The following is a 114,929-nucleotide window of genomic DNA, read 5'->3' as shown; positions in this document are numbered from 1 at the left end:
GTTCATCCATGATCGTGGAGCTGATCTGGTGGACGTAATTCCGCAGTCGGGTGCCGGCCGCTTGTAGACCCTCGCGGAAGAAGGCGAAGGTGGCCAGGTAGCGGGTGGGCAGCTGATTTTCGTGCAGGTCCCAGCCCTGGTAGATGCCGCGGGCCAGATGGCGGTGTACCAGTCGGGCATGTAGGGCCCAGGCATCGGCCATATTCTCAGGGTCTCCAGCAGGAATGATGTTGGTGGAACCGTCGGAGAGCTCAACGCCGGTGCCAGCAACTGCCACCTGCATGACGTCCTTGGCGTAGTCAGCTACCGGATGTTCCATGGACTGGTAACCGGCGGCGACACCCAAGGAGGCCGAGTAGTCGTAGGTGCCATAGTGCAGGGAGGAAACCCGTCCTTGGCCTGCGTGGATCAGCTGCGCTACCGGGTGGGTGCCGTCGGCGACGATGATCACCTGTGGGGTTTCGACTTGGACTTCAAAACGCAGTCGTCCGGCTTCCAAGCCGTGGGTTTGCTCAAGTTTTTCAGTCAGTAGCACCATGGCTCTGACCTGGTCCACGGTAGTGACCTTGGGCAAAGTTAGGCGCAGTCCTTCGGGCAGCTGACCATGAGAGAGCAGCTGGGAGATGAACAGCCCTAGGGTGCGAATGCCTCGCGCCCGGGTGGGTGCCTCGAAGCATTTGAAGCGGATACCGATAAAGGCTGGGGCCTTGCCGGCGGCCACGGCCGCAGCGAGCGAGTCGGCCGCCGCCAGTACGGCGGCGTCCTCCTCGGCTTCGCTGCGATTGCCGTAGCCGTCTTCAAAGTCGATACGCAAATCTTCGATGGGTTCACTGACCAGCTTCTCGGCTACCAGCTCGGCCAGACGCTGTGGTTCAGCCAAGTTCAGCTTGGTGGCCAGCATCGACAGGCCTACCAGTCCACCGGCAGCCACAACGGCGTTGTGGCCCCACGTGGCGGGCAGATCCGGGGTGTACTTGTCCCCCGGAACATACACGGTGTGGATGGGCTGTCGGGTCCCGGAATCCCCTGGGTAGGAGTGTTCCAGTAACTGATCGGTGTCGGCCAGTAGCGCTTCTACGCTGGCCAGCGTGGACTCATCGAAGGGGTTGGTCATGGCTTGCTCACGTACTCCTTTTCCAGCAGTTCATAGGCGCCGGTGGTGAGGAAGTCTGCGAAGTCCTCATCCTTCCCGCTGGTCAGGGTGGCGATCAGCTGGGCGGCCGGCTCGTAGTAGACCTTGAAGTGTTCTTCATTATTGACCTCACCGCGCAGGCGTTCCACTTCTTCACCCAAAATGGTGGAGACTAGTTCCGCGGTAATGGTGTTGCCGGTGTCGGCGGCCACCACTTCGTTGCGGATCTGCTGCCAGATCTGCGAACGGGAGATTTCTGCGGTGGCGGCGTCTTCCATCAGATTGTGGATGGCCACGGCACCATTGCCCGAGAGCCAGACGGCTACGTAGTTTACGGCCACATAAAGGTTGGCGCGTACGCCGACCTCGGTGACATCGCCCGGTGCGCTGGCCACGTCGAGTAGCTGGGCTGCGGTGACTTCAACTTCTGGGCGCTGGCGGTCGATCTGGTTTGGCTTCTCGCCGAGCTTGGCGTCGAAGATTTCCTTGCAGATATCCACCAGGTCTGGGTGGGCCACCCAAGAGCCGTCGAATCCATCGTTGGCTTCACGGGACTTGTCATCGCGGACCTTTTCGAAGGCGGCGGCGGTGACTTCTGGTTCGCGGCGGTTCGGGATGAACGCGGCCATGCCGCCCATGGCGAAGGCGCCGCGCTTGTGGCAGGTCTTGACCAGCAGCTCGGTGTAGGCGCGCATCATCGGAGCGGTCATCGACACGGCCGAACGGTCCGGCATGATGAACGCTTCGCCTGCTTCGCGGAAGGTCTTGATGATCGAGAACAGGTAGTCCCAGCGGCCGGCGTTCAACCCCGCAGCGTGCTCGCGCAGTTCGTAGAGGAACTCATCCATCTGGAAAGCGGCCGGAATCGTCTCAATGAGCATGGTGGCGCGCACGGTGCCGTGGGCGATGCCCAGCTCGGCCTGGGCGAAGGTGAAGACCTCGTTCCACAGGCGCGATTCCAGGTAGTGTTCCATCTTTGGCAGGTAGTAGAACGGGCCCTGGCCGGATTCGGCGAGCACCTTGGCGTTGTGGAAGAAGTGCAGACCGAAGTCCACCAGCGCGCCAACCGCTGGTTCTCCGTTGATCAGTACGTTGTTCTCTGGCAGGTGCCAGCCGCGGGGGCGAACCACGACAACCGCGCGAGGAGCGTCGGTGCGCAGCGCGTAGGACTTGCCGGACTTGGCGTCGGTGAAAGCCAGGGTGCCGCGGGCGGCAGCCGAGAGGTTAGAGATCGAATCGATGACGTTGAACCAGCTTGGGGTGGAAGCATCTTCCAGGTCGGCCAGCCAAACCTTGGCGCCGGAGTTCAGTGCGTTGATGGCCATCTTGGCAGGGGAAGCAGGGCCGGTGATTTCCACGCGGCGGTCGCGCAGCGCTTCTGGGGCTTCGGCGACTTTCCAGTCGCCGGTGCGGACGGATTCGGTGGCTGGATCGAAGTCGATGGAGCGAGCATCGGAGAACTCTTTGCGGCGCACCGAGCGTGCTGCCAGCAGTTCATTGCGGGTTCCAGCGAATTTCTCGTGCAGTTTCTGAATGAAAGCTAGGGCATCGCCAGAGAGGATCTGCTGGGCATCTGCGACATCGGGGATGCTGGTAATTGAAATACTCATGAGTTGTTCCTTAACCTCGTGTGCTCTTCTGTACTTCCATATCCGGATGCTTTGACATGCATCCAAAAGATTTCCGTATAGTGGATACTATTATCCTCAAAATGAAAACGCAAGAGGTGTTTGTGGCCTCGGGCACGGATATTTGCCGGCAAAATATCGGATCGTGGAAGGAATGCCTGATTTTAGGCTATTGTTGGGACGAGGATTTCGCATCGTAGAACTTACGCGTAAGCTACTTCCAAATTCAGTGCTTTAACTAAAGGAGCAAAGATGACGCAGACTTCCAGCAAGTCCACTACCGGCGGCGTGCAGTCAGTTGAACGCGCTTTTGAGCTTTTGGAAGTCATCGCCCGTGCCGGAGGAGAAGCCGCGCTGAGCGAACTAGCTGCCGACACTCCCCTGCCGTTGCCCACCATTCACCGCCTACTACGCACCTTGGTCGGCGTCGGCTACGTGCGCCAACTACCGAACCGCCGGTACTCATTAGGCCCCCGATTGATTCGTCTGGGCGAAGTCGCCAACCGCCAACTTGGCGCACTGGCTTCCCCTGTTCTCAAGGACCTGGTCACCAAGCTGGGCGAATCTGCCAATATCGCTGTGCTCGATGGCGATATGGTCACCTACATTGCTCAGGTGCAGTCCGCGCACTCAATGCGCATGATCACCGAAGTCGGACGCCGCGCCATGCTGCATAACTCAGGCGTGGGCAAGGCCGTGCTCTCGGTACTTGATGATGAACGAGTGCAGCGTTTGGTTTCCCAGGCAGGCATGCCACCAAAGACGGCCAACACCATCACCACCTTGGGCAAACTGTTCACCGATGTGGAAGCCACCCGCGAACGTGGTTACGCCATTGATGAGGAAGAGCAGGAGTTGGGTGTGCGTTGCATCGCCGTTCCGGTTCCCGGTGCGCCAACGCCCATGGCGATTTCGGTCTCCGGACCGGTCACGCGTGTGGACGAAAAATTCATGAAGTCTGCGGTACCTGTACTACAAGCGGCAGCTAGTGAACTGGGTGTACAGCTGGTGGCCGCAGCCGACTAACGATCGGATATCGCTTTGATTTCTTGCTCAAATACCTTCATTCATTCGAACCTCGGCGCATACTCGGGTAGTTCGCGCAGGATCCGTCGCAGCTCATCGGTCTTCGCTTCGATAGCCGCTTGGCTACGTGGATTGACCTGGCGAATCTCGCTCCGAACGCGAAGCCACTCTGCGCGCCAGTGTTTGGCCTCGCGATCAGTACCCGCTTGGTCTTCCCAGGCGATATAACGTCCGGCCAATTGGTTACTTAGTTCCCGCATGACATCATGGATCATTGGGTCAAAGTATCGATCTTCGTCGTGAGTCATGGCTACTCCTGCCTACTTACAGACGACATTAGCAAGACTAACTGGACGCTGGCAGGGGCTGGGGTCATCAAAGCTACTGCCTGGGCGAGAATTTTTGACCTTACTTTTGGTGGCGCACCGTCATGACAGCCAGCGGAAGCAAAACGACGGCTGCAACGATGGTCAGCGCCGAGAAAGAACTGAGCGCCATCAGCGGACCAGCGGCAAACGCGGCCGCGGCACCACAAAGGTTGGACAGCGCATCAACCCCACCCTGAACCGACGCGCGATCTTGCTTGCTGATAACCTTCGCGAACAGAGCGGAGCCGGACACATTAATAAAGGACCATCCAACTCCGAGAAGAATGAGGCTGGTCATGATCCACCCCATCTTTTCGGGATGCAGGCCACCGGCCAGAAGCGAAGCGGCGAAGATCAGCAGACCGACCCCAATGGAAAATCGGTTGCCCCACCGGTCGGCCACATAGCCCACCAACGGAGCCAACGCATACATGCCAAGGATGTGCAGCGAGATGGTGATGCCCACCAAGGATACGGTGCCGCCGTGGTGCGTAATGTGAATTGGGGTCATGGTCATGATGGCCACCATGACAATTTGTGCGCTGAGGATCGCGATCACCGCGTAGCGTGCTCGCGAATTGGCACGCAGTTCGAGAGCGAAACGCTTCAGCCCACCTCGTTGACGGACAGGAAGCGCGGCTCCGGCTAGCTGATCACTTTGGCGATTCAGCAATAGTGGATCCGGGCGCATCAAGAGGAACACCAACAATCCCGCCAGCACCATAGCTACGCCCGCAATCAAGAACGCGCCGGCATACACGTGCAGGCCGGTAGCATCGCCAATCATGCGGCCCGGGATGCCAAGGTTTGGCCCGAGCACCGTTCCGATGGTTCCCACCCAAACAATCAGCGCCAGGCTACGACCCTTGTGATCATCGCTGGCTAGGTCGGTGGCGGCGAAGCGGGCTTGAAGGCTTACGGCTGAGCCCGAACCGATCAACAGCAGTCCCGCAAAAAGTGGGACGACCAGCTGAAATTGGGCTGCCGGGACCAGCAATAACGCACCAAGGGCTGCCAGCCACCAGCCGCTACTCAGCGCGAATCGACGGCCGAATCGTGCCGCCAAATTTCCTAGTGGAAGCCCCAGCAAAGCAGCGCCCAAGGTACTGGCCGTACGGGCAAGACCGGCCCACGCTTCACTTGAGGTGACTTCTTCAGCAAGAAGAATGCCGATCGATGGGGCCACACCCACGCCGATGGTTCCAAAGATCTGAGAGACGGCAAGCACCCACAAAGTTCGCTGCTGCACCTTGCTACGCGTCAGCTCGTTCACGGCATGCGCCTTTCTACTCGTCACTCGAAAGGCCAGTACCTTCCCCAAGTTCAGTGTAGAACAAACTGGGATACATGTTGTATCCCAGTATATTTCGTTACTGCTCTACGCCACTATCGGAGATGTGCGCACCTAGACCGGCTTTGAATCCATCACCATTATTTTCCAGCATGAGACTGACCAACTCGCGGTGCTCCGCGATAATCTCTTCCCTCCGCGAGAGCGTCTCCTCGGCACTGGCAAAGAGCGCAAAACGATGGCGATCAGCCAAGTGATCATAAAGCTCAACCCGCACGTCGTTCCCGGCTACCTGAACAAAACCACGGTGGAACTCGATGGTCAGGTCAACAAATTCACGCAGGTCCCCTGATGTCAGGGCCGCTTCTTGTGCCTGGATCGAAAGCTGCTGGCGTTGGGCAACCACTTCGCGTTGAGCCTGCGAAGCTTCAAGCACCGAGACTGATTCAAGGAGGAAGCGCGTGGAGGCCAGCTGGGCAATCTGGCGGCCGGTCAGTCCTTTGACCAAAGCGCCGCGCTTCGGAAAGATTTCGATCCACCCTTCCTGCTGGAGCCTGCCCAGCGCCAAGCGGACCGGAGTACGGCTAAGCTCAAAGTCCTTGGCCAAAGATGCCTCGCCGACCATCGTGCCTGGCGCGTAGCTTCCGTCCAAAATTCCGTCACGGATCAGCCTGTATGCACGCTCGGATGCGCTTAGATCGTCAGCGGGTGCCACTGCAGGGATCCTCCTCAAGTATTTTGGTTAGCAACACTAGCAGTACGGATTTACTGCGCGAATTGGGTTTCATAGAGTTCGGTGTAGCGCCCCCCAAGAGCCAGAAGTTCGGCGTGGGTACCACGCTCAATAATCTGCCCGGCCTCCACTACAAGGATCTGGTCAGCGGAACGGATAGTGGACAGACGGTGAGCGATAATCAGAGCCGTACGGTTTTCCAATGCCTCAGCCAAAGCAGCCTGCACTGCTGCTTCATTAGCGGAGTCCAGAGCAGCGGTGGCCTCATCCAAGATGACTACCTGTGGGGCGGCTAGTAGCAAGCGAGCAATGGTCATACGCTGACGTTCACCGCCGGAGAGCCGGTAACCACGCTCGCCCACTACCGTATCTAGGCCATCGGGCAGAGATTGAATGACAGGTAGAAGTCGTGCACGTTCTAGGGCTTCCCAAATCTGCTCATCGCTAGCTTCGGGGCGGGCCAAAGTCAGGTTAGAACGAATGGTTTCGTGGAAGAGGTGTCCGTCCTGGGTCACCATCGAGACGGTGGTACGCAAAGAGTCGAGCTTCAGCTCGCGGATGTCCTCTCCGGCCAATTGCACGCTTCCGGAATCGACATCATAAAGTCGTGCTAGCAAAGAGGCGACCGTGGATTTGCCCGCGCCAGAGGAGCCGACCAGGGCGAAGGTCTGTCCTGCTGGAATCTCGAAATTTATGTCGTGTAGGACTTCTTCACCGCCACGCGTATCTAGGACGGCGACCTCTTCAAGTGAAGCCAGCGAGACCTTGTCTGCACTGGGGTAGGAGAAGTTCACGTGATCGAATTTCACCGGAATGGGCGCTCCGACCTCGAGGCGACGGGCGTTAGGAGCATCGGCAATCAGCGGTTCCAGATCCAAAACTTCAAAGACGCGGTCGAAGCTCACCAGTGCGCTGGTGATTTCAACTCGGGCGTTAGCCAGCGCAGTCAGTGGTGTGTAAAGGCGGGTGAGCAACATACCCAAGGTGACAATATCGCCGGCAGCCAGTTCGCCACGCACCGCATACATGCCACCCAAACCGTACACCAACGCGAGTGCCAAGGCTGCCACCAAAGTCAACGCGGTCACGAAGTAGAACTGGCGCATGGTCATCTTCACGCCGATATCGCGGACCCTGCCAGCGTGCTGGGCGAACATCTTTGATTCATCCTGCGGGCTGCCAAAGAGCTTGATCAAGGTAGCGCCCGGAGCGGAGAAGCGTTCGGTCATCTGGTTGCCCATACTCGCGTTCAGCTCTGCAGATTCGCGACGCAACAGCGCTACAGACTTCCCAAAATGACGTGCGGGCAACAGGAAGACCGGCAAGAGGACTAGTGCAATGAGCGTGACTTGCCATGAGGTGGTGAACATGACCGCAGCGGTCAGAATGAGCGCAACGGTATTGGACACGAGCCCCGAGAGAGTTCCGGCGAAGGCCGATTGTGCGCCGATGACGTCGTTGTTCAGTCGACTGACCAATGCGCCGGTTCGAGTGCGAGCGAAGAATGCCACCGGCATTTTCTGTACGTGGTCGAAGACTGCGGTGCGCAAGTCATAAATAATGCCTTCGCCCAGTTTTGAGGAGAACCAACGCACCACGATAGAGGTAATCGCATCAAGGACGGCGATAACCGCCATGATGATCGCCAAATTAGCAATGGTACGTACGCCGGACTGCGCAACGATCTCGTCCACTACTCGTCCGGCTAGTACAGGAGTAATAACGGCAAGTACAGCAGCGATCACCGAGAAAAGCACAAAGACGAGTAGTCGAGACTTATAGCCTGCAGCAAATTTCAATACTCGCTTGGGCGTCGTTGGCGCATAGGCCCTGCCTTTGTCACCAGATAGCTTCCATAGTGAATGCCAAGCGGCGCTTTCCATGCTCATAACTATTTGCTCGCAATCCTGCTCGGGGATTTGGTGGATGACACCGCTTTCATTTTCCCAGCAACCTGACGGCAAGTTCTAGCTAGGGTCAGCTTATCTAGCTAGACCCGAGTCGATACCGACCAGCGGTCGTCAATCATGGAAGCAAAGTCGAATGCCTCGTCGAGGATTGCTCGAAGGGATCCATCGGGCGTCTCGATCCAGCGCACCAAAGCGTGGTCAAAAAGCGTCAGGGCCAGCAATGCCGACGTTTCCGCCAAGCGGTAATTGGCGCAGAAAGCAGCCAAGCCGTGAGCGAGTTCCGCCTGCTGCATTCGGCGCGATTCTTGCCAGCTAGCGCGTAAGGCGGGAGTACTCCACACCAGCTCCACCCGTGCCCGTATGGAAGCGGGATCCTGTTCGGCGGCAACGACGGTTGGTTCAAAGCTCAGACGCAGCAGTTCCAACAGACTCTCGCTGGGTGAGGAAGCCATTGCTTCCAGCGTCTGGGAGAAGTGCAGGTTCATTGACCGCAAGGCGGTGACCACAGCATCCTCTTTGGATGAGAAATATCTGAAGAAGGTTGCACGGGAAATGCCTACGGCTTGAGCAGCTTGTTGGGCGGTGACGTTCTCTAAACCTCGTTCGGCGAAAACGGTATACACCTGTTGCGCCAACTCGATCTTCATCTTCTCGCGCACCCGATCGCGAACTTCACTGCCCATGGGAAAAATTTTACTCTGCCTTCCCTGCTCGACATTGAGACACCGTCTCTTTAATCAGATCAGCCATTGATTTGGTTAGGCGTGTCGCGCTATGGAGCATTCACGCTTCTCAATATTCCCCCGATGTTGATGCTCGTTGAGTACTACTTAGATAGGCTCGATAGAAGGTAACCACCTCACGGTAAAGGACTGATATGGGATCCCAGAGCACAATCAGCACGATCGACTTGGGTCAGGGACTACATGTCACACCCCAGGGCTTCGGATGCATGTCACTGAGCAGCGCTTATGGTTCGGCCGACGATGCCGAATCGCTACGCACGCTGAACCATGTCCTAGACAATGGCATCACTTTCCTCGACACCGCCAATATCTACGGTGCCGGACACAACGAATCCTTGCTTTCCGAAGTCCTTAAGACTCGTCGCGACGAAGTCACCCTAGCCACCAAGGCAGGCATCGTGCGCCCGAAAAATCCAGGAGATCCCCGCGCTAACGGCGACCCCGCGTTCATCAAGAAATGTGTGGATGAGAGCCTGCAGCGCTTGGGCGTGGAGCATATCGATCTGTATTACTACCACCGGGTTGATAGCCGGGTCCCGATTGAAGACACGGTCGGCGCATATAAGGAATTGGTGGAGGCAGGAAAGATCAGCCACATTGGCCTCTCTGAGGTGACCTCCAACGAGCTGCGTCGCGCCCACGCGGTACACCCCATCACCGCGATCCAGATGGAATACTCCATCTTCAGCCGTGACATTGAACGCTGGCTGATCCCAACCGCCAGCGAACTGGGCGTAGGTCTAGTAACTTACGCCTCGTTGGGACGTGGTTACTTCACCGGTCAAGTCTTCGCAAAGTCAGAACTAGAGATGACCGACGTGCGTCGCAACTTCCCTCGTTTCGAGGATTCGTGCATGGAGAATAACGATCGGCTGCTCGACGTGATCGAAGAGGTAGCTGCGCGCGAAGGCTTCTCCGAGGCGCAGGTGTCTCTGGCGTGGGTTTATGAGCAGGCCACGCTGCAGAACGTTGCGGTGTCCCCCATCCCCGGGACTCGCTATGCGCACCACTTCGATGACAATTTGGAGTCACTGAATCTACGGCTATCGCCCGAATCAATGACCCAACTCAACGAGCTTGCTTCTCGGGTGGACGGCGAGCGCCAGGCCGACATCATGTCGGTTTCCAAGGGACGCGAGGAAGTGCAGATGTCACAGGAGGGGGATGCCCAATGAAAATTGCTCTCGCTCAGGTGCTGAGCACGCCTGACCCGCAGCAAAACTTGGCAATCATTCGAGACCACGCCAAAGAGGCCAAAGAATCTGGAGCTTCCTTGGTCATCTTCCCGGAAGCGATGCAGGTGGCGTTTGGTAATGATCTTGCCGCGGTGGCTGAACCATCGGAGGGACCCTGGGCCTCGATGGTTCGCCAGCAAGCCCGAGATCTTGACATCACTATTGTTGCCGGAATGTTCACCCCGGGAGACGAGGGTCGGGTTCGCAATACCCTGCTGGTCGCTGGGCCCGAAGCAGATACCCACTACGACAAGATCCACCTCTATGACGCCTTCGGCTACGCCGAGTCCGACTCGGTGACCCCGGGCAGTGCGCCAGTGCAGTTTGAGCATGAGGGCCAGGTTTTAGGTGTGGCCACCTGTTATGACCTGCGCTTCCCACAGTTGTTCATCCGCCATGCCAATTCCGGCGCAGCGGTGAACATTGTGTGCGCTTCGTGGGGTGCGGGCGACGGCAAAGTTGAGCAGTGGACTACCCTAGCCACGGCCCGCGCCTTGGATTCGACCACGTTTATTGTGGCGGTGGATCAGGCTGATCCGTTGAGCGTTGGGCAGCCGGTGTCGGGAACGGCGCCATTAGGCGTGGGGCATTCTCTCGTGGTGGATCCGCTGGGTCGAGTTATTGCCCAGGCTAGCGCTGAACCTGAATTGCTGATCGTGGAGCTGGACCTTGGATTGGTCGACAAAGCGCGGAAGCAGTTACCGGTGCTGAAAAACGCCGTCGATTTTTAGCGGGTGAACCAGTCGAGGATGTCCTCCCAGACTGGTTCTCCCACGCCTCGTTTCATCAGCCCGTGGTGTCCAACTTTCTTGGCACCCAATTCTCCTGGGGTGTAGGTGCGACGTTCCACCGGGGCACCGGTGATGTGCTTGGTGAGCAGATCCATCGGTTTGGGTGCAGCCCAAAGGTCATCGCTGGCTCCGATAGCGAGGACTGGGATCTTTACCTGTGCTGCTCGCTGCGAGGCCCTCATGCTCGGATCATCGAAGAAGTAGTTCTTGCGCAGGGTCCAACTACTCCAGTCCAGCATGGCTGAACGGGTGATATCCTCGCCGAGGCCGAGTTTTCGTTCTGGCATGTAGCCCAGCACCCGACTCATGACTGGACCCAGCACGTTGAGGATCATGATGAGTTTGATGCGCTCGGTCATCGGCTCCACGGTTCGCAAGGCGGCCATGTGGCTGGAGATAATCGTGAACGCTTTCAGGTTGTCAGTTCCGTAGTTCATGATCAGCCCGTGTCCGCCCACGCTGTGCCCGATGGCGTAGTGCGGCAGGTTTGGATAACGCTCACTGGCCCATTTGCCCACGGCTGGAATGTCTTGCTGGATCCAGTCACGCATTTTGATCTCAGGTTGATCCTTGGGAGATCCCGAAAGTCCGGTGCCTCGATAGTCGTAGGTGATGGTTAGCAATCCCCGGCTCGCGGCAGATTGCGCGAACGCACGATAGAAACCTTGCGGAGTGGCAGTAGCTGGATGAATGATCAGAACTCCGGTGATCTCGGCGTACGGCCGGAAGACTGTGGCCTGCACGCTATCTCGGGTGGTCACAAGGATGCGCACGGATTCGCCGGCGATGTCCTGAGTCAGCATACGGCCATCTTATGACGTTGTTACTGACCAGTAAGTAGGTTTTGATATAACCTCGTCAGGTTCAAACTTCAACATTTTCAGTGGCATTTTGCGCAGCCTTGGCTTCGCCTTTTCGCCGCGGTCGCAGCTCACTGGCTAGCGAACCGGCAATAATGAACAGCGCTCCCACAATGGCGATCGGGGGTAATCGGTCGCCTGCGATTCTGCCGATAATTGCTGCCCACACCGGTTCGCCAGCGTAGATAATTGTCGCGCGGGTAGGTGACACCGATTTTTGCGCCCAGTTCATCGCAAGTTGAATCATGCAGCTTGCAACGCCCAGCGCAACAGAGGCAATTACCCACACCCATGAGAAGTCTGGAACCTGTTCGCCAGTTAGTGGAACAGCAAGAAATCCGAGCGCCCCGGCCACCAATAACTGAACAACGGTGACACGCCCGAGGTGCACCTTGCCAGCAAACCAGCCGATGAGAATGATTTCTAACGCTATTGGCAGGGTGCTGATGACTGTCACCAGTTCCCCCGTGCCAAAGTTGAATCCAACGCTCCCGGGATCCGCTAAGAGCACTAGGCCGATGAATGCCAGGGCTACGCCAATCCATGTAAGCAGTCCCGGCTTCTTGCGGAAAACAACCCATTGCAGCAAGGGAACCAGGGGAACATAGAGTGCAGAGATGAACGCTGAGGTGCTGCTATTGACCGTCTGCAAGCCTGCAGTCTGCAGTCCATAGCCGAAGAAAATCATCACGCCAATGGCCACCCCCGCCATCACCTCTTTGAGCGTGAGCCCTTTGAGTACGCGTGCGAACAGCAGGGCGCTAATGAGTCCTGCAGTAATGAAGCGCATGCCGACAAAAAACCAGGGACCGCTGTATTGGACAGCGATATGAATGATCAGGAACGTCGCGCCCCAAATGACCGTGGCAAGAACCAATACCGCTTCTTGGCGGGAGAATCCTCGCCACTTCAAATCATTGTGCAACATAATGCACAATACTATGGTGAATAATAGTTCACATGCAACCCAGTGACAGTTCAGATGTTCTGACACACCTCAGTCGAAACGTCCGCCGCCTCCGGCTCGCCGCCGGACTCAGCCAAGCCGCCCTTGCCGACCAGTCCGGGGTTAGCCGACGCACGGTGATCAAGCTTGAAGCCGGCGAAGCAAATATCAGCCTTACCGGGCTGGACCGTCTGGCTGAATCCTTGGGCGTCACCTTCGTCGACTTGGTCGCCGAGCCTTCGGCACCCCGCTCCTCCATCAACGAAATCGTCTGGAGGGGACAGCTCCCAGGCAGTGTGGCGACCATGATGGCCTCTGTTCCCGCCAGCAAGGAAGCGCAACTGCTGATCTGGACGCTCATGCCAACCGAGTGCTATGTGGGCGAACCAGACCCAGCCGGCTGGTCAGAAATGGTCCTGGTTCTCGAAGGATCCCTGCGCATCGAGACCACAACAGAAACTGTCACGGTTCAGGCCGGAGAGCATTACGCCTTTGCGACGGATCAAGACTTCACCTACATCAATGACGGTGAACAGCTCACGCGCTTTGCACGCATCGTCGTCAGCTGAGACAAACAAGCAGCACAAAGCCAGCGGGAGAAGTTGCAACTCCCGCTGGCTTTCGTGTGTCAGGTATTGGATCCGGTGGACGGCGTCGCGTTATCGGATGGCGTCGACGGTGCACCCGATGGAGGCGTTCCACCCTGACCACCAGGGCCACCGGATGGTGGTGTACCGTCCGGCGCGCCCGAAGGTGGGGTTCCACCGCGCATGCCGCCACCGCCACCGCCGGGCGCCGAACCACTAGTTGGTTCCGTCGTGGTATCAACATTCACCGTCAGCTTCACCGTGTAGCCGGATCTCGCGTCACCCGTCACCGTGCCTAGTTGCTTAACTCCCCCGTCATCACCGAAGACGTTGTCTGTCTCCAAACTCAGGCTCTTCATATTGGTGACTGACTTTTCATATCCGGAAGTCGCGAATGCGGCGTCACAAATATCCTTGGGCAACGCCACCTGAGAGGTAGCAATAGCATTGGTGGAATCGGTGATCGACTTGGTGTCGGGGTAGACCTCAAAGTGAATGTGCGGCCAACGCCCGGTATAACAAGCCGGGAAGATACTGGTGTATTTCACGACGCCGTCGGCGTCGGCCACTTGCGCCCCACGCAGGTAGTTCTCGTTTTCCAAACCGGTGGAGTACATCGAATATTCGCCATCACGGTCACAATGCCACACGTACACCGCGACACCTTCAAAGGGTTTGTTGCCGTTGGCCATGTCCACAATCGTCAGCTCTAGGTTCATCGGGATACCTTCGGCAGTGGTGGTGCTTTCGCCGAAGCTGGAGCGAATATCGCTACGTACGATGCCACTTTCCTCAAGCACATCCGGTCCATTGGACCCGTCACCCGGGTACGGACCAGCAGTTTCATCAGGGATTTCTTCCGACGAGGAGGACGATGACGAGCTGGACTGGCTCGTTGGCGCGCAGGCTGCCAGCGCCAGCCCCACCGCGCCCAGTCCCACACCCGCCAGGACCTTGCGTCGTTCAATCAGGGTTCCAACGTCAAAGGCCAAACCCTGATCTTCAAGATCTTCTTCTGGTCGGGGCAAGGGACGAGAGCCAAACCAGCGTGGTGAGGGATTCATGATGCTCCTAAGAGTAAAGGTGTTCTAAGCGTGCATCACCAGCCTAGGAATGCCAATAGAGGATCACCCCTGCCAGCACTGTGAACTTTCTATGGTTGCCACTAGGGTGAATGGCAATGACTTACGCCAACTCAATGGGAGAGTCCATGCCATTAGTCTTGCCCGCCTCCACCCTGCAACATCCTCGCAAGGCCCCTGCGCTGAATTGGGGAATTCTCGGTCCAGGCTGGATCGCTGCGGAATTCGGGCACTCACTGAACACCCTGACGCGTTCGCGGATTTCAGCCGTGGGATCACGGAGCTTCGAGCGTTCAGAACAGTTCGTCAAGAGATACGGCGACAGCGCCACGCGGGTCTACGATTCCTATACCCAGGTCATCGAGGACCCGGCCGTGGACGTTATTTATATCGCCGTTCCGCACAGTGGGCACGCAGATCTGGCCATGCAGGCCATCAGTGCAGGCAAGCACGTCCTAGTTGAAAAGCCTATGACACTGAATGCGAAGCAGACCCGTCAGGTAATCGATGCTGGAAGAGCGGCCGGCGTCTTTGTCATGGAAGGCATGTGGTCTCGGCTTCTACCGGTCGGCAACGTCATCCAGCAAGTGATCGCTTCCGGAATGCTCGGCAGGATCATCTCAATCCACGCAGATTTTGGGGCAAAATTTCCGGAGGACCTCACCTCGCGAATCTATGATCCAGCACTCGGCGGTGGTGCCCTGCTTGATGTTGGTATTTATCCCATCGCCTTCAGCGTCATGGTCTCCCCGGCCAAGGAACTACTTCATGCCTCTGGCCGAATGACGCAGACAGGAGTTGATGCGTCTTTCACTGCGGTGCTTTCCAACGATGATGGATCCACCGCCAATATCTTCAGCAGCATCGAAACTGACTCGCCGCAGGCCGCGTGGATTGCCGGCACTGAAGCGAGTTTGGAAGTAGAACGGCCAATCTATGCTGGTTCGAAGCTGGTACTACGCGGTAGCGATGGAAGTATTCTCGACACTCAAAAATTCACTCAGGATTCCCCCGCACGAGGGCTGGGTTGGGAAGCTGCCCATGTCGCCTGGTGCCTCGGCGAGGGCCTGACTGAATCCCCCGTGATGCCTTTAGACGAGTCCCTAGCCATCGCTGTGACCATGGATCAGATTGCCACTGACTTACGCAGAAACTAGTGCACCGGCTCCGATGAATGCAGGGCACCATGTTTGGTGACATCATCCATCAGGATCTGTGGCCACGCGTTCACTTCTTCGCGGGTGCTGGCCACCTGTAGCTTTGCTTGGGGCAATGCATACAACAATGCTTGAGCGGTAGTCACCGGGTGAGATGGGTCCTCGGTCCACGCCAGAATATGCGTTGGGATGGTCACCCGGGCGAGGTCGGCTAGCTGCGGCAGGTCGCTGGCCGCGGCACCGCGGAAGATCGTGGGCAATAGCGCCAGGGAATTATCTGGGACCGTCACCGGATTACCTACCGTGGCTGGTGGAACGGGCGCGTCAATATCGGCCTGAATGAAAGCATCCCAACCTTCGGCTTCCAACAGGTCAGCGTTGCGCAGATACGCCTGCGACTTTGCCTTGCGGGACTCCCACGCGGTGGGCGGAAGCAACAGCGTCAGGCCGCAGAAGCGTTCTGGTTCTTTGATCGCGGCGTACAACAAGGTGGCGCAACCCATGGATTGACCCACACCGTAGACCTTCTCATTGGGGAAGTATTCATGGAGCAGGGCCAACAGATCATCGGCCAAGTTCTTCCACTCGTAGTCCTCTGCGTTGGTGCGCCCGGTGGATTGGCCGTGCCCACGGGCATCGTAACGAAGCAATCTGGTGCCGCTCAGTCCACGCCCCAGGTCCATATTCAGTACGCGGTCCCGTGCCCTGCTGGAGGTCAGCCCGTGAAGCTGAACTACCGGGTGACCGCCCTCATCGCTGAGCTCAACGGCAAGCTGGGCGCCTTCAACACTAAATTTCGCCATAATCCGCGCTCGCTTCAGTCATACTCGATCTTGGGTAATAGGATAACGCCATGAGACTGACGAACGTTGCACAGTTACGCTTGCCCTTCGGAAAGTTGCGCGGTTACGACGTAAGTGCGACGCGCACCGGAGTTGAGCTGCCCATTTCCTTTGATCAGCGCCGTCATGTCTCCTTGGGGCAACGCCCCGGCTCGTGGATGGCCATTAGCTTCAGGCTGCCGGCCAAGGTCGAACTAGATGACCTCGCTAATGCGTGGCTGGAAGTGATCAACCGTCACGGGACGCTACTTTCTGCCTTCAGCCAAGATGCGCACGGCGAGCTTCATCTGGAGGAGATCACGGTAGGTCCTGGCTCGTGGGTGCAGCATCCGGTGGCTACTGGGCAGTCGATGAACGACGCCTTGCGTGATGTTTTTGATCAGTTCTGCGCTCCGCTCAACACTCCCTCACATCGCCTGTGCCTGCTAGAAACCGCGCTGGAATCAACGGTGGTCATAGCTTCGGATCATTCACACGTGGACATGTGGTCCATGCTGGTGATCGCCCGAGATCTCTTGCGCGCACTAGGGCTTTCTGATGAGGAAGAGAACCCGCAACCGCTACAGGCCGCCAGCTTCACCGAGCACACTCGCGAATTGGTGAATCGTGAGCGCGCCCCGCGCGAGGTACACCAGCGTTGGGCCGAAGTGCTGGGAGCTAGCGGTTCGGTCATGCCACGCTTCCCGTTGCCACTGGGCGAACCGGTGCCACATGCCGAACGCGTCGAAGTTCGCGACGTGCTGGATGTTGATGACAGTGCCGCCTTTGCTGCTCAAGCCAAGGAAGATTCGGTCTCTACACTCACCGCCGTAATCTCGGCGATGACCGCGGTAACCCAAGAACTCGCACAGGCACCACTGCGCGCGGTCTTCCCGGTGCATAGCCGTTACGATCACCGGTGGGATGACTCGGTGGGGTGGTTCATCACCAACTCGGTCATTGAGTCTGCTGACCCGACCCCGAGCGCCTGCGCTGCAGCCGTGAAGGAAGCGGTCAAACTTGGTTCCTGGCCACTGGAAGAAATCCTTGAACCGTGGGGCGGCATGCCGGAGGAACCCGGCATGTTCGCCATTTCCTGGTTGGATTTGCGCCGACTGCCGGTGCGCGTGGATTCCATCGGCCTCGAAGCCCAGTACATTGGTGCGAGCATCCGTACCGACGGGGTGATGTTGTGGTTCATCCTCGATGATGCCGGCCTGCACCTGCGCTGCCGCTACCCCGATACTCCGGAAGGCCGCGAACATGTGGGCGGATGGCTGGATGCGCTGATCCTCAAGCTTCGTTCACAGGCGCGCGCCTCGGTGGGAGGGTTGCTTCGCCTGGGCGAGCGGCAGTATCGGGTGCAGCGTGCCGAACGCTCCGATGTACCAGCCATTGTCGCACTGCTGTCGGATGACGAGTTGGGCGCCTCGCGCGAAGGGCAAGAGATCACCACCTACGAGCGGGCCTTCGATAAGATCAGCCGCGATTCCACCCACTACCTTGCGGTGGTGCGCGACCAAGAGGATACCGTCGTGGGGACCATGCAGCTTTCGATCATTCCGGGGCTGTCCCGTCAGGGCACCACTCGTTTGCAGATTGAAGGGGTGCGCGTGGCCGCCAGCGAACGCTCGCATGGCGTTGGCCGGGCGATGCTCGAATGGGCTCACGCGCATGGCCGAGCTCGCGGTGCTCTGCTAGCGCAGTTAACAACTGATACTTCCAGACTGCGAGCGCACGAATTTTATGAACGGCTCGGGTACGAAAAGAGCCACGTGGGGCTCAAGCTGCAGCTATAGGGCGAACGGCATTATTTGCACGAGCCCAAAACCTGGCCGTCATGCCCTCGTCGCACCCTTATTGCGCGACGTAGCTCGAACCTAACTTTCAGGTTCAGCTGCCTTCCCGCGCTTTTTGGAGACAATGCTTCGCGCGCAGTACGAGGCTACGGTTCCTGCCGTGAGCGAGGCGAGTATTCGCCAGTGGGCATCCGGTCCCCCAGCCAATATTAGGATCAAATTGGTTGTCAGGGCGGCAAGGACCCAAGCCAGAAATGGCACCCAAACGTACGTTGACGCGCGGCGCCAATCTGCCAGGCGAATAGCTTCAGCCAAGAAGTGCATGGTCCGATCCTCCCAGTTCCTTTGGGGCTTGTCGAATACTAAGCTGTCCTGGGGCAGACTGTGCATATGTGGCTGGCCATGGTCCGCGACAGCTGCCCAGCCACCGTCAGCGAGGAAATAGACGCGGTGGGTCACTGGTTTTGTTGGAACACTCAGTCGACCTACGCCGGAGCGATCACCCAGCTGGTCTGGTGGCTGGATCCTGGTTCCAACCGGATCACGTCTTCGCCCGAGTTGAAGGCACCGGGCGGGCAGGTCATCGGCTCAATGGCCAATCCGGTACGGTTCAATTCCGGATCATCGCGGTCTGCGGTGTGAATCTGCACCCACGGTTGAGTCTCATCCCAAATGACCTGCGAACCAATGCCATTTTCATCGGTAAGTACTGCACGGATCAACTGGTCTTCGCCAGCGTCCAACCCGGTGTAGGCGTGGTCGATAAAGGTGTCCCCGACGACCCGGGCACTTCGGAAATCTAGCTCGGTACTGTCAACGCTGACCACGTCTTTGGGCAAGAGCCGCTCACCTTCGATCAGCTGCACGCGTTGAGCAGGCAGGCTCAAGTTCCAACCATTAACATTCTTGCCCGGGGCTACGAGGTAAGCGTGCGAACCCCAGCCGAACGGGGCTGCCTGGCTGCCATTATTGGTGACTGCGGCGGTGATTCGCAGTCCTTGAGCTTCGAGTTGGTAGGTGATCGCCAGCTGGATCTCAAAGGGATAGCCCTCGCTGGGGCTAATGGTGGTGCGTAGTTCGAGCGACTGGTCGGCGTGCTCACCGGGCGTGAAAAGATCATCGGTCACTAAACCATGCAGGGCGTGGCCACGGGCCGGTTCGCTCAGCGGCAACTGGTACTGCACACCATCCCACCGGTAGTTGCCGTCGGTAACCCGATTGGGCCACGGGGCAAGGATGGCCCCCGAGTAGGCCGGTCGCTCACCGAGCGGATCAAAGGCTCGCACCAGTGGACGGCCCTGGTATTCGAGGCTGACCAAGGTGGCGCCAAGGGTAGCAATTTCTGCGGTGAAGCCGTGGGCCTTCAGCGTTAACACCTGGCCATTAATACCGGACATGATTCCTCATTTCTGCGCGCGTTGGGCCCTTCCCCACGTCAATGTGGAAGGGCCCAACGGTCAATTTCTTGTGCGCGCGTGATGCTTAGCTGGTGGCGCCTGCGCGACGCTTGTTGTAGATATCAAAGGCAACTGCCAATAGCAGCACAATACCCTTGACGATCTGCTGTGTGGAAGCACCCACACCCATTAGCTGCATGCCGTTAGAGAGCACCGCCATCACCAAGCCACCGACGATCGCACCGGTCACCCGGCCCACACCACCGGTGGTTGACGCTCCACCGATGAAGCAGGCTGCGATGGCATCGAGCTCAAACATGTTGCCGGCGCCGGGCTGGGCACCATTGGAACGCGAGGAGAAGACTACGCCGGCCACACCGGCGAGCAGGCCCATGTTGATGAAGATCCACAGGTTGATCTTCTTCACGTTCACACCCGAGAGTTTGGCTGCCGAGAGGTTGCCACCGATGGCGTAAACGTGACGGCCAAAAACGGTGCGGGTGGTCAGCGTGTGGTAGCCCAGGATCAGTACGGCCAAGATGATCAGTACGATTGGCATGCCACGGCTGGTGGCGATCTGCCAGAAGAACCAGAGGATGATGATCGCGGTGATCACGTTTTTGCCGGCGAACATCGCCATGGACTCAACACTCTGGCCGTACTTAATACGGCCCTGACGGTTGCGCCACTGCGAGTACACCAGACCGGCTACTGCGATCACGCCGATCACCAGGGTGAAGGTATCAAAGCCGTAACCGCCGAGCAGTCCGTTCAGGAAGCCACCGGCGATCTGCCCATATTCACCCGGGAATGGGGACAGGGATACGTTGTTGAGCACCTCGTAGGTCAAACCGCGGAAGAGCAACATGCCGGCCAGGGTCACGATGAACGCCGGGATGCCCACGTAGGCCACCCAGAAGCCCTGCCACAAACCACAGATCGCACCCACGGCGATGCCGGCGAGCATGCCAACCCACCACGGCATATCGTGTTTGATGACCAGCACCGCGGAGACTGCACCGGTCAGCGCCACCAGGGAGCCGACGGAAAGATCGATATGCCCGGCGACGATCACAATGATCATGCCCAAGGCCAGGATCAGCACGTAGGAGTACTGCAAGACGATGTTGGTGATGTTCGTTGGGCTCAGTAGCAGCCCGTTGGTCAGGATGCTGAAGAGCACAATGATGAGCACAAAGGCAATGTAAATGCCTGAGGTGCGTAGGTTTTTGGTGAAGATATCCTTCAACTCGGTTGACAGTGTCATCGGGTACTTTCCTTCTCGATGGTCATCAGTTCCATGAGGCGTTCCTGGGTGGCTTCGGCCACCGGCAGCTGACCGGTCATGCGCCCGTAGGCCAGAGTGTAAATTCGGTCGCAGATGCCCAGTAGTTCAGGCAGCTCCGAGGAGATCACCAAAACTGCTTTGCCGGCTGCGGCCAGTTCATTGATGATCGTGTAGATCTCGTACTTGGCTCCCACGTCAATGCCGCGGGTGGGTTCATCGAGGATCAGTAGTTCCGGGGCGGTGTGCAACCACTTGCCCAGCACCACTTTCTGCTGGTTACCACCGGAAAGATTGCCCACCTTGGCCATCACATTGGGGGTCTTGATGCGCATGGACTTGCGGTAGTGCTCGGCGATCTGGATTTCCTTATTGCCGTTCACAAAACCGTTGGAGGAGATCTTGCCTAAGCCCGCCGCGGTGGTGTTCACTCGAATGTCTTCGATCAGATTCAGCCCGAACTTCTTGCGGTCCTCTGAAACATAGGCGATGCCGGCCTTAATAGCTTTTTCCACGGTGGAGGTATCTACTTGCTTGCCACCCATGAGTACACTGCCACTGCTATATCGGCCGTAGCTGCGCCCAAAGATGCTCATCGCCAGCTCGGTTCTACCGGCGCCCATCAGACCCGCGATGCCCACGATCTCGCCGGCACGCACGTTCAGCGAGGCGTTATCCACCACGGTTCGATCCTGCTGGACCGGGTGTTGTAGGGACCAGTCACGCACTTCAAAGACCACGTCGCCAATCTTCGGCTCACGATCTGGGTAGCGCGAGGAGAGCTCGCGGCCAACCATGCCGCGGATGATGCGGTTCTGGTTGGAGGCCGGGTCAGCCATGTCCAAGGCTTCGATGGACTGGCCGTCGCGGATGATGGTGGTGGTATTGGCGATATCTTCAATCTCACCGAGCTTGTGCGAAATGATAATCGAGGTGATGCCTTGTTCACGCAGTCCGCGCAGCAGGTTCAGCAGGTGCTCGGAATCATCGTCGTTTAGCGCCGCGGTAGGCTCATCGAGGATCAGCAGCTTAACGTTTTTGCTCAGCGCCTTGGCGATTTCCACCAGTTGCTGCTTGCCCACGCCTAGCTGACCTACCTGGGTAATCGGTAGTTCGTCTAGACCCACACGTCGCAGCAGATCGGCGGCGCGGTGGTTGGTTTCATTCCAGTCAATGAAGCCACCACGGGAGGTTTCATTGCCTAGGAAGATGTTCTCGGCCACCGAAAGGTAGGGCACCAGTGCCAGTTCTTGGTGGATGATCACGATGCCTTTGGCTTCGGAGTCCTTGATGCTCGAAGCCTTGAGTTCTTCACCTTCGAAGATGATTTGGCCCTCGTAGCTACCGTGCGGGTAGACCCCGGAGAGTACCTTCATGAGGGTGGATTTGCCGGCGCCGTTTTCGCCGCAGATGGCGTGAATTTCGCCGGTCTTCACCGAGAGGTTGACGTTATCTAACGCCTTAACCCCGGGGAAAGTCTTGGTGATCTCCTGCATTTGCAGGATGGTGGTGTCCATAGTGCAGACGTCCTTGGTGTGTGCTGTGCCCACCGTGGGCTTCTCGGCCGCACCCGGTAAGGAGTGCGGCCAAGAAGCGGTGTGAGACTACTTGCTTCGGCCGGCCTTAACTTCTTCTGCCGTGTAGTACTTGGAATCGATCAGCAGGGACTTGATGTTGTCCTTGTATACGATGTCCGAGTTCAGCAGGAAGGATGGAACGACCTTCTTGCCGTTGTCGTAGCTCTTGGTGTCGTTGGCCTCTGGCTCGCCGCCACCGGCGTAGGCCTTGACGGCTTCTACTGCCTGGGTAGCCAGCTTGCGGGTGTCCTTGAAGATGGTGGCGTACTGAACGCCGTCTTCAATCAACTTCACCGAGGCGATTTCAGCGTCCTGACCGCTAACCACTGGAAGGCCAGCCTTCATGGTCTTGCCGTAGCCAGCGTTGGACAGTGCAGTGATCACACCACGGGAGATGCCATCAAATGGGGAGAGCACACCGTCGATCTTGGTCTTGCCACCGGCGTAGTGAGCGGTGATCAAGTCCTCCATACGGGACTGTGCTTCTTCCTGGCTCCAGCGCAGGGTGGCTGCCTGCTGGATGTCGGTCTGGCCGGACTTAACAACGAGGGTCTTGTCATCAAGGTATGGCTTGAGCGTATCCATCGCACCCTTCCAGAAGAAGTGTGCGTTGTTGTCATCGATGGAACCGGCGAAGAGTTCGATGTTCATCGGACCCTTCTTGTCGGTCTTCTTGCCATCCTTGTCCAACAGGCCCAGGCCGGTGAGCAGCGAGGTCGCCTGCTGCACGCCGACATTGTAGTTGTCGAAGGTGACGTAGAAGTCGACGTTTTCGGTGCCGTTGATCAGGCGGTCATACGCGACGATCGGGATGTTGGCGTCGGCGGCTGCCTGCAGCTGGGTGGACAGTGCAGTACCGTCAATCGAAGCAACCACCAGAATGTCATCACCCTTGGTGATCATCTGGTCGATCTGTTGCTGCTGGGTGGGAATGTCGTCGTTCGCGTACTGAAGGTCAACCGAGTAGCCGGCTTCTTCGAGCTGTGACTTCACTGCCTTACCGTCTGCGATCCAGCGTTCCGAAGTTTCGGTAGGCATTGCCACGCCGACCTTAATGTCTTCTGGGGCCTTGGATTCCTCGCCGCCTCCAGCGCCTGCTCCGCCGCCTGCACCACTGCCGCCACAGGCAGCCAGTGAACCGATCAATGCGAGTGAACCAATGGTCGCCGCAGCTTTGCGGGTCCAGCTATTCCATGCCATCTTTTCCTCCTTGAAAATGTGCCACTCTATACGAGTGAGACAGGGCTCACACTATGTTAGCGCTAACAACACGTGTTAGGCCACCCCTAATTTTGGATAAATTAAGATTCCTTACCCATTACGTTGACGGCGCTGAGATTTTGCTCTCCGTCAACGCAAGAAACCGCTAGAAAACGGCTGAGATTTAGAAACCTTGCGCCAGTCGGTAGTAGCTCTGGTTCACCCGAATCTGCTGGGCGAAATTACGTCGCGTCGTTTCCTCATCAATGACCAGCAACTCGGTGCCGGCAATTTCAGCGAAGATCTCGAAGGCTTCAATGCCCGCCGCGGTGGACATCACCGTATGGTGGGCGCCGCCGGCAGCCAGCCACGATTCAGCTGAAATGTTGAAGTTCGGTCGTGGACTCCATACCGCACGGGCTACCGGCAGGTGTGGAAGATCCGCCGGTGGGCTCACCACATCAACCACGTTAGCGGTCAGGCGGAAGCGCTCGCGCATATCTGCCATAGAGACCACAACAGCCCCTTGCGTGGCATCGGCGTTAAACACCATTCGCACCGGATCTTCGCGGCCCCCAATGCCCAACGGGTGAATTTCCACCCGTGGCTTGGCGGTGGTCAATGAGGGACAAACTTCAAGCATGTGAGCGCCGAGGATTAGTTCCTTGCCTTCGGTCAGATCGTAGGTGTAGTCCTCCATCAGCGAGGCTCCACCCGGCAGACCCTCACCCATGACCTTGGCCGCACGAACCAGCACCGCAGTCTTCCAGTCGCCTTCCGCGCCAAAGCCGTAGCCCTTACCCATCAGACGCTGAACGGCCAGACCCGGCAGTTGCTTCAGTCCGCCAAGATCTTCAAAGTTGGTGGTAAAGGCCATGGCGTTCACTTCGCCCAAGAACGCTTCCAAAGCAATTTCTTGGCGAGCCGCATAACGCAGGGACTCGTGGCGTGCGCCGCCAGCGCGTAGCTCTTCCACCACGTCGTACTCGCGCTCATACTCGGCAACGAGGGCATCAATCTCAGCTTCCGCCACGGCTTCCACGGCTTCCACCAGGTCATTGACGGCCCAGGTGTTCACCGAAACACCCAAGCGGATCTCCGCCTCGGTCTTATCGCCTTCGGTGACCGCGACATTGCGCATATTATCGCCAAAACGGACTAGGTTCAGGTTTTGCACGGCATTAAAGCCGGCAGCGCCGCGAATCCAGGTGCCCACGCGGCGGGCCACCACAGGATTGGATACGTGGCCCACCACGGTGGTGCGAGCTGCACCCAATCGCGTAGCTAGGTAGGCGTATTCGCGGTCGCCGTGGGCGGCCTGGTTCAGGTTCATAAAGTCAAAGTCAATGGAGTCCCAGGGCAGTTCAACATTAGCCTGGGTATGCAGGTGCAACAGCGGCTTTTGCAAAGCCTTGAGTCCATTGATCCACATCTTGGCCGGGCTGAAGGTGTGCATCCAGGTGATCACACCGAGCACCTTGTCATCCGAATTCGCTTCGAGCATCGCGCGGCGGATGGAGTCGGAATCCTTGAGCACCGGCTTCCAGATGATCTTTGCCGGGACTTCAGCGGAGGCGTCCAATGCCTGCGCCACCTCGGTGGATTGCTGGGCCACCTGGCGCAACGTCTCCTCGCCATAGAGGTCCTGACTTCCAGTGAAGAACCAAATTTCCTTGTTGTTATATGCCTTAGCCATGATGTCCTTACTGTCCGTAAACGTTCTGGTAACGCTCGTAGAGCGAATCAACTTTTTCTTGGTCGATGGGCTGCGGGTCGCCGAGTTGTTGGGCGATATGCACCGTGCGAGCCACTTCTTCGCACATCACAGCCGCTTTTACTGCGGCCCGGGCATCCCTGCCGATGGTGAAGGGACCGTGGCTGGCCATAAGTACTGCCGGACTTCGCGATTCGCGCAAGGTCGCCACGATTCCGCGGCCGATAGAGTCATCGCCAATAATGGCGAAGGGACCGATGGGGATTGGACCGCCAAATTCGTCGGCCATCATTGTCAGCACGCAGGGAATGGATTCTCCGCGGGCAGCCCACGCGGTGGCGTAGGTGGAATGGGTGTGTACTACTCCGCCAACTTCTGGCATGTGCTCGTAGGTGTAAGCGTGGGCCGCGGTATCCGAGGAGGGTGCGTGCGCCCCGTCTAGCAGTTGCCCGTCCAAGGTGCAGACCACCATGGATTCGGGTGTCAGATCGTCGTAGGAAACTCCCGATGGCTTGATCACAAAAAGGTCTTGGCTGCCATCGGTGACCTCGGGGTGACGTACCCTTTGGGAGACGTTGCCTGCGGTCCACACCACCAGTTCGTATCGGGGTAGTTCAGCGTGAAGACTGGCGACAACCTGTCGGACCTGCTGCACTTCCTCGCGCATGGATAACGGATAGCTATCCAAGGATCGTCGTTGATTCATTGCTTGCTCATTTCGTTTTTAACAGAAACTGAAGATCAGATGGTGGTGATGGCGGTGTGCTGGATGGCCAGGCCAGCCTCGTAGGTTTTCAAGTAGGCCTCGAATCCTGCACGGTCTTCAGCTACCGGTTCAGCTACATGTAGCGCGGCGTTGGCAAATACCTCAGAGTTCAAGAACTCGGGCAGAGCAGCCTTCATGCCCTCAAATACACGTTTACGGTAGGCAGCCAATACGGCGATGCCCCAAGCTCCCCCATGCCCGGCACTGTCCCCGACCACAACAGGGGTATTGATCGCCGCAGCCAAAAGTTGCTGAGCGACCCCCGCGGTACGGAAGATGCCGCCATGGGCAAACATTTGCTTGACCTCAACACCTTCGGCACCGAGCACGCGCAAACCTAAGCTGAGAGTGGCAAACATGGCATAGACCTGCACACGCATGAGGTTGGGCAGATTCAAGGTGGAATCAGGGGTGCGCAGAATCGCGGGGCGGCCTTCTGCCAAACCAGCAACTGGTTCGCCCGAGAGGTTGTTGTAGGCCAGTAGACCAGCGCCGTCACTGGCACCATCGAGGGCAGCGCGTAGCAAAGTCTCAAAGACCACGTTCTCATCAGCATCGCTCCCCAGCGCTTGGGCGAATTGGCTGAAGACCTGTGCCCAGGCAGCAAATTCGCTGGCGCCGTTATTGCAATGAACCATCGCTACCGGATAGCCATCAGGGGTAGCGACCACGTCGATCTCGTGGTGCACTTCGCTCAGTGGCGAGTCAAGGACCACCATGGCAAAAATCGAGGTGCCTGCCGAGATGTTGCCGGTACGCTGAGCCACCGAATTGGTGGCAACCATGCCAGTTCCAGCATCACCTTCCGGCGCACAGACTGGGCTGCCAGCCTGCAGTTCACCGGTGGGATCAAGCAGCAATGCGCCGGTTTCACTCAGCGTGCCGGCCTCACCTCCAGCGGGGAGAACCTTTGGCAGAAGTGCCGCAAGATCGGTGCTGATTCCGTGTGGTGCTGCTAACGCGTCAAAGGCCGAGAGCATCTGAGCGTCGTATGTTCCGGTGGCCGGATCTACGGGGAACATACCAGCTGCATCGCCAACACCCAGGACAAAGGAACCGGTGAGTAGTTCGTGGACAAACCCTGCCAAGGTGTTGAGCTTAGCGACCTGCGAAACATGCTCTTCATTGTTGAGCACAGCATGGAAATAGTGCGCTACTGACCAGCGCTGAGGAATGTTGAAGTTCAATTCTTCACTAAGCAAGGCCGCGGCTTGCTCGGTGGAGGTGTTGCGCCAGGTGCGGAATGGAACGAGCAGTTCACCATCCGCGCCGAAAGCTAGGTAGCCGTGCATCATGGCCGAGATACCCAGTGACCCCAGACGAGTCGGGCGTACGCCGTGACGTTGCTGGGCATCTGCCAAAACTTGGGCCATGCAGTCCTGCAACCCGCTAATGATCGCTTCGCGGGAGTATGTCCAGTTTTTCTCTTCGTACTGGTTCTCCCAAGCATGGCTGCCACTGGCCAGCTGTTGGTAATCAGGGCCAATGAGGCTGGCCTTGATATTCGTTGAACCAAACTCGATACCCAGCACGGCTTGACCGTTGATGATGATCTCTTGGGCGCTTGTCCCGTTGAGCTGTGTTGCCATGAATTCTCCTTCGCACAGCTCGTTGAGCAGCGCCATTGCCATCATTTGGTGCTGTCCGTGCGAGCAGGGTGCGCGGCGCAGAACAAAACCTCGATGCAATGTTAGCGCTAACAATTTGTGATGCGCAACACCTGGATTCTTTTTACTTGCTACGAGGGCTTGGTTATTTGGACTTCGGAGCAGCGGTACTGGCGCGAATTATCAGCGTCGGAGCAATCACTTTAGGGCCATTATTTGCAGGGGTCGAATTCAGCAATTCCGTAAGCGCGGCATGACCAACTTCCTTGAAGGGCTGCCGCACAGTGGTCAAGGACGGAATCAAATAGTCGGCAATTTGCAAGTCATCAAAGCCCACCACGGAAACATCGTCAGGAACGCTGAGCCCCGCTTCCCAGAAGGCGCGCAAGACTCCCGTAGCGAGATAGTCATTTGCCGCAAAAACGGCGCTTACCTCACCTGCGCACACCAGGTCCACGAGCTTCTTACCAGCGTCGTAACCAGCGGGCGCTAGCCATGATTCGGCCGGAACTTCAATGGTCGAAGCCATCGCATCTTGCATTTTTTCTTGCCACCCAAGGCGACGCTCACTAGCGTCAAACCAACCCGTTGGCCCTGCAACATGAGCGATCTTTCGGTGCCCTAAGGCCAGAAGATGACCGGTAGCCGAACGTGCGCCTGCGCGCTGATCAACGTAGACGTAGTGTGCCGGATCAGCGCTTGGAACATTGGTGCGAGCGGCGACAACAACCACTGGGATTTTCAGGCCAGCATCGTCCAACGCATCGATCACCTTTTCGAATGGCGCAACCATCACCACCCCGTCCACGCCTTGATCAACCAAGTGATTAAGGGCTTGCGTTGCGCTGTGGGTGTCATAGCGATCCAGCGCCGTCACGGTCACAAAGTAACCCTGGGCGCGGGCGGCTGACTCCACCGCAAGCACGGTGGATTGCGGCCCGAAGAATTCACTACCAATCGTTAGAATTCCAACGGTGCTGGAGTGCGAAGTGGCCAGCGCGCGAGCGGCGCGATTACGCCGGTATCCGAGTTGACGGATCGCATCCGTCACCTGCTCGCGGGTCGCGGATCTGACATTGGGATGATCATTGAGCACGCGAGAGACAGTCTGGTGAGAGACCCCCGCCAAGGCGGCCACATCTGCCATAGATGGCGGCCGATTACTTGGGTACCCTTCACCGGGCTGAGTTTTGTTCACAGTCGTCATTATTGCAAAAACCGACGCTTTGACTAGCGCCGAATCATCGATTCCTCCGTCACGATACTCGTCGATGTCATATATGCTTATTTGTGAATACAATTGTTGACATGCGTGCTTAGGAAGTTTCTAGAGGTTTTTACGTCCTAGGTTTAAACATTGCCGCTACCGCAAAGTCAGCCCTGTTGGTACGCAACGCGTGCCCTTAAATAGCGACGTGAGCCACTTTGATCAGTTATCGAGAGTGGTGAATCGCGCCAGAAGAAACATCTTCTTCGAGCGCCTCGAGCGTGCGCCCACGAGTTTCTGGAACCTGGGTCGCGACGAAATACAGCGCCAGCGCTCCAACGCCAGCAAAGATAAAGAAACATCCGGTGATTCCAACGCCCGAAACCAATGAGGGGAAGAAGAGGGTCAGCACTCCGTTGGTACCCCAGCCAAAGAACACCGAAATGCCAATACCTAATCCACGCATGTGCAACGGGAAAATTTCGGCCAGCCAGACCCAGACAGCAACACTGAGGAAAGTCTGCATTGAAGCAACAAAAGCTACCACCAGAACCAAGATGATGATCGGGCGCAGCGGGTTTCCCACCGGCAGCAGCATGCTAGCAAAGGCCACCAACAGGTGGCACACGGTAGTCAGTGACAACCCCGTCATGAAGGTCGTCCGGCGATCCAAGCGATCCATATTGCGCAGACCAATCATGCCACCTATGACGGCAACAATGCCGAAGGTAATATTGGCCAAAACTGCCTGCCCAGCGGTCATGCCCGCTTCCTCAAGCACTCTTGTTCCGTAGTACATGATCGAGTTGATTCCGGTGAGTTGTTGCATGGTCGCAACACCGATACCGACGCAGACAATGCGCACGAGCCATCTATTGCTGAGGACAGCTTTGATACCTACGGGCTTGCTCTTTAGCTGTTCCTTATCTGCAACTACCTGGATTTCGTGTAGTTCGGCGAGCGCGCGATCAGCAGAACGTACGGTCTTGAGCACATCGTAGGCCTTTTCGTATTCCCCATTTTCGACGAGCCAGCGAGGCGATTCTGGCATCCGCAACATTCCAAAGAAGAGCACCAGAGCCGGCAAGGCACAGATGGAGAACATGATGCGCCAAACACCATCCAGGCTTCCTCCAAGCCAAGTGCCCAAGATTGCGTTCATCACGAACGCGGCGAGCTGGCCGGCGACAATAGCTAGCTCATTGCGACCGGTGATCGATCCGCGAATTTCATAGGGTGCCAATTCAGCTAGGTATACGGGCACCACAGTGGACGCACCGCCTACAGCTAGACCGAGCATGATTCGCCCAGCCACGAGGACACTGAACCCTGCCGCGGAAAAGGTTCCTGGTTCCGAACTTGCAGGCGAAAGAACCACCAAGAGAGTCCCCACAAAAAAGAGGACAGCTAAGGCGATGATGGTTTTGCGTCGACCCCACGAATCGGCGATTTGGCCCGAGACGAGCGCCCCGACAGCTGCGGCGAAGACCAAGGAGCTGATCACGACGCCGACTTGCAAGAGGTTCAGTCCCAGTTCAGCAGCCATCGGACCTTCGGCACCGTTGGCAACACCGGTGTCATATCCAAAGAGCAGTCCGCCGAAGCACGCGACAATCGAAATCAGCCCTAGGCGTTTGGAATGCGGCCCTGAGGTCAGTGTGGGCAAACTCGATTCGCCGGAATGGCTCTGCGCAGTGGACATAAAACTCCTTTGATTCACTCCGATAAAGTAGAGCGATGCTGGGCTGGGTTCCGGCCGGTCTGATCGACCTGAAAATGATCGGACCTGCGACTGCGAAGTCTATACATTTGCACATTAGTTTCAGCTCGCGTCATCAACACCGAGCTAGCCACCCGTGGTTCGCACTCAACAATAGTTTCATCAAACCGAAGCCCTTCCAAACTACTGCTTAAGGGTTTCGCATCGGGTGATTGAAAATCGATATGAGCCTGTCTAGACAAGGGTTTGACAATAGTGAAGCTCGGAACTCACTGTTGTGATTTCCGAGCTTCATTTATTTAATGTTCGTGATCCAATCACGAACTAAACAGTCTGAACTGCCTTCTCATACTCGAAGCGAGCCTTTGGTGCGCCGATTTCGGTTTCAGCTGGCTGACCGATGTTAACAACCAAGAAGCTCTTCTGGTCACCTTCTGGGAAGAAGGAAGCGTCAATGGCGGAGAAATCAGCACCGGTCATCGGACCAACAGCGAAGCCGAGGCTACGGGCCGCCAGCAGGAAGTACCCTGCCTGCAGGTGAGCGTTGTTGTTACCGGTGGCAGCAGTGAAGTCAGCGTCTGCGTCGTACATGGCCTTGGGTGCGTTGTAGCCTGGCAGGAAGTTGTCCCACTGTTCGTGCCACGCGGTGTCGTAGCTAAGGATCGCTACCAAAGGGGCAGCAGCGGTCTTTTCACGGTTGCCCGCAGCAAGCCCCTCAAGCAGCTTGGTGCGTGCTTCTTCTGAGCGTACGTAGGTGACGCGCAGTGGCTGGGAGTTGAAGGCGGTCGGACCGAACTTGGCCAGTTCGTAAATTTCCTGAGCCTGAGCTTCAGTGACCTCACCAACGAAGGCATTAGCGGTGCGTGCTTCGCCGAAAATCGCGTTTAGCACTGCGGAGTCATTCTGGGTTTCCTGGGCTGCAACAGTCATGCGCGCACCTTTCAAGTCATCCGGGGCATTATCTAGCCATCGCCGGTTACGGGTTAGTTCTATGCATTTCCAACCAACAAGCCCGGCGCATCATTCCGTTGCCCAATGTGTTTTGCAGCACAGTAATCTATCCGAGTTCAGCAACAAGAGAGTTTTCGGATCCCCACCCGAAAGTCAGTCCGTCAGAGCCCGAGTTCACGCACATTTCTAAAGGATGCCTCGTTCAATATCAACCGGACGTGTACTACTGTTGCCGATTAAATCGTGCTAGATCGGCAGCGCCAATATGCCCTGCGGCGGGTCCTAGCTGAGCTTGGCTGATCTTCGCAAAGGGTCGATATCCTCGACCCGAGAGTGTGCGGCGATAAGTCTCTTCCGCTTGGGATACCAATTGCTTCGACGCGGTACCCAAACCCCCACCAATGACGATGGTCCCTGGATCCAAGACCGAAACAAGGTTAGAGATGCCCAATCCCAGCCACTCTCCCATGTCCGCGATCAGATCGGCACACGCCGGGTCGCCTTCGGCGGCCAATCGAGTTACCACCGCACCGGTAACCGCTTCAGGGTTATCCCCCACGGCTTCGCGCAGACGGAATGCGACGGGAGATTTACTGCGCACCAGCTCGGCGCCTTCACGACCCAAAGCGTTACCGGAGGCATACTGCTCCCAGCATCCACGGTTACCGCAGGCACAGCGATGGCCACCAGGAACGATCACTTGGTGCCCAAATTCGCCGGCAATCCCGGACTTGCCACGGTGAACTTGACCGCCGAGGATCACCGCCCCGCCAATACCGGTGCCAAGGGTCAAACACACCATGTCGCTTTCACCGCGTCCGGCACCAAATCGATGCTCTGCCCAGCCAGCGGCATCGGCATCGTTGACCAGGGTTACCTCGTGACCAACAAGCTTCATGAGGCGGTCACGCACCGGCTCGTTGCGCCATGACAGGTGTGGGCTGAACAAAACGTTCTGCCCCTTGCGGTCCATCCAGCCGGCTGCGCCGATACCTACCGGCAGCTCTTCGTTGCCAGCCGAGAGTTCCCGAATTACTTCAGCAATGGCTCGCTCAATTCCCGCCACATCATGATTGGGCGTTTCGCGATGGATCTGTCCGGAGACGTTTCCCTCTTCATCCACGAGGGCCGCAAGGATTTTGGTACCACCGATATCAACGCCGATGGAAAGGTTAGCTGGACTCACAATTTTCCAGCTTAGACCCTCGGCGTACCACGTGAGATCAATTGTGTTGCGAACAACTAGGAAGAAGCCTGCCGGCACGACGCTTTCCAGGCACTATCCACCATTTCATCCAAACTATGACGCATCTGCCAGCCTAAGTCGCGGGCTGCGAGCTTTCCGTCGGCCACAATTCGGTCTGGGTCACCTGGGCGGCGGGCTTCTTCTACCGCGGTGAACTCGATGCCGGTCACTTTTCGGACCGCATCCATGATTTCTCGAACCGAAACTCCGTCGCCGGAGCCGAGGTTATAGACCGGCTCTAGCTCGGTGCCAGTTTCCAACTTCTTTGCTGCCTCTACGTGTGCCAATGCCAGATCTACCACGTGCACATAGTCGCGCACGCAGGTGCCATCGGCAGTGTTGTAATCGGTGCCAAAGATCTTTGGCGTTTTGCCTTCATTGAGTGCTTTGAACACTAAAGGAAACAAGTTGTGCGGGCTGGCATCAAAGAGTTCTTCGCTTCCCGAGCCCACCACATTGAAGTAACGCAACGAGGTATGTTTTAGGCCCGCCGCCACCGCTTGATCTCGAATCAACCATTCACCAATGACCTTGCTCTGCCCATAGGAAGACCCCGGGGAGGTTCCGGTTTCCTCGGTGACCAGGTCAACCGATGGGGTGCCATACACCGCAGCAGAGGAAGAGAACACTATATTTTCAACCCGCGCATCCGCCATGGCCTGCAAGAGGTTAGCGGTGCCGGTGACATTCTGTTCGAAGGTCAGCAATGGATTTTTCACCGATTCCCCGGCGTACTTATAACCACCAAGGTGGATCACGCCAGTGACCTCATGACGCTTCATGATTTCGGTGAGTTTTTCGGTGTTCAATACATTGACCGAATAGAAAGGAATCTCCGGCGGCACAAATCCGCGCACTCCGCTGGCCATGGAGTCAACCACGATGGGATCCATGGACGCCTGGATCAAGGAACGCAGGACATGGGAACCGATATAACCGGCGCCTCCGGTGACCAACCAACTCATGCTCGCCCTGCTCCCTCATCGGCAATCACCGTGAAAATATTTGGTTCCTTGTAGCCGGCTTGGTCGAATGCCATGCGTACTGCCCGACTGACCGCTTCAATCTGTTCGCGCTTAACTAGGGCGATGGAGCTTCCGCCAAAACCACCGCCGGTCATGCGGGCGCCGATGGCACCGGCTTCCAAGGATGCCTCGACAGCCACGTCTAACTCCTCGCAGGAAATTTCGTAATCATCACGCATCGAAACGTGTGATTGGTACAGGAGCTTGCCCACCGCCTGAAGATCTCCCACTTTCAGGACCTTAACCGTATCGAGCACACGCTGATTTTCGGTCACGATGTGCTTGGCGCGGCGACGCACTATTGGGTCTTCAATGGCCTCAAGTTGAGCAACGGTCTCGATTTCCCGCAGGGATGAGACCTGCAGAATTTCGGAGGCTTCTTCGCAGCTTTGGCGGCGAGCTGCGTATCCACCATCAACGTGCGAATGCTCCACACGGGTGTCGATAACCAAGACGACCGCATCATTCTGGGCCAGTGGAAGCGGAACAGTCTGAGCTTGCATCGAGCGGCAGTCCAGGAACAAGGCGTTCTGCGCCTTGGACATCAACGAAGCGCTTTGATCCATGATGCCAGTGGGAGCACCAACAAAGTCATTTTCGGCCTGCTGCGTTAGCTGAGCCATGCGCGTAGGTGACAACCCCAGTTCATAGAGGTCATTGAGGGCAACGATGGTGCTTACTTCCAAGGCGTGCGACGAGGACAGTCCGGAACCCACGGGAACATCGGAATCCACCAACAGTTCAAACCCTGAAATTTCAACGTTATCTAACTGATTCAAAGCCCACGCGACCGCTGCCGGATAGGCGGCCCAGCCCGTCACCGCACCGGGAGCCAGCTGATCAACCGCAACGCGGGTGATTTCCGGTATATCAGAGTGCCCATAGGTCGAAGCCAAGTTCAATTGTTTGGCCTCGGGTTCACGCTCGGAGATGCGGCGAATGGCCACCAAGGCATTCTTGTCGATGGCAAAAGGCAATACATAACCAAGGTTGTAGTCAGTGTGCTCGCCGATGAGATTTACACGCCCCGGGGCCCGCCAAATTCCTTCGGGGTGGTGCCCATAAAGCTTGAAGAACTTCTGCCGAAGATTCTCAATTCGCCCGAGAGTTTCTGGGCTTTTACTGTTGCTCAAAGCGATACCTCACGCAGTCGTGCAGCCGTCTGTTCCGGCGTAATGTCGTTGATGAACGCGCCCATGGCAGCTTCTGAGCCGGCCAAGAACTTGAGCTTGTCAGCAGCTCGTCGCGGGCTGGTTAGTTGTAGGTGCAATCGTGTTGCCGCCCGGTCCGCTGCATTAATCGGGGCCTGATGCCAGGCCGCAATGTAGGGAGTGGGTGAGTCATACAGAGCATCGAAGCGGCGCACCAGATCTCGATACATGATCGCGAGTTCGTCTTTTTCTTCCTTGGTCAATGCAGCAAAATCAGGCACGTGACGGTGAGGAACAAGGTGGGCTTCCAAAGGCCAGCGAGCGGCGTAAGGAACATACGCGGTGAAGTGTTCCCCGCGGGAAACAATGCGAGAACCGTCGGCGATCTCTGCTTCAAGGATCTGTCCGAGCAACGTTTTTTGCGTCTTTTCAAAGTGCTCTCTTGCTTGCTGCGCGATTTTCTTCGCTGTCGGAGTCACATAAGGGTAGGCGTAGATCTGGCCGTGCGGGTGGTGCAGGGTCACACCGATATCTTGGCCACGATTTTCAAAGATAAAAACCTGTTCAATACCGTCTTTGGCCGAGAGTTCACGGGTCCGGTGAGCCCAGGCTTCCACTACGGTGCGAGCCCGTTCGTCACTCAAAGAGCCAAAGGATCCTGAGTGATCTGGGGTGAAAACTACTACTTCGCAACGTCCAACGGCTGGAACCGGCTGCGCTGCGAGAGGTTCACCCGCTCCTGGTGTCTGGATCTGCCCTAGGGACGGTCCGAGTGAAGGGAAACGGTTTTCAAAGACCACCACGTCAAAGTCTTCGGCAGGAATTTCACTGTGGCGCCCACCCACACTGGGGCACAGTGGGCACTGATCTTTTGGCGGCAGATAGGTGCGTGACTGGCGGTGCGCGGCCACCGCCACCCAGTCCCCAGTCAAGCGATCAAAGCGCAATTCACCAGGCTCACCACGTGGATCGAGTGCGCGATCGTCCACGATTTTCATAGGAAGAGCGTGTCCAGGATCCGCAAAGAACACCGATTCTCGGCCGTCAGCCAGGCGATGGCTAATCCAATGTTCGGCGAGCGCTCTGGACTCGAAGTTCTCGGCTGCCATCAGGCTTTCTCCAGTCTTAAATCATGAATGTGCTCAGAGATGGTCTCCACATCAGTGGGAGACAATCCGTCATCGGTGATGAGTGTGTCAATGGTGTCGAGCTCGGCAATTCGGTAGAGACCTTTGGTCCCGAATTTGCTGTGGTCGGCCAGTAGTACGTTGCTGTTACTGTGTTCAAGGAAGAGCCTGTTGACATCTACTTCCATCATGTTTGGTGTGCTCAAACCATCTTCGACGCTGAACCCGTGAACGCCCATGAAGCAACGGTCGACGTGCAGGGAAGCAATGGCGGCGGTAGCCAGCGGTCCGACCAGGGCATCTGAAACGGTGCGCATGCCACCGGTGAGAAGAACTGTTTGTCCCTCTATTGGTGCGTCTTGTAATAGATCTGCAATTCGTGGTGAATTGGTCACCACGGTGATGTTCGGGATCTGTCGAAGGGCTCTGGCTAATGCGAATGTGGTAGTTCCAGAAGTCAGCGAAACCGACATTCCTGGTTCCACCAGTTTGACCGCGGCCGTGGCGATCGCGGCTTTTTCCTGAAGTTGAAGCTGCGACTTGCTTTGGAACCCTGGCTCATCCGCAGAGGATCCTGACTGCAGCTCTGCTCCACCGTGAACCTTATTGAGCTCGCCGTCTTTCACCAGTCGATTCAGGTCTCGACGTACTGTCATGTCGGAAACGCCGAACTCCTCCGCGAGATCTGCCACCTTGGCTGCCCCAGCGGCACGAACGCGATCCAGAATTAGCTGCCGGCGACGTCCAGGCAGAATTTCACTCACAGTCTCTCCTACTTCCTCGCCGCACGCGACAGTGTTGGTTTGTCTTCATAATCTAAACACAAAGATGTTTATTTCAACACTATTGTTGTTTACTTATGTTCATTTTTCGACGTTACGGTCAGGTCACTTCGGCTCTATGGCCATGGTCACCGAAGGCGGTGCACGCTGGGTAGCTTATATGGCCAGCAAACAGTGTCAGGATGTTGTAGCCAAGGCAGGCGTGGTCTTCCCTTCCCGCACCGATGCCACCAATATCACCTCCAAGATCTATGCAGAACAGGGTCTGGATCCCAAGGCCTTCACCGGCCCGGTGGAAGACGGCAACACTTTCTACCTGCCAGTGACTGACCACGGAGCGGATGTTACCTCGTTGATCATCCCGGCACTCGAAGACCTCTGGGCCAACCGTCGACCGGCCTCGACACTGAACAGGACGAATGACGCCATAAATAACGTGTTCAACAACTAAGCACGCTTCAGAACAAAGATGTAGCCGACAACCACGAAGTTGTCGGCTACATCTTTTGGTGCCAGTAAGTGTCAGTGTCCTGATTGGTTCAGCTTGGGCACGGGCATCTGAATTTGCCCGGTCTGAATCTTTTGATAGTCATCGGGTGTGACAACTGGAATTTCATAGCCTTCCTTGTCAATCAGTTTTCCGTCTTCAAAGTGATCACCGTCGAGCAATCCACAGATCTCATCCTGCTTCACCATTCGTGGTGGGGCAGCTGAGAAGACGGAGGCATTCTTGGTATTGCCAAAGGTGAACTCGTTGAACAGCAAGTTCAACAGGACCGCCATGATGGCAGCGGAGGAAATCCCGGAGTGGAAGATCGTTTCAAACCAGGTAGGGAAGCCCGAGTAGAAGTCAGTCTTCACAATAGGAATACAACCAAAAGCGATGGATGCAGCAACGATGACCAGATTCATGCCGTCGTACTTGACCTTGGAGAGCGTGCGGATTCCTGAGGCCGCGACAGTACCGAACAATACAATGCCTGCACCACCCAGGACCGGGGTCGGGATAGCGGCGACAACTCGCCCGAGGATCGGCAACAATCCGAGCACCATGAGGATGCCACCACCTGCAGCGACTACAAAGCGGCTGGTAATTCCGGTGATCGCTACCAAGCCAACATTCTGCGCGAAGGCCGACTGAGTGAAGGTGTTGAAGATCGGGGCGATGGCCGAAGAGGCCATATCTGCGCGCAAGCCATTGGCGATGCGCTTGGAATCAATCTTGGTTCCGGCGATCTCACCCACTGCAAGCACGTCAGCGGTGGTTTCGGTGAGGATCACTAGAACCACGATGGTCATCGAAATGATGCCGCCAATTTCAAACACCGGCATGCCGAAGGCGAAAGGCTTCGGGAACGCGAAGATGGCGCCCTGAGACACCTTGGAAAAATCTGCCATACCCATTACGGCCGCGGCAACAGTTCCCAGGATGATCGCCAAGAGAATCGACATGCGCGAAATCGCTGCATTGCCAACTTTTGAAAGCAAGAGAACCACCAACAAGGTTCCGGCTGCCAGGCCAATGTTGCTCAGCGAACCGTAGTCCGGGGCTTTTGCGTCCCCGCCCATAGCCCAGTTCGCTGCCACCGGCGTCAGGGAAATTCCGATCATCGTGATCACCACGCCCGTTACTACCGGTGGGAAGTACCGAATAACGCGTGCAAAGAATGGGGCGATCAGCAAGCCAATCAGCGCCGCAACTAGTACTGCGCCGAAGACTGCCGGCAACCCCCCACCTCCGTTAACGATGGCGACCATGGTGGCTACCGAAGCGAAGGAAGTTCCTTGAACTAAGGGAAGCTGAGCTCCGAAGAAGGGGATACCAATGGTTTGAAGCAAGGTGGCAATACCACCAACGAACAGGCAGCAAGCGACCAGCATGCCAATTTCTGACGGGTCGACGCCGGCAGCATTACCAATGATCAGTGGTGGGGCAATAATGCCTCCGTACATGGTCAATACGTGCTGCAAGCCGTAGGTAAAAGTCTTGCCCACGGAAAGTTTGGTGTCTTCGGGCCTAATGGCTTTGGTAGATTCATCAGGTGTAGCGCTCAAGGCTGACCTCCTACGTCAGTCGCTGCCAAGGGTGTGCCGGTGTGTCCGCATCGGCACACCCTCAACGCTGTTCGGTTAGATAAATGCCGGAATATTGGCCCAAATTGGATGGCTATTCTCGCTGCCCTCGCGAGTGATAGTCGCTTCGATCAGTCCATAAGGCCGATCCGCAGCGAAGAACACCTCATTCGGGTTGTCCTGGCCAAAGGCATCAAGATCCACCAGGAAGTGATGTTTGTTAGGCAGGGACATCTTGATCTCAGCAATTTCTGGGTGCGTTTCGAGAACTGCCTGTCCCATCTGGAACATGGTCTGCTGAAGTGCGTAAGAGTGTGTCTGCGCGAATTGCGTTAGCAACAAATTGCGCACCGAGGCATACACGCCGTCAAAGTCAATCCCTGCTGCGATGGCTTCATCGGAGTAGCGCCAGCGTGCGGTGACATCGGTGGCCAAGATGCGGTCTGAAGTTTCCTTCAGCGTGGTGTACTTGTCCCGCGGGAAGCCATGGAACTCGCTACCGGTGGACTTCAGAACAGTGAGATCTTCAAGGCCAGCAACGATGGACTTTTTGCCCTGCGCGTCGATTTCCAGCACTGCGGTGCGAACCTCGGACTTGTTTTGCGAGAAGGCGTGGTCGTGGTCGTTGATGCGGTCCCAGAAGAACTGTTGCGCTGCCCAGCGGCCACCGGTGATCCATTCGAATTCGCCGGTGAAGTGCTCTCCGAGTTTGACCAAGAAATCCTCGACGGCGCCCACGCCATTGCGGGCTAGTCCGTACACGGTGTTCTTCTGGGTGTCGGTGGCGACAACTTTTGAGTTATCTCCATCCTGGTGTGCCGCGCTGAAGTCGCCGTGAAGTTGGCTGGTGACGTTCAGATCCTGGATCTGGTGTCGTTCGGTGTCGCGGGTGATCTTGACCAGGCGAACTTCGGCCTTGCCGTATTGGTTGGATCCGAGCACGATCTTGCTCTGGGTTGGGGCGGTGATTTCGGTAGTCATTTCTCTAACTCCCTCGGTACGTGGAATATGCAAACGGGCTGATAAGAAGAGGTACGTGGTAATGCTCATCGACGTTATTCACGAAGAAGTCGATAGTTACCGCGGGGAAGAAGCTTTCCGTTCCCTGCTTCCCGAAGTAGTCGCCAGTTTCAAAAGAAATCCGGTAGCGGCCGGCTTCAACCTGTATCGGTCCCAGTTTCTTGATGCGTCCATCGGCATCGGTGGATCCTGTTCCGATTTCTTGCCAGCCGGATGCCAGCTTGGCTTCCAGCGTGGCCTTAACACCGGAGGCAGGCCTCCCGGTCCCGGTGTCGAGAATGTGGGTGGTGATGTGGCTGCGTTCAGCGCTGACATCTGCCATGGTCATCTCCTAAATGTTGGAGGGAATCAATTGGTAATGAGGTCGTTGAGCCGCAAGACCGCGATTTCGCGTAGTTGGGTCGCGACTTCAGAAATTTCGGTGGCGTCATCGTTGCCGAGCCGGCGTTCACATTCGGCCAAGATCTCTTCGGTGCTACGGCCGGCAGCACGGATGAGGAAAACGCGATCAAAGCGTTGTTCGTAGCGCTGATTAGCAACTTTCAGGCGTGCGGAGGCATCGTCATCCAGGTTCAGCGTGGCTTGCTCACCACGAGAGAGGTCCGCTTCCTTGCTTTGCCCTTGAGCCTGCTCGCCGATCCGTGGATGGTGAGCTAGGGCCATGTCTAGTTCAAGGGAATCAAAAGGAGTGATTCCCTTCAGTGCATAGGAAGTTAGTTCTGCCCGGGTAGTAAAGGGGCGGGCTGAGATCAGGTCGTGGACCCAACGGTCTACATCAACGCAGGGTCGAAGCACGGATTCGGCTTCCGCTGCGGAGAGTTCGTTGAATGCGTCGAGATGCATTGGGTGATCAGCTCTTTTCTTCGGTCGACATTCCACGGACCTTGGCTGAACACCCTTACCACCGAAATTTATTGTCTTCGGCTTCGACTCGATGCTGGTTTCGTGGAACCTTATTGCACAACTGTAAGCCATCTCACAGAGCGCTCGTCAAGAGAAAAACCGAAAAATTTACACGACGTGTATTTGTTAAATCCTTTTCACACTCCCGCGAAATCAGTTGCCCAAACCCCTTGCCAACACCCCCACAGAGCTCGCATACTAGTTTCACTAGACAAAACGCAACTTTCACAATGCGAAAGTTTTCCAATTCAGAGGAGGGGTCATGACCGCCATCAATCAGACAAAAATTAATTATCCAACCGCAGAGAATCGTCCTTTAAGCGGAACGGCGGCATTGCGCACGGGATTGTTCCAGCCCATCGACAACCTGGATCCGGATATTGTTCGTCACCCAAAAATCTCCACTACTAGCCCGTCGCTGTGGAACAAGATTTTTGGAACTTCCACCGGACGCTAAGCACAACAGGTCCGCATCACCCTGAATTCGGAGCGAGCAATCATTGATGGCCAGCCCTAGCGTCGCGAAAGCAGTAAGGCTGAGTGCTGGCTCGGTGAAGCAACATCAAAAGCGGGGACCTGCTGCAGGGCGCCCGCAGCGCCCAATACTGCGAGCGCAACAAAAACAGCTACAGCTCGCTCACTGAGCACACTTTCCAGTCGCAGCTTTTACATCCCACATGGAAAGTCTGGCGTCGCGCCCACTAACTACTTCTGGGTAAAGTCCATAAAATCTGCGGGTGCAGTACTCGGCGCAGCCAGCATTCCCACGACTGCGTCTACCACGAAGTACCCCATGGACTCCCAGCTGCCACGCTGCTCGCCTTCGTTCACGAGCGCCTCATATTCGGCACAGAGCCCAAGAACCATGGGCCCGAGAATCATCGCCCTTGAGCTAACAACAACTTCTGGTATGCCCTTGAGCTCCTCAAGGGTGTCACTCGCGGCGGCCCGGCGCTGTATCCCTTCACTGATCAGGCCGGCCAGCATTTCGGTAAATTCGGGGCGCAGACGCACCTGAAACAAGAATTGCGCCCGCCACGAAGGTCGAGGCAAAGCATCGAAAGAGTGGAGCAACGCCAGCGTGTGGACGGTTACCAGTTCGCGCAGGCTCGTTGGATCGGCACTGTCATCCCCTACGAGTTTTTCACGGCAGACACGCACGTCATCCACCGCTCGTTGAACCATCGCACGCAGCAAGTCATCCTTAGCACCAAAGTGGTACTTGATGGCGGAGTGATTAGCCGTTCCGGCATGTTCGGTGATCTTGCGGTTGGACACGGCATCAATTCCATGGCGCGCGAACAGCTCTTCTGCAGCGTTGAGCAAAACTTCTCGCGCCTTGTCGCTATGTCGACCCAAGGAACATTTCTCCCATCAAATACGTGGCAACCACCATCTCCATGGTGATCCACAGCTCACGTTATGTCATTTTTACGCCACGTGGCGTAAAGTCGTTGCCGTACAGCATCTACTTCCGATGGCCTGCTGCAGCAGCCCCGACGGACCGACACTCCTAGGAGCATGGGAATTTGAGCACTGCACCCACCGAGCCACAAACACCTCCGCCACCTCGGCACAAAGCCAAGGACAAACAACAAGACCTTTCCCCGCAAGAACTCGCCGCTAAACGAGCCAAAGCCGAGAAGATCGGACGGACCGCCGCGGTTTTCGTCATGCCACTGATGATCGTCGGAATGATGGTCTGGGGTTATCTAGGTGCGATGCACCATCAAGAAGCCAAAAACATGCCCGTAGCCATCTATGCCAGTAGCGCTTCAGCGGCCACCGACTTTGTAGAAGACCTGGACACCACGAACGGCGAAGCGGTCGATCCCGAAATCGTCGACTCATCTCTGGAAGCACGTAATCTGGTTTACGACCGCGAGGTGACCGCGGCTGTCGTCCTCGACGCGAATTCTGCAACCCTCTACACCGCCAGCAGCGCTGGTGTTTCTTCCTCCGGCGCCATTTCGGCGATACTAACTCCTGCCCTCGCCGAGGCAGGATTCACCATTGATGCGCAGGACATTGCTCCTCTCCCAGAGAACGACCCCATGGGCATGGGCGCGATGCTTCTAGCCACCGCCATGGTCACCGCAGGATATATGCCGTGGTCTTTAGCTTTCTCCAACTCCCCTGAGTTGCTCAAACGCCGCCGGGCACTTCCCCTGCTGGCGGGCTGGTCCATCCTGTTGGCCGGGCTCGGGGTACTCATCGGTGGACCGATCCTGGGCGTCATCCCAGCATCAAGCATCATTCCCGTGATAGGCACACTGGCCCTCGGTGTTTTCGCCGTGGGTTCCTCTCAAGTGCTGCTGACCCGGATTTTCGGGCCGTTAGCGGCCATCCCCGGAATGCTCTTGTTTATGGTGCTTGGTCAGCCCGCATCAAACATGGGCATGTCCGTCTACGCCTTGCCGAAGATCTACCCGTTCTTGCACCAATTCCTGCCCTTGCCGGCACTGGGTGAAGCCATGCGTTCGGTGCTGTACTTTAACGGCGACGGAGCAGCCAAACACATTCTGATCCTCATCGGTGGAGCTGTTGCCGCACTGCTGCTAACTACCTTGATCGACAAGATACGCACCAAGAAGGGCAAGAGCCCAACCCCCACCCAGATCAACATTGCCTCGCTTCACGGCGGTCCACGCCCACAGCGCAAAGCCTGGCGATACATCACCCTGGGTGCTGTCCCCTTCACGATGATTGCCATCATGCTCACTGCCATGCTCAGAGCCATGCAGACCCCAACACCGCGTCATATGCCCGTCGCCATTGTTGGTTCCACCACCGAGCAAGCCGATCAGATGGCGCAGTCCCTGGAAGAATCCATGTCGGGACTCTTTGATTTCACGACGTTGCAGGACGCCGACGAAGCCAAGCAACTGGTGGAATCTCAAGAACTCACCGGAGCGTTTGTACTGCCGTCAGCTACGCAGACCGAGGCAACTATCTACACTGCTCAGGCTTCCGGGAACGCCGCTTCACAGGTGGTCAAACAGGTATTTACCCAGATCGCACAGTCGCAAGATATGGCAGTGGAGTACCAAGAATTGGCTGCCCTGCCGGATCACGACAATATGGGTACGGCAAGCATGTACGTAGGCATGGGCTGGGTCATGGCCGGATTCATGGTCATCATGGTCGGTTCCACCGCAGCGCCACACCTGCGTCCACTGAAGAGCCTGATCCCACTGCTCGCGGTGTATTCCGTCTTCATGTCCGCGGTGATCTATATGATCGCTGGGCCACTCAAACACGCCGTAGACGGACACTTCTGGGAACTGTTTGGGGTGGGCATGCTGGCCATCTTCGCAGTCTCGATGTTGACCACGGTCTTCAACCGACTCATTGGCATGCTGTGTCTACTGCCAACCATGTTGCTGGTGATGTTCCTGGGCGTTCCGGCCTCCAACGGGCCTTGTCCATCTACATGGAACCGCGGATGTTCACGATTCTGCACGACATCTTGCCTATGCCGGCAGCCGTCGAATCGGTGCGTTCGGTGCTCTACTTCGGTGGCGCGGGTCTTGGTACGCACCTGATCACTTTGTCGATCTGGGCTCTTGTCTGCTTGGCTCTCACGATGGTCATAGATCATCTCAAGCCGGTGATGACAGAAAGCCATCCAATCTCCGCTGAAGAGCTAGCAGCCTTGCAGGGTCGGGCTCTCGAGGCTAAGGCCAATGAAGCGGCGCTAGGTGCCAACCAGATTGATGCCGAAGCACAAGACCTGATCGATGCTGATGCGCCACAGTCCATCGATGAGAAGCAATCGATCACCAACTGACCTGAGCAAGTCATGGATGTAGTCGCGGGCCGAGTTCCATCGGCCCGCGACGACTTATTTCAGGACCAGTTGCGCGAGCACCGGAAGTGCAATGACAGATAGAAGGCAAGTGATCACAATGGCCACGGCGGTAGGTTCGCCGTTGCCCGTGTCATTGTGCGCCATGATGTAGGCGGTGGCACTGACTGGCATGGCGGCCATGAGCACTGCCGCGTTGAACCAGATGCGATCCAGCTGTGGCGCGAAAAGCTGGAGCATCACTACGGTCAGAAGCGGTAGCGCTACGAGCTTGCCGATAATCATCACCAGCATCGACGACTTGGCCCGGACGGTCGATGCTTGGTCCTCCACCGCTTCCGCGTTCCTTGCTGCACGGGAGCGTTCAATGGTTCGCTTCAGTGACATGCCGATAACAAAAAGTGCTCCAGGAGCCGCCGCTGCGGAGAGCAGGTCAATCGTGTCATCAATAGGTCCGGGCACATGAACTCCCGTGAGCACCACGGCACCACCAATGACCATCGCCCAGGTCACCGGGCTGTAAAGCAGTGCGCTTCGGATGGTTCGAAGCAACCGCGACCCACTGGCGGGATGTTGCTCGGCATGGGCTCCGGTTGGCAACATGATCTGCGCAAGAATCGGGAAGCCCACCATGAAGATGATGTTATGCACCAGTTGACCCATCCCAGCCGCAAAACCTGCTTCCGGCCCCATCACCCCGATGATCACCGGAATTCCAAGGTACGAGACATTGCCAAAACTCGTGGTGAGCATTCCGGCGAGCGCGCGTTGTGGCCCCACACGCAGTAAATATCTGAAGAATGCCCAACTCATCACCGCGAAGAGCAATGTTGCCGCGATGCTAATCCAGAGAAATGAGAACGGCACCCCGTCACTAATATCGGCGCGGGCCACCACTTTATAAAGCAATGCAGGTAAGGCCACATAGAACACGAAGACGTTCAGTGCTGGCTCCACGGAAGCAGGAAACTTGGGTGCATAACTCGTGCCAAAGCCAATGAGCATGATGAAGAACAGTGGCAGAACACCATAAAGCACGTCGAGGAACACAAGTCTCCTTTGAGGGTTGATCGACCAATTTTCTGTGGGCCGAACAAATTAAGCCTAGTAGCTTGGTTTGCTTCTGCCCTAGTGCACCCCGAATGACACGCAATATCTACTATCTCGGCTGTGCATTCTGAGTCGGTATTCCTAGGATGAGAGTACGCACGTTGCACCAATGCCGATGGAACCTTGCAAGGAGAAATAATGTCCCAGCCCCCTCAGATAAACGAGGCAACTCGCACCGTCGTGATCACGGGTGCCGGTTCCGGCATTGGACGTGCCACCGCCCGTTTGCTCTTGTCTCAGGGATGGAATGTTGTCCTCGCCGGACGCACCAAATCCACCTTGGAGGAAACTGCGCAGTCTCATCCCTCGGCACTGGTCATCCCTACAGATGTCACGGATGCCAGCGCCGTTGATGAACTCTTCTCTGCAGCCCAGCAGCGTTTTGGCTCCGTCGATGTGCTCTTTAATAACGCAGGAGTTTTTGGTTCTTCGGTTTCCATCGACCAGTTGAGCCCCGAGCAGTGGGACCAGGTATGTCAGATCAATCTGACTGGTGCCATCAATGCAGCCCGTAGCGCTTTTGCACACTTCAAGGCTCATGGTGGTGGTCGAATCATTAATAACGGGTCGATCTCCGCCCAGGTCCCCCGCGTGAATTCGGTGGCGTATACGGTGACCAAACATGGGATCGCGGGACTAACTAAAGCGTTAGAGCTTGACGGTCGGCCCTATCAGATCCGGGCGACGCAGCTAGATATCGGCAATACGGCCAGCGACCTACTCGATGATTTTGGTGCCAACGATGGGGCACTGCAGCCCAGTGGCCAAAGAATTGTTGAGCCAACGTTCCCACTCGAGCAGGCCGCCGAAGCCATCGCCTACATCGCTGGGGTACCTTTGGGAACCTCTATCAATCAGTTCACCATTACCGCCGGTGGCATGCCGTATATCGGACGAGGTTAGGAAGGCCCATGAAAGTAGAGATCCCAGAAACCTGTGGCAATGCTCCTCGCCATCAGATTATTACCGACGTAATCACCGCCGTTCATAACAACGACGTATCGGTACTTGAGCAGTGGTTCTCCGAAGATATTCAGTGGGAAATCATCGGAAGAACAACATTGGTGGGCGTGGATTCAGTGCGCGAATGGATACTTGCAATGCCAACGACTGACACCCTGCAATTTTTCAGCGTTCTAACCCACGGCAAGGAAGGGAGCACCGATGGTCAAAGTTACGATCAGCAACAATCAGTGACTCACTTCAGCCATGTGCTGAAGTTTGCTTCTGCGGGCAAAGCCGCAAAAATCAAGGAGATCCGCAGCTATTTTGTTTAGAAATACTCGGAGAGTAGTGCTTCGAGCTTACCCAGGGCTGAATGCCAGGCTTTAGTACTGGAATCCACTACTTCATAGGGCAACGGTCCCTGAGTCAGCGTCAGCATGGTCTGACCGGCGAATTCCTTGAATTCGATACGAGTTTCAATGACTAGGTCCAAGGTCATCTCATGTGGGCCATCGGCACTGACCAAGCACTCATATTCGTCAAATGAGGTAATGACGGCCTTGAGGGGAACCATCGCCTCTGGGTTCTCGATCTGAACCATCTCAAGTTCATGGCGACCGCCAACTTTGGCTTCGAAGACAACCGATTCTTCATTGACGCTCCACCCTTGTGGCCCCCACCATTGGGCAATGATTTCGGGTTCCACGAAAGCTGCCCAAACAGCTGTTTTTGGGGCGGAAAACTGTCGTGCAATCACCAGTTCAGTCATCGATTCCATGAGTTCAATGGTATCGCGAGTCGCAGAGGCTGCTGCAAGCACGTTCCGCGAGGAATGCCTGGGACCGCCTAGCACATGGCGCCGAAATTGCTGCAGAACCAGTACCCGAAAACCGCCGGCTCTGCCATCTGGATCGCAATCGAGTTCAGTGCTAGGGCGAAGGTGCAAACCAGGTTAGTCATGTGGTGTTCTCCGTACTCGTGAATGTGATGATGATCTGTTGCGGCGTTCTCATGCCACTTACTACTTTTCATCGCACGCACTGCCGCGCACCTATACGAAAGAACAGTTCTAGCGCTCAATCTCCCTTCAGCTAGATTTATTTCTTCCCGGTAAATCCGCTAGCCACAAAATGAGCGAACCTCTCTTCGAGCCTGCGATCTGTGGATTAAGCCGTCGAACTTTTGTACACCGCAAGACTATACGGAAGTACAGGGTCACTTGATTCAACGGCCAATACAGTCGTTGTCGACAGGAACGATTCCAAACCAGGGAGGGACCACCATGAACGGATTGCAGCTAACCGGCGTTAGCCGCAGTTTCGGGGACCGCACCGTGCTGCACAGCATGGATCTATCGGTCCAGCGCGGCGAGATCGTCGGTTTCATCGGAGGCAACGGTGCCGGCAAGACCACCAGCATGAGGCTGATCTTGGGGCTGTTGACCGCTGATCAAGGAGAAATCACGTGGGATGGCAAACCGATCACCGCGCAAGACCGGCGCAACATCGGCTACATGCCAGAAGAACGCGGGCTCTACCCGCAGATGCCGGTGCGTGAGCAGATCATCCACTTTGCGCTGCTGGAGGGCCACAAGCTTTCAGCTGCCCGCTCTGTGGCAGAAGATCTCATCGCTTCATTGGGGCTTCAGGGCCGCGAGCGCACGCTCATCCAGGATCTCTCGCTGGGCAACCAGCAGCGAGTACAACTGGCAGTCTCGCTGGTTGGCAACCCCGCGCTGTTGGTGCTCGATGAACCCTTCTCCGGCCTTGATCCCAGCGCCGTGGCAACAATGGGCGAGCTGATTCGCGAACAAGCCGCCCGCGGGGTGGGTGTGCTTTTTTCCTCGCATCAACTGGATCTTGTCGAACGTCTCTGCGACCGGGTCTGCATCCTGGACCAGGGCCGGGTCAAGGCCAGCGGCAGCATCGCAGAATTGAAAACCGAGGGCATAAGCCGTTGGCAGTTGAATTTCTCCCGCACCGCAGATGCCTTCGCAGCACAAGCCGCAATGCTCCGGGGCATCGAGGTAACGCGGCCTTCAGCAGACAACAAGAGCATCCTGGTCTCCATGGAAGGCGAGGACCGCGACATACCTGCCCAGCTGCTGGCCATTGCCCAGAGCCACGGCGGATTGCGCAGCATCGAATCCATCCAGCGCTCACTGGATGACCTGCTCACCAGGCAATATATTTCAGCCGGCCGCTCCACGGCGGCTCCGGCCGCACCAGCCACTACAGCATCGGAGGCATGCAAATGAGCACGCAGATCTTGGAAACCGGCAGTGTTTCGAAATCCAGACAGGCACTGCGCGAAACTCTATTGGTCATCCGCAGGGAGATCCTCACCCGAACGTCCAACCGCACCATCCTGCTCACCACCGGGCTTCTCGCCTTGGGCGTCGGCGCAGCGGCGGGTGTCGGCGGCTGGTTTCTCGCCAATTCAGCACAAGGCCTTGAGGCATTCAGCCTGAATCCCCGCATGCTGTTCGCAACCGCCATGATCTGCGCCCTGCTGACCTCCCTGGTCTACTCCTCGCAAAGCTTGACCGCTGGTGTCGTGGAGGAGAAGTCCTCCCGAGTCGTCGAAATCCTGCTCACAAAGATCGGCATTGGCCCCCTGCTGGCCGGGAAATTGCTTGGCATAGGACTGGTCACACTGGCCCAGCTTCTGGTGATCGGCGGAACCGGAGTGCTCGGGTTCGCGATAGCGGATGGGTTCTCCCTTCTAGATATCCAGGTGGGCCCCTCATTGTTGTGGTTCATGGTGTGGTTCTTGCTCGGCTACGCAGTGTTTGCACTGCTCAACACCGCGTTGGCCGCCACAGTAGCCAGGCAGGAGGACTTGGCATCTGCCGTAATGCCGCTGTCGGTTCTGCAAATGGTGCTATTGGTGGTCTCGCTGTATGTCTTGCCAACCCACCTCGATAACCCGTGGCTACATGCGCTGTCCTTTGTGCCCCTCTTTTCCTCATATTTGATGCCCATCAGGTTCGGCCTGGACGGCCTTGAAATGTGGCACATGGCTGCGGCCGCCGGCCTGAGCACAGTGGCAATCCCCGCCCTGTTCTGGGTTGCCGCCCGGCTATACCGCAACAATGCCTTGCGCACCGGCTCCAAAGTTTCACTGCGCGCATCTCTTACCCCGGATGACCAGAACTAGCCCCAAAAAACCCAGCCCCATGTCTCTGAAAGGACAAGAACGATGACTGAAAGCAATGCCGCCCGCAACTCCCAGGGCAAGTCCTCGAAACTCAAGAAACATCTGCGCAATCTCGGCCTGCTCCTGGTGGGCATCGCAGTGGCCTACGCCATCACCACGTTCCTGGCATAGCCACCGCTCGCCTCCTACAGCCAGAAAGCGCATCGCGATGACCGCCATTACGAATTCCCCACCTACGGCAACCCCCGCTGGCAGCGCAGCTGCCCAGCACGCCGACGCACTTCTTGAAGGTCTTGGCCGCGCACCGATCCGGGCAGTTTCTCCGGCACAATTTGCCGGGCGCAATGGCACCTGGATCATGGAATTGACCGATGGCAGCAATATCTTCGCCAAGAAGTTCAATTCATCCGCAGCCTCGCCACAAGCCTTTGCCCGCTCAATGAATTTTTCGGTCTTTGCCAGAAAAAATCCACAGCATGCTCCGAGCAGCCCGGGCTTGATCGCCGGGGACGAATTCTCCGGCCTGTTGCTGTTCGACTACTGCCCCGGCACCAGCTTGGCTCACCTGGTCGTCCAGGATGCGTTACCTGAGAGTTTCGCGAGTGATGCTGGAAGGCTATTGGCGCGGTTGCATTCGGGCCCGACGAACGGACTTGAACCAGCATGTAGCACGCTGCCCGTGCAGATGCTGCGCGTCGGGGTCCCGCAATCCCGGTACCTGGATTTCACCTTGGCTGAGCTCTCGCTGTATCCGGCCTTGCAGCAGGACCACCAGCTCCAACAGGCTCTCGAAGCCCTGCGTGATGCCGAAGAGGCAAACCGCAGGTCGCCAATTCATGGCGATCTGCGCTGGGACCAATTCCATGTGCATGATGAGCAGCTGAATCTACTGGATTGGGAGGACTTCTGCCTCGGAGACCCGGCACGGGATCTGGGAACCCTGGCCGGGGAATGGATCTACCGGGCGGTGCTAGATTCGGTCACCTCCCGAGGCGGAGCAACTGCCCCACCCGAGCAGTTTGATGAAAACAGCGCGACTGAACGGATCTCGCATCGGATCGCCGCAGTTGTTCCGCAGCTGCGAGAGCTGTGGCACCACTACCGGCTGAATTCAGACCACGACGATCGGCAGCTTGCGATGCGCGTGACAGCCAGACTGGGGTGGCACCTGGTGGACCGCTCGTTGGCGCGTGCCGCTATGGTTTCCCGGCTCCCCGGAATTGAACGGGCAGCGGCAGGCATCGGCCGCAAGGCCCTATTGGACCCCGCTCGATATAGCCACGCACTAGGTTTTGGAGAGGACTAGGAATGAACGCCATGCTCACGGCAACTGGTTTCGATTTCGCTGGCGTCCTGGATTCCGTCGCGGGATCCGTTCGCCTGGATTTGGCGAATTTGTCGGCAACCATCGATGACAATCGGTATACAGCTTCCAGTCCAGCGGAGCTCAAGAACGAACTCAGCACCCAGATTTATCAGCGTCTGCACATTCGCAATCCACTGATTGATGCTCAGCCCACCACCGGCGAGCAGGATCTGGCCACGCAGCTCATCTCACTGGTGCCGCATCAGAGCATCTGGCAGGAAGCAGACCCAGGATTCGAAAGCACGGGTTTCGTAGATGGGAAAACCCGCGTCGTCGCCAAGATCGGCGGAGTCAAGGTGTTGCTGCCCGAGTCCGACGTCCGCAGGAGCGCCCGGAACTCGGTGCTGAGCGTACGGCTGCCCAGCTGGCGCACCCGGACCACACCGGGATACCTGCTGGTGCTCGGCGAGCGATCCCCGGCAGGGCCCTCCGGCATTGCCCGGCTTTATGTTGGCTGCGACACCCCCGACCAGGCCTTGGGGCTTTTCCCAAGATTGCTTCGAGCGCTGGCAGCTTCGGGAAGCGGCTATCATCTCAAGGCCCTGTCATCGTCATTGGCCTATCCTCGAAGCGACGCGATCGTTGCCTATATTCCAGTTGCACAGGCTGCCGAAATTGCGGCCATGTTCAGCACGACCATGGCTGACCTTCCGGACATGCAAAACAGCCCATCAATATTCACTCAGCCGCTCGGACGCTCAATTGCCCTGGCAGAAGAAGGGATCGACCAACGTGCGTCCCACAGGTCATTGAGCTTCGGGCAGCATCGCTCCCGGGTTCTGGCCGATGCCCTCTTCCGAGCCGAACGCGAACGGATTTGCCTGCACCAGGCCTGGGCCCAAGAAGCTGCCGAGGCCCGGATTGACCCGAACCGCCCATCCACCAACCTGCAGGGCGCCCCGCTGACCACTCACCCCCAATAAAACGCCATTGATATGGCAGATCACAAAGGAGCACCATCATGAGCACCACCAATGCACTGTCCGATCTGGCCCAGGCCCACACCGCCTACGCCGCACCCATCGAGCTAGGAGCCGACGCGGCCGCCGAAGCCCCGGCCACCAGCCCATTCTGCGTCGGCGTTCTCATTGGCGCAACACTGACCGCGGGCTGCTAACAGCCGCTATTTTCAGCCACTGCGGTGGAGTGCTCGGTTGGCAACGATCAAGCAATCCACCGCATCGGTCCGCAACTACCACGAAGGAACATCATGACCACCGCACACAGCACCATGCCCGCGCAGGCACTGGACCTGTCGTTAGACAGCTTCGGTTATCGTAAAGTTGCGCTGGTCTTGACAGGTTCCGCCGCGACCCAAGTGATGCCCTTCTGGCTGGACTGGATTCTCGCCGCGGCTCCGCACACGGAGTTCAGGATCATCATGCGCGACTCCGCGAGCCGATTCATCACGCGTCACAGCTTGGAAACGCGTTTGCGTGCTCGCGTGCAGTCCGATCGTTGGGAAGACGAAGTGATCGCTGCGCATGTGGAGCTGGCCGAATGGGCTGACCTGCTGCTGATCTACCCCGCAACCTTGGACTATACATCGCGGCTTGCCCATGGAATCACGGATTCCCCTTCTTTGCTTGCTGCGCTCAGCACCAGTGCACCAGTGTGCATCGCCCCGTCCCTGCCACCGAGGGCCCTGGCCAACCCGCTGGTCACCGAGGTCCTGGATGCGCTGCGCACTCCGAAGAACTTCGTTGTCATCGATCCCGTGCCAGGCCCCAGTGAATCCAGCGATATCGCGCAAGCGTGGGTACCGCCCCCATTCCCGGCAGTGATGCGCCGCCTGGAATCCGCGCGGCTCGCCAGAACCACCGGTGCAACCGTGGAGAGCCCATGAGCGCAAGAAACGCGCCCGCATCTGAAGGCTTCAAGGTAGAAACCGGGCTGCTGGCCACAGAAGTCGACAGCCATGACGACCTGTATTCGTGGAAGCACCGCTTGGGCGAACGTGCCCCGTTGGCTTTTTCCACCCTCGCGCCGGCCGGGCCATCGCACACCACCCCCGATTCGAGCTTGGTCATTTGGGGACGAGGCGACAGCGTCGAACGCAACTACCGGACTCAAGCCAATTCGACCCTGGCAATCCATCTTCTGAATTCCACCCCGGTCAAAATGCGGTCCATTGGAAAGCTCTGGGGCACCGCACTGAACACCGTGCACAAGGCCCAGCCAGGTTCCCGCGCCTCATTCACGGGTCCTCGCACCCTGCAACGCGCGGCCGCCTGGCTCGACGGTTCATGGCAGCCGGCACGCAACTTGCTTGGCGCAGCAACCTTGGCCCGATTAAACGATTGGGCTGCTCGAGTGAGCGGCGATGAACACCGCGTGCTCGTTCACGGTTGCCCCGGAATGGCCCACTGGGTCCTGACCGCTGACGCCCGATCTGGCAGCCTGCTGACCGGCGAGGATACCGGCTTTGCGAATCCGGTCTACGATTTCGGTTGGGTTTTGGGGGAAATCGCCGAAATAAAGGCGTTCCACCCTTTGCTGCTCCCGGATTTGGAGCAGCTGGAACAAGGCTTGCTGGACTGCTTTTCCGCAGTTCACAATCCAGCAGACTTGGACTTGGCCCGCGCCTTCCGCCTGGTTCACCACGCGTTCGATTGGCACCACTACGCGGGCGCATCGATTGAACAGTCCACCGTGCTCTTGCGGCTAGCAACAAATTACATATCCGGCCCGGTAAGCAACTAACCAGGAAATCAGATGAACTCAACCTCCTTCGAAAGATTCCACGTCCGCAGCGAGACTCTGGAACACGGTGCCTGCGCTATTGCCGTTCAAAACCCAAAAGCGCGAAACAGCACTTTCGTTCTTGCCATTGCTTCAGGGATGCGCCACGAACAGCCGGGCGAAGAGGGGATGATGCACCTGCTGGAACATGTCGTGTACCAAGATAGCGTCGCAATTTCATCCAGCGAACGTCAAACGGAAATGAACAACATAGGCGCTGTCATGGGCGGGCATACGCACATGGACTACACCGAGTTTTACGAAACAGCTCTGCCCTCCGACCTGCCGGGAATGGTTGCCCGGGTGATTGAACAGGTATTCCATCCGGCGTTTAATGCAGACCAAATCAAGGCACAGATCCATGCGGTGGCAACCGAACGAGCCCAGCGTTTGGCTCCAGCACCTGGTGGAATCCTTCCATTCCCACATCTGACGTGCCAATTTTGGGACGATTACGCTCATGGCCACGATGGCACAGGTGATGAAACCCTGTTTTCCAGGGTATCCATTGACCGTCTGAAGGATTTGCACGCAAAAAATTACCGTCCTGAACAGGCCGTACTGGTGGCCTTCGGACCACAGGACCCATCCGAAATGCTGCGAATCCTCGCAGAAAACATGGCATCGCTCTCATTCGCTGAATCTGCGCAAAAATTTGCATCGTCGCACCGCAGCCAAGCCCGCCAGAATGAGGTGAAACACCAACTGATGCCTGTCCCTGGCCTCGCTACCAGGCGATTGCTCGCCGCGACCAGTGCTGTGCACGCGCAGTCGATCAGCGCTTCGCTTCTCGGAGATCTACTCGTCGCTTCATTGTTAAGCCTGCAAACCGGGCTGGATTCCAGCGCCGGAATCTTCGGTCCCGCCGATCTAGTCGAAAACGACCTATTTATCCTGGTAGATGACACCGGCCTCGAACTAGACCCAGCGCACAGGCTCCGCGCATTGACCACGGTTGATGATGCCGTTTTGGGGTCGGCGGCGAAAAAAGCACTATTCACCGCAGAAAAATCCGTGCATGACGATGAACGACTGGCCCGAACCACTGCCCGCGACATGCTCCTTAGAGGAACGCCTGAATTTGCCCATGAACTCGTAGATCGGCTGAGGCATCTTTCGGATCAGACACAGCAATTGCGCAGGCTGCTGGAAAGTTCGGCACTTCGTCTAGCTGCTCAGCCATGGCAAACCTTCAGCGTTGCCCCGACTCTCCAGGAGGTAGCATGAACGCCTCGACCCTGCCGATACTGGCAATCCCCGATGATCGTTCGCTCTTTCCTGTGCTTTCGCTAGCGTGGCGAACTGACCCCCAGCATGAGCGCGAAGCACGAGAGCTGCTGGCCAAGGGTCTTGCCCAATCCGACCGGTGGGGCCATCCTTGGCACCAGATCACTGGCGACAGCGGCTCAATGATTCTGACAGTCGCTGCGGAACAACCACGATTGGAACGCTGGCTACATGCCGTGGCGGATGAATCCTCGCGTGTTAAATCCGGCTTGGTCTCCAAACCGATGATCGCCATGGTCGGAAAGCTCGCCGGTGCCGAGAACCTCCTCGCCACCGCAACTGATCTTTGCGGGGCGAAGATCTCCCAACCTATGGCTCTGCCCAGCAAGATGCAGCAAAACTCGGTCGAAGGCTACCAGCGGACGCTGATTACCGGTGAAGACCCAATCCATCATGCAGGCGCGGCCGCCTCATTCTTAGCACTTTGCCTGCTGACCGGAGGGTCTTGGGCATTGCTGCCCAAGCTGGTGGAAAACCTTGGAAACGCGGCAACAGCCCAGATTTCCAGAAACCTTATACAACGAGGTCCGGCCATTACATGGCAAGGAATTTGCCAAGGGACAGGCGGGATGCAGGTATTTGAATACCTTGTCCAAGCTTTGCCATCGCAGCTGAAGTCAATCGGTGAGGATCAAGTACAAGAGCTCAAGCACTTCGGGTTGGCCAACCTAAGCCGTGCGTGGCGCTCACCAACGGAATTGGCGCACACCGCAAGCCAGTACCAAATTATGGGCTGGGGGCCATCGCTGATCACCGATGCGCACTCAGAACTTGGCCGAGTGACACGCGACGACCTGGAACACGCGATGGATTGCTTGCTTCGCCCAGTGCTGGAAGTCCTGGGCCGAAGCTGAAAGGGCGCATCGCGCGCAATTGCTAGACGCGCGGTGCCCTCTTGATATCCAGCAGCCCGTATTCCACCGACTTAACAAGGATTTGCACGCGGTCGCGAACGCCAAGCTTTTCCATCACCTTAACGAAACGCGCCTTGATGGTCGATTCGGTGACGTAGAGTTCCTCGGCCATTTCCCTGTTGCTCATCCCCTTGCCCAGGAGCAAGATGACTTCAAGCTCTTTGTCGGTTAACGTTTCGGACAGTTCCGCATCCGGCTCAACTTGCGCTGGAATGGAGTCTGCCAACCCGGAAACTACGTGGCGGGTTACCTCAGCGGAAAGCACTGATTCGCCAGCCATCACCTTGTGAATTGCTTCGGTGATCTCTTTGGGCTGGGCGTCCTTGACGAGATATCCACTGGCACCAGCACGCAGCAAGTCCACTACGTAGCGGTCCGTCGAAAAAGTACTCAGGCCGAGGATCGCAATATGTGGATTGTCCTGGTGGATCTGCGCCGTAGCTGCCACCCCGTCCATGACCGGCATCTGCATGTCCATGAGGATCACGTCTGGCCGCAATCCCGCGGCTTGAAGCACAGCCGCTTTGCCGTCGGACGCTTCCCCGATAATCTGGATGGTCGGGTCCGAGGAAAGATAGTCGCGCAGAATCTCGCGCGTCAGTGTTTCGTCGTCAACAAGCAAAACAGTGCTCAAGGCTTCTCCTTCTGGGCTGGCTCCATGGCCACGCCGCGCTACATCTCTAGTTTGCCGTGGAAATTCCTTCTAATGGAATTGTGACACTCGTTGTCCACAGACCGTCAGATTCGTCTGCTTCGACAAACCCACCGAAAACACCACAACGCGCACGCATGGCCTCCAACCCGGTTCTCGATGACATGATCGGCTTTTGAACTCCCGCCTCATTCGTCGCCCGGAGCTGGACGTTGCTCTCACCAACATATAAGCGCATTTCTACACGGCTCGAGGGAACCGCGTGCTTAAGAATGTTGGTTCCCATCTCGCGGATGGTTCTTCGTAGCGCCTGACGCAAACTGGCTGGCACGCGGGCGACTTCACCCTCCACCGTAAGATCCACGTCATAACCTGAGCTCTGAAGCGCATCGGCCACCGCGTCCAAATCATGCACTAGGCCCACGGCGGTCGTGGTTTCCCCGGAGAGTTCGGCAGGATCGATAATGCTCGGTCCAACCGATGCGTTCTCGATGGTTGCTTCCGAGGCTTTGTCTGATTCTTTCAGCAGCAGTACCAGCGAACGAAGGTCCTGCAATGTCTGCTGAGCGGAACTGCCAATTCCGGCCAGAATTTCTGAAGTTTTTTCTGGGTCCTTCACGAACTCTGCACGCCGCGCCTGCATCGCGATAATGGTGACGTCGTGGGCGACGATGTCGTGCAGCTCGTGAGCCAATAACGTCCGTTCATTGGCACGAATCTTTGCCTGCTCGATCTCCAGGGCCTCAATCCGCTTGGCGCTGGTTTCATGACGTCGGCGAAACGAATTCAGACTGAGTCCCGCTGTGCCGGCAAAGGCAACAAAAATGGCGTTGATGACGATTGTGAGCACCTGGACGTCCGGAATCAGGAAGCACAGGGCAAACAGGAGCGCCAAGGCCAGCAACGGGAGCGACAGCGCTTGCCGCCGCGGTAGCAGATAGCAGCAGGCGGAGATTACGACTACTGATGAAAAAATCAACCCAGCTATAAGCACCGCTGGCATGCCCAGGGTAGCAATTCCCGCTACACAGAGAAACCACGCGATGGCCGCCGGCAAAACGCCGAGCGACAAAGCAGCTGTGGGCAAGTACGGCAACGCCATTTTCAGGGCGCCTTGTTGCCCCGTGAACTGCCCAGAGCCTAGCCCGACTTCTCCCAAATACATGACCAGGGCCAGCAGAACCGGCACCAGGCGTCCGGCGATGCCTCCGGGCAGCGGTTTAATATCTGCAGTCCAGGCTGTCCACTTTCTCATATTTGACATTGTTCCATCGCAACGCCCAGGTTCTTGGCATCATTGCCAAACCTACGACCGATTCCGGGCGAAGACCGCAACAGCAGGACCCGGCGCGTGTCTGGCCTAGTTGGGGCGGCGACGTGGTTCCATGCGGCTGACCGTGTACAAGGTCTGCTCGTCGGGCTGAGTTCCCGCAGCCTCATGAGCTGCCTTGACCTTCATTGCACGGTCCCACTTGGCGCGTTCACGTGGGCTCAAAACCACACGACGTTCTGCGGGGCCAAAGATGCTCAAACCTAAATACTTCAGGCGCCAGAGAATGCGGTATCCGGTGCTCAGGCCAGTGGTATCGGTGATGATTGGCAGCGGCGATTCATCCATGAGGGTGATCCTTTGCAGTACGCGTATTCGGTCGTGTTCCTGTTACCAGTATACGTTATTAGTTGGTGCACAAACTAAATTTTTAATCACACCTTCGGAGCGTTTCCACCGGCGTCAATCAAGTGATCTAAAATCCCTCTGAGCTCAACAACTTCCTTCTCGGATAGCTGCAGCCGCGCCATCATCTCCACGGGCACGTTCAATGCGTCCTTGCGCAATTCTGCACCCTTGGCAGTGGGTTGCAGGATAACCGCCCGTTCGTCTTGCGGGTTTTTGGCTTTGTCCACCAGCCCGGCAGCTTCCAGCCTTTTCACCAAAGGCGACAGGGTTCCAGGATCTAGATGCAACTGCTCACTGAGTTCACGAGCACTCATCGGCCCTGAGTCCCACAACGCCAGCATCACCAAATACTGCGGATGTGTCAGACCCAAAGGATCCAGCACAGGCTTGTAGGCGGAAATCACGGTTCTCGAAGCGACCGCTAGACCGAAGCACACTTGTCTTTCCAGTTTGAGAAGATCCTCGGCCTGTTGGCTCATACCGTCCACGTTGCTGCAAACTCCTTAAATGGGACACTACCGGTGTATCGATCGTACCCCTGTCTTGAACAGTTTCTTGTGGCCAAAATTTTGCGCAGTGCATAACCTTGGCACATGAGCAATCTGGAGCACAGCCCCGCTGAAATCGACTGTTGCAAAGTCGCGTCCCACGCTGAGGTTGAAATCCTCACTCCCCGTGAAGTCCCCTTGGGCGGCCCACGCGCCATGACAGTCTTCCGCACCCTGCCGCAAAAGCAACGCAGCCTCATTGGCGCATGGTGCTTCCTGGACCACTATGGTCCCGACGACGTTAAAGCCACCGGTGGCATGAACGTTCCACGCCACCCACATACCGGCCTACAAACTGTCTCATGGTTGTTCACTGGAGGAATCAACCACTTGGATTCGGCAGGGTTCAAAGCCACCGTGCGTCCTGGCGAGGTTAACCTCATGACCGCCGGACATGGCATTAGCCATTCAGAAATTCTCACAGATGACACCACCATCTTGCATGGTGCCCAGCTGTGGACTGCGTTGCCAGATCACGCTCGAAACATGGAACATACTTTTGAGAACTACCGGCCCGAGCCTCTTCACGGTGACAACTGGTCAATCTCGGTATTCCTGGGCAGTTATGAAATCGCCGGACAACGATCCACGTCCCCGGTCATCACCCACACCGAACTCGGTGGCGCGGAACTACGTTTGGCACCGAACACCGAGATCCAGGTACTCGTCCCGGAACATCATGAGCATGGAGTCCTCGTAGATTCGGGCGCTCTCAATGTTAACGGGCAGCAGTTGGCCCCACGAGAACTCGGCTTCGTGCGAGCTGGATGTAAAACTCTGCGTTTAGCCTCCGGAGATGACCCGGTGCTGGCCTTGCTCATCGGCGGCGAACCGCTGAATGAGGACATTTTGATGTGGTGGAACTTTGTGGGCCGCACCCATGAGGAGGTCCTTGCCTTCCGTGCACAATGGCAAGCAGAAATCGGAGCCGAACCGGGCGATGCCAGTGAAGATCGTTTTGGTCCATTCCCACCCAACACTCCAGCGGCCTTACCTGCCCCAACCTTGCCCACTGTTCGCCTGCGCCCTCGCGTCAACCCGTCCTGAATCCTAGGAAACTGATCATGAGTGAAATCAAACCAGTATCGCTTCTAGAACGTAGGCGTTTCGCCCTCGAATACGATGACAAGATCATTGGCGCCGCGCACTTCCGTGACTTTGAAGGTGCTACCGGTATCGAACGGATCTTTTTCCACACCACCGTGGATGAAGAATATGGCGGGCAGGGGCTGGCTAGCACGATGGTGAAGTTCGCATTAGAGAACACCATTGCCAGCGGAGCGAAAATTGTGGCCGTATGCCCGTACGTCAAAAACTACGTGGCCAAACACCGCGAATACGACCAGCACCTAGTTCAGCCAACTAAGGCTCACCTGGACATCTTGCCGCGCGACTAACCGGCTACAGAAACTGGGCTTCCCTTGGTCCGTGGCGAAATGACGATCAAGATCAGGATCAACACCAAGCTGAAGGTGAAGACCGAAATGAATCCGGTACCGGCAGCGGCCATCGCAAAGATGACACCGCCGATGGCCGTGGCCCCGGCATTGCCCAACGAGTCCGCCACGGACATGGCTGAGGAGTTAAAGCCCTGTTCTTCCTTGGCTGATAGGGCGAGCATGTTGACGTTTTGCCGGGGAAAGATCATTCCCATACCAAATCCACCCACGGCCCAGCCACACACCAGCACGATCACCGGCGGGTGGAAGATCGCCGTGGCCAATGCAGTGGCTATGGCCACGCTCCCGGCCACGGCTCCCAAGGTAATGCACGTCGAGGAAGAGACCCGCTCCCCCAATTTTCCTTGCAGCCAGGAACCCACCGACCAGCACAGGGCCGACGCGGTCAAAATCAGACCGGCCCGGTCCGGGGCAAGGAAGTACTCCTCGCGCAGCAGGTACGGCAGGTAAACCTCCACACCAAAGAAAGCACCGGTAATGAAAATCCTGGTCATGATGGTTGCTGGCAAACCACGGCTGACCTTGAATGTTCCACGGGGCAGCAGTGGGCGAATGGCCACCAACGCGACCAACAGGGCCAACGCGAGACCGATCAGTGAGAACCTGCTGTTAGAGTTGCCCAAGAGGTTCATCGAGATCACGGCGAGACCGGTAAGCCCGGCGAGCGCCAGGCGTTTGAGTGAAACCGGACCGAGATCTTTATTGCGCACAGAGTCCAGTGATTTGAGTACCGGAATCATTGCGCAGAAGGAAACCACCACCAAAACGGCGACACCCGAAAAGACCCAACGCCACCCAAGGTGCACTGCCATGAGGCCGGCCAGCCACGGTCCAACCATCGCTGGCAGTACCCAGGCCGTGGCGAAGAGTGCAAAGATTTTTGAGTGTAAGTGCCCAGGGTAGGCGCGAGCAATCAGTACGTAGATGGCCACCGTGATGGCTCCACCACCGACGCCCTGCAAGATTCGTCCACCAATGAGTGTCTGCATATTTACTGCCGAACCGCAGATCAGTAAGCCCACGCAGAAGATCGCGACGCTGATGAATAAGGGGTATTTTGGCCCCCAGCGGTCGGTGACTTCGCCAGCGGCCACCATGCCCAGCATCCCACTAGCAATCGGCGCGGCAAAGGCCAGCGCAAAATAGCGTTCACCATTGAGCAGTTCGCTGACCATCGGCATGACGGTGGTGACCGCCATGGATTCAAAGGCCACGAGAAACACCAGAATGAACATGCCCATGGTGGTGGCAAGGAACCGCGGTGCGTAGATGGTCTCTGTAGCGGGCGCAGGGGTGTGGCTACTACGTCTTAGGGGCATGCCCTAATCATGCCAGCTTTTCCTAACCGCCTAGAACGTGCAGGACAAAGGCCGAAAGGAAGCCACCGGTAACCAACAATCCGGTGTAGTCATGCTCCACAGCGTAAGCTTCAGGAATCATCGTGTCGGCAATCATCGTCAAAATCCCGCCTGCGGCCACTGCCGTCGCGAAGGCCAGAACTTCTTCAGGCATGGATGCCATAACCAGCGCCCCGAAGAAGGCAGCCAGTCCACTAGCAACCGTAATGGATCCCCACAGTAAAGCAATCGATGACCCCTTGCGGCCTGCGCTTTTCATCTGGGCGGTACTGGCCAGGCCTTCTGGCACGTTGGAAATAAAGATGGCGATGAGCATGGCAGGGTTGATACTGGCACCAGTCACCACGCTCAGCCCCAAGGCCACCGATTCAGGGATGCCGTCAATGAGGGCGCCGACGGCTAATGCGGTTCCGGACCCCTCACCGCCCCCAGTGTTCCCCGTGGATTTCTGTCGATTTTTAGTACGCCAGTCAAGTAGTCGGTTCGCCGAAAAGTACAACGCTGCACCAACCAGTACACCGGCTACCGTGGCTACAAGTCCGCCAGTTTCAAATGCCTCAAGCACAAGTTCAAAACTCAGCGCACTGACCAGTACTCCAGCGCCGAAGGCCATGATCGCGCTGACCCATACCTTCGGAATTTTTAGCCACCATGCTGCGGAGGAACCCAGCAATAGTGCCGATCCAGCTACCGTGCCCCACATCAGGGCCTGCAACGAAGCCAACATGGCACCCACTATAGTCAGCAATCGACAAACTGGGTAGCCACAAAAATAGGTCTGACTGGGACTAACCCTCGGAGGACATATTGTTGAAGCGCGAGTAGTGGCCCTGGAAAGCGACAGTGATGGTCTTGGTCGGACCCGCACGGTGCTTAGCAATGATCACGTCCGCCTCGCCCGGACGGTTTTCCTTGTCATAGACATCATCACGGTGCAAGAGGATTACCATATCGGCATCCTGCTCGATCGAACCCGATTCACGAAGGTCAGAAATCATTGGCTTCTTATCAGTTCGCTGTTCAGAACCACGGTTCAGCTGCGACAGCGCGATCAGTGGCACGTCGAGTTCCTTGGCCAACAGCTTGAGGTTACGTGAGAACTCGGAGACTTCCTGCTGACGGGATTCCACACGCTTACCCGAGCTCATCAGCTGCAGGTAGTCCAAGACGATCATGCGCAATTCGTTGCGCTGCTTTAACCGGCGGCATTTGGCACGAATTTCCATCATGGACATGTTCGGCGAATCATCGATGAACAGTGGAGCTTCGTTGAGTCGGCCCATGGTTGTGGCAATCTTGGTCCACTGTGAGTCTTCTACAGAACCCTTGCGTAGGTCTTGAAGCTGGATGGAAGCTTCAGCCGAAAGAAGACGCATCGCAATTTCGTTGCGACCCATTTCCAAGGAGAAGAAGACGGTGGCCATATTGTTTTTGATGGCTGCGGAGCGTGCGAAGTCCAGGGCGAACGTCGACTTACCAACTGCTGGGCGGGCCGCGATGATAATCATCTGCCCACCTTTGAGTCCCTGGGTCAGCTCATCAAATTCGTAGAAGCCAGTCGGAACGCCGGTGATGCCGTCACCTGCGTTGGCAGCATTCTCAATTTCGTCAACGGTGCCTTCGATGATGTCCGAGAGGCGAACGTAGTCCTCGCTGCTACGGTTCTCAGCTACCTTGTATACCTCGGCCTGCGCCTCATTGACGATCGCGTCAACCTCACCGTCAGGTGAGTAACCCATCTGAACGATGCGCGTACCGGCATCCACTAGTCGGCGAAGAACTGCACGTTCTCGTACAATTTCTGCGTAGTAACCAGCGTTGGCTGCGGTTGGAACCTGCTGAATCAGGTTATGCAGGTAGGCCGCACCACCAACTCGTGAAATCTCTCCACGTTTGGTGAGCAAGTCAGCAACGGTCACAGCATCAGCTGGTTCACCTCGACCGTAGAGATCGATAATTGCTTCGTAAATGGATTCGTGGGCCGGGCGGTAGAAATCGGTGCCACGCAAAGCTTCGACAACATCGGCGATAGCGTCCTTGGAGAGCATCATGCCGCCAAGTACGGACATTTCCGCTTCAACGTCCTGTGGCGGCTTGCGCCCTGCGTCGGAATCTCTTCCTTCATAAACCGGCTCGGCACTCATTACAGACACTTCCATCCCCTATTGACCCGCTGGGAAAAACTTCCTTGCCCGATGGCAACGCTCCATCATGTCATTCGATACCGACAATTGAGTGGATGACGTCTGTGGATATTTCTGTCCCAAAGTCAACAGTAGGACCGTTATTTGACCGCGTAAACCTCGTTATCCACAGAACCTGTGCATAACAGGCCCCTCCTTGTGGACTGGCCTGTTTACTATCTGGGGAGAACCCTGTGGATGAATATCCTTTACCACGCAGTAATAGCGTTTGACTAGTCCATTTAGGTTTACACAACTGTGGACAGAAACTTATTTTGTTGAAGGTCACGATACTTGCGCCAGTGTTATCAACAGTCAAAAAAGGCCAGAATTCAGTGTTTTTAGCGATTTCCACACAGTTCTACACATTCACCCACAGGCGTGTGGAAAACCTTGTGGATAGCCGAATCATCACAAAACCCTTAGTCACTATGGGTTAAGTGGACTACTCCTCTGCAGATATCCCCGCCGTCCACATTTTCTCTGTCACGTGCGATTTGCACGCAGTGGATAACCCACCACACGCCCCACGCGGCGACGAGACTACAGAAATGCCCCGGTGTGATCACGTGATCTTACCGGGGCACTCGAACGGTTACTTCGTTGACGATTTAGACGAGTTCAGGAACTGGGATTGAATGAAATCGGGAATCATGGAAAATCTGCGGAGAGTGTTCCGAGGCGTGGTGCCCGTGTACTTCAAGGAGAACAACCCAGTGGTCACCAGCTTCGACCTCGTTGTAGATCGAAGTTTCCAGCCACAGGGTGGACTCCTCGATAAACAGTGCTCCCTGTTCGGTAGTGAGCGTATCAATGTCACGGAAACGGTCGCCGTTTTTCGAGGCAATCTGAGTACACACCCCGCCGTTTCGATCACTCAGCACCGAAACTCCGATGCGACTTGCCTTGCGAAGTTTGGGCCAGGTATTTGACGTTTTCTGGATCGCGAACATCACCAAGGCCGGTTCCAGAGAAACTCCGACGGTGAATGACGAGGCGATAATTCCGGTTTTCACACCCTCAATCTCAGCGCTCAATGCTGCGATACCTGAGGGATGCTGAGCGAAAACCTTGCGCAGGGTCAGCGGGTCAAGTTCACGATTCAATGACATGGCACGATTCCTTCTGGTCTTGCCCACTGCACTGACGACAATGATGAAACTGATCCGGCGTGCGCAGAAATCAGTTCTCGCTAGTCGTTCACACAGTGCGCGGTACTTGTTTTAGTGCCACTTGGCACAAAACCGAATCCTCACCTGGAGCACCCCACTACCGTAGAGAGGGTTGCCGATCAGCAAGCCAGGGCCTTATAGCTGATGCTCTTGATTCTGGTTAAAACGATATGGGGCAGGGTGAAGTATCGTCAAACAATTCACTTCGTAAATCGCAATATTCGCTAATTCGTTCGACTCTCAAGCCAATACGCCGACTTGTACAGTCGATTGTTCAGAAAAAGTGTGACTTTGGCCTAGTTCCACTCATCTCGACATGGAGAACCCTCCGGTCACTTCATCGCACCAAAGAACCGCCTACCGTAATGAGACCGAGTTTCTTTCTTTGACGTTCAAGCTCATGCCACGATAGAGGTTGCAGTGTTGTGGATCACGCCCACATTGCCTGTCGAAGATGCCAGAGATGCTGAGTGAAGGATCCCCCATGGTAGAAATTCAAGCCAACCATTCTGAACTAACTCCGTTGCGTTTCCTTGAACGCTCAGCGGAGGCTTATCCACAGAAAACCGCCATCATCCACGGAACCCGCAGTTATAACTATGAACAATTCGAATCCGTGGTTCACCGTTTCGCCCAGGTTCTGGCCGAGCGCATCAACCCCGGTGATCGAGTCGCCGTTTTGGCACCGAATACCCCCGAGATGTTAATGGCTCACTATGCGGTGCCACTGGCCGGCGGCGTTCTCATCGCTTTAAACACCAGACTTTCAGCCCATGAACTGCAATACATCATGGATCATTCCGGAGCGAAGCTACTGTTAGCCGACACTGAGCTGCTCGAAAATACCAGGACCCTGCGCCGCGAAAACCCAACACTGCAAGCACTGATTGAAATCACCGATGATCAGTTCACCGGCCAACGCCCCGACGTCGAAGTTGATGCCACCCTGGAAGAGTTGTTATCTGCTGCTAGCAATGAGCCTCTGCCCTATGCCATCGCTGACGAGCGATCAGCGATTACCCTGAACTACACCTCTGGAACCACTGGCAAGCCCAAAGGCGTGCTCTATTCTCATCGAGGCAGCTACCTGAATTCCCTCGGTGAAGCACACCATCAGGGTTTCACCGCTTCCACCAGATATCTCTGGACACTTCCAATGTTCCACTGCAACGGTTGGTGCACACCTTGGGCGGTCACAGCAGCAGGAGGCACCCATCTGTGCCTGCGCGGGGTACGGGAAGATGCGGTCTGGGACTCGATTGAAAATCTGGGAACCACACACCTATGCGGTGCACCCACGGTCTGTTCGATCATTGCCGACTCAACCCGTGCTCATCTCCTTGATGCTCCGCTTCGTATTACTACCGCCGGTGCCCCGCCGTCGCCTGCGATCATTTCTAAGCTTCAGAGGCTGGGCATCGAGGTAGTTCACGTCTACGGTCTGACCGAGGTGTACGGGCCGTACACGGTCTGCGAATACCAAGACGAGTGGGACCAGCTGGAAGATGGCCAGCGCGCAGCCAAGCTGGCTCGACAAGGAGTAGGAATGATCACCTCCGAGTCGGTACGCATCGTTGATGAAAACATGAACGATGTTCCCGCCGATGCCCAGAGCATGGGTGAAATTGTTCTGCGCGGAAATAACGTCATGATCGGCTATTACCGCGATAAAGAAGCGACCACGCAGGCCTTTGCCGGAGGCTGGTTCCACACTGGAGACCTAGGTGTCATGCACCCCGACGGCTACATCCAGGTCCGCGACCGGGCCAAGGACATCATCATCTCGGGCGGCGAAAATATCTCCACCATTGAGGTGGAACAAGCTCTCGCCTCCCACCCTGAGGTGTTGGATTTGGCGGTAGTTGGCATCGCCGACGAAAAGTGGGGCGAGCGCCCGGTGGCCTACGTGATCCGATCAACCGGGTCCACGCTGAACGTCGATGAGTTGATCGCTTTCGCCAAAGAGAAACTTGCCGGTTACAAGGTTCCGCGCACCATCATCTTCCCGCAGGATTTGCCACGCACTTCAACGGGTAAAGTTCAAAAGAACGTACTGCGCGCGCAAGCCTCAGAGCAAATGAATCACGCCTCATAAGATGTGGAGTCACCCTTGAGTTCATCAGCACCAAAAATCCCAGAGAAGACAAGCCGTTTCACCGAGAGTATCGGTCTGATATTTGATGAAATTTCGTCCACGCAAGTTCGCGGGCACGCGGACCTGGACGAAAACCACCACACTCCATGGGGCGTGGTTCATGGTGGTGTTTATACCTCTATGGTCGAAAGTGCGGGCAGCGTCGGGGCCAGTTACGCGGTAGCAGAGCGCAATCAGTTTGCCGTTGGCGTGCATAACGCCACCGACTTCTTGCGTCCCTCCACCGGGGCCAGCGTGTTGGTTGAAGCCAAGGCACTCTTCCAAGGCCGTACCCAGCAGCTCTGGGAAGTGATCATCACCGATCGGGCCAGCGGCAAACAGCTTTCTCGCGGTCAATTACGCACTCAAAACGTAGATATGCCCAGTTCTCAAGCGTAGTGTGAATGGCACCTAGCGGATAAGCCTCGGGAGGCTAACCATGAGTGCCACCTATACCTTCGATGTGTTCAGTAGCCTTGATGGCTTCGGCAGTGCCGGCAGTGACTGGGGAGGATACTGGGGCAAACAAGGCCCCGAGCTTTTGGCTAGACGGTTGGAACTCTACGCGCCTGCCTGCCAGGTAGTTTTCGGGGCCAACACCTTTCGGCTTTTCTCTAGCTTTTGGGATCAGATCAAGCTAAATCCCGAAGTCGAAGATCCATGGGGAATCGCGCTGCATGAGCAGCCTGCCACCGTCATCTCAACAACTCTTGACGAAGCACTGGACTGGCCGCAGGCAACTTTGGAACGCGATGATGCCCTCACGGTGGTCAAACGCCTCAAAGAGACCTCCAGCCTGCCTTTACGTTCTCATGGCAGCCTGTCCATGAATCATAGTTTGCTGGCCGCCGGGCTGGTCGACTTTATCCAAGTCACTATCTTCCCAGTCATCACCGGTGCTAGCGGCGACGCGCCCGTTCTCGGCGGGGTTGGGGACTACGATCTTGAGCTGGTTGATTCACGCTTATTGGATCAGAGCATTCAAGAGCTGACCTATCGTCCGACTCGTCACATTGCCACTTAGGTGCAGAAACGGCCAGCGTAATAATCACTCATTCTACTTATTTCTAACCGAGTTGGTTATAGGTTCTAAGTATCGATTCAGAACTTTTGAACTGGAGGCCAATGATGACGCTGAACAAAAGATTTCGAACTCTTCTCGTACTCATTGTTGCCTTAGCGCTGGCCGGTTGCGCCCCCACCCCGTCAGCGCAGAACAGCCAGAAGCCTAAGGCTTCCGCCTCTACAAGTACCTCTCCCTCTCCCAGCGTGGAACCATTGCCAGATCTAACACCAGCCATGGCGATGAGTGCGAGTATCCCTTCGATGTGTGAATTCCCTGCCGGAAAGCTCGTCAACGGCGAACTTAAGAAAAAGCATCCCGACTACCCCAACGCCACATTACCCGGCATCGCCAATAAGGATCTGGTTATCGCAGGAGACCTGACCGGAGACGGGGTCAATGAACTTGCGGCGGTGTTCTACTGCGATTTAGGTGGGGTGGCGTGGCCCTCGCATATTCAACTCTTTCAAAGCACTGCCAAAGGCATCGCTCCACTGGGCCAGCCGTTTCAAATGGGAGACATTAATGGCGGCGCACGAGGCATACCTGAATCCATGAAGTTCGCTAACGGTCAGCTGGTTATTGTGGACCGAGAGTTACTGCCCATGGAAGCAGCCGCCGCGGCCTCCGGAAAGATCAAGGTCTCCCTAAAATGGGATGGCAAAAAGCTTAGAACTGCAGCTGTCCAAGATCTAGCCAACCCGCAAAATGGCACGTTAAAAACTTCCGAGGTCAACGGAACTTGGTGTCTTGCCTCAGCTAAGGCAGCGACCAGCACCAAGAAGTGCCTCAAGGTCGAGTATCCGCAACTGACACAGCAGGGTGAGGATCCGCAGACCTTGACCTTCTCATCCAACAATGGTTTTACTTCGCTGAATTACTATGATGCACCGTTAGGAATCGTCTACAAGCCAGGAACCAAGATCGAGGATCCAGCCAACCCCTCGGCAGGATCTGTACAGCCGGAAAAATACCGGCTGTACAGTAACCAGACGCAGGAAGTATTCGTTCGTCAGGCTCACTAGCTTAGCGGGCCGGGCGCATGTCTCCGGTTTCCTGGAAACGCTGGTGCCAGCTCAAAGCTTCGCCTAACAGATGCGGGGTGTGCTTACCGTAGCTGTCCTTGCAGGCACGGTCGAAGTAGTCCTGCAAAAGTGGACGGTACTCCGGGTGGGCGCAGTTGTTGATGACTACCTGTGCACGTTGCTTAGGCGAGAGACCGCGCAGGTCAGCCAGTCCCTGTTCGGTAATCAGGATCATCGTGTCATGCTCGGTGTGATCCACATGCGAGGCAAACGGAACGATGCCAGAGATCTTCCCACCCTTCGCCGTAGATGGGGACATGAACACCGATAGGTACCCGTTGCGGGCAAAGTCGCCGGAACCACCGATGCCGTTCATGACATGGGAGCCGAGCACGTTGGTGGAGTTCACGTTGCCGTAAATATCGGCTTCGATCATGCCGTTCAAAGCAATACAGCCTAAACGACGGATGATTTCTGGGTGATTGGAAATCTCCTGGGCACGCAGCAGGATGCGTTCGCGGTAGTGATCCACGTTCTTGTTAAACTCTTCAATACCATCTGCTGACAGGGAGAAGCTCGTGGCAGAGGCGAACTCGATGGTGCCGTCCTTGATCAATTCCAGCATCCCGTCCTGGATGACCTCGGTGTAAGCGGTCAGACCCTTATAACCACCGCGGGCAAGACCGGCGAGAACTGCGTTGGCGATATTACCCACACCGGACTGCAGTGGCAGCAGCTTTTCGGTCAGGCGACCCGCGCGGATTTCAGAGTCCAGGAAGGTTAGCAGGTGATCGGCGATCTTCTCGCTGGTCTCATCTACCGGGGCGAAAGGGCTCAGCCGGTCAGGGGCGTCGGTGTTCACCACCGCGACTACCTTGTTGACATCAATGTCCATGTACTTTTGACCGATGCGGTCGCGAACGGTCGTGAGGTCGATCGGCTTGCGATGCGGTGGCAGGGCGGTGCCGTAGTAGATGTCATGCATGCCGTCCATGGATGCGGACTGTTGGGAGTTGACCTCGATGATGACTTTGTCTGCCATTTCCAGCCAGGTCTTGTTATTTCCCACCGAGCTGGAAGGGATCAGGTCGCCTTCGGCAGTGATGCCAACAACTTCAACGATGGCCACGTCGATCTTTCCGTAGAACCCGAACCATGCATGCTGGGCAACATGGGACAGGTGAATGTCCATGTACTCCATGTTGCCTTCGTTGATTCGACGTCGTAGCTCAGGATCAGACATGTATGGAAGGCGTAGATTCATGCCTTCTGCCTTAGCAAGCACACCGTCGAGTTCCGGTGCAGTGGAGGCGCCGGTAAGCACGTTGATTTTGAAGTCTTTGCCTTCTGCGTGCTGGCGTTCCATCTGGGCAGCCAGTGCGCCTGGAACCGCTTTTGGATATCCCGCACCGGTAAAGCCGCTCATGGCAACCGTCATGTCTGGCTTGATGAATGTTGCTGCCTGTTCGGCGCTCATCAGTCGATCAGCAAAGGCCCGGTGGTGAATACGCTCGTGCAAAATAATCCCTTCGAAACATCCTTGTGACGTAGGTCTATAACCCGCAGCTCACCGGAACACTGTAGCGGTTATCTGTTGCGAGTCAGACCACAGCTGGTCTGATAGCGCGGTGGGTGGCACTTTTCTCGATGAGTTGCCCGGGATTTGCGGTGGCCGGGGAATCATTAACTCGGATGTCACTTATTCTGACTCGCGTCGACATGGGTATTTCCACGGACCAACGTGACCTCAAGTTGAGCGCCGAGAGCCGACGCGTAACGTCGCAGGGTCGCTAGTTGAACGCGATCCAGATCCCCGGTTTCCATGCGAGCAATACGGTCAACGCTCAGCTTCATGGCCGCAGCCAGCTCTTCCTGGGTCAGTTCCGTAGCTTCGCGCATCGCCTGCAGCGAGATCCTACTCGATTGATCACGCACGTGACGCGCATGATTGGCGACAGCTGCACGCTGCTCATCGGTCAGTACCTGCGGATCAGCAAACGCAAAACCCATATGTTCCACCATCCTCTTTCGGCCGTGATGCCATTGATTCGGCTCACTTTGAAGCTATGGGGCCACCTCTCCCAAACCAACGATTAAGACGTGACAGTCGTGCGTCGATTCGGTGAATTATGGGTACTTCTAGGTGATTTCGCGGTGCGAGGCAAAACCCCCATACTTTCGGCGAAGATCATCCCAAAGGGTTATAGATACGACACTATGTATGATTCATACTTAAGTCATGGAACATAGCAAAGTACTTCAACAGATCAAGCGTTCCATGCTCCCAGCGGTTCTTCTTAACCTACTAACCGAAGAACCCGCCCACGGATACTCGATGCTGAATAAGCTCGAAGAGCTCGATGTACCTGGCGTCAAGAGTGGAACCCTATACCCGCTACTAAGAACGATGGAAGAGTCGGGCGACATCGTTTCCGACTGGCAAATTACCGAACGCGGACCGGCACGCAAGATCTTCAAGATCACCGCGCAAGGTCGCCAGAGCCTGGAATCAATCAATAGCTGGTTACGACAGTTCACCTAGGAAAGTGACATGGAAAATAATCTCAAAACCTACACCGATGAACTTCGCTACAACCTAACGCTACGCAATCTGGATGCTGACACCATCCGCGACATCGTTCGGGAGGTGGAATCCGAAGTCGTCAGCTACGAAGAAGCGGTCTCCAACTTTGGTTCGTCCGACGAATACGCCAAGTCATTTCCCTCAACGCCGTCACCAAAGAACCACTCAGCGTTCGTCGCATCAGGAGTTCTACTAGCTATTCTTTGGGCTGCACTCACGATCATCCTCCGTGATCGCGACGCCGGACCCTTCTCCGGTTGGGCCATCACCTGGTTACCTGCCCTCGGATTTGTCGCAGCGGGAATAGTCATCGACTTCTCCCGTTCAGTAGCCCGTTCACGCGCCAGCCAGTAAGCGCCAAAAGCCCCGACGAACTTAAAACGAACTCAAAATTTTGATTTTTTGAGTTCATTTGGAGTTGAGCCACGCGCTTAGCACGCGAAGCGCTTCTTAAAACGCCAACGGGTGGCATGCATTCCGCAAGGAATGCATGCCACCCGTTGATCAGAAGGTGAGTCTAGAAGACTTACTTCTTGGCAGCAGCTACAACCTGCAGGCGCAGGTTTGCAACAACGTCCTCGTGTACGCGAACGGTTGCGGTGTAGTTGCCAGTCGACTTGATGTGGTCGTTGACCTCGATGTTGCGCTTGTCGATCTTACCCAGACCGGCAGCCTCTACGGCGTTAGCGATATCGGTGGTCTTGACGGTACCGAACAGACGACCGTTAGAACCAGCCTTGATGGTGATCTTCACCGGCTGGGACTTCAGCTTCGCTGCAAGTGCCTGAGCTTCCTCAAGGTTTGCAATAGCGCGAGCGGCACGTGCAGCCTTGATCGACTCCACCTGCTTCTCACCGCCAACGGTCCAGACAATTGCGAAACCGCGTGGCAGCAGGTAGTTACGGGCGTAGCCGTTCTTTACCTCAACAATGTCACCAGCAGCACCGAGACCGGATACTTCGTGAGTCAAAATGATCTTTGCCATGTTGTTATATCCCCTCTTCCTTAGCCGCGGCCAGCGCCGGAGTAAGGCAGCAGGGCTACTTCACGTGCGTTCTTGATTGCCTGTGCGATCTTGCGCTGTTCCTGTACGGAAACGCCAGTTACTCGACGAGCGCGGATCTTTCCACGGTCAGAGATGAACTTGCGCAGCAATGCAGTGTCCTTGTAGTCGATGACAGTGATGTCAGCGGCCTTCAAAGGGTTGGACTTTGGTTTGGGCTTACGGATTTCAGCCTTAGCCATCGTGGAGCTCCTTAGTTTTGGAGCCCGCAGAGTGATCTGCGGGATGGTGAATAAATAATGTTTAGAAAGGTGGTTCGTCAGCGCCTGGGTTGCCCCAGCCGCCACCGTTGTTTCCGCCGGTGCTCCATGGATCAGCGGCTGGAGCGTTCCAACCGCCACCCTGCTGTGGCTGCTGCTGACGCGGCGCCTGAGCTGGGGCACTTTGCTGTGGTGCGTTGGAGAATCCTCCACCGCCACCATTGTTGCCGAAGCCACCGTTGCCACCGCCGGAGCGCTGGGTGCGGGTAACCTTGGCTGACGCGAAACGGAGCGATGGGCCGATTTCATCGACTTCAAGCTCCATGACGGTGCGACGTTCGCCTTCCTTGGTGTCGTAAGAACGTGAGCGCAAACGGCCTTGAGCCATGACGCGCATGCCCTTGGTCAGCGTTTCAGCAACGTTCTCTGCAGCCTCGCGCCACACCGATGCACGCAAGAACAGAGCTTCCCCGTCCTTCCATTCATTGGACTGGCGGTCAAAGGTGCGAGGAGTCGAAGCGATCGTAAAGTTCGCTACGGCTGAACCGGACGGCGTGAAACGCAGCTCCGGATCGGCGGTCAGGTTTCCGATGACGGTAATAACAGTCTCGCCTGCCATTGACTCTCCTTAAAAAGATTGAACGTTATTTCTTACGACGGAAGGTTTGGCGTAATTAAACGCGAGCCTCTTCCGGGCGGGTGACCTTGTGGCGCAGGATCAGTTCGTTGATCTTGAGCTGGCGCTCAAGCTCAGCCGAAGCTGCTGGTTCTGCGGTGTAGTTCACCACTACGTAAGTGGCTTCTGCCTTCTTCTTGATCTCGTAGGACATCTTGCGACGACCCCAGACATCAACCTTTTCGATAGTGCCACCGTTGGAGCGGACAACCTCGAGGTACTTCTCGATGGTTGGCTCTACGGTGCGGTCATCGACCTCTGGATCAATGAGGACCATAAGTTCATAAGCACGCATGTGAACCCACCTCCTTTGGGCTAAACGGTCGCGGTATTTCCGCAACAGGAGGTTCTTGCGTTATCCATGCACCAGACACCCAACTTTCGGGCATGCAGTAGCACAGACCTTTCAATCCTACCCGAGATCATCGCGCAAGCATAAGCCTTCGTGCCCTAGATCATGGATGGTTATTGAGAATCGATGGCCTTCTGTAGCCGTTGCCCAAAGACTGGCACGAGTGTGCGCATGTACGTATCAGAAATGTGGTGCTTATCCCGGTAGATCAAAACATTGCCAACAACAGCCGGGCAGGTACCGTCCACGCAGAACTGATCACTGAAGTCTAAGACTTTGACCCTCGGTTCTAATTTGGCTGCAGCCTTGGTGGCATCGCCCTTTTCAAAGGCTCCCTTTTCCGGGAAGGAACAAGCCTGCGGATTATCGATATTCTCTTCTACACAGTCCCTGGCGTAGGTATCTTGCGGTGGTCGAGGAGTATCGACGATTGCGTAGACTGGCCGTCCAGCATCTTCAAGCTTGCCCCAGGCGGCAGCCAGGCCCTTAGCAGGATCCGAAACGAAGGTGGATCCGGCCCAACTTGCGGTGACTACAGCGTCAATGTCTTTGCGTTTGGTCAGCGCATCCATGGTCTGGTCAAACGTCTCTTGGCAGTTGATGCTTCCGTCTTGATCGGCTTTACGTTGAGCTTCGTTGAACGGGCATGAGTTTTTGAGGTACGTGACGACTTTCCAGTCTTTACTCTTCGCGTACTCACTTAGTGCTTCAAACCAATGTGCGGCGTGTGAGTCGCCCACCAGGGCCACGGTGAACTTCGCATCTTTGTTCCCGAACTCGCATTCCTTGATCTGCGTGGATTGTGGCTTCTGGACACAATTGCCGATATTAGGAAGGTCCTTGGCTGCTTCTGCCGGAACGGGAACAACCTGATGCTCACTGGTGACAAATGCTGGTGCGCCGCGCGAGAGCGAGGCCGCACCAAATCCTTCTGGAGGTTGTTCGGTCAGCGCAGTTGCAACGCGCTGTTCTTGTTCCACGATGCGCTCTTGGGTAAGCCCAGGAAGTAGAGCCACCGAAGCGGTGATCGCCACCATTGCGGCGCCGGCAATCAGCGAACGGGCCGGCGAGACCGCCAAGAATCGCAGGTGACGAATCGGAGTTTCCACAAACTTGAGGCTGAGCCACGCTAGGAGCAACGATGCAATGAACAGGGCGATGGATTGCAAAGGTTTAGGTTTTCCACCGGAGATCTCGGTGTAAAAAATGATCAGCGGCCAGTGCCACAGATATAACGAGTAGGAGGCAAGACCGACCCATTGGACCGCGGACCAGTTCACCAACAGGTGCAAGGAACCCGGGCCTCGGGTGCTGCCAGCGGCAATGATTACAGCGCATCCAAACACTGGCACGGCAGCAGCGATGCCAGGGAAAACGGTAGACGCGTCATAGGTAAAGGCCGCGATACCGATAACAATCAGCGCAATGAGGACTGCCAGATTTCGAGTGGACCAGGCAGAAACCCACCGCGGCAAACTAAGGGCTCCTTCGTCATGCGCCTGCACACCTAGAGCCAGCAAACCACCGATGGCTAATTCCCAGATGCGGGTGGTGGTCACAAAATATCCTGCGGCGTCTCCCGAATACCCAGCAAAGATCGAATATCCCAGTGACAACAGCGCCACTGCGCCAAAGGCCATCCATATCCATCGACGGCGTGCAGCAAAATGGTCCGAATGCGACCCCGATATTTTGGGCTTCACCAGCCAACAAACGATCAATATCAGTAGTGGCCAGAACAGGTAGAACTGTTCCTCAACGCCGAGGGACCAGAAGTGCTGTAATGGTCCGGCGGCCTGTTCGGCGGCGAGGTAGTCAACGGAGTCCGCGGCCAACACCCAGTTTTGCACCGAGAACGCCGAGGCTAGCGCCTGGACACCTAGTGTGCCCCACTGAGTTTTAGGGAAGACCAGGAACCCTGCGGCCACGACCACAAGAATGACAAGCATCGCTGCGGGCAAGATGCGACGTGCTCTACCGCCATAGAATGCTGAGAGTTTGATTCGTCCGGTGCTGGCCGCCTCCCTTAACAAGTGGGAGGTAATCAGAAAACCAGAAATAACGAAGAAGATATCCACGCCGATATAACCGCCTGGAACCACATTAGGTTCTAAGTGATAGGCGACCACCAGCAGAACTGCCAGTGCTCGCAGCGCTTGGATCTCTGGTCTGAAATTTTTGACCTGCACGGAATTCGAACTCATATTGTTCGATACGACCACTTCCCGATGAACAGCAGGTAATCAAACGGTATCAGCGGAGAAAACTGCTCATGGGAAGGTTAGTTGTCGTCACTACGGTTGGGAACCGACAACGGATACTTAGCATCCAATTTTGGGTCAACGGCTAACCGCATAGTTGCGTCTAAGAGGATCTTGCCGGCACCCCAGTAGATAGGGATGAGCAGCCAAATGAACCAACCAAACTGACCCATTGTCGCAAGGATGACCGTACCGAAAGTGACTAGAATGCCTACTGTCCTAAAGACCATCATGATCCCTTGAGTAATGGAATCACGTCGTTCTTGATCAGCAAGGGTCCTGGTTTCAAGTCCCTCAACGGCTTGAGAGAAATCTGGTGCTTGTACGCTTTGGAACAAATCACCAACTTGAACGTCCAGAGCTCTGGCAACAAGTGAGATGGTCTCCAGGCTGGCATCATTGCCGGCCTCAAGTCGTTGAATGGTTCTGACAGTAATACCGCTCTCTTTGGCCAGTCGTTCTTGAGTCCAGCCCTTGGAGCGTCGCAGTTCTGCAATCCTTGATATGTTCATGGCATTAAAGCTATCCCTCGGGGTCTCAATACACCACGACAGGACTACGACAAGGTCACGACAACTACCCGTCAGCCACCCGACAGCCTTTCGGGAGCAAATCAAATGCTAACTGACTTGCACCTTTTGAATATTCCCCGCAGGGCATACCTTTGTGGGGTGACGAGCGCAGTTAAATCGACTGCGGACGCTTCCTTGATGATCAGTGGCGCTTTTGCTTTTCACGGATCAGGTCCAGGGCTAGGACCGAACCGACAATCGCTTGACGATGCTGAACGCTCAGGTTTCCACCCAGCTGCAGAGCATAGGTCGACATCCCCAGGAATGCGTTACCCATTCCAGACCATTTGCGGCTGACTGTTCCGAGCACGCCTTGAGCGTTGGTGATTTGGAAGTCAAAATCCCAAACGCTGCCCAGCAAGTCCAGTTCTTCTCCGAGCATTGAAATGGTGACGCGGGTTTTGAGGAAGGTGATCCGCTTGACCAAACTCGCCAGTGGACTACCGTTTCCATCGAAGATTTCGAATCGGTCGCGACCCATGGTCATCGTATCTTTGACCATAATCACCGGATTCTGCGGCCCATCAAATACAGTGAGCTCTCGTGCGCCCGTGAACATCCGCCCCAGCGTACTTCCGCCAGTCTCGACATGGGCTACCTGCACACCAGCAGCATCATGAATCGCAAAATCGTTCTTTGAGAAGTTTTTGGTTTGCTGGAAAATCAGCGTGTCTTGGGCAAAGATCGTCATACTGATAATTGTGCCACCTGAACTTCTACCGCCGATAACCTGGGCTGATGAATTAAATACTTTTGATCCTGGTTGTTTCTATGACCGAAGCGCCTGAGCAACATCAAGCTTTGTAGCTTTGATCGCGGGAGACAAAGCGCCCAAGAACGAAGTAATCAATGCAGCAACTAGGCCAAACCATAACGCGCCAAACGGCAAGTCAATGCCTCCAACTAGACCTGTAGTACCCATGAATCGCGGAACAACAAATACGGCAGAAACAGAAACGATGACTGCCGAAATCGCAGCAACGACGACACCAATGATCAAGCTCGAGCCCATGACCAAACCGAAGATCTGCACTTTAGTAGCACCCAACGCTCGGCGAATCACCAGTTCTTCAGAACGTTCGCCGACAGTCGCTAGCCCAACGTTGAGAACTCCTACTGCGGCGACAACTAGCGTCAGAATACCAGCAGTCAAGAACGCAGCTTTGGTTACTGCAACCGAATTTTTTGTGCTGTCGACAGTATCTTGACGCATGAACTCCATGGAGCCCGCGGACGGATTGCCACGTTGGGCCAGAAAGTCGGCAGCGAATTGTTGCAAGGCAATCTGTTTATCGCCGGGAGCAGTCAAGAGCATTGTGGTTGGTTCACTGCTCAGCAAGCCAGCGTCATCAACAGAACCTTGGGGTTGATATATTCGCGCTTCTTCCCCCACGAGTCCGTCCTGGGCGATTCCAGTGACGATAGCCGTCTTGGTTCCATGCGGGGTATCAATTGCGAAAGTTTGTGCGACTTCATCAATTCCAAGCAGGGCAGCCGCTTGTTCATTCAGAACGACCTCAGGGGCGAAACCACCACTTTCACGCGGCCATATACCAGCAGAAAGTGGAACTCGATAAGATGCCGCGAAGTCCCCCGCATAAGCAACGCGCTCAATGTTTTGACCGCGAACACTCGGAACCGTAATTGGACTGGAAACTGTGTACAGTACTTTTCCTCCGACGCTTTCTGCGACCGTATTCAAGTGTTCTAGCGAACCAGCTAAATCTTCTCCGTCCAAGGTTCCCGGGTTCAATACGCTTGCGAAAGTTTGCGCTCGCCCATGCAACTGTTCTTGTTCAGCAATTAGATACTTGGTTACTAGTTGGTCGGCGCTAGACACGGCAGCAATAGCCAAAACTCCGAGCAGCATGCTTACTCCAACTAGAAAATGCCGAAGTTTATTTGCACGCAGGTCATTCAATCCATGAACGAGCATATGGCGAAACTTCATCGTCGTCCCTTCACTTCATGGTGCAGCTCAGCGTCACGCAAGACCCACGTTTGATCCATTGCCCTCGCAATTTCCTGGTCATGCGTGACAACAACTAAACACGCGCCGGCGCGGCTGGTCGCGGAAGCTAGATGTTCTAGAATTTGCAATCCAGTAGCAGTATCCAGCGCCCCTGTTGGTTCATCTGCCAACACCAGCCGTGGTGAACGGACAAGGGCGCGAGCTATAGCGACTCTCTGCTGTTCACCGCCAGATAGACTTTTAGGCCGTCTTTTTTCGAATCCTTCAAGGCCCACTGCGCGTAATTGTTCTGTCACAGCTACAGTGGTTTGCTTCTTGCTCATTGGTTTTCCATATGAACAAGGCAAGGCAACATTTTCGAACACGTTCAAGTGACCAATCAATGAGTAACTTTGGAATACAAAGCCAATGTCCTCATTGCGGCGGCGTGCCAACTCCGCATCGCTCAGTCCCGAAGTAGGTATACCCGACAGCAGTAGTTCGCCACCGGTAGGTTTTGACATCAAACCGAGCACTGAAAGTAGGCTGGTTTTTCCGCTTCCGGATTTCCCGAGTATCCCTACAGATTCTCCTTCGGAGACTACTCCCGAAGCTTCTCTGACCAGAAGTTTTTGAGACTCGCCGGTAAGGCGAATATCAATCTTACGTAGCTCCAAGGGAGCGCCCGTAGAGCTAATTGTCGATCCTTGGTCACTCATCGAAGATCTCAGGAGCTACAGCCATTACGCTGTCCCCTTCTTTCACTCCTTCGATGATCTCAATCATGCTTCCATCACTAATGCCCAGCTTGACGTCCCGTTTCTGCAGTTCATTGTCGTCGGAAATAATCGTTACTTGACCTGACTGCGCCGACCCGGAAACACTCTCAACGGGCAGCGTCAGTGTGTTCGCGCTAGAAGCGGTTTCAATGCCTAGCTTTGCTGGCAATCCCGGCATCGTGTTAACTTCTGGTTCTAATAAGCATACGAACTCCGGTAGACCTTGTTCCGCAGAGTCAGCATTCTCCAGTTCCGAGGCCAAAAACAAATCGCAGGTTTGGGCAGCAGGGCCCGATTCGATGTTTGCCTTGGCTTTGGTCGGGGTCGAATACAAACGATAAGCGTCCTCAACAGGAACTTGTACCTTGATGCCTAGTGTCCTTGCTTCAAATGCTCCAATTGGAAAATTGGGATGCGCCGTAGTCCCTGTTGGCACAGCAATGCTCAGGACTTTTCCATCGCTCGGTGACGTTATTTTGTCTCCGTCGATTTCAGCCAAGACCGCCCCTGCTTTGACTGTCTGCCCTTCTTTGACTTTCCACTCAATAGGGCCAGACTTCTCTGCGACTAGAGAGATCTCCGATTTGGTCTCCGTGTGCCCTGATACAGCGAGGACAGAGGTAATGTCCTGCTTCGAGACTTGGACTCTTGGAATTTGACCGTCGCCAGATGCCGGTACATCGCCTTCAGCATTGACGGAAGCCGAACATGCGGTGAGTAGAGAAATACCAAGAAGCACTATGGCCGTGCTTCGGATTGTCCTCACCACAGGTCACCTCTGCATGAAGATTGCATATCGGCTTTGATCCCCGAAGGATCTCCCAATTCAGCCTTCTCAATATTCTCCCGGATTACAGGTTGGAAGCTTTCAGCATCAAAATATTTGTTAAAAGCAGGCTGATCAAGGATTGACTTGTACATGTTCAGGGCGTTCGTCGCTAGCTTCTGATCTTTACCTTGATACTTAAGCCACTCGTGGCCCCACAAGCAGTTCCAGTCGATAATTGCGTCAGCCTCACCTGCACCGTTCTGCCACGTGACATCCGATTCTTTAACACCGTCTACAGTCGGCGTTTTTGGCGCATCTGGATAGGAGACACCCTCCGGCATGTCCAAAGATTGAATCGCTGAAGCATATTCTTTCTCCATCTGAGCCCTGTTCATGTTTCTCGGCTCATTGGAGCTTGGTTCCATGCTTGCTTCGCCGGAGCATCCACTTAAGAACAACATCGAAACGACACAAATTGTCGTAATTTTTAGTTTTTTATCCACTTTTGCAATCTCAGTTGATGGAGTAAAAGGCCAATTGCGGAGTTCTAGTAGAACTCCGCAATTACATGGGACCACTAGAAGTGCAAAGTACCCGTCCAAGAATTAGTGCAAGCTCCTGCAGACTTGTCCATGCTCGCACCCACGCGGAAGGAAGTGCCCTTTACATACCCATATCCCCGTTGGAAGGTTCCCCAGCGATTAGCAGATACAAATCCTTCCTTGTGATTAGCGATTTTCGTGTGGATACCAAGTACCATCCCCACGCCTCCCCGAGTACTATGAGCCGCCTTCGACAAGTACATTTGCGTCTGGTAAGGTTCCGCCATCTTCCGGTAAGTGGAGTAGACAGTGTAGCTACCGGTGCAGTTCACGGTGCCGCTGATGGAAGACGACGCGGCATTTGACGGTGAGACGCCCAGCCCGAGAGTGAACAAAAGTGCGCCAACAACGGCGAAGGCACGGATTCCCTTCATTGGATTCTCCTTAAATTAAATAAACCGACCGAGGAAAAACCTATACACTTTGACCTGAGTGTGCAAGTCAGAAGGAAACATTAACGCAACAAGTGTATTTATAGGGTCATGATTATTTAATTCAGGTAGGTTACAACTTGTCCATAACGATGCAGGGCAAGCCATCATAACGGGAAGAGAATTTCCCGATCGAAAATCTCGACCTCTGCTAACAAAATCATGAGCTTGGATGTTGAGAGATATAAGTACCGCATGAAGATCTAAACTTGTTCCGATTAGCGAACCTCAAAACGACCGCCGAAACTACTTAGGGTGTGGCACTAATAAAGAAATTGCTGCCACACCCTTTCGTCGCGCCATAAAGCTACTGTTTCTATTAGGCTCCGAAGAACTCGCGTGCCACCTTGGAGAGATACCAAGGGTCATCAACACCGCACATTTCACGTGCGGAGTGCATGGACAACAGGGCAACGCCGACGTCAATGGTTCGGATGCCCAGTCGAGTTGCAGTCAGCGGACCGATGGTCGATCCACAAGGGACCCGGTTGTTGGAGACAAACTCCTGGTATGGAACGCCAGCGCTTTCGCACCAGTTTGCGAAGGCCGCAGCGCCCACTGCGTCGGTGGCATAACGTTGGTTGGCGTTGATCTTTAGCAACGGTCCAGCATTCACCTGTGGGCGGTTAGCCGGGTCGTGGCGTTCTGGATAATTCGGGTGCACCGCGTGCCCCGCATCGGCCGAAAGGCATACCGAGTTAGCCAGCGCCCTGGCTTGGTCTTCCACCCCTGCACCCAGGGAAGCCTGAATACGGTTGATCAGTTCTTCAAGGAAGGGGCCACAAGCACCCGAGCGGGAGCTAGAACCCAACTCTTCATGGTCAAAGGCGGCCAACATAGCAATGTGCTGTCCCGAAGGCTTGCGTGAATGGTCGGTCAACGCGATGATCCCGGCATGCACCGAAGTCAGGTTATCCAGTCGGCCGCTGGCAAAGAAGTCTTTGCCATGACCAAAGACCTCGCCACGTTGAGCCTGCGCGGTGAGAATGTCGTAGCCAGCAACCTGGGCAGGATCCACGCCTGCAGATTCAGCCAGCACGGCCAAGATATCGGCGTTAGCCAAGTCGCCGGCGCCGAAGATCGGATTGGTGTGACTCTGCTTGTCTAGGGTCAGACCCTCATTAACCTGACGGTCTAGATGGATAGCCAACTGCGGAATGCGCAAGATCGGTTCAGTCTGGGCCAAGTGCTCGGTTCCATCCTTGAGGACCAGCCGTCCTGCAAGAACCAGCTCACGATCTAGCCACGAGTTCAGCAGCGGGCCACCATAGACCTCAACACCTGCCTGCCACCAGCCATTAGATCCGGTGGTCGGTTTTGGCTTGAGCTTAAAGCCTGGGGAGTCGGTATGTGCACCAAGAATGTGGAACCCGCTGGTGGCCGTTGCGGACTCTGGCTGTACCCACGCTATGATCGCACCGTCACGAACCACGTAGTAGGAGCCGGGGCCCAGATTCCAGGCCTCGGTTTCGTTCAGGCCGGTGAACCCGACAGCATCCAGTCGCTTAGCGGCCGTTGCCGCCGCGTGGTAACTGGAAGGTGAAGTTGCGACGTATTCGGCAAGGTCTGCAATGTGGGCCATTGCTGCGGCTTGTGCCATAGCTAGTTACTCACTTCTTTCTGTCATCGACTAACTGAAATCCAGGATGCGGTTCCCGCCTGAACAATCGGGGTACTCTCCAGCTTAGTAGCCCTGCACGCATTTACCGACGGACCAGTGCGTTCGGCTCCGAGTTCTATCACTTCAGACACCAGCGTCTGATGCTTGACTTGGAGCCTAGCCTCGGCAAAGCTGATCACAGACTGGAGACTACGAAAGCGAGAGCAACATGGCTACATCTGATCGAACCCCAGAGCCAAACAACTTCCCTTTGGAACCCGTAGGTGAGACCCCGTCTCATTCTGAAGAACGTCAGGTCACGCCCACTTCGTCGAAGGAATCTAAGGGTCAACGTCAGGCTCCAGCTACCAAGGAATCTCTTCCGGTCACCAAGCTTGGTCGCATTTGGACTGCCACAGTATTGGGGATCATCGTACTGATCTTACTGATCGTCTTTATTGCACAGAATCAAGATCAGGTTACCTTGCGCTACTTCGCTTACGAAGGAGAAGTGAACCTCGGTCTAGCTCTCTTTATCGCGGCTATTGGTGGTGCGCTTGTAGTAGCCATCGCCGGTGTAGCCCGCGTCATCCAGCTACGTGCAACGGCAAAGAAAAAGCGTAAGCTCAACAATGGCTAATAAGCGCAACGGCCGTCGGATAAGGAACTCTAGTTCCTTATCCGACGGCCGTTCTCATGTCCAGAACTTGCGATTCTACTAGTAGTCCAGTCCCTGGGAGGGAACTACCAATCCAGTTTCGTAGGCATAGACCACTGCCTGAACCCGGTCACGCAGATGCAGCTTGGTCAGAATCCTTCGCACGTGAGTTTTTACCGTGGCCTCTGACAGGAAGAAGCGATGCGCGATTTCTGCATTAGATAATCCTTCGGCGAGCGCCCGAAGCACTTCTTGTTCACGCGGCGTAAGGTCATCAAGCAATGGGTCTCGTGGAGTTTCCTGCTTTTGCTCCCTTGCTGCCTTGCCACCATTGCGCACGTAGGTTTCTAGTAGACGTGCTGTCACGCGAGGAGCCACCACTGCATCCCCGGAGGCTACCAAGCGAACTGCGTTGACCAATTCTTCGGGCGCTACGTCCTTGAGGAGAAACGCGCTGGCACCTGCCTGCAACCCGGAGAAGGCGTATTCGTCCAGATCAAAGGTCGTAAGAATGATGATCTTCGTATCGGGGTGTTCCTTGGCGATGCGTTCGGTCGCTTCGATGCCGTCCATTTTTGGCATGCGCACATCCATGAGCACCACGTCAGGCTTCAACGCTCCGGTTTGCATCAGTCCGTCTAAACCGTCTGCGGCCTCACCAACAATGACTACGTCGTCTTCACCTTCGAGAATCAGCCGGAATCCCATACGTAGCAGAGGCTGGTCATCGACCAGCAAGACTTTGATTTTCTCGTCCACGTCTATTCCTTCGCTGTCTTCTGCTTCTCGTTTTTCGTGCTGCCTTCGGGCAACTTAAGCACTGCCTTAACTATCCAACCGCCATTGGCCACCGGACCGGCCTCAACTGTGCCATCAAAGAGTGCTGCACGCTCTCGCATGCCACGTAGCCCTCGACCGCTACCAACGCTGGGGACCCTCGTGGCATCCCCGTTATCCATGACTTCCAGTCTCAGTTCATCACGTCGCTTCTCCAAACGCACCTGCACGTCAGTGACGTTACGTGCATAACGCAGGGAGTTCGTCAGGGATTCTTGGATCATTCGGAAGACCGTAAGTTGGAAGGTGGTGTCTTCTGGCAGGTCCCCACCGCTCTGGGTGAAAGTAATGGGAAGCCCCGCGGTACGGAACCCTTCCAGAAGTTGTTCGACATTTCCGCCAGTTGGTTGCGGTTCCAGCTCGCCAGTTTCGTTCTGTCGTAGCACACCGAGCATACGGCGCATATCGGACAGGGCTGCTCGTCCGGTGCCCGAGAGTTCGTTAAGCACTTCATCGGCTCGGGTCTGGTCGCGTTTTGCCACGACTCGTGCGCCCTCAGAAAGGGCAATCATGACCGACAGGGAGTGAGCAACAACGTCATGCATCTCTCGGGCAATACGGTTACGTTCCTGTACCTGAGCCAGACTTGCCACCTGACGCGCCCAGTGGTTAAGTTCGGCCTCGTGGATGCGTGAGTTCCGAACGATCAATCCCAGCACAGCTGCGGAGATATAGAATCCGATGATGAAACTTCCGACAACGCCGATGATCACTCGCTTGAAGATAGTTTCGTCCAGACCGTCGCTCGGATCTAGCTCCATGGTGCTCATATCTGGGAAGCCCATCAAGGCCATGAGCACGGTTTGAAAACAGCCAGCCAAAACAGCTAAAGGTATGGTCCGCTTGGCCGAATAGCTAGTTGCTACCGAGTACAAGGCGACCATCATGCCGCCACCACCCAGACCCCCTTGAGGGCCTGCGATGACCAGGGCGAGACATTCAAAGACGAAGACCAGAATTATGACGGTCATCGGCGCTTTTCGCCGATATAGCAAGGCAGCGCCGACGGCTAGAGTGACCACTAACAACCCGGTGGCATTGGAATCGGGCATAGCCGCAACCACTAATACGCTTGGCAGCGTCACCAATAAGTAGATGACAACTATCCCAACAACCACGAAGCGTGGGTGGGTGCGCAGATAACGGCGCAACCGACCCATTCGCTTGGCGGTCAGTTCATCAAAGGAAGCAACAGTCTCCTGCAGCGTGGGTTGGGTCATGATTCCAGTGTAGTTTTCTTGTACTTAGTCGATGATTACTTGATGTCGCGCTTGGCCAACAAGATTCCACCCGCGGTGAGCGGAAGAACTATCCACCCGGCAACACCCAGGAGTTGTTGCCACAACTCTAGATCGGTGGGAACGCTGAGCGGAGTAGCCAGTGACATACCCAGTTGATCCGGTAGGAATGCCGAGACATTCGACATCCAGTCGACGTAGGACCCAAAGATAGAGATGATGATCGGTAGAACGAAGAAGACTCCGGCCAGCACGGTGATGCCGCCAGCTGAGCTTCGTAACAAGACACCCAAGGCCAAACCGATCAGGGCTGCCATGATTACCGCCAAGGTCCCGTACCAAAGCACGGACTGGAACGAAGAACTGACAAATTCCAAAGTCATATTGTAATTTTCAGCAATCGGCTTCGAGACGATGAAAGCAATCAGGGTGGAGATCACTTGGATGACACCGGTGAGCACAACAGTCAAGATGGTCTTGGCCGTGAGAACTCGAAGTCGTTGAGGGCTGGCAAGGAAGGTACTGACCGCCGAACCTGTGGTGAATTCACCGCTGAAAAGCAAGACACCTAGTACGCCAAGTATTAGCTGATTAAAGACCAATCCTGAACCGAGTGTTTCACTGGCAAAGCCCGGATCAGACATGACCCCCATGCCTTCCATACCTTGCATCTGGCTTGGGTCGCCCATATTTTCAAGTAAGGAACCCACAGCCCAGGTCGCTCCGGCGGAGATGGCCACGTAGAGCACCACAGCAAGGGCAATCAGGATACCGGTGGACTTCAGCGCGAACATTCGAATAACTTCGCTGCGCAGTACCCCGAGCAGTGTGACTTTACCGCGTAGTGGAGTTTGAATCTGAGTAGTCATGGTTGTCTACTTCCCGCCGTTGTTCTCGGCAACAATGTTCGAGTGGTACTCCACAGCGTCTCGGGTTAGCTCCATGTAGGCATCTTCCAACGTGCGCTGTAGTGGACGCAGCTCGCTGAGCACAACACCGTTCTCCAAGGCACGACGTCCAATAATTTCAGATTCAGGACCCGTCACTTCCACAGTCCGCTCATCAATGCGGCGAAGTTGAATCCCTTGGCTGCCCAAGACATTTATCAATACTTCAATCTCGGAAGATTTCACGATGGTCTGTGCCAAACCGTTATCAATGAATTCACTGATGGGAGCGTCAGCCATAACTCGGCCTCTACCGATCACCACAAGATGATCCGCGGTTTGCGCCATTTCACTCATCAAGTGGGAGGAAATCAGCACCGTCTTGCCGAGAGCTGCCTGCTGTCGGGCTAGCTGGCGAACCCAAGCGACACCCTCTGGATCTAGTCCGTTCACCGGTTCGTCCAGGATCAACACCTGCGGATCACCCAAGAGGGCGGTGGCGATACCGAGTCTTTGGCCCATGCCTAGGGAGAAGCCACCAACCTTTTTGCGTCTGACCCCGGTCAGACCTGTCAGTTCCAAAACTTCTGCCACGCGTGATTTGGGCAGTCCTGCGGTGGCAGCGATAGAACGTAAGTGAGCGGAGGGAGTCAGTGACTTATGTACCGACTTTGCCTCAAGCAACGTCCCCACCTCGGTAATCGGATGCTGAGACTTTCTAAAATCTCGTCCGTTCACCAAGACCTGCCCACTGGTGGGCGTAGCCAAACCTACGATCATCCGCATGGTGGTGGACTTACCGGCGCCGTTGGGACCTAGAAAACCGGTGACTTGTCCGGGGTTAACTGTGAAGGACACCTGATCTACTACGGTTTTAGCACCGTAAGTTTTCGTCAACTGCTGAGCCTGAATCATATAAATAGCTTATGAAAATGGTCTGCCGATTGAACCGCTCACAGTGCTGATCTTCTTCTCCCTCCAAAGGGTGAGAGAACATCAGCAAAAATCACCAGGCATGCTCCATCCGGTGCATGCCCGAGTAAATTCCTACCTTGTGCGATTCCACTTCTTGATACCAAATTCGCGCTTGAGCATCGCTTTGGCACCAAGGAATCCGCCCATACCGTGAACAGACGGTCCAGGGGGCGCCGCAGAGGAAACCAGATATAAGCCCTTAGATTGCAGATACCAAGGGTCTAACGAAAAGCGTGGACGCTTGATGCTTCCCAGTAGGTCCATGGTTCCCCCGGAGAGATCCCCACCAACCAACGCGGAGTTCTGTCGCTCCAGTTCGTGGGCGTTAACCACGTGAGTTTCGCGAATGGTCTCGGAGAAACCAGGAGCCGCCCGCTGGATCATCGCTTGAATTTCTTGGCGCATATTCACGGATGAATTCAAAGGGACATGGCAGTAAGCCCAAATCACATGTTGCCCTGCAGGTGCACGAGAATCATCAAATTGTGTAGGCTGCGAAACAATCAAGAAGGGTTTTGCTGACCCCTTACGTGTTGCAGCACGTTCTGCTTTACCAACCTGCGCTGCGGTTCCGCCCAAGTGCACAGTACCTGCGGTGGCCAGTACCGGATCGGTCCAGGGCACAGGCTCAGAAAGCACGAAGTGCACCAAGCAACTACCCGGCGAACGTCTGGTCGCACTCATCGCACTGGAAAGTTGATCCGAAAGATGGCCGGCGCTGAGTTTGGCCGCTTCCTCCGCTGAGGTATCAAAAAGAATATTCTGAGCTGCAAGTTCATCGATGTGCTCAACCCGCACACCGGTATGAATTTGGGCTCCATGAGCAGTAGCTTGAGCTGCCAAGGCATCAGCAATGGCTTGCGAACCACCGCGAGGAATTGGCCATCCTTTGGCATGGGCAGTGGCAGCCAAGAACAATCCGGCTCCGGCATTGGCCGGGCCGCGAGAGCCGCCAGCCACGTGTGCGGCACAACCGGAATACAGTGCCGCGGCCCGCTCGTACTTGCTGGAGACCAAGTCTTTGAGCGCCATTCCGCCTAAGGCGCTAACTGCAAAGGTGCCCAGTGTCAGCGGATGAGTTGGAATCTTCAGCAATGGGTTCAGCAGAGTTTCGCTGAGCCCATCGATCTGTTCAACTAGCGGGGCAAGTAACTTCTGATAAGCCTTGCCGTCATCACCGCCGAGTTCTTGAACTGTCCGCTCTAAGTCTTTGTACGCATAGGCCGTGCGTTCATCGATTACATGAGCGAAGGAAAGTTCAGGAACAATGAAGTCCACTTGCTCGTGCACGCCTAGTTCACGCATGGCTTGAGACTCTAGGGCCATGGGATGCACCGCACTGCCCAAATCAAAGACTGCCTGTGAACCATCCAGTGACTGGGTTCGCGCGGCACCGCCAATAGTTTCATTAGCTTCGTATACCTGAACGTTCAGTCCAGCTCGAGCGGCTACCGCCGCAGCGGCCAAGCCGTTGGGTCCGGCTCCGATCACAGCGACGTCAATCATTGGCGACTCCCTGCCAATTCTTTGTCTTTCTTCGCTCCGGGCAACAACCCTCGCAGCGTAAATCTGTCTGGCACGCCAGCAAGTTCTCCGGCCAGCGGATCATCCTGTCCAACGGCTCGAATCGGATCCTTGCGTGGATCCATGATGGAACGGGCAACCAAATACATCAGGTAGCCAAGCATGATCATGTGGGCCGCTACCAGCAGAACATAGCCCACCTCTGGGAACGTCTTAATCGGATCTTTTGCAGAGAAGGAGTCCAGATAGTTCCACAGACCATAGAAGTGGGCGATTTCCACCGCCATCCAGATCACAAATTCTTTCCAGCGCGGCAGCGCCAAAACAAACAACGGAATCAACCACACAACAAATTGTGGTGAGTAGACCTTGTTGACCATGACGAAGGAAGCAATGATCAAAAAGGCCATGGATCCTAACCGTGGAGTCCTCTTGGCCAATAGGCCCATCAGCGCAACACCTGCACAGCACAGGAAGAACAGGACCAAGCCGTAACGCGAAATCTGTTCAGCCTCAAAAATTGGCATGCCAGGATTCTTAGCCGCGACAACATTCCAGGCGTGCCAGAAGCTAGAGAATCCGGCTCCACGCTCCGATGAGAAGTTGAAGAAATGCATAAATGAGTCTGGGAATGCCAGCGCATAAGGAAGATTCACCAATACACACGTGCCAGCAGCGGTACCAGCGGTGATCCAGAAGGTCCTGAACTTTCCTGTTCGAATGGCCAAGACCAATACGGCCCCGAGGATAAAGAAGGGGTAAATTTTCATCGCCGCACCCAACCCGATTAGCACTCCGGCCAAGACGATGTGTTTTCGGGCGAAGGCAAGGGTGCCGGCGGCTAGCAGCGCTACCGCCCACATGTCCCAGTTGATGCTGCCGGCCAGAATGATGCCCGGAGCAATCGCAATCATGGCCGCGTCCCACGGCCGTCGACCGGTCATTCGTACCGTGCAGATCACGGTGATCATCCACAAGATGGCGACTAATACGAGGTTTAGGTCGAAATATAGTAACGAACGGTTTGCTACCGATTCGGGAACAACCGATGCTACAGCTGAAGCCACCGTGCTCATCAGCACCGGATACTCAAATTCTGCTCCGGCACTAAACGGAGCCCACGGATTATCGGCAAAACCACGCGCACTAAACAGTGGCACCCAGTCGCTGTAACAGGCATAGACGTAGGGATTATTGCCGCCCCAGCCGTTGACGCGACAGGGATTCTTTGCCAGCAACATCAACAATGCGCCCACGGTGGTCATCAAAATAATGACCCGCTCCACGCTAAAGAACCCCGGATCTATCCGGCCGGGATCACTGCGGCGTCCCAAAGGGCCACCGATCACAGCGGTGAACTGTCGTAGAAAGCCGTCGGCCCGTGATGGCACGGTGATCCGCAGAGGTCCCCGCGTGGGTGGTGACTGGTTTGGCTCGCGCATACTCTCCAGCCTAAATGTTTTGTTCTTGCTCACGGCGTTGAACACCAAGATTTCATCGATGCTCCTGTAAAGGCTGGACAGCTAAGCATCGATGAAACGACCGTAAAACCTACGAAAAACGCTTGCTGACCTCACTTTCAGCAAATATGCAGGTGATTACACCGTGACTTCACCCTTCGTTTACCTAAATACTCCCGGCTAGTTACGTAAGGCCCATAGCGTCATCTTTGTGAACGAAACCAACCAGCCAAGTGCCATGGCGATCATCCCCGCCCGGGGAGGATCAAAAGGTATCCGGCTTAAAAATCTGCGCGAGATCGGCGGCAAGTCGCTGCTCGGTCGAGCCATTGAATCAGCCTTGGCTGCGACGACTGTCAGCGACGTCGTAGTCAGCACCGATCATGATCAGATCAAAGCCGAAGCACTACGTTACGGGGCACGAGTTGTTGACCGACCGGCAGATCTCGCCGGGGATACGGCCAGCAGCGAATCGGTCCTCGAGCATGTTTTGGCCAACACCGCACAGAAGCCAGCGGTGACACTCTTCATCCAGTGCACCAGCCCGTTTATCGACCCGGCAGACCTGGACGCCGCGATCACCGCGGTAACTTCTGGGCGAGCTGAGGTGAGCTTCGCTGCCGTATCTGATCACGGATTCCATTGGGGACTCGATGATCAAGGAGAGGCAGTGGCCATCGGGCATGAAAAGCTTCACCGCCCACGCCGCCAAGATCGCGAACCTCGTTTCCGTGAAACCGGAGCGTTTTACGCGATGGACACCGCAGGGTTCCTTGAAGCCAGGCATCGTTTCTTCGGTCGAGTTCGGGTCCATGAGGTGCCAGCAGAACACGGAATCGACATTGATACCGAGGCCGATCTGCAACTCGCTGCACTCACCGTGTGCGATGAGCTAGCTCCAATTGAGGTGGACGCGGTCATCACCGATTTTGATGGCGTACACACCCCGGACACCGCTTATGTGGATGAGCATGGCACCGAAACCGTGCGCGTCTCACGCTCCGATGGCATGGGAGTGGCACGACTTCGGGCGGCAGGAGTGAAGTTCCTGATCCTGTCCAAGGAAGCCAATCCAGTGGTTGCCGCCCGGGCAGCAAAGCTGAAAGTTGAAGTGGCACACGGTATCGAGAACAAAGCCGAATACCTGGCCCAGTGGTTGGCCGATGAATCGATCAACCCGGCACGTGTGGCCTATGTCGGCAACGACATCAATGACCTCGGTGCCATGAATCTTGTTGGCTGGCCCATTTCCGTGGCCGACGCTAACGACCAAGTGCACCACGCTGCACGCCACCGGCTGACCCGCAAGGGCGGCTATGGAGCGGTACGAGAACTCGCAGAGCTAGTAATCAGTGCCCGTTCCACCACAAATTCCCCAAGTTTCACCCAATGAAAGGCAATCTAATGACCTCCGTGAACACCGACATCAAGCCAGTTGCTATCGGCGAATCCCTGCTTGGCGCTGGCCAGCAGGTCTACGTCATCGGCGAAATCGGCATCAACCACAACGGTGACATCGAAATCGCAAAGCAGCTGATCGACGTTTCGGCTGAAGCCGGCGCCAACGCGGTGAAGTTCCAGAAGCGCACCCCGGAAATCTCCACCCCAACCGACATGCGTGACAAGATCCGTTCCACCCCATGGGGCGACATGACCTACCTGGACTACCGCTACCGCGTTGAGTTCGATCAGGCTCAGTACAAGGAGCTCATCTCTTACGCCGCGTCTAAGGGCCTGCACGCCTTCGCTTCCCCATGGGACGTTCCTTCGGTGGAATTCATGGAAGAGCAGGGTGCGGTCACCCACAAGGTAGCTTCCGCCTCGGTCACCGATATTGAGCTGCTCAAGGCACTGGCAGAAACCGGCAAGCCAATCATCCTCTCCACCGGCATGTCCACCATCGAGCAGATCGACAAGGCCGTGGAGACCCTGGGTACCTCCAAGCTGGTCATGATGCACGCAACCTCCACCTACCCATTGCCTCCAGAAGAAGCCAACCTGCGCATGATCGAAACCCTGCGCGACCGCTACCAGGTCCCAGTGGGCTACTCGGGCCACGAACGCGGCCTGCAGATCTCGCTAGCTGCTGTGGCACTGGGCGCCGTGACCGTAGAGCGTCACATCACCCTGGATCGCACCATGTGGGGTTCGGATCAGGCTTCGTCGCTGGAGCCAAAGGGCTTCGAGTCGCTGATCCGCGACATCCGCATCCTCGAGCAGGCCATGGGTGACGGCGTGAAGAAGGTCTTCCCAGGCGAGCTGGCACCGCTGAGCCGTCTGCGCCGCGTCGACGCATAAGTTCAGTTCACACCGTGATTTCTCGGCGGCCGAACCTTCACGGTCCGGCCGCCGAGTGTCATTAGTTTTCCCTTCATCGCCCCGCACCAAGCAAAGGAAGCCAGTCTCGTTATGACCAGCCCGATCCCTGGCCGCATCTCCGTGGTCATCCCGGCCTATAACCAGGAAGCGTACATTTGCGACGCACTGGCTTCCCTATCGAGGCAACAACTGGGCGACTGGGAGATGGAAGTGATCGTGGTCGACGATGCTTCCACCGACGCTACCGCCTCCCTCGTTCGGTCCTACATCGATCAAGTACCTGGGCTCAAACTGATTGAGCTCGAGCAAAACGTCGGGGTATCGGCCGCCCGCAATATCGCGCTGAAAGAACTCACCGGCGAGTTCTACACCTTCTTAGACCCAGATGACTGGTACGGCCCGCAGCACCTGGCCACCCTAGCCAATACCTTGCACAACTTGCACGTGGACTTTGTCCGCTGCGACCACGTGCGCGTCACCGGTACCGCCCGGGTGATGTTCCGTGCTCCGCAGGCGCTACGTGGCGTTGTACTTAATCCTGCCGACGACATCGAACCTATCGATTCACCTTCCATGGTGGATTACCCTTACTCGTGGGCCGGGATGTATCGCACCGAGCTAATGCAAAGCATCGGATGCTTCTACTTTGATGAGCAGCTGCAGTCTGCCGAGGATCGTCCGTGGATTTGGAAGCTACATTTGGACACCTCACGCTATGCGGTCATCTCCTCACCGAGCGTGTTTTACCGTCGGGGTCTGCCAAGTTCACTGAGCCAAGTTTTTGACGAACGTCAGCTCGGCTTCCTTCAGGCCTACAAGCAGGTACTCGCCGCGGTGCGCGAACACCCAGATTCTGCCCGCCATCTGCCTAAGGCTTTGCGCCAGTTTTTCGCGATCGTGTGCCACCATGAGAAGCGTTCGAAAAACTATCCACCGCAGGTGCGGCTGACGATCAAACAACAGTTGCGTGAAATCTTCAGCGACATCGATCATGGCGTTGCCCACCAAGTAGTCCTGGAAATGGATGTTGCCCGGCGCCGGCACATCCTTTCCTACCTCCAGCCTGGAAAGATCGGGGTGAGCAAGTGATCGCACTGATTGAAGCCAGCAGCTACTTCCAGCTCGCTTCTTTGGCCGCGATGGCCGACGCAGGACTGCTACCCGAGGCAGATGAGCACGTTTTGGTGCTAGTAAATGGCTCCCAGATTCCGGAACTGACGACTCCGTTGGATCAGGTTCCCGGCTTCACTAAACTGGCCGCCCGCTTTGACCGCGTGGTGGATTTCGCCGCGCTGCTGGCCCCGCGCCGGCCTTTCCAATTCAATCCACGTGAAGATGAGCTGCACATTTTTGAGCGCTTGCTGCGTCAAGCGTGGGACCTGGGTGATGGGCCATTGACCTTGGTTCTGGAATCGATCCAGGTCAACCCGGCCCGAGCGCTGGCCAGAATTTTCTTCGACGCCCAACTGTGGGTTCACTCGGATGGGCTAATGTCCTACGGTCCAACCCGGTCTAAGTTGGCGCTGTCGCTGCGTCAGCGCCTGATGGGTACCATCCATGTTGATTTGGTTCCCGGCCTGGCTCCTCACCTCTTGGCCGAATTCGAACCGGAACGCAAAGAACTGCACGCCCAGCAGTTGGCGCAGGTTTTCACTGAGCTGGCAGTAGACGCCCACTTTGATTTGCCTGCATCCTCCGCCCTGATCCTTGGCCAATATCTCGGATCACTAGGACTGATGGATTCGGAAGAGGAATTTGCTCTACACGTGCAAATGCTTCAGGAAGCTGTAAACCGTGGCATCACCTCGGTGTTGTTCAAGGCCCACCCTTCAGCCAGCGCCACCTCAGCGGCTCGCTTAGCTACGGTCGGCGCTGAAATGGGGCTAGATTTCCGACTACTAAAAACCGATCATCTAGCAGAAACAGTGATCGCTTCAGTACGACCTCAGGTGGTCATCTCGTGTTTCTCCACCGGTCTAGCCACTGCCCGATACATTCTTGATACCGAAGTCCACGCCGTGGGTACCGCCATGATGCTCCAGGCGTTGGCTCCCTATGAGAATTCGAATCGTATTCCGCTCTCGATCATTCATGCTCTGTTCGTTCAGGACATCCCAGCGCCGGCGCACCAAGAAGATACTGACCAGCTTTCGGAGTTACTCGCTGCCGTGGCCTATTGCATGCAACCTGCTCAACTACCACAATTGCGAGAAACAGCCGAAGAGTTTTTGACCGAGAACTACCTCGGATTCTCCGAGCACTTCAAACGTCGTCGCATTACCAAGTTGGATCTGCCCCCACGCTACGTGCATTTGGCTTCTTCCAAGCGCTCGCTACCCTCCAAGGTGCGCGGAGCCTCCCGCAAAGTTCTACGTAGGGGTTCGAAGAGGCTCGATAAATTGTCCAAATCCCTGGGCCGACTGGCAAAATGACCCTGACCATGATGAAACTAACCCAGCATGATACCCACGAAGTTCCGCGGCCTCGATTTGGCACGGCGCATGTGTGGGTTGAATCCCCTTTACAGTTGCTCTCTGCCGTCGAAACACATGCGGCAGGGCTACTCGGCACAGATATCCGGGTCGTGCCTCGATTAGGGATGCCGCTGGAAGCCACCACCCAAGCCTTGTTGGCACATGCCCCGGCCGGAGTTCACTTTGAACCGGCCGCACGAAAGCCACCGCACCCTAAGAGCTCTTCGGACCGATATGTCACCGGAGACGCATATTCCGGGAAGGTGCAACGCAGTCTGCTTGCTGGAGTCAAGGCCAAGGAAATCATCATTATCGATGACGGACTAGCCACCCTAGCCTTGATCAAACAGCTGGTCAGCGACACCCCCGTGCCACTGGTGCGCGCTCGAGCCAACAACTCAGCTGCCCGCAAAGCTATGGGGCTTGCCACCTGGCATCGTCTGCGTCAGCTAGCGCGTGAAGAGCGACTGTTGATTGTTTCGGCGCTTTTTGTGGATCCGCCAACACGTCAGAAGATGGACGCATTGGGCATCAAGTTTGCTCAGCACAAGTTCGAATGGCTCGCGACCCAACCGGTGGCGGAAAGTTTCACCGAACCAACTCTGCTAATCGGTTCAGCCATGGTTGCCGATCAACTCATTCACGAACGTCCCTACCTGCAGTGGATAGAACAGATTGCCGCCGAAGGCCCTGTTGCCTACTTCCCACATCGTCGTGAAATCCCTGAGCTGCTCGAAAAGATCTCAAAAATTGATCAAGTAGTGCTCAAAGAACACACGGTGCCCATTGAAATGCGACTACGGGTGCTCCGCCCAGGTCAAGAGATCCGTGCACTGCCATCCACCGTCATCCCGTCCCTGCGCTTGTTGTTGGGTTCCGATGCTCGCTTCCTCTACCCACAGGCTGTCCCGGAGCACTGGTGGACCGACGATACCGAACTCGCGCTTCGTGAGCACCTATCCAGTTCGTTGAAGGTGTGAAGCCACTAATGAAACCCTCAATTCTTGCTATTGCCGATTCAGATTCCTATCTGAAACTGGCGACAAGCTTCTTGCACCGTCTAGGCCCTGAATGGGACCGGAAGATTTATTTGGCGCGCACCCCGGTGATGCCCACAGAGCAACAAATTGCTGCAGCCTTCGAAGGAACTGATTTAGATCCCTCAGCGTTGACGGTCATTCAGCTTTCTGCGCTGAACGCCGACACTGTTGAGCAAGATGTTGTTTTTGCTTCGGCCACTGGTCCAGTCGTTGCTGAGATTTATTCTCGGATACTGCGTACCGAACCGGTCGCTGGCCGGCGTACTGCTTTGATTTCTGCGTTGCCCGGGGTCGCTTACCCTGCAACCAAGAAGGGGTGGAACTATCGTCGGGCTGGCGATGCTTTTATTTGCCATTCACATGCCGAAGCTCGCGATTTTTCCTACATGACGGAGCTACATGAGGGGCACCAGCCGACCATCATGGTCAGCAAGCTACCGTTTCTGAATTCCGCCGGCTTCCCTCCGGCCCAAGAGCGACAGATCAACCGACTGGTGTTTGCTCCGCAGGCCAAGGTGCCGGAAACTGAGCAACAGCGTGAATCGATCTTGTTGGCATTGGAAAAAGCCAGCCAGATGAATCCGGGTCTCGAGGTCCTAATCAAGCTTCGTGCCAAAGCAGGTGAACCACAGACTCACATGGAGAACTACCCTTATGACAGTCTGTTCGAGAACCTGCAGGCTCAGAAATTGATCAGCCCAGAATCAAAGATTCGCTTTGACACTGGTTCTATGAGTGAAGCGCTAGTTCCGGGCAGTGCCTTGCTCACCGTGTCGTCTACCGCGGCTTTGGAGTCTATTGATCGTGGATTACCGACCATGGTGCTCTCCGATTTTGGTGTCAGCACGCAGATGATCAATACCGTTTTTACTGCGTCGGGAATCATCGGGACTCTAGATGATGTTGTCGCCCAAAACTTTGGTGAGCCTAGCAAGGCGTGGCTGCGGGAAAACTACTTCCATCGCATGGACCGTAGCTTCATTCAGTCGCTCGAGGTCTTGGCCCAACGAGCACGTGCTGGCAAGTTACGCACTGACCCAGAGATTTTGGCTTTCATTCGTCGCCAGCCCCTGCGCCATCGGTTGCGGACAACCCTGCCAACGCCGTTGGTCAAGGTCCTGTTAAAGATTCGTCGTGGCTTTCAGAAGTCTCACGGCAGTAGGGCTAGAACCCTGTCATAGGTAATTGCTTGTTTACACATGACATACGATATTACTTAGACTCAAGGTAATAGTCATGAGTAATAACTATTTTGCTCTTATACACCTTTGTGACCCGCAGATGCACGTTAGCGTCAACAAACAAGTATTTGGCTGTTCTGTGGGAAAGAATCCAACGTAAAGTTTCGCTGATTGGGAATGTTTTGGACCTTCTTCAGCTTATGAACATCAGGGGCTAGTGCGAAGGTCTTCCTTTGGCGCGCCCAGAAGTCCCAAATACGAATACATCTCAATGAGGAGCTCATGTGTCAGCAAACCCGATCCGCGTCGCCATTGTCGGCGTAGGTAACTGCGCCACTTCACTGATCCAAGGCGTCGAGTACTACCGAGATGCGGATGCAGATTCCACAGTGCCTGGTCTTATGCACGTGCAGTTCGGCCAGTACCACGTCGGCGACGTTCAGTTCGTTGCTGCCTTTGACGTTGATGCCAAGAAGGTTGGCCTAGATCTTTCAGAAGCAATCTTGGCCAGTGAAAACAACACGATCAAGATCGCCGACGTTCCAAGCACCGGTGTGAAAGTTCAGCGTGGCCACACCCTCGACGGCCTCGGAAAGTACTACCGCGAGACCATCGAAGAGTCAGCCGCTGAACCTGTAGACATTGTTCAGCAGCTGAAAGACAACAAGGTAGACGTGCTGGTTTGCTATCTGCCGGTTGGTTCCGAGCAGGCCGCCAAGTATTACGCACAGTGCGCTATTGATGCAGGAGTCGCATTCGTTAATGCCCTGCCAGTTTTCATCGCAGGCACCCCAGAATGGGCACAGAAGTTCACTGACGCCGGCGTTCCGATCGTTGGCGACGATATCAAAAGCCAGATCGGCGCTACTATCACCCACCGTGTGATGGCGAAATTATTCGAAGACCGCGGTGTCGTGCTCGATCGCACCTACCAGCTGAACGTTGGCGGCAATATGGACTTCAAGAACATGCTTGAGCGCGATCGTCTGGAATCAAAAAAGATCTCCAAAACTCAAGCGGTGACCTCAAACACCTCAGCTGCCTTGGGTGCTGATGACGTTCATATTGGCCCCAGCGACTATGTCGCCTGGCTAGATGACCGGAAGTGGGCCTTTGTGCGCTTGGAGGGACGCAACTTCGGTGATGCTCCGGTGAATCTGGAGTACAAACTTGAGGTATGGGACTCACCAAACTCTGCAGGTGTCATCATCGACGCTGTACGTGCCGCGAAGATCGCACTTGATCGTGGCATCGGTGGCCCGATCTTGTCTGCCTCGAGCTACTTCATGAAGTCTCCACCTGAGCAGTACGACGATGAGACCGCGCGCAACAAGGTTGAAGCTTTCATTCGCGGAGACCTCGAGCGCTAAACGCTCTGCTGTCAAAATAACCCTAGACGCGGAGAAGCCCGCCGGCTTGCAGGCTGGCGGGCCTCTTGGCGTTAATATGCGAGTTCATACTGAGTACCTCTTATTCAATTGATGGACAACGGTAATGGCGTTGTCTCGGATCAGCGAATACGCAGGTACATCTCTACCGGCACGTGGTTCTTCAGTTCATGCTCTCGCAGGCGACGGTTGAATTCGGTGCTGTCGAGGTTTTTCAACTTACGACTTGATTGACGCTTTTTCATTTGCTTTCACTCCCTTCGCAGACGTTCGAAGGGGTGGGAAGATCTTGTCGCGTAGTGGAGATGGCGCGAGCTTTCAGGCTTTCGGGACCAGCGAAGATTAGTTCCGAGGTACGAACTGCCTGTTGGGCGGATGAGGAAAACAGAAGGCTAGACATGAAAAAGTTCCTAAGGGTGGGAGTCGATTACTGACTTTCAACCTCAGGAACTTAGGTGGGGATCACCGTAGGCTAGAAATCCACTGTTCCGGAGGTTGGAGAGACAACGCCGAGATTGCCGGCTGACATAAAGCCGCCGCCAGTTCGCGATGCGCGATGAGTTGAAATATCTCGATTGATATTCATCGTTTCTCCACCTCCTAAAATCTCTTGATGGCCAGCCATGAGTAGTCATGGGGCCCGCTAATAAGTTTTATCGATCCGCAAGTCTCATTGAGACTTCCCAATCACAGTCTTTAGTTTACATGGAAAGCTCAGGCCGCGCCACTGATTACCGCAAAAAGTTTAAGAACTTTTTTCGAGCACGAAAAAGCACCCGGTCCATGCGGATGCCGGGTGCTATTCGTGCTTCGAGACTTGTCAGGCGTTACTCTTCGGTAGCAGCTTCTTGAGACTCAGGCTGCTCACTCCACCAAGCTTTCAGTTGCTCAACAGCAGCTTGTTCACCCAGCGGACCCTCGTCCAGACGCAGCTCGAGCAAGAACTTGTAGGCACGGCCAACCACCGGGCCTGGCTTGATCCCCAGAATGCCCATGATCTGCTGGCCATCCAAATCTGGACGAAGCGACTGCAGTTCCTCTTGCTCAGCTATCTGCGCAATACGTGCCTCAAGATCATCATAGGCAAAGGCAAGCCGATCCGACTTCTTGCGATTGCGCGTGGTGACATCCGAACGCGTCAGACGGTGCAAATACTCCAGCAGATCTCCTGCGTCGGTGACATAGCGGCGCACAGCAGAGTCCGACCACCCGGCTTCGCCATAGCCATAAAAGCGCATGTGCAGCTCAACCAGGCGAGCCACAGCCTTTGTAGTGTCCTTATCAAAGCGCAGAGCACGCATGCGTGCCTTGACCATTTTGGAACCTACAACGTCGTGGTGGCGAAAAGACACCGCGCCATTGGGTTCAAATTTGCGGGTGGCGGGCTTGCCAATGTCATGCATCAACGCGGCAAAGCGCAGAATGAAGCTAGGACCTGGGACCGGGCCGTCTTGATCGGTTTCCATCGCGGCGGCCTGCTCCAGCACGGTCAACGAGTGCTGGTACACATCCTTGTGGCGATGGTGCTCGTCAATTTCCAGGCGTAACGCTGAAACTTCGGGCAATACCTTATCGGCCAGACCGGTCTCAACTAACAAGTTGATACCCGCCCGCGGATCCGCTCCGTTGATGAGCTTCACCAGTTCATCACGCACACGTTCAGCAGAAATGATCTCGATACGATCGGTCATTTCGCTCATTGCCTGGCGAACTTCTGGACTGACTTCGATCTGCAGTTGGGAGGCAAAACGAGCAGCACGCATCATGCGTAGCGGATCATCCGAGAAGGAAATATCAGGAGCACCCGGAGTACGGATCGACTGATCGGTCAATGAGGCGACCCCATCAAAAGGATCCACAAGCTCAAGCTCAGGCAAACGCAACGCCATCGAGTTCATGGTGAAATCGCGGCGGAACAGATCATCGCGGAGGTTATCGCCAAAGGCAACAATCGGCTTACGCGACTGGCTGTCATAGGCATCAGCACGATAGGTGGTCACTTCTAAAGTGTGTTCACCTTTTTTGAATGCGATCGTGCCGAACTCTCGACCTACATCCCAGACATTGTCGGCCCAGCCAGAGATCACCTTGATGGTTTCTTCGGGGCGCGCACTAGTAGTGAAGTCTAGGTCTGGGGAAACCCGACCCAAGTAGAGATCTCGGACCGGTCCACCCACCAAAGACAACTCGTGGCCCGCCGACACAAAACGGTCAGCCAGATCGAAAATGACCGCGGGCAGAATTTGACGCAATACGTCAGGTGAGGGAAGTGCATGCATAGTTACTTAAGCGTGCCAGAAATCTGGGCAAAATGTTTGAAAATGCGTTGAAATCACTTGCGATATAACTTACTTGTCCACGTCGATAAAGCGAAGCAGGCTACTTTCTCGATAGAGTGGATCCATGAACCGACCGATCCCGTCTGCCCCAAAGCGCACCCCATTGACTGCGTCAATGGCTCGTGCGCAGGCAACTGGCGGTCATACAAGCTTGCCAACGGTGGAAGAAGTCTCTTCCGGCGGCATCGTGATCGACTTTAATGCACCCAAACTTCCCGTCGCAATTATCGCCCGGTACAACCGTGGTGGCCGGCTCGAGTGGTGCCTGCCCAAGGGACATCCCGAGGGACTAGAAACCAACGAGGAAGCAGCCATCCGCGAAATCGAGGAAGAGACCGGCATCGCCGGGAGAATCCTCGCCCCGTTGGGTTCGGTCGATTACTGGTTCACCGTGACCAACTACAGGGTGCACAAGACCGTGCACCATTTCCTGCTGGAAGCCACCGGCGGACATCTGACGATCGAAAATGATCCCGATCATGAGGCCGTCGATGTCGCTTGGGTGCCCCTTGAGGCCCTAGGCAAACGCCTGTCCTTCCCTAACGAACGCCGGATCGCTGATCTGGCACGCGAGGTTCTTACAAAGCATGTCTCAGGTTCCTAATTCTTCTGCGGGCTCCGATCAGCAGCCAATGACCGGGGCCGTGGACTTAGTCGCCGAACCTCCTGTAGAGCTTCATAGCCAGCAGGGTCGCTCCCGCTCCAAGGTGTACGCCCTGATGGCTTCGGGAACTATGGTTTCGCGTCTGCTGGGCTTTGTACGCACCGCGATGCTGGCGATGGCCATTGGTTCGGTCACCTCGGTGGCCGACATCTTCGAAAAAGCCAACGTCATCCCAACGATCATCTACATGTTGCTGGCCGGTGGCGTCTTCAACGTAGTGCTGATCCCACAGCTCATCAAGGCTTCCAAGGCCAAAGACCGGGGCGCTGCCTACACCTCGAAACTGCTGACCTTGGTAGTAGTCGTGATGGGCGCGCTGACCCTGATTCTCACCCTGTGCGCCAGACCGTTGATTATCGCGCTGACCAATAACTGGACCGAACCGATGATCATGCTCGGCACGGCCTTCGCCTATTGGTCCCTGCCGCAAATCTTCTTCTACGGGCTCTACGCGGTGCTCGGCCAGGTGCTGAACGCCAACGGACGATTTGCCGCCTTCATGTGGGCCCCGGCGGTGAACAACATCATTCAGCTACTGGTCATTGGGGCGTTCATCCTGACCTTCGGCGCTTATTCTTCGGGCGATCCGATGGAAAATTGGAGTGCCTTCAAGACCATGTGGCTTGCCGGGGGTGCGACCCTGGGCATCGTATTGCAGGCCTTTGTACTGTTCTGGCCGCTGAAGAAGGTCGGGCTAAAGCTGAACTTCGATTTCGGCTGGCGCGGCATGGGCCTACGCCACGTTGGAAAGCTGGCCATCTGGACCCTGGGCGCCATGGTCATCGGCAACCTCTCCTCGCTGCTGTACTCCAAAATCGTTTCCGGTGCTACCGCCGCCCGCGCCTCAATGTCCCCCGAACAAGCCGCATCGGTGGCCGGCGAATATGCGCTAAACACCTCGCAGCTGATCACCGTTTTGCCCCACTCGCTGTTCGCGCTGACCGTGGCCACGGTGCTCTTTAATGACTTTGCTCGCGCCTTTACCGAAAAGCGCTACAAGGATGTGGGCCAGTTGCTCAACCGCGGCATGCGCTCCACGGCCATCCCCATCGTCTTCTGCACCATCGTGTTTATCGTGTTGGCCGGGCCACTGGGTCGCCTCTTCGCTGGCTCCTCGGAAAACGCCGCACAAGCTGCCGGAGCACTGGGCCAGCTCTTGGTCCTTACCGCTCTGGGGCTCCCGTTTAAGTCTCTGCAGTTCTTCATGCTGCGCGTGTTCTACGCAGAAGAAGATACCCGTACCCCGATGCTGATCCAGTCCGCTACCGCTGGGCTAGGTTTGGTCTTGGCCTTCACCGCAGCAGCCGTGGTAGATCCCATGCACATCGCTGCGGCCATCGCTTTCATCTACGGGCTGACCAACGTCCTGTCCTGCATCGGCACCCACTTCCTGGTCAAACGTCGCTACGGTGGTTACGACGTGAACTCCGTAATAGACACTTACATTCGCATTGGCTGGATGGCTACGCTCTCCGGTGTTGTGGGTTCTTTGGTGTTGTGGCTCTTGGGTGGATTCAGCTTCGGATTCGCCTACTCCTCACTGATAAACGCCATAATTTCGATCATCTTAGTGGCCGGAACCATGGGTGTTGTCTACATCGGATTACTGCACAAAACCAAGGTCCCAGAGCTCGATAGCTTCCTCGGTCCGATCCTTCGCAGAATCCCTGGATTCAAGAGCTAAAGATCCAGTGAAACTTGCCAGTGATTCTGCGCAAAATTGGCACCAAATCGACCCCGCAGACAGGTAACATGACAGGTGGTGGTCTCTAGTACTGCTACCGAAGAACAATCAACCCTTGGAGATGCACGTGGCGCAGCCAATCGATGTCGGCTCTGTCCTCAGCGGCCGTTACCAGGTCACCGAGACCGTCCTTTCATCAGCTGAAGGTGATTTGGTGCTCGCCGGCATTGACCAGGTACTCAACCGCTCCGTGAGCATCATGGTTGCTTCGGCCGAAAACTCCTCCCAGTTGGCCGCCAGCGCCCGCGAAATCGCTATGGGTGAGCGCGCCTCCAACGTCCAGGTCCTAGACCTTGGCATCACCGACACCAACCACAGCTACCTCGTAGCCAACGTGGCACGGTCCTCGGACCTGCTGGATCTTGTTCTCGAATCCGACGACGCACCGTACGTTGAACCGTTCTTCACCGACACCCTGGGCACCGAGATTTTTGGTATCACCCGTGCTGACGCCCCAGAGTCCTACGACGACGAGAACCAGTACGAGGTCGCTCCAGAGCATAATAAGTTCGGCACCGCCTTCTCCAGCGGCTTTGCAGGACTGAAGAACCGCTTCGGTAAGAAAAACCACGATCAGTCCCAGGGGCAACCTTCGGACCAGACCGCTCCTCATGACCAGGTTCCAGCTACCACCGCACATCCGGTCACCGATTCCGAGCAGCCATCCACCCAGGATCAGCCAGCTGTTACGCGTCTGAATGATCAGGATGACGAGCCAAACGTCACCGCCACCGCGGCCCTTGATGCCGCAGCCCAGTCCAAGGGTGAGGCACCTAAGGCCGCTAAGCCACAGGATGCTCAACCAGATTCTTCGAAGCCTAAGGCAGCCGGCGCAGCTGCAGCTGCAGCTGCAGCCGCCTCGGCAAGCAAGCCTGCACAGTCCAACAAGCAGCCAGCTGAAGACAAGCAGAAGTCAAAGGCCGAGCAGGACCCCGCCAAGAAGAAGGGTGTTGCCGGTGCTGCTGGCGCCGCTGCGGCGGCAGGTGCCGCAGCCGTTGCTGCCAAGAACGTCTCGGCCCCAAACCAGACACAGGCAAATACCCAGGAAGAGGATTCCACCTCCAAGGGCACCCGAATTCTGGTTGGCGCTGTGCTGCTGATCGTGTTGATCATCGCGGTAGTCTTCGCCTTTAACTTCCTCGGTGGCGACAAGAACACCACCGCAGATAACTCAAACGAACCTCAACAGTCTGCCGCTCCGTCAGATTCAGCCAAGCCGGAGAAATCCAGCGAACCTGCCCTAGCTAAACCGGAGATCTCCGATATTTCCCGTTTGGTTCCCGGCAACCAGCAGTTGAACGCGCAGACCGACAGCTCGCTAACCAACATGATCGACGGTAACGTGTCCAGCACCTATGACACCTTCACCTACACCACCAGCAACTTCGGTGGTTTCGCCTCCAATATGGTCTTTATCCTCGAGCTCAAGGACAAGTCCGACATCTCCGAGGTGAACTTGGAAGGTCTCAATGGCACGGGTGGCGACTACGAGATCCTTGTTGGCGACTCCGATGACCTCGGGGATGCAAAGTCCGTAGCCAAGGGTTCATTCTCCGGCCCATCGGTCTCCGTAGCAGTGACCGATGGTGATAAGGAGTCCATGGAAGGCTCCTACGTCTTCCTCGATGTCACCGACCTGCCGCGCAAGGCGTCGGGAAGCAACTCATCGCGACCATTTGGTCTGCAAATCGGTGAATTCTCCGCCAAGTAACAGTAGCGGAATTTTTTAGCAAAGCCATACGTTGAGGTGGATAGTGAGCTAAAGCCTCGCTATCCACCTCGCAATTTTAGGACGAAAGGGTTCTATCCCCGTGACTTCAGCACAGAACGACGAAATCCGCGACGTAATCATCGTCGGTTCCGGCCCGTCGGGTTACACCGCTGCAATCTACACCGCCCGTGCGAACCTGAAACCATTGGTCATCGCAGGTTCGGTTACCGCTGGTGGCGAACTGATGAACACCACCGAGGTGGAAAACTTCCCAGGGTTCCCAGAGGGCATCATGGGTCCAGATTTGATGGACAACCTGCAGAAGCAGGCTGAGCGCTTCGGTGCCGAGATCTTGTTCGACGACGTCACTGAGATGGATCTCAAGGGCGATATCAAGACCCTGTCGCTGGCCGACGGCACCGTCTACCGCGCCCGCGCTGTGATCGTTTCCACCGGCTCTGCATACCGTGAGCTTGGCCTGGAGGACGAGAAGCGCCTGTCCGGTCACGGCGTCTCGTGGTGCGCTACCTGCGACGGTTTCTTCTTCCGCGAGCAGAACATCGCCGTCATCGGTGGCGGCGACTCTGCGATGGAAGAGGCACTGTTCCTGACCAAATTTGCTGCTAAGGTCACCGTTGTACACCGCCGCAGTGAGCTGCGTGCTTCGAAGATCATGGCAGACCGCGCCCTAGCCCACGAGAAGATTGACTTCGTATGGGACTCCGAGGTTGTCGGAATCAACGGCACCGATAAGGTTGAGAGCATCGCTCTGAAGAACCTCGTCAATGGCTCCGAAAGCACCTTGGACGTCACCGGCATCTTCGTTGCTATCGGCAATGATCCACGAGTAGATCTGGTCAAGGATCAGCTCGAGCTCACTGCTGAAGGCACCATTGCTGTCGACGGACGTACCTCGAAGACTTCGTTGCCAGGCGTCTTTGCCGCCGGCGACGTCATCGATTCCACCTACCGCCAGGCCATCACCGCGGCCGGCTCCGGCTGCGCTGCTGCGCAGGACGTAGAGCACTACCTGGCCAACATCACCACCGAAACCGCAGCTACCGTCTAAGTAGATTTCTCAGAAAGGGGTTGTCTCTCATGAGCAACGCAAAAGCAGTAACTGAAGCAACCTTCCAGAGCGAAGTTCTGGATGCCGACAAGCCAGTCATCGTCGATTTCTGGGCAGAGTGGTGCGGCCCTTGCCGCCAGCTGGGCCCAGTACTGGATCAGATTGCTGAAGAGCACGCTGAAAAGGTTGACGTTGTAAAGATCAACGTTGATGAAAACCAGGGCATTGCCGCTAAGTACGGCATCACCAGCATCCCTGCTGTTTATGTCTTCAAGGGTGGCGAGCACGTAGCTACCTCGATCGGTGCCAAGCCAAAGGCTGTCATCGAGAAGGACTTCGCAGACTACCTGTAAGTCATTAGCTTCACTTCTGGAGGGATCGGCCATCGGCCGGTCCCTCCATTCGTTTCTTCACTGCTTTACAGACCCTACCTAGGGTTAGGGTCAACAAGTTCCTGATCCTGAAGTCGATTTGGAGAACGAGAAGTTATAAGAAAACTTTTTCCTTTGTTTTAAAACTAAGAAACGAAATTCTGCCTCCTTCATCACTGAACACGACGTTTTCGGTTCCCTCCGCTGGCGACAACCTACTGCCTGCTCGGTGTGCCACTAACTCGTTCATTTTCTATTGGCGGCTAGGCCCGAAGAACTAAGGCCATGAACAGGTGCACAGCATTTCTTGTCCCAGCAGCTGCAGCATCGAATCGTCCGGATGCCTGGTTTCTGCTTGAAGGCCACGAAGGCCACTCGCCGACACTCGACTATGATCGTCCCAGGCCTAGCCGCACTCCCCTCTCACAGTCACTCCTCTGCGGAGATCACTTAAACTCTCTGCCGTTAACAGCAAGTGTTGTACAACTCCTCACTGTCAGTAATCTGCATAGAAAGAAGGAAGTTACAAGTTCCGCTGAATTGTGAACGATCACGCAGCCGCATACTCGAATTCTGTCATCGGTTCTCTTCCAAGAATAAAGACGAGGCTGTTGCTGTGGAGTCAGACTCCACCAGATGCAGGGCATGCGGAATAATCGTTCCCCCGTTCTTCAGCCGCCCATGGCCGGATCGTCGAAGTCATTAACACACCCGTACGGTCAGGAGAACACGGACTATCTTCTATCGTTGATATCGGGAGATGACTGTTCTTTATCTCAGATCCCCATTTCTATCTGCTTCCTGATATTTCGGTAAGATCGTCAGCTCTCGTTTTCACATCAAAACAAGTTCAGTTCGCCAATACACATGTGCATCTGTTTGGCCCAGTTACCCGTCCTTGACGGTGCAACTCCCCAACTTCGAATGCCCATGAGTACGTTGCGTCCAAACACTCCGGGTCAACCCTCATCATTTAGCCTCGCTAAGCTTTGGGTGGCCGCTAAACGAATCTATCTGGCCCATGGGCAGGCAATGGCTTGGCGGCACATCGCCGCCGTTTATGGTCGCGGTCAGTCTTGCGATCTTCTGGTTTCTAAGTGCCAGTGAGTTCAAATTAACAAGGAATTCGCGCCACTTTTGTTGCTGTCCCAGTGCATCCTTTTTGAGTTTCAAAGCAGTCACTTTCTGCCTTGTGTAAGCACTTGAATCGCAAGATCGAACTATCTTTTCGGATTATCTGCTGCTTATCTATGGGTCCTACCGTGCTCATTGGCTGTCTAGACCAGTTTCAAAAGCCTGTAGCGGATGTTACTAGCCGCTAGTCGTTCTGCCGGCTCGCCACACTCCCCTACGAGGCTCTTCAGGGCTGGTTTAGGACTACGAGTGACCTTGTAGGCAATGATGGGCCAGAGGGTCCTCTCAGCGGCCTATATGCGCTTGTGAGACGCTTTCTATCTAGAGTAAGCGGGCCGCTGCCCCAATCTGTCCGCGATGTGTACACTCACGACTCAGGAGCGTCTACCGAGGCATGCCCGCATCATCAAGGAAATACCTACTGCTGCTTCTTACTCATATCGGATCTTGGAAGTGATCCGAATGAGTGAACCCGATGTCTGTTAGCAGCAAGTATATTGCGGTCCAAGTACACCTATCGTTAGCTGAGAACGTAGCAAGTCACGGATGCGGAACGAATTATGCGGCATCTTGTTCATTCTTGATTCGAACTGTGTCGTGATGCGTATACGAAGCTGGTTACGCCGTTTAGGCGCTTAGATGTTTCACGTGAAACTACTGTCTCTGTCTAGAAACCCGATGCTCAGCAACTTCGTAAGTTTAGTGTTTCACGTGAAACATGCGCGTCACTTCTTGTAGATGGTAACAACGGTTTTTCATCTGTGGAGTGAAGAGAACATGCGAATCTAGACAGGCAACTGGTCAAAATGTTTCTGCTTCTCAGATTTCGCCTGCTAGTCCTGATGTAGTTCATCAAATAGCCACGAACGTTTACGGATTGAGCCGCAGGTTATGACCGTTGTCAAAGTTTCGGGGATACCGATTTGCCGGATTATAGGCTCGATGTCTGGATACGTCAGAACCGTGTATTTTGATATGAGCGTCTTCATTCGCTGATCATAATATCCACCCCTGTTTGCACCGAGTGTTTCACGTGAAACAACGTCACTGGTTGAGAATAGACACCCAAACGCAGATCCCTAATTTGATCCAGGTAGACTCCCGGAGAGGCTGTCAGGACGAACACCTATTACCGTCACACGCTTTGGGGCCTAATTCCGTTTAGACACCTGGCCGTGCATGCTGAACTTTATTCCTGAGGTTCTAGACAGATTCTCAGCGCGGCACACTAGGTCAAAACAGTAATCAGAGAGACATCGGCACTGATGTAGAACAGATACCGTCTGGCGCCTTAGAAATCAGTGGGAGCAGTCTTGTTTCCAATTTAATGGTTCATCAACGACGGCAGAACCTTTGTCAGGACTGGGTCGAGCATGCTCCGCGTTAGGAGTCGCTAGCATTTGTGCTCAAGAGGGGCCACAGCACAGTGGCTGGTTCGCTGCTCTTCGATTGGAGTCAAGCCTCGTCTCGTTGCCGTTCAATACCACTCCCCCGCCGTAGACTTTGTCTGGTCACTTTGTTTGATAGGGCTCTGGCCTGACTCTATGTTGTATGTTCCTTCATGCAAAACGCGACGGCGTATGACAGCACTAAGTGTTCGACTGGCCGTTCTTGCGGAATAGAGGCATGAAGTCTGGAGTCCCACTACTTTGCAGATAAGATTCTTCGGCACAATCATAGATGAACTGATACATGAGCTCGAACAGTGAACGCCGCTGACGCTGCTGGCACTACATGTGAGCCTGATGGCAATATCATCATGTCATTTGGTGGGCGCCGAAGCGGAAAATTGATTGATCGTGTGTTGTGTTGATCAGGCTGGCCCTAATCCAAGATGCTAGGGATTCACCTATCGCCACGCTCGCCTACGCCAACTACGACATTTGTGTCACCTTCCCCTACACCAGACGCAATCAAAGAAACATGTGGCTTTGTGATCAACAGTCATCTGCCATAGACAGCTGACGGACCGACAATTTTGCGATGGTCTCTTAGATCAATAACAGACCTCATTGGGTCCCACGGTCAGCAAGTGCAGCATGCCAATTGCGACACTTCATCAGACCGCTATGGTGAATACAGACATGAGATCCCAATGAAAGAAGCGAGAGAATCAAAGGCGCCGGTCCCCTGCCTACTCTCCCATCGAACAGTCTCGCAACAGATTACTTATGCGGCTTCTGCTCAACATACAGATCAAGCTCTCGTTGTCAGCAAATGTTTCACGTGAAACGAGTACTCGTCTTAATCGGATATCCCTCACATGCTTGTTCTTAGGCATAGCAGTTAGCTCCTGTAGTGCATGATTCCGTGTGGAACTTTCCGCGTGCATGAGGAATCTGACTAGTCCGTCTAGATCGTCATCTCATCTCATTTGAAGTGGCATCTCCGCACCCGCCCGTGACATGTTTATGCTTTCCTATTTTTCACGTGAAACATTGAGTCAAGAAAAAGAAGGGCGCATGTTTCACGTGAAACATACGCCCTTCTTTGCTCCATTACTGCTTCATTTCCGGATCAATTACCTGCATGATGCGGTTGAGGTCTTCAACAGAGGCGAATTCGATACTGACTTTGCCCTTACGCGATCCAAGCTGAATCTTTACGTTAGTATCTAAGCGATCAGCCAGGGATGTGGCCAAGAAATCCAATCGCTCGTTACGCTGAGTCTCGCGAGCCTTCTTAGTCGCCTTCTTTGGCTTGTCATCACTGAGCGCTACTGCTTCTTCCGTCGCGCGAACAGAAAGGCCCTCGTTGATGATTCTCTGAGCCAACTGCTCAATTGCTTCGTTGTTAGACAGCCCCAACAGTGCTCTTGCGTGCCCTGCTGAAAGGACGCCGGCCGCTACACGTCGTTGTACAAGCGGAGGCAACTTCATGAGTCGAATTGTATTGGAAATTTGCGATCTAGAGCGACCGATTCGCTCAGAAAGTACCTCTTGAGTGCAATCAAATTCATCCATTAACTGCTGATATGCAGCAGCTTCTTCGAGTGGGTTGAGCTGCGAGCGGTGCAAGTTTTCAAGTAACGCATCCCTTAGAAGGTCGTTATCCTGAGTATCACGGATAATCGCTGGGATGGTATCGAGTCCGGCAGCTTGCGTCGCACGCCAACGGCGCTCACCCATGACCAACTCATATGGGGCGTCGTCTGCCTCGCGTGAGGGTCGAACAACGATCGGCTGCAGCAGGCCAATTTCACGGATGGAGTGGATGAGTTCATCCATGTGCTCCTGATCGAAATTGGTTCGTGGCTGCTTTCGGTTGGGGTGAATTAGTGTTACATCAAGTTCCGCAAACTTTGCACCGGGAACCTCGACCAAGTCAGAAGATTCATCAGGAGTGACAGATGGAGTTTCCTTCTTTGACTCCACCTTCTTCAGTGGCTGTTCCACCTGCGGCTTCTCTGTCGCAGGCTTAGGTGACAGTGTGGTGTTCAAGCCAGGCATCGTAGCTCGAGGCCTCTTAGTAGTCTTACTAGCGGCTGGAGCAGTTGTTTTGGGTGCAGAGGTTTTACGCCCCGGCTCAAAGAACATGTCTACAGGACGTGCGGACTTAGTCTGTGGCGCGCTTGCCTTAGGCTCTGGGTTCGATGTTTCACGTGAAACATCCACTTTTTCCTCGGCAATTTCAGTGACAGGCGAGCTCGAGATAAGAGCACCTAGTCCCCTACCCAATCCACGCTTCTTCTCTGCCATGTTAATTGCACGCCCTTTCGTCCGAACATTCAGCCGAGACTAGTCTACGTGTTTTTAAACCGACATACAGGATGCGCGCGCGAGATCCTACGGTAAGTCTTAGACTTGTGTCCAATTGCAAAAAATGAAGACTAAAAACAAGTGATATGACACGTAAATCTACGTAGATTCCCGTGGGTGCTCAAAGGCTGGTTACGCTCCGCGCTCTGCCATCTCTTGGGCTGCTTCCTTGTATGAAAGTGCGCCAGTGGAGTTTGGATCGTAGGTAATGACCGTCTGCTGGTAGCTTGGAGCCTCCGAGATACGTACTGAACGAGGGATCACCGCTTCAAGGACCTGCTCCGGGAAATGCTCCCGAACCTCATTAGCCACCTGCGCAGCCAGTTTGGTTCGGCCGTCATACATGGTCAACAGAATTGTCGAAACGGTCAGCTTAGAGTTGAGATGCTTCTGAATCATCTCAATGTTTTTCAGCAACTGACTCAGTCCTTCCAATGCGTAGTACTCGCACTGGATTGGGATGAGCACTTCACGTGCAGCAACAAACGCGTTGACGGTCAGAAGACCCAAGCTTGGTGGGCAGTCAATGAACACGTAATCAAGACGTGGAAGACCCTCACGCTGCCGGGTACGTGCATAATCGTCCAGGGCTCGCTGTAGGCGCTGTTCACGAGCCACGAGGGAAACTAGTTCGATCTCTGCGCCGGCTAAGTGAATCGTGGCCGGAGCGACCTGCAGTGATGGAAGGTCTGGACAGGTAGCCACAACGTCAGACAATGGAAGATCGTTGATTAGCACGTCGTAGATGCTGTCTACTTCAGAATGGTGTTCGATGCCAAGGGCCGTTGATGCGTTGCCCTGTGGGTCAATATCAATCACCAGCACATTCATACCACCCTGAGCTAGAGCAGCAGCCAGGTTAACGGTAGTTGTGGTCTTGCCGACCCCACCCTTTTGGTTTGAAATAGTGAAGTAGCGGGTCTTATCAGGAGCTGGCACCGTGCGGGCCTCCAAAGCTTCACGACGACGATGTTCGCTAGCTATCTGTGAAGCCAGCGGCGAGGACGAGTCACTGAAGTCAAAAGCACTATCCGACGAGCTCTTAGTCTTGGACACAGGTAAAACTCCTCCTCGTGAATTGATGCAGCCTATATTCATGGTTACATCGACAATGTTTCACGTGAAACATTCAAAACAAGTTATTCAGTTTGTTAAGCAACTTCATTCACGCGTTTCACGTGAAATCCATTGATAACAACCAAGAACTATTTAACAGACTATCGCGTTGGGCTAGCCAACCTTAATGCGAACCACCGTAGTTGGCTCTGCGAGGAATTCTCCACCAACGGTGAGAACTTCCGTTTCCTTGCCACCGAGCTTACGGATGGCTTTGGAAGCTTTATCAATCTCTTCAGCAGCCGAGCGGCCCTTAATGGCGATGAGCTGACCTTGACCGTGCAACAGAGGGATCGTCAGACCGGCAAGGTTAGTCAGGGCCGACACGGCGCGTGCGGTCACGTAGCTCGCGTTAACTGCGTCAACCATCTGTTCTGCACGACCACGCATCACCGTGACGTTATCCAAGCCAAGGTCATCGATAACCTCGGAGAGCCAGATGCAACGGCGCTCGAGTGGTTCGATGAGCGTCAGTTTTAGGTCCGGTCGAGCGATAGCTAGGCAAAGACCTGGTAGGCCCGCTCCAGAGCCCACGTCGGCGACCTCGACGTCATGCTCAATGACTGATTCGATCACGGCACAGTTAAGCACGTGGCGGGACCACAAGCGCGGAACCTCGCGGGGACCCAACAGTCCACGTTCAATACCTGAGGTGGCCAAGTGCTGGACATAGCGCTTGGCGAGATCCAGTCGATCGCCGAAGATCTTTTCAGCGGCTAGTGTCTCTTCTGCAGTAAGGCTGAGATCCTCAGTCATGGTCATGGTCCTTTAGGTCGATCAGCACGCTTACGCGCGATGTAGCTTAGCTGTCCAGTACCGAAATAACGATATGGCGTCGAGTTGATTCACCTTCGGATTCCGAGTGCAGTCCTGCATCGGCAATCACGTCGTGTACGAGCTTACGCTCGTACGCGCTCATCGGGTCCAGGTGTACTTTTTCTCCGGTTGAACGAGCAGTGTCAATAGCTTCTTCAGCCATCTTCTTCAGCTGGTCTGCACGGTCCGAACGGTAGCCTGCGATGTCTAGGATCAAACGGGAACGCTCACCAGTGGCAGTAAGAACAGCCAGGCGGGTTAGCTCCTGTAGCGCGTCGAGGGTCTCGCCCTTGTCGGCGATGAGGCTATTGAGTGAAGTATCGGCGTCCTCGGTAAGGATCGAAATGTAGGTACGCCCGCCACGGATCTCAATGTCGATGTCGCCATCGAGATCAGCTATGTCCAGAAGTTCTTCTAGATAGTCTGCAGCGACTTCACCCTCGTCGAGAACTTCGGATTCATCCTCGATCTGAGTTTCTAGGGCTGGTGCGTCGATATTCTCTGTTGCAGTCATCGCTACTTCTTCTTCCGGCGGTTGTTACGCTTTGGCTGTTCGCGCTGACCCTTAGCAGCCTGCTCTGCTGCGGCTTCGGCAGCTGCGGCTGCATCTTCCTTCTTTACGCCTACTGGAGGCAAGCCCTTGGTTGCACGGCGAGCGTTCAGTTCGCGCTCTGCCTGAGAACCTGGGGTTGGGTTGTTACGGATAACCCAGAACTGCTGGCACAGCGTCCAGAGGTTGGTAGCGGTCCAGTAGATCAGAACACCAATTGGGAAGTTGATACCACCAATACCGAAGACCAAAGGCAGGATGTACAGCATCATCTTCTGTTGCTGCATGAACGGGCCTTCGAGGGCCTCCTTGCTCATGTTCTTTGTCATCAGCTGACGCTGGGTGAAGAACTGAGATGCAATCATCGCA

General features: G+C 55.7%; 114 protein-coding genes and 1 riboswitch (2 of these 115 only partly in view). Of the genes, 43 read left to right on the top strand and 71 right to left on the bottom strand.

Annotated elements, in window-relative coordinates:
- On the bottom strand, positions 1-1,114 hold the 5' portion of the coding sequence (locus FJV47_RS05435; protein ID WP_159610774.1) for an aldolase/citrate lyase family protein. The gene continues 140 nt to the left of window position 1, outside the view; the window shows 1,114 of its 1,254 coding nt (coding positions 1-1,114); its start codon is at positions 1,112-1,114; the stop codon falls past the left edge of the window.
- Positions 1,111-2,742 (bottom strand): malate synthase A, encoded by a 1,632-nt coding sequence (gene aceB, locus FJV47_RS05430; protein ID WP_159610772.1) that lies wholly within the window; start codon positions 2,740-2,742, stop codon positions 1,111-1,113. The genes FJV47_RS05435 and aceB overlap by 4 nt, the downstream gene beginning before the upstream one ends.
- Positions 2,743-3,012: 270 nt before the next feature.
- Here aceB and FJV47_RS05425 point away from each other — a divergent pair, with 270 nt between their 5' ends.
- Positions 3,013-3,786, top strand: coding sequence for an IclR family transcriptional regulator (locus FJV47_RS05425; RefSeq protein ID WP_159610770.1), 774 nt, complete (start codon positions 3,013-3,015; stop codon positions 3,784-3,786).
- 41 nt (positions 3,787-3,827) lie between these two features.
- On the opposite strand, the gene FJV47_RS05420 is transcribed toward FJV47_RS05425, so the two are convergent.
- The 5 genes from FJV47_RS05420 to FJV47_RS05400 all read right to left on the bottom strand — a co-directional run bounded on the left by FJV47_RS05420 (position 3,828) and on the right by FJV47_RS05400 (position 8,771).
- Positions 3,828-4,094 (bottom strand): hypothetical protein, encoded by a 267-nt coding sequence (locus FJV47_RS05420; protein ID WP_159610768.1) that lies wholly within the window; start codon positions 4,092-4,094, stop codon positions 3,828-3,830.
- Positions 4,095-4,194: 100 nt separating this feature from the next.
- The gene (locus tag FJV47_RS05415) at positions 4,195-5,427 is read right to left on the bottom strand and encodes an MFS transporter (protein WP_200831947.1); all 1,233 of its coding nucleotides are present in this window, start codon (positions 5,425-5,427) and stop codon (positions 4,195-4,197) included.
- Positions 5,428-5,524: 97 nt separating this feature from the next.
- Entirely contained in the window at positions 5,525-6,160 is a 636-nt protein-coding gene (locus FJV47_RS05410) for a GntR family transcriptional regulator (RefSeq protein WP_159610766.1), read from the bottom strand.
- Positions 6,161-6,210: 50 nt separating this feature from the next.
- Positions 6,211-8,067 carry an ABC transporter ATP-binding protein gene (locus tag FJV47_RS05405; protein WP_159610764.1) on the bottom strand — a complete coding sequence of 619 codons (1,857 nt, stop codon included), beginning with the start codon at positions 8,065-8,067 and terminating at the stop codon, positions 6,211-6,213.
- Positions 8,068-8,168: 101 nt separating this feature from the next.
- Complete coding sequence (locus FJV47_RS05400) at positions 8,169-8,771, bottom strand: TetR family transcriptional regulator (protein ID WP_159610762.1); 603 nt, start codon at positions 8,769-8,771, stop codon at positions 8,169-8,171.
- A gap of 194 nt (positions 8,772-8,965) precedes the next feature.
- Between FJV47_RS05400 and FJV47_RS05395 the strand changes: the two genes are divergently transcribed.
- Both FJV47_RS05395 and FJV47_RS05390 read left to right on the top strand, forming a co-directional pair.
- Positions 8,966-10,009: an aldo/keto reductase gene (locus FJV47_RS05395; RefSeq protein WP_159610760.1), complete on the top strand. Its 1,044-nt coding sequence runs from the start codon at positions 8,966-8,968 to the stop codon at positions 10,007-10,009.
- Entirely contained in the window at positions 10,006-10,800 is a 795-nt protein-coding gene (locus tag FJV47_RS05390; RefSeq protein ID WP_159610758.1) for a carbon-nitrogen hydrolase family protein, read from the top strand. Before FJV47_RS05395 ends, FJV47_RS05390 begins: the two co-directional genes overlap by 4 nt.
- On the opposite strand, the gene FJV47_RS05385 is transcribed toward FJV47_RS05390, so the two are convergent.
- Complete coding sequence (locus FJV47_RS05385) at positions 10,797-11,663, bottom strand: serine aminopeptidase domain-containing protein (protein WP_159610756.1); 867 nt, start codon at positions 11,661-11,663, stop codon at positions 10,797-10,799. The genes FJV47_RS05390 and FJV47_RS05385 overlap by 4 nt on opposite strands.
- Before the next feature lie 61 nt (positions 11,664-11,724).
- Entirely contained in the window at positions 11,725-12,648 is a 924-nt protein-coding gene (locus tag FJV47_RS05380) for a DMT family transporter (protein WP_159610754.1), read from the bottom strand.
- A 32-nt stretch (positions 12,649-12,680) separates the two neighbouring features.
- Here FJV47_RS05380 and FJV47_RS05375 point away from each other — a divergent pair, with 32 nt between their 5' ends.
- Positions 12,681-13,235 carry an XRE family transcriptional regulator gene (locus tag FJV47_RS05375; protein ID WP_159610752.1) on the top strand — a complete coding sequence of 185 codons (555 nt, stop codon included), beginning with the start codon at positions 12,681-12,683 and terminating at the stop codon, positions 13,233-13,235.
- A gap of 59 nt (positions 13,236-13,294) precedes the next feature.
- Here FJV47_RS05375 and FJV47_RS05370 read toward each other — a convergent pair whose 3' ends face one another.
- A complete protein-coding gene (locus tag FJV47_RS05370; protein ID WP_159610750.1) occupies positions 13,295-14,317 on the bottom strand; it encodes an intradiol ring-cleavage dioxygenase in 1,023 nt (340 codons plus the stop codon).
- A 116-nt stretch (positions 14,318-14,433) separates the two neighbouring features.
- On the opposite strand from FJV47_RS05370, the gene FJV47_RS05365 reads away from it, so the two are divergent.
- A complete protein-coding gene (locus FJV47_RS05365; protein WP_159610748.1) occupies positions 14,434-15,492 on the top strand; it encodes a Gfo/Idh/MocA family protein in 1,059 nt (352 codons plus the stop codon).
- Here the strand turns inward: FJV47_RS05365 and FJV47_RS05360 are convergent.
- On the bottom strand, positions 15,489-16,295 hold the full coding sequence (locus tag FJV47_RS05360; RefSeq protein ID WP_159610746.1) for an alpha/beta fold hydrolase: 807 nt from the start codon (positions 16,293-16,295) through the stop codon (positions 15,489-15,491). The two genes, FJV47_RS05365 and FJV47_RS05360, sit on opposite strands and share 4 nt — an antisense overlap.
- Before the next feature lie 50 nt (positions 16,296-16,345).
- On the opposite strand from FJV47_RS05360, the gene FJV47_RS05355 reads away from it, so the two are divergent.
- Positions 16,346-18,112, top strand: a complete 1,767-nt coding sequence (locus FJV47_RS05355; RefSeq protein WP_159610744.1) for a GNAT family N-acetyltransferase — start codon at positions 16,346-16,348, stop codon at positions 18,110-18,112.
- An 81-nt stretch (positions 18,113-18,193) separates the two neighbouring features.
- Here FJV47_RS05355 and FJV47_RS05350 read toward each other — a convergent pair whose 3' ends face one another.
- The 16 genes from FJV47_RS05350 to FJV47_RS05275 form a co-directional block, all read right to left on the bottom strand.
- Positions 18,194-18,571 carry a hypothetical protein gene (locus tag FJV47_RS05350; protein WP_159610742.1) on the bottom strand — a complete coding sequence of 126 codons (378 nt, stop codon included), beginning with the start codon at positions 18,569-18,571 and terminating at the stop codon, positions 18,194-18,196.
- Between the two features lie 26 nt (positions 18,572-18,597).
- Positions 18,598-19,509 (bottom strand): aldose 1-epimerase family protein, encoded by a 912-nt coding sequence (locus FJV47_RS05345; RefSeq protein ID WP_159610740.1) that lies wholly within the window; start codon positions 19,507-19,509, stop codon positions 18,598-18,600.
- Between the two features lie 85 nt (positions 19,510-19,594).
- Positions 19,595-20,776, bottom strand: coding sequence for a multiple monosaccharide ABC transporter permease (gene mmsB, locus FJV47_RS05340; RefSeq protein ID WP_159610738.1), 1,182 nt, complete (start codon positions 20,774-20,776; stop codon positions 19,595-19,597).
- The gene (gene mmsA / locus FJV47_RS05335) at positions 20,773-22,311 is read right to left on the bottom strand and encodes a multiple monosaccharide ABC transporter ATP-binding protein (protein ID WP_159610735.1); all 1,539 of its coding nucleotides are present in this window, start codon (positions 22,309-22,311) and stop codon (positions 20,773-20,775) included. The genes mmsB and mmsA overlap by 4 nt, the downstream gene beginning before the upstream one ends.
- An 87-nt stretch (positions 22,312-22,398) precedes the next feature.
- Entirely contained in the window at positions 22,399-23,571 is a 1,173-nt protein-coding gene (chvE, locus tag FJV47_RS05330) for a multiple monosaccharide ABC transporter substrate-binding protein (protein WP_159610733.1), read from the bottom strand.
- A gap of 184 nt (positions 23,572-23,755) precedes the next feature.
- On the bottom strand, positions 23,756-25,267 hold the full coding sequence (araA, locus tag FJV47_RS05325; RefSeq protein ID WP_159610731.1) for an L-arabinose isomerase: 1,512 nt from the start codon (positions 25,265-25,267) through the stop codon (positions 23,756-23,758).
- A 7-nt stretch (positions 25,268-25,274) separates the two neighbouring features.
- Positions 25,275-25,952: an L-ribulose-5-phosphate 4-epimerase gene (locus FJV47_RS05320; RefSeq protein WP_370514951.1), complete on the bottom strand. Its 678-nt coding sequence runs from the start codon at positions 25,950-25,952 to the stop codon at positions 25,275-25,277.
- Positions 25,953-26,026: 74 nt separating this feature from the next.
- Positions 26,027-27,640 (bottom strand): xylulokinase, encoded by a 1,614-nt coding sequence (locus FJV47_RS05315; RefSeq protein WP_159610727.1) that lies wholly within the window; start codon positions 27,638-27,640, stop codon positions 26,027-26,029.
- Between the two features lie 163 nt (positions 27,641-27,803).
- On the bottom strand, positions 27,804-28,865 hold the full coding sequence (locus FJV47_RS05310; protein WP_159610725.1) for a LacI family DNA-binding transcriptional regulator: 1,062 nt from the start codon (positions 28,863-28,865) through the stop codon (positions 27,804-27,806).
- Between the two features lie 226 nt (positions 28,866-29,091).
- The gene (locus FJV47_RS05305) at positions 29,092-30,567 is read right to left on the bottom strand and encodes a sugar porter family MFS transporter (protein ID WP_159610723.1); all 1,476 of its coding nucleotides are present in this window, start codon (positions 30,565-30,567) and stop codon (positions 29,092-29,094) included.
- Positions 30,568-30,909: 342 nt separating this feature from the next.
- Positions 30,910-31,515 carry a malonic semialdehyde reductase gene (locus FJV47_RS05300; RefSeq protein ID WP_159610721.1) on the bottom strand — a complete coding sequence of 202 codons (606 nt, stop codon included), beginning with the start codon at positions 31,513-31,515 and terminating at the stop codon, positions 30,910-30,912.
- 244 nt (positions 31,516-31,759) lie between these two features.
- The gene (locus FJV47_RS05295; protein WP_235026347.1) at positions 31,760-32,722 is read right to left on the bottom strand and encodes an ROK family protein; all 963 of its coding nucleotides are present in this window, start codon (positions 32,720-32,722) and stop codon (positions 31,760-31,762) included.
- Between the two features lie 56 nt (positions 32,723-32,778).
- Positions 32,779-33,747, bottom strand: coding sequence for a UDP-glucose 4-epimerase GalE (galE, locus tag FJV47_RS05290; protein WP_159610719.1), 969 nt, complete (start codon positions 33,745-33,747; stop codon positions 32,779-32,781).
- Positions 33,744-34,940, bottom strand: coding sequence for a galactokinase (galK, locus tag FJV47_RS05285; RefSeq protein WP_370514934.1), 1,197 nt, complete (start codon positions 34,938-34,940; stop codon positions 33,744-33,746). Before galK ends, galE begins: the two co-directional genes overlap by 4 nt.
- Complete coding sequence (gene galT, locus FJV47_RS05280) at positions 34,937-36,067, bottom strand: galactose-1-phosphate uridylyltransferase (protein WP_159610717.1); 1,131 nt, start codon at positions 36,065-36,067, stop codon at positions 34,937-34,939. Before galT ends, galK begins: the two co-directional genes overlap by 4 nt.
- A complete protein-coding gene (locus FJV47_RS05275) occupies positions 36,067-36,849 on the bottom strand; it encodes a DeoR/GlpR family DNA-binding transcription regulator (protein WP_159610715.1) in 783 nt (260 codons plus the stop codon). Before FJV47_RS05275 ends, galT begins: the two co-directional genes overlap by 1 nt.
- Before the next feature lie 64 nt (positions 36,850-36,913).
- On the opposite strand from FJV47_RS05275, the gene FJV47_RS05270 reads away from it, so the two are divergent.
- Positions 36,914-37,318, top strand: a complete 405-nt coding sequence (locus tag FJV47_RS05270) for a hypothetical protein (RefSeq protein ID WP_159610713.1) — start codon at positions 36,914-36,916, stop codon at positions 37,316-37,318.
- Positions 37,319-37,389: 71 nt separating this feature from the next.
- Here the strand turns inward: FJV47_RS05270 and FJV47_RS05265 are convergent, their stop codons facing one another.
- The 4 genes from FJV47_RS05265 to uraD form a co-directional block, all read right to left on the bottom strand.
- On the bottom strand, positions 37,390-38,922 hold the full coding sequence (locus tag FJV47_RS05265) for a nucleobase:cation symporter-2 family protein (protein ID WP_200831946.1): 1,533 nt from the start codon (positions 38,920-38,922) through the stop codon (positions 37,390-37,392).
- A 75-nt stretch (positions 38,923-38,997) separates the two neighbouring features.
- Positions 38,998-39,921 carry a factor-independent urate hydroxylase gene (gene pucL / locus FJV47_RS05260; RefSeq protein ID WP_159610711.1) on the bottom strand — a complete coding sequence of 308 codons (924 nt, stop codon included), beginning with the start codon at positions 39,919-39,921 and terminating at the stop codon, positions 38,998-39,000.
- Between the two features lie 4 nt (positions 39,922-39,925).
- On the bottom strand, positions 39,926-40,282 hold the full coding sequence (gene uraH, locus FJV47_RS05255; protein ID WP_159610709.1) for a hydroxyisourate hydrolase: 357 nt from the start codon (positions 40,280-40,282) through the stop codon (positions 39,926-39,928).
- Between the two features lie 26 nt (positions 40,283-40,308).
- Positions 40,309-40,803: a 2-oxo-4-hydroxy-4-carboxy-5-ureidoimidazoline decarboxylase gene (uraD, locus tag FJV47_RS05250; RefSeq protein ID WP_058255968.1), complete on the bottom strand. Its 495-nt coding sequence runs from the start codon at positions 40,801-40,803 to the stop codon at positions 40,309-40,311.
- Positions 40,804-41,125: 322 nt separating this feature from the next.
- On the opposite strand from uraD, the gene FJV47_RS05245 reads away from it, so the two are divergent.
- On the top strand, positions 41,126-41,320 hold the full coding sequence (locus FJV47_RS05245) for a hypothetical protein (RefSeq protein ID WP_159610707.1): 195 nt from the start codon (positions 41,126-41,128) through the stop codon (positions 41,318-41,320).
- 248 nt (positions 41,321-41,568) lie between these two features.
- Here FJV47_RS05245 and FJV47_RS05240 read toward each other — a convergent pair whose 3' ends face one another.
- Positions 41,569-42,222 (bottom strand): TetR/AcrR family transcriptional regulator, encoded by a 654-nt coding sequence (locus FJV47_RS05240; RefSeq protein ID WP_159610705.1) that lies wholly within the window; start codon positions 42,220-42,222, stop codon positions 41,569-41,571.
- 170 nt (positions 42,223-42,392) lie between these two features.
- Here FJV47_RS05240 and FJV47_RS05235 point away from each other — a divergent pair, with 170 nt between their 5' ends.
- Together FJV47_RS05235 and FJV47_RS05230 are read left to right on the top strand one after the other, a co-directional pair.
- A complete protein-coding gene (locus FJV47_RS05235) occupies positions 42,393-44,408 on the top strand; it encodes an ABC transporter permease (protein WP_159610703.1) in 2,016 nt (671 codons plus the stop codon).
- A 41-nt stretch (positions 44,409-44,449) separates the two neighbouring features.
- Positions 44,450-44,653 (top strand): hypothetical protein, encoded by a 204-nt coding sequence (locus FJV47_RS05230; RefSeq protein WP_159610701.1) that lies wholly within the window; start codon positions 44,450-44,452, stop codon positions 44,651-44,653.
- 54 nt (positions 44,654-44,707) lie between these two features.
- Here FJV47_RS05230 and FJV47_RS05225 read toward each other — a convergent pair whose 3' ends face one another.
- Entirely contained in the window at positions 44,708-45,721 is a 1,014-nt protein-coding gene (locus FJV47_RS05225; protein ID WP_159610699.1) for an AEC family transporter, read from the bottom strand.
- Positions 45,722-45,919: 198 nt separating this feature from the next.
- Between FJV47_RS05225 and FJV47_RS05220 the strand changes: the two genes are divergently transcribed.
- Together FJV47_RS05220 and FJV47_RS05215 are read left to right on the top strand one after the other, a co-directional pair.
- Positions 45,920-46,684, top strand: a complete 765-nt coding sequence (locus FJV47_RS05220; RefSeq protein ID WP_159610697.1) for an SDR family oxidoreductase — start codon at positions 45,920-45,922, stop codon at positions 46,682-46,684.
- An 8-nt stretch (positions 46,685-46,692) separates the two neighbouring features.
- Complete coding sequence (locus FJV47_RS05215; protein ID WP_159610695.1) at positions 46,693-47,058, top strand: hypothetical protein; 366 nt, start codon at positions 46,693-46,695, stop codon at positions 47,056-47,058.
- On the opposite strand, the gene FJV47_RS05210 is transcribed toward FJV47_RS05215, so the two are convergent.
- A complete protein-coding gene (locus tag FJV47_RS05210; protein WP_141686332.1) occupies positions 47,055-47,504 on the bottom strand; it encodes an SRPBCC domain-containing protein in 450 nt (149 codons plus the stop codon). The two genes, FJV47_RS05215 and FJV47_RS05210, sit on opposite strands and share 4 nt — an antisense overlap.
- Before the next feature lie 504 nt (positions 47,505-48,008).
- Here FJV47_RS05210 and FJV47_RS05205 point away from each other — a divergent pair.
- The 10 genes from FJV47_RS05205 to FJV47_RS05170 all read left to right on the top strand — a co-directional run bounded on the left by FJV47_RS05205 (position 48,009) and on the right by FJV47_RS05170 (position 56,134).
- Positions 48,009-48,983 (top strand): ABC transporter ATP-binding protein, encoded by a 975-nt coding sequence (locus tag FJV47_RS05205; protein ID WP_058255974.1) that lies wholly within the window; start codon positions 48,009-48,011, stop codon positions 48,981-48,983.
- The gene (locus FJV47_RS05200) at positions 48,980-49,885 is read left to right on the top strand and encodes an ABC transporter permease (protein ID WP_235026346.1); all 906 of its coding nucleotides are present in this window, start codon (positions 48,980-48,982) and stop codon (positions 49,883-49,885) included. Before FJV47_RS05205 ends, FJV47_RS05200 begins: the two co-directional genes overlap by 4 nt.
- Before the next feature lie 42 nt (positions 49,886-49,927).
- Positions 49,928-50,056, top strand: a complete 129-nt coding sequence (locus FJV47_RS16680) for a hypothetical protein (RefSeq protein WP_255474743.1) — start codon at positions 49,928-49,930, stop codon at positions 50,054-50,056.
- 37 nt (positions 50,057-50,093) lie between these two features.
- The gene (gene lxmK / locus FJV47_RS05195; protein ID WP_058255976.1) at positions 50,094-51,191 is read left to right on the top strand and encodes a class V lanthionine synthetase subunit LxmK; all 1,098 of its coding nucleotides are present in this window, start codon (positions 50,094-50,096) and stop codon (positions 51,189-51,191) included.
- A 2-nt stretch (positions 51,192-51,193) separates the two neighbouring features.
- Positions 51,194-52,174 carry a T3SS effector HopA1 family protein gene (locus FJV47_RS05190; RefSeq protein ID WP_159610691.1) on the top strand — a complete coding sequence of 327 codons (981 nt, stop codon included), beginning with the start codon at positions 51,194-51,196 and terminating at the stop codon, positions 52,172-52,174.
- A 38-nt stretch (positions 52,175-52,212) separates the two neighbouring features.
- On the top strand, positions 52,213-52,368 hold the full coding sequence (locus FJV47_RS16425) for a hypothetical protein (RefSeq protein ID WP_200831945.1): 156 nt from the start codon (positions 52,213-52,215) through the stop codon (positions 52,366-52,368).
- A 93-nt stretch (positions 52,369-52,461) separates the two neighbouring features.
- The gene (locus FJV47_RS05185; RefSeq protein ID WP_159610689.1) at positions 52,462-53,097 is read left to right on the top strand and encodes a flavoprotein; all 636 of its coding nucleotides are present in this window, start codon (positions 52,462-52,464) and stop codon (positions 53,095-53,097) included.
- On the top strand, positions 53,094-53,954 hold the full coding sequence (locus tag FJV47_RS05180; RefSeq protein WP_159610687.1) for a hypothetical protein: 861 nt from the start codon (positions 53,094-53,096) through the stop codon (positions 53,952-53,954). The genes FJV47_RS05185 and FJV47_RS05180 overlap by 4 nt, the downstream gene beginning before the upstream one ends.
- A gap of 12 nt (positions 53,955-53,966) precedes the next feature.
- Entirely contained in the window at positions 53,967-55,220 is a 1,254-nt protein-coding gene (locus FJV47_RS05175) for a pitrilysin family protein (protein ID WP_159610685.1), read from the top strand.
- The gene (locus tag FJV47_RS05170) at positions 55,217-56,134 is read left to right on the top strand and encodes a hypothetical protein (RefSeq protein ID WP_159610683.1); all 918 of its coding nucleotides are present in this window, start codon (positions 55,217-55,219) and stop codon (positions 56,132-56,134) included. Before FJV47_RS05175 ends, FJV47_RS05170 begins: the two co-directional genes overlap by 4 nt.
- 22 nt (positions 56,135-56,156) lie before the next feature.
- Here the strand turns inward: FJV47_RS05170 and FJV47_RS05165 are convergent, their stop codons facing one another.
- From FJV47_RS05165 to FJV47_RS05150, 4 genes are all read right to left on the bottom strand, one after another.
- Entirely contained in the window at positions 56,157-56,828 is a 672-nt protein-coding gene (locus FJV47_RS05165) for a response regulator transcription factor (protein WP_159610681.1), read from the bottom strand.
- Positions 56,829-56,874: 46 nt separating this feature from the next.
- Positions 56,875-58,101 carry a sensor histidine kinase gene (locus FJV47_RS05160; protein WP_159610679.1) on the bottom strand — a complete coding sequence of 409 codons (1,227 nt, stop codon included), beginning with the start codon at positions 58,099-58,101 and terminating at the stop codon, positions 56,875-56,877.
- A 105-nt stretch (positions 58,102-58,206) separates the two neighbouring features.
- A complete protein-coding gene (locus FJV47_RS05155; protein WP_058256540.1) occupies positions 58,207-58,464 on the bottom strand; it encodes a hypothetical protein in 258 nt (85 codons plus the stop codon).
- Positions 58,465-58,550: 86 nt separating this feature from the next.
- The gene (locus FJV47_RS05150; RefSeq protein WP_058256541.1) at positions 58,551-59,003 is read right to left on the bottom strand and encodes a MarR family winged helix-turn-helix transcriptional regulator; all 453 of its coding nucleotides are present in this window, start codon (positions 59,001-59,003) and stop codon (positions 58,551-58,553) included.
- A 114-nt stretch (positions 59,004-59,117) separates the two neighbouring features.
- Here FJV47_RS05150 and FJV47_RS05145 point away from each other — a divergent pair, with 114 nt between their 5' ends.
- Positions 59,118-60,119 (top strand): pirin family protein, encoded by a 1,002-nt coding sequence (locus FJV47_RS05145; protein WP_159610677.1) that lies wholly within the window; start codon positions 59,118-59,120, stop codon positions 60,117-60,119.
- 17 nt (positions 60,120-60,136) lie between these two features.
- On the top strand, positions 60,137-60,469 hold the full coding sequence (locus tag FJV47_RS05140; protein WP_159610675.1) for a GNAT family N-acetyltransferase: 333 nt from the start codon (positions 60,137-60,139) through the stop codon (positions 60,467-60,469).
- Here FJV47_RS05140 and FJV47_RS05135 read toward each other — a convergent pair.
- From FJV47_RS05135 to FJV47_RS05120, 4 genes are all read right to left on the bottom strand, one after another.
- A complete protein-coding gene (locus tag FJV47_RS05135; RefSeq protein WP_159610673.1) occupies positions 60,466-61,851 on the bottom strand; it encodes an MFS transporter in 1,386 nt (461 codons plus the stop codon). The two genes, FJV47_RS05140 and FJV47_RS05135, sit on opposite strands and share 4 nt — an antisense overlap.
- Positions 61,852-61,873: 22 nt before the next feature.
- Entirely contained in the window at positions 61,874-62,617 is a 744-nt protein-coding gene (locus FJV47_RS05130) for a ZIP family metal transporter (protein WP_159610671.1), read from the bottom strand.
- A gap of 61 nt (positions 62,618-62,678) precedes the next feature.
- Complete coding sequence (dnaB, locus tag FJV47_RS05125; protein WP_159610669.1) at positions 62,679-64,034, bottom strand: replicative DNA helicase; 1,356 nt, start codon at positions 64,032-64,034, stop codon at positions 62,679-62,681.
- A gap of 650 nt (positions 64,035-64,684) precedes the next feature.
- Positions 64,685-65,185 (bottom strand): flavin reductase family protein, encoded by a 501-nt coding sequence (locus FJV47_RS05120; protein WP_159610667.1) that lies wholly within the window; start codon positions 65,183-65,185, stop codon positions 64,685-64,687.
- Positions 65,186-65,282: 97 nt separating this feature from the next.
- Positions 65,283-65,401, bottom strand: a riboswitch (SAM riboswitch).
- A 328-nt stretch (positions 65,402-65,729) separates the two neighbouring features.
- Here FJV47_RS05120 and FJV47_RS05115 point away from each other — a divergent pair.
- The 4 genes from FJV47_RS05115 (at position 65,730) to FJV47_RS05100 (ending at position 69,467) form a co-directional block, all read left to right on the top strand.
- Positions 65,730-67,340, top strand: coding sequence for an AMP-binding protein (locus tag FJV47_RS05115; RefSeq protein WP_159610665.1), 1,611 nt, complete (start codon positions 65,730-65,732; stop codon positions 67,338-67,340).
- Positions 67,341-67,355: 15 nt separating this feature from the next.
- A complete protein-coding gene (locus tag FJV47_RS05110) occupies positions 67,356-67,778 on the top strand; it encodes a PaaI family thioesterase (RefSeq protein ID WP_159610663.1) in 423 nt (140 codons plus the stop codon).
- 40 nt (positions 67,779-67,818) lie between these two features.
- Positions 67,819-68,403, top strand: coding sequence for a dihydrofolate reductase family protein (locus FJV47_RS05105; RefSeq protein ID WP_159610661.1), 585 nt, complete (start codon positions 67,819-67,821; stop codon positions 68,401-68,403).
- 101 nt (positions 68,404-68,504) lie between these two features.
- Positions 68,505-69,467: a hypothetical protein gene (locus FJV47_RS05100; protein ID WP_159610659.1), complete on the top strand. Its 963-nt coding sequence runs from the start codon at positions 68,505-68,507 to the stop codon at positions 69,465-69,467.
- A 1-nt stretch (position 69,468) separates the two neighbouring features.
- On the opposite strand, the gene FJV47_RS05095 is transcribed toward FJV47_RS05100, so the two are convergent.
- The gene (locus FJV47_RS05095) at positions 69,469-70,986 is read right to left on the bottom strand and encodes an acetyl-CoA hydrolase/transferase family protein (RefSeq protein ID WP_200831944.1); all 1,518 of its coding nucleotides are present in this window, start codon (positions 70,984-70,986) and stop codon (positions 69,469-69,471) included.
- Between the two features lie 176 nt (positions 70,987-71,162).
- Entirely contained in the window at positions 71,163-71,477 is a 315-nt protein-coding gene (locus FJV47_RS05090; RefSeq protein WP_159610657.1) for a helix-turn-helix transcriptional regulator, read from the bottom strand.
- A gap of 229 nt (positions 71,478-71,706) precedes the next feature.
- Between FJV47_RS05090 and FJV47_RS05085 the strand changes: the two genes are divergently transcribed.
- Both FJV47_RS05085 and FJV47_RS05080 read left to right on the top strand, forming a co-directional pair.
- The gene (locus FJV47_RS05085; protein WP_159610654.1) at positions 71,707-72,009 is read left to right on the top strand and encodes a PadR family transcriptional regulator; all 303 of its coding nucleotides are present in this window, start codon (positions 71,707-71,709) and stop codon (positions 72,007-72,009) included.
- Positions 72,010-72,018: 9 nt separating this feature from the next.
- Entirely contained in the window at positions 72,019-72,405 is a 387-nt protein-coding gene (locus FJV47_RS05080) for a hypothetical protein (RefSeq protein ID WP_159610652.1), read from the top strand.
- Positions 72,406-72,577: 172 nt separating this feature from the next.
- Here FJV47_RS05080 and rplI read toward each other — a convergent pair whose 3' ends face one another.
- From rplI to FJV47_RS05015, 13 genes are all read right to left on the bottom strand, one after another.
- Positions 72,578-73,036 (bottom strand): 50S ribosomal protein L9, encoded by a 459-nt coding sequence (gene rplI, locus FJV47_RS05075; RefSeq protein ID WP_159610650.1) that lies wholly within the window; start codon positions 73,034-73,036, stop codon positions 72,578-72,580.
- A gap of 20 nt (positions 73,037-73,056) precedes the next feature.
- Positions 73,057-73,296 carry a 30S ribosomal protein S18 gene (rpsR, locus tag FJV47_RS05070; RefSeq protein WP_013350683.1) on the bottom strand — a complete coding sequence of 80 codons (240 nt, stop codon included), beginning with the start codon at positions 73,294-73,296 and terminating at the stop codon, positions 73,057-73,059.
- A gap of 61 nt (positions 73,297-73,357) precedes the next feature.
- The gene (locus FJV47_RS05065; RefSeq protein ID WP_159610648.1) at positions 73,358-73,933 is read right to left on the bottom strand and encodes a single-stranded DNA-binding protein; all 576 of its coding nucleotides are present in this window, start codon (positions 73,931-73,933) and stop codon (positions 73,358-73,360) included.
- A 55-nt stretch (positions 73,934-73,988) separates the two neighbouring features.
- Positions 73,989-74,285, bottom strand: a complete 297-nt coding sequence (rpsF, locus tag FJV47_RS05060) for a 30S ribosomal protein S6 (RefSeq protein WP_060703203.1) — start codon at positions 74,283-74,285, stop codon at positions 73,989-73,991.
- A gap of 170 nt (positions 74,286-74,455) precedes the next feature.
- Positions 74,456-76,546 (bottom strand): acyltransferase family protein, encoded by a 2,091-nt coding sequence (locus FJV47_RS05055; RefSeq protein ID WP_159610646.1) that lies wholly within the window; start codon positions 76,544-76,546, stop codon positions 74,456-74,458.
- A 77-nt stretch (positions 76,547-76,623) separates the two neighbouring features.
- Positions 76,624-77,115: a helix-turn-helix domain-containing protein gene (locus FJV47_RS05050; RefSeq protein WP_159610644.1), complete on the bottom strand. Its 492-nt coding sequence runs from the start codon at positions 77,113-77,115 to the stop codon at positions 76,624-76,626.
- 202 nt (positions 77,116-77,317) lie between these two features.
- Entirely contained in the window at positions 77,318-77,866 is a 549-nt protein-coding gene (locus tag FJV47_RS05045; RefSeq protein WP_159610642.1) for an LURP-one-related/scramblase family protein, read from the bottom strand.
- A gap of 78 nt (positions 77,867-77,944) precedes the next feature.
- Positions 77,945-79,045: an ABC transporter permease gene (locus tag FJV47_RS05040; protein ID WP_159610640.1), complete on the bottom strand. Its 1,101-nt coding sequence runs from the start codon at positions 79,043-79,045 to the stop codon at positions 77,945-77,947.
- A gap of 77 nt (positions 79,046-79,122) precedes the next feature.
- Positions 79,123-79,845: an ABC transporter ATP-binding protein gene (locus FJV47_RS05035; protein WP_159610638.1), complete on the bottom strand. Its 723-nt coding sequence runs from the start codon at positions 79,843-79,845 to the stop codon at positions 79,123-79,125.
- Entirely contained in the window at positions 79,838-80,644 is an 807-nt protein-coding gene (locus FJV47_RS05030; protein WP_159610636.1) for an efflux RND transporter periplasmic adaptor subunit, read from the bottom strand. The genes FJV47_RS05035 and FJV47_RS05030 overlap by 8 nt, the downstream gene beginning before the upstream one ends.
- 23 nt (positions 80,645-80,667) lie before the next feature.
- Complete coding sequence (locus tag FJV47_RS05025) at positions 80,668-81,177, bottom strand: hypothetical protein (protein WP_159610634.1); 510 nt, start codon at positions 81,175-81,177, stop codon at positions 80,668-80,670.
- A gap of 74 nt (positions 81,178-81,251) precedes the next feature.
- Positions 81,252-81,650 (bottom strand): hypothetical protein, encoded by a 399-nt coding sequence (locus tag FJV47_RS05020; protein WP_159610632.1) that lies wholly within the window; start codon positions 81,648-81,650, stop codon positions 81,252-81,254.
- Between the two features lie 376 nt (positions 81,651-82,026).
- Positions 82,027-83,307: a M18 family aminopeptidase gene (locus tag FJV47_RS05015; RefSeq protein ID WP_159610630.1), complete on the bottom strand. Its 1,281-nt coding sequence runs from the start codon at positions 83,305-83,307 to the stop codon at positions 82,027-82,029.
- Positions 83,308-83,536: 229 nt separating this feature from the next.
- On the opposite strand from FJV47_RS05015, the gene FJV47_RS05010 reads away from it, so the two are divergent.
- Positions 83,537-83,947: a lipopolysaccharide assembly LapA domain-containing protein gene (locus FJV47_RS05010; RefSeq protein WP_159610628.1), complete on the top strand. Its 411-nt coding sequence runs from the start codon at positions 83,537-83,539 to the stop codon at positions 83,945-83,947.
- 78 nt (positions 83,948-84,025) lie between these two features.
- Here the strand turns inward: FJV47_RS05010 and FJV47_RS05005 are convergent, their stop codons facing one another.
- The 6 genes from FJV47_RS05005 to FJV47_RS04980 all read right to left on the bottom strand — a co-directional run bounded on the left by FJV47_RS05005 (position 84,026) and on the right by FJV47_RS04980 (position 90,868).
- Positions 84,026-84,730, bottom strand: coding sequence for a response regulator transcription factor (locus tag FJV47_RS05005; RefSeq protein ID WP_159610955.1), 705 nt, complete (start codon positions 84,728-84,730; stop codon positions 84,026-84,028).
- Positions 84,727-86,022, bottom strand: coding sequence for a sensor histidine kinase (locus FJV47_RS05000; RefSeq protein ID WP_159610626.1), 1,296 nt, complete (start codon positions 86,020-86,022; stop codon positions 84,727-84,729). The genes FJV47_RS05005 and FJV47_RS05000 overlap by 4 nt, the downstream gene beginning before the upstream one ends.
- 35 nt (positions 86,023-86,057) lie before the next feature.
- Positions 86,058-86,909 (bottom strand): ABC transporter permease, encoded by an 852-nt coding sequence (locus FJV47_RS04995; RefSeq protein WP_159610624.1) that lies wholly within the window; start codon positions 86,907-86,909, stop codon positions 86,058-86,060.
- 6 nt (positions 86,910-86,915) lie between these two features.
- Positions 86,916-87,842 carry an ABC transporter ATP-binding protein gene (locus FJV47_RS04990; RefSeq protein ID WP_159610622.1) on the bottom strand — a complete coding sequence of 309 codons (927 nt, stop codon included), beginning with the start codon at positions 87,840-87,842 and terminating at the stop codon, positions 86,916-86,918.
- 132 nt (positions 87,843-87,974) lie between these two features.
- Positions 87,975-89,408: an NAD(P)/FAD-dependent oxidoreductase gene (locus tag FJV47_RS04985; protein ID WP_159610620.1), complete on the bottom strand. Its 1,434-nt coding sequence runs from the start codon at positions 89,406-89,408 to the stop codon at positions 87,975-87,977.
- Positions 89,405-90,868 (bottom strand): glycosyltransferase family 87 protein, encoded by a 1,464-nt coding sequence (locus FJV47_RS04980; protein WP_159610618.1) that lies wholly within the window; start codon positions 90,866-90,868, stop codon positions 89,405-89,407. Before FJV47_RS04980 ends, FJV47_RS04985 begins: the two co-directional genes overlap by 4 nt.
- Before the next feature lie 229 nt (positions 90,869-91,097).
- Between FJV47_RS04980 and FJV47_RS04975 the strand changes: the two genes are divergently transcribed.
- The 7 genes from FJV47_RS04975 (at position 91,098) to FJV47_RS04945 (ending at position 99,270) form a co-directional block, all read left to right on the top strand.
- Positions 91,098-92,279: an acylneuraminate cytidylyltransferase gene (locus tag FJV47_RS04975; RefSeq protein WP_159610616.1), complete on the top strand. Its 1,182-nt coding sequence runs from the start codon at positions 91,098-91,100 to the stop codon at positions 92,277-92,279.
- 11 nt (positions 92,280-92,290) lie between these two features.
- A complete protein-coding gene (locus FJV47_RS04970; RefSeq protein ID WP_159610614.1) occupies positions 92,291-93,184 on the top strand; it encodes an N-acetylneuraminate synthase family protein in 894 nt (297 codons plus the stop codon).
- A gap of 111 nt (positions 93,185-93,295) precedes the next feature.
- The gene (locus FJV47_RS04965) at positions 93,296-94,294 is read left to right on the top strand and encodes a glycosyltransferase family 2 protein (RefSeq protein ID WP_159610612.1); all 999 of its coding nucleotides are present in this window, start codon (positions 93,296-93,298) and stop codon (positions 94,292-94,294) included.
- Entirely contained in the window at positions 94,291-95,637 is a 1,347-nt protein-coding gene (locus FJV47_RS04960; protein WP_159610610.1) for a polysialyltransferase family glycosyltransferase, read from the top strand. Before FJV47_RS04965 ends, FJV47_RS04960 begins: the two co-directional genes overlap by 4 nt.
- A gap of 8 nt (positions 95,638-95,645) precedes the next feature.
- Positions 95,646-96,659, top strand: a complete 1,014-nt coding sequence (locus FJV47_RS04955; protein WP_235026345.1) for a hypothetical protein — start codon at positions 95,646-95,648, stop codon at positions 96,657-96,659.
- A gap of 8 nt (positions 96,660-96,667) precedes the next feature.
- Positions 96,668-97,900 (top strand): DUF6716 putative glycosyltransferase, encoded by a 1,233-nt coding sequence (locus FJV47_RS04950; protein WP_235026344.1) that lies wholly within the window; start codon positions 96,668-96,670, stop codon positions 97,898-97,900.
- 284 nt (positions 97,901-98,184) lie between these two features.
- Positions 98,185-99,270, top strand: coding sequence for an inositol-3-phosphate synthase (locus tag FJV47_RS04945; RefSeq protein WP_159610604.1), 1,086 nt, complete (start codon positions 98,185-98,187; stop codon positions 99,268-99,270).
- Positions 99,271-99,410: 140 nt separating this feature from the next.
- Here the strand turns inward: FJV47_RS04945 and FJV47_RS16675 are convergent, their stop codons facing one another.
- On the bottom strand, positions 99,411-99,533 hold the full coding sequence (locus FJV47_RS16675; protein WP_255474742.1) for a hypothetical protein: 123 nt from the start codon (positions 99,531-99,533) through the stop codon (positions 99,411-99,413).
- A 582-nt stretch (positions 99,534-100,115) separates the two neighbouring features.
- Positions 100,116-101,567, bottom strand: coding sequence for a CCA tRNA nucleotidyltransferase (locus tag FJV47_RS04940; protein WP_159610602.1), 1,452 nt, complete (start codon positions 101,565-101,567; stop codon positions 100,116-100,118).
- Between the two features lie 124 nt (positions 101,568-101,691).
- On the opposite strand from FJV47_RS04940, the gene FJV47_RS04935 reads away from it, so the two are divergent.
- From FJV47_RS04935 to trxA, 5 genes are all read left to right on the top strand, one after another.
- Positions 101,692-102,231 (top strand): NUDIX domain-containing protein, encoded by a 540-nt coding sequence (locus FJV47_RS04935; RefSeq protein WP_159610600.1) that lies wholly within the window; start codon positions 101,692-101,694, stop codon positions 102,229-102,231.
- Positions 102,215-103,975, top strand: a complete 1,761-nt coding sequence (gene murJ, locus FJV47_RS04930) for a murein biosynthesis integral membrane protein MurJ (protein ID WP_235026343.1) — start codon at positions 102,215-102,217, stop codon at positions 103,973-103,975. Before FJV47_RS04935 ends, murJ begins: the two co-directional genes overlap by 17 nt.
- A gap of 127 nt (positions 103,976-104,102) precedes the next feature.
- Complete coding sequence (locus tag FJV47_RS04925; protein WP_159610598.1) at positions 104,103-105,746, top strand: hypothetical protein; 1,644 nt, start codon at positions 104,103-104,105, stop codon at positions 105,744-105,746.
- 100 nt (positions 105,747-105,846) lie between these two features.
- Positions 105,847-106,815: a thioredoxin-disulfide reductase gene (gene trxB / locus FJV47_RS04920; protein WP_159610597.1), complete on the top strand. Its 969-nt coding sequence runs from the start codon at positions 105,847-105,849 to the stop codon at positions 106,813-106,815.
- A gap of 29 nt (positions 106,816-106,844) precedes the next feature.
- The gene (trxA, locus tag FJV47_RS04915; protein WP_159610595.1) at positions 106,845-107,168 is read left to right on the top strand and encodes a thioredoxin; all 324 of its coding nucleotides are present in this window, start codon (positions 106,845-106,847) and stop codon (positions 107,166-107,168) included.
- Positions 107,169-108,155: 987 nt separating this feature from the next.
- Here trxA and FJV47_RS04910 read toward each other — a convergent pair.
- From FJV47_RS04910 to yidC, 6 genes are all read right to left on the bottom strand, one after another.
- Complete coding sequence (locus FJV47_RS04910) at positions 108,156-108,368, bottom strand: hypothetical protein (RefSeq protein ID WP_159610593.1); 213 nt, start codon at positions 108,366-108,368, stop codon at positions 108,156-108,158.
- Between the two features lie 2,450 nt (positions 108,369-110,818).
- On the bottom strand, positions 110,819-112,018 hold the full coding sequence (locus FJV47_RS04905) for a ParB/RepB/Spo0J family partition protein (protein ID WP_159610591.1): 1,200 nt from the start codon (positions 112,016-112,018) through the stop codon (positions 110,819-110,821).
- A 192-nt stretch (positions 112,019-112,210) separates the two neighbouring features.
- Positions 112,211-113,134, bottom strand: a complete 924-nt coding sequence (locus FJV47_RS04900) for a ParA family protein (RefSeq protein ID WP_304599219.1) — start codon at positions 113,132-113,134, stop codon at positions 112,211-112,213.
- Positions 113,135-113,308: 174 nt separating this feature from the next.
- Positions 113,309-113,950: a 16S rRNA (guanine(527)-N(7))-methyltransferase RsmG gene (gene rsmG, locus FJV47_RS04895; protein ID WP_159610589.1), complete on the bottom strand. Its 642-nt coding sequence runs from the start codon at positions 113,948-113,950 to the stop codon at positions 113,309-113,311.
- Between the two features lie 46 nt (positions 113,951-113,996).
- Entirely contained in the window at positions 113,997-114,524 is a 528-nt protein-coding gene (locus FJV47_RS04890) for a R3H domain-containing nucleic acid-binding protein (RefSeq protein WP_159610587.1), read from the bottom strand.
- 2 nt (positions 114,525-114,526) lie between these two features.
- Positions 114,527-114,929 carry the final stretch of a membrane protein insertase YidC gene (yidC, locus tag FJV47_RS04885; RefSeq protein ID WP_159610585.1) on the bottom strand. 572 nt of this gene lie beyond the right edge of the window, so the window shows 403 of its 975 coding nt (coding positions 573-975); the start codon falls outside the window, past its right edge; the stop codon is at positions 114,527-114,529.

It is taken from the genome of Glutamicibacter sp. JC586 (assembly GCF_009805585.1).
In the GTDB taxonomy this organism is placed as follows: Bacteria; Actinomycetota; Actinomycetes; order Actinomycetales; family Micrococcaceae; genus Glutamicibacter.
The sequence above is the reverse complement of the archived record's forward strand: the minus strand, read 5'-3'. Positions and strand labels throughout refer to the sequence as shown.

Bases quoted from the DNA above. Each gene is read 5' to 3' on its own strand.
- aceB (WP_159610772.1), bottom strand. From the start codon at position 2,742: ATGAGTATTTCAATTACCAGCATCCCCGATGTCGCAGATGCCCAGCAG.
- FJV47_RS05425 (WP_159610770.1), top strand. From the start codon at position 3,013: ATGACGCAGACTTCCAGCAAGTCCACTACCGGCGGCGTGCAGTCAGTT.
- FJV47_RS05420 (WP_159610768.1), bottom strand. From the start codon at position 4,094: ATGACTCACGACGAAGATCGATACTTTGACCCAATGATCCATGATGTC.
- FJV47_RS05405 (WP_159610764.1), bottom strand. From the start codon at position 8,067: ATGAGCATGGAAAGCGCCGCTTGGCATTCACTATGGAAGCTATCTGGT.
- FJV47_RS05400 (WP_159610762.1), bottom strand. From the start codon at position 8,771: ATGGGCAGTGAAGTTCGCGATCGGGTGCGCGAGAAGATGAAGATCGAG.
- FJV47_RS05395 (WP_159610760.1), top strand. From the start codon at position 8,966: ATGGGATCCCAGAGCACAATCAGCACGATCGACTTGGGTCAGGGACTA.
- FJV47_RS05390 (WP_159610758.1), top strand. From the start codon at position 10,006: ATGAAAATTGCTCTCGCTCAGGTGCTGAGCACGCCTGACCCGCAGCAA.
- FJV47_RS05385 (WP_159610756.1), bottom strand. From the start codon at position 11,663: ATGCTGACTCAGGACATCGCCGGCGAATCCGTGCGCATCCTTGTGACC.
- FJV47_RS05380 (WP_159610754.1), bottom strand. From the start codon at position 12,648: ATGTTGCACAATGATTTGAAGTGGCGAGGATTCTCCCGCCAAGAAGCG.
- FJV47_RS05375 (WP_159610752.1), top strand. From the start codon at position 12,681: ATGCAACCCAGTGACAGTTCAGATGTTCTGACACACCTCAGTCGAAAC.
- FJV47_RS05370 (WP_159610750.1), bottom strand. From the start codon at position 14,317: ATGAATCCCTCACCACGCTGGTTTGGCTCTCGTCCCTTGCCCCGACCA.
- FJV47_RS05365 (WP_159610748.1), top strand. From the start codon at position 14,434: ATGACTTACGCCAACTCAATGGGAGAGTCCATGCCATTAGTCTTGCCC.
- FJV47_RS05360 (WP_159610746.1), bottom strand. From the start codon at position 16,295: ATGGCGAAATTTAGTGTTGAAGGCGCCCAGCTTGCCGTTGAGCTCAGC.
- FJV47_RS05355 (WP_159610744.1), top strand. From the start codon at position 16,346: ATGAGACTGACGAACGTTGCACAGTTACGCTTGCCCTTCGGAAAGTTG.
- FJV47_RS05345 (WP_159610740.1), bottom strand. From the start codon at position 19,509: ATGTCCGGTATTAATGGCCAGGTGTTAACGCTGAAGGCCCACGGCTTC.
- mmsB (WP_159610738.1), bottom strand. From the start codon at position 20,776: ATGACACTGTCAACCGAGTTGAAGGATATCTTCACCAAAAACCTACGC.
- mmsA (WP_159610735.1), bottom strand. From the start codon at position 22,311: ATGGACACCACCATCCTGCAAATGCAGGAGATCACCAAGACTTTCCCC.
- chvE (WP_159610733.1), bottom strand. From the start codon at position 23,571: ATGGCATGGAATAGCTGGACCCGCAAAGCTGCGGCGACCATTGGTTCA.
- araA (WP_159610731.1), bottom strand. From the start codon at position 25,267: ATGGCTAAGGCATATAACAACAAGGAAATTTGGTTCTTCACTGGAAGT.
- FJV47_RS05320 (WP_370514951.1), bottom strand. From the start codon at position 25,952: ATGCGCGAGGAAGTGCAGCAGGTCCGACAGGTTGTCGCCAGTCTTCAC.
- FJV47_RS05315 (WP_159610727.1), bottom strand. From the start codon at position 27,640: ATGGCAACACAGCTCAACGGGACAAGCGCCCAAGAGATCATCATCAAC.
- FJV47_RS05310 (WP_159610725.1), bottom strand. From the start codon at position 28,865: ATGACGACTGTGAACAAAACTCAGCCCGGTGAAGGGTACCCAAGTAAT.
- FJV47_RS05305 (WP_159610723.1), bottom strand. From the start codon at position 30,567: ATGTCCACTGCGCAGAGCCATTCCGGCGAATCGAGTTTGCCCACACTG.
- FJV47_RS05300 (WP_159610721.1), bottom strand. From the start codon at position 31,515: ATGACTGTTGCAGCCCAGGAAACCCAGAATGACTCCGCAGTGCTAAAC.
- galE (WP_159610719.1), bottom strand. From the start codon at position 33,747: ATGAGTTGGTTGGTCACCGGAGGCGCCGGTTATATCGGTTCCCATGTC.
- galT (WP_159610717.1), bottom strand. From the start codon at position 36,067: ATGGCAGCCGAGAACTTCGAGTCCAGAGCGCTCGCCGAACATTGGATT.
- FJV47_RS05270 (WP_159610713.1), top strand. From the start codon at position 36,914: ATGTTTATTTCAACACTATTGTTGTTTACTTATGTTCATTTTTCGACG.
- pucL (WP_159610711.1), bottom strand. From the start codon at position 39,921: ATGACTACCGAAATCACCGCCCCAACCCAGAGCAAGATCGTGCTCGGA.
- uraH (WP_159610709.1), bottom strand. From the start codon at position 40,282: ATGGCAGATGTCAGCGCTGAACGCAGCCACATCACCACCCACATTCTC.
- uraD (WP_058255968.1), bottom strand. From the start codon at position 40,803: ATGCATCTCGACGCATTCAACGAACTCTCCGCAGCGGAAGCCGAATCC.
- FJV47_RS05245 (WP_159610707.1), top strand. From the start codon at position 41,126: ATGACCGCCATCAATCAGACAAAAATTAATTATCCAACCGCAGAGAAT.
- FJV47_RS05230 (WP_159610701.1), top strand. From the start codon at position 44,450: ATGGTCATAGATCATCTCAAGCCGGTGATGACAGAAAGCCATCCAATC.
- FJV47_RS05220 (WP_159610697.1), top strand. From the start codon at position 45,920: ATGTCCCAGCCCCCTCAGATAAACGAGGCAACTCGCACCGTCGTGATC.
- FJV47_RS05215 (WP_159610695.1), top strand. From the start codon at position 46,693: ATGAAAGTAGAGATCCCAGAAACCTGTGGCAATGCTCCTCGCCATCAG.
- FJV47_RS05210 (WP_141686332.1), bottom strand. From the start codon at position 47,504: ATGGAATCGATGACTGAACTGGTGATTGCACGACAGTTTTCCGCCCCA.
- FJV47_RS05205 (WP_058255974.1), top strand. From the start codon at position 48,009: ATGAACGGATTGCAGCTAACCGGCGTTAGCCGCAGTTTCGGGGACCGC.
- FJV47_RS05200 (WP_235026346.1), top strand. From the start codon at position 48,980: ATGAGCACGCAGATCTTGGAAACCGGCAGTGTTTCGAAATCCAGACAG.
- FJV47_RS16680 (WP_255474743.1), top strand. From the start codon at position 49,928: ATGACTGAAAGCAATGCCGCCCGCAACTCCCAGGGCAAGTCCTCGAAA.
- lxmK (WP_058255976.1), top strand. From the start codon at position 50,094: ATGACCGCCATTACGAATTCCCCACCTACGGCAACCCCCGCTGGCAGC.
- FJV47_RS05190 (WP_159610691.1), top strand. From the start codon at position 51,194: ATGAACGCCATGCTCACGGCAACTGGTTTCGATTTCGCTGGCGTCCTG.
- FJV47_RS16425 (WP_200831945.1), top strand. From the start codon at position 52,213: ATGAGCACCACCAATGCACTGTCCGATCTGGCCCAGGCCCACACCGCC.
- FJV47_RS05185 (WP_159610689.1), top strand. From the start codon at position 52,462: ATGACCACCGCACACAGCACCATGCCCGCGCAGGCACTGGACCTGTCG.
- FJV47_RS05180 (WP_159610687.1), top strand. From the start codon at position 53,094: ATGAGCGCAAGAAACGCGCCCGCATCTGAAGGCTTCAAGGTAGAAACC.
- FJV47_RS05175 (WP_159610685.1), top strand. From the start codon at position 53,967: ATGAACTCAACCTCCTTCGAAAGATTCCACGTCCGCAGCGAGACTCTG.
- FJV47_RS05170 (WP_159610683.1), top strand. From the start codon at position 55,217: ATGAACGCCTCGACCCTGCCGATACTGGCAATCCCCGATGATCGTTCG.
- FJV47_RS05160 (WP_159610679.1), bottom strand. From the start codon at position 58,101: ATGAGAAAGTGGACAGCCTGGACTGCAGATATTAAACCGCTGCCCGGA.
- FJV47_RS05155 (WP_058256540.1), bottom strand. From the start codon at position 58,464: ATGGATGAATCGCCGCTGCCAATCATCACCGATACCACTGGCCTGAGC.
- FJV47_RS05150 (WP_058256541.1), bottom strand. From the start codon at position 59,003: ATGAGCCAACAGGCCGAGGATCTTCTCAAACTGGAAAGACAAGTGTGC.
- FJV47_RS05145 (WP_159610677.1), top strand. From the start codon at position 59,118: ATGAGCAATCTGGAGCACAGCCCCGCTGAAATCGACTGTTGCAAAGTC.
- FJV47_RS05140 (WP_159610675.1), top strand. From the start codon at position 60,137: ATGAGTGAAATCAAACCAGTATCGCTTCTAGAACGTAGGCGTTTCGCC.
- FJV47_RS05135 (WP_159610673.1), bottom strand. From the start codon at position 61,851: ATGCCCCTAAGACGTAGTAGCCACACCCCTGCGCCCGCTACAGAGACC.
- FJV47_RS05130 (WP_159610671.1), bottom strand. From the start codon at position 62,617: ATGTTGGCTTCGTTGCAGGCCCTGATGTGGGGCACGGTAGCTGGATCG.
- dnaB (WP_159610669.1), bottom strand. From the start codon at position 64,034: ATGAGTGCCGAGCCGGTTTATGAAGGAAGAGATTCCGACGCAGGGCGC.
- FJV47_RS05120 (WP_159610667.1), bottom strand. From the start codon at position 65,185: ATGTCATTGAATCGTGAACTTGACCCGCTGACCCTGCGCAAGGTTTTC.
- FJV47_RS05115 (WP_159610665.1), top strand. From the start codon at position 65,730: ATGGTAGAAATTCAAGCCAACCATTCTGAACTAACTCCGTTGCGTTTC.
- FJV47_RS05105 (WP_159610661.1), top strand. From the start codon at position 67,819: ATGAGTGCCACCTATACCTTCGATGTGTTCAGTAGCCTTGATGGCTTC.
- FJV47_RS05100 (WP_159610659.1), top strand. From the start codon at position 68,505: ATGATGACGCTGAACAAAAGATTTCGAACTCTTCTCGTACTCATTGTT.
- FJV47_RS05090 (WP_159610657.1), bottom strand. From the start codon at position 71,477: ATGGGTTTTGCGTTTGCTGATCCGCAGGTACTGACCGATGAGCAGCGT.
- FJV47_RS05085 (WP_159610654.1), top strand. From the start codon at position 71,707: ATGGAACATAGCAAAGTACTTCAACAGATCAAGCGTTCCATGCTCCCA.
- FJV47_RS05080 (WP_159610652.1), top strand. From the start codon at position 72,019: ATGGAAAATAATCTCAAAACCTACACCGATGAACTTCGCTACAACCTA.
- rplI (WP_159610650.1), bottom strand. From the start codon at position 73,036: ATGGCAAAGATCATTTTGACTCACGAAGTATCCGGTCTCGGTGCTGCT.
- rpsR (WP_013350683.1), bottom strand. From the start codon at position 73,296: ATGGCTAAGGCTGAAATCCGTAAGCCCAAACCAAAGTCCAACCCTTTG.
- FJV47_RS05065 (WP_159610648.1), bottom strand. From the start codon at position 73,933: ATGGCAGGCGAGACTGTTATTACCGTCATCGGAAACCTGACCGCCGAT.
- rpsF (WP_060703203.1), bottom strand. From the start codon at position 74,285: ATGCGTGCTTATGAACTTATGGTCCTCATTGATCCAGAGGTCGATGAC.
- FJV47_RS05055 (WP_159610646.1), bottom strand. From the start codon at position 76,546: ATGAGTTCGAATTCCGTGCAGGTCAAAAATTTCAGACCAGAGATCCAA.
- FJV47_RS05050 (WP_159610644.1), bottom strand. From the start codon at position 77,115: ATGAACATATCAAGGATTGCAGAACTGCGACGCTCCAAGGGCTGGACT.
- FJV47_RS05045 (WP_159610642.1), bottom strand. From the start codon at position 77,866: ATGACGATCTTTGCCCAAGACACGCTGATTTTCCAGCAAACCAAAAAC.
- FJV47_RS05040 (WP_159610640.1), bottom strand. From the start codon at position 79,045: ATGCTGCTCGGAGTTTTGGCTATTGCTGCCGTGTCTAGCGCCGACCAA.
- FJV47_RS05035 (WP_159610638.1), bottom strand. From the start codon at position 79,845: ATGAGTGACCAAGGATCGACAATTAGCTCTACGGGCGCTCCCTTGGAG.
- FJV47_RS05020 (WP_159610632.1), bottom strand. From the start codon at position 81,650: ATGAAGGGAATCCGTGCCTTCGCCGTTGTTGGCGCACTTTTGTTCACT.
- FJV47_RS05015 (WP_159610630.1), bottom strand. From the start codon at position 83,307: ATGGCACAAGCCGCAGCAATGGCCCACATTGCAGACCTTGCCGAATAC.
- FJV47_RS05010 (WP_159610628.1), top strand. From the start codon at position 83,537: ATGGCTACATCTGATCGAACCCCAGAGCCAAACAACTTCCCTTTGGAA.
- FJV47_RS05000 (WP_159610626.1), bottom strand. From the start codon at position 86,022: ATGACCCAACCCACGCTGCAGGAGACTGTTGCTTCCTTTGATGAACTG.
- FJV47_RS04995 (WP_159610624.1), bottom strand. From the start codon at position 86,909: ATGACTACTCAGATTCAAACTCCACTACGCGGTAAAGTCACACTGCTC.
- FJV47_RS04990 (WP_159610622.1), bottom strand. From the start codon at position 87,842: ATGATTCAGGCTCAGCAGTTGACGAAAACTTACGGTGCTAAAACCGTA.
- FJV47_RS04985 (WP_159610620.1), bottom strand. From the start codon at position 89,408: ATGATTGACGTCGCTGTGATCGGAGCCGGACCCAACGGCTTGGCCGCT.
- FJV47_RS04980 (WP_159610618.1), bottom strand. From the start codon at position 90,868: ATGCGCGAGCCAAACCAGTCACCACCCACGCGGGGACCTCTGCGGATC.
- FJV47_RS04970 (WP_159610614.1), top strand. From the start codon at position 92,291: ATGACCTCCGTGAACACCGACATCAAGCCAGTTGCTATCGGCGAATCC.
- FJV47_RS04965 (WP_159610612.1), top strand. From the start codon at position 93,296: ATGACCAGCCCGATCCCTGGCCGCATCTCCGTGGTCATCCCGGCCTAT.
- FJV47_RS04955 (WP_235026345.1), top strand. From the start codon at position 95,646: ATGATGAAACTAACCCAGCATGATACCCACGAAGTTCCGCGGCCTCGA.
- FJV47_RS04950 (WP_235026344.1), top strand. From the start codon at position 96,668: ATGAAACCCTCAATTCTTGCTATTGCCGATTCAGATTCCTATCTGAAA.
- FJV47_RS16675 (WP_255474742.1), bottom strand. From the start codon at position 99,533: ATGAAAAAGCGTCAATCAAGTCGTAAGTTGAAAAACCTCGACAGCACC.
- FJV47_RS04940 (WP_159610602.1), bottom strand. From the start codon at position 101,567: ATGCATGCACTTCCCTCACCTGACGTATTGCGTCAAATTCTGCCCGCG.
- FJV47_RS04935 (WP_159610600.1), top strand. From the start codon at position 101,692: ATGAACCGACCGATCCCGTCTGCCCCAAAGCGCACCCCATTGACTGCG.
- murJ (WP_235026343.1), top strand. From the start codon at position 102,215: ATGTCTCAGGTTCCTAATTCTTCTGCGGGCTCCGATCAGCAGCCAATG.
- trxA (WP_159610595.1), top strand. From the start codon at position 106,845: ATGAGCAACGCAAAAGCAGTAACTGAAGCAACCTTCCAGAGCGAAGTT.
- FJV47_RS04905 (WP_159610591.1), bottom strand. From the start codon at position 112,018: ATGGCAGAGAAGAAGCGTGGATTGGGTAGGGGACTAGGTGCTCTTATC.
- rsmG (WP_159610589.1), bottom strand. From the start codon at position 113,950: ATGACTGAGGATCTCAGCCTTACTGCAGAAGAGACACTAGCCGCTGAA.
- FJV47_RS04890 (WP_159610587.1), bottom strand. From the start codon at position 114,524: ATGACTGCAACAGAGAATATCGACGCACCAGCCCTAGAAACTCAGATC.